Consider the following 82,385-nt stretch of genomic DNA (forward strand, 5'->3'; position numbering starts at 1 on the left):
TGGGGGCGGATCCGGACCACCGCGCGGAAGCGCGGCCCCGCCCCACAATGGACCGCGACACACTGGCGGAGCTCCACCGGCTGCACGCCTCCGCCCTGTTCCGCGCGTTGCTCCGTCTGACCAGCGGGGACCGGGGCAAGGCCGAGGACATGCTTCAGGAGACGTTCCTGCGTGCCTGGCAGAACCCCCAGGCGCTGGCCCGCGGCCCGGAGCACGGCCGCCCCTGGCTCTTCACCGTCGCCCGTCGCATCGCCATCGACCACTTCCGGTCGCTGTCGGCCCGAGCGAAGGAACTGGGCGACGAGACACCGGAGGACCGGGCGTCCTCGGACGACCCCTACGAGGAGGTCGTGGTGGCGCACGCCATCCACGACGCCCTCGCCGAACTGGGGCCGCACCACCGGGAGGTCCTGGTGGAGCTGCACCTCAACGACCGCTCGACCACCGACGCGGCGGCGGTGCTCGGCATCCCGCCGGGCACCGTCAAGTCCCGCAATTTCTATGCCGTACGGGCACTGCGCCCCGTCCTGGAACGCCGGGGCCTGGCCCCGGCGTGACCTCCGTGCCCACCCGCACCCGCCCCGGCCCCGCCGCGCGGGCCACCACTCAGGACGACCGACGAGAAGGGACCGCCAGGTGGTCACCGTCGTAGCCAGAATCGACAGGGACGAACCCGCGCACTGGACGGACGCACCCGACTACAGCCCGGAGGAGTGGCGTACGGGCCGGGGCGAGGAGCCGTCGGCGGTGCCGTCCACGGGTGACGACGACGTGCCGCGCACGGGCGCCGCCCACGATGAGAACGAGGGGGGTGAGCCGGCCGAGGGCGGCGACCTCGCCGTACACCCGGAGCCGGACGCCGAACACGCCACTGTCGCTGCGGTGGCCCCGGAGCCGGACATCGAGCACCGCACCTCCGTGGTCGTGGCCCCGGAGCCGACGGAGGCCCCGACGGAGGCCCCGGCGCCACGGGCGGAGTCCGCCGCCCCTGCCCCGGTCTCGGCCCCGGCCCCGGTCCCGGCCGAAGCCACCCCAGAGGCCGGCAGCGCACCGCCACGGCATCTCGGCCGCACCGCTGACCAGGACCTGTCGAGTGAACGCCTGATCCGCCGCCCCACCCGCGGTCGCTTCCGGGTCGGCCTGCGCCGCGCCCCGGGCCGGGTCACCGAGGACCTCCTGACCCCGCTGCGGCGCAGTCACCGGATCGCGGTGATCAGCCAGCAGGGCGGGGTAGGGAAGACCACCACGACCCTGGCTCTCGGCGCGGTGCTGGCACATGAACGGGCCGACCGCGTCGTCGCCGTGGACGCGAACCCGGACTCGGGCACCCTGGGCCGCCGCGTCCGGCGCGAGACCGGCGCCACCGTGCGCGACCTGGTGGCCGCGATCCCTAGCCTGCGCACCTACATGGACATCCGGGCGTTCACCACGCAGGCGCCCAGCGGCCTGGAGGTCGTCGCGAACGACGCGGACCCGACGGTCTCACGGAGATTCGACGACCAAGACTACCGGCAGGTCGTCGACCTGCTCTGCGGCCAGTACCCGATCGTCCTCACGGACACCGGAACCGGCATGCTGCACGACACCATGCGCGGCGTCCTGGACCTGTCGGACCAGCTGGTCGTCGCGGCCACGCCGAGCGTGGACGGCGCGAGCAGCGCCGTCCTCACCTTCGACTGGCTGACCGCCCACGGCTACGAGGAGAAGGCACGCGACGCGGTGACCGTCGTCTCCGGCGTGCGGTCGTCGGCGGGGCGGCTGATCCGGGTCGACGAGGTCGTCGCCCACTTCCAGCAGCGGTGCCGGGCCGTGGTGACCGTTCCGTACGACCCCTACCTGGCGCGCGGCGGCGAGGTCGAACCCGAGTGGATGCGCGGCCGGACCCGAGCCGCGTTCTACGAACTCGCGTCGCTGGTGGCGCGGGAGTTCGGCCGCGACTGAGGCACCATCGCCACCCACGAGCGCACACGCCTTCCCCCACCCCGGAACACTGGAGGACAACCCATGGCCTGGTACGAGGGCCCCTGCCGGATCACCGTCACCGGCGTCGACGCCGACTGGCCGCAGCGCGCGGTGGTCGTGGTGTCCGGCGTCCGGGGAGCACGGATCGAGATCCCGGGCGAGGTGGGAACGGTCCGGCACATCGACGCGCCGGGCTGGCACCTCGTGGTGGAGCACCGGCACGAGGGGAAATGGCGCCCCAACATCCGTGCGGTCAGGAGCCGTTGGGAGACCGTGGACGGCGTCCGTACGCAGACGGTGACCAGCAAGGACGTGGACTGGCCCCAGGGGAACCAGCACGAGCGCAACCTCGTGCTGCGCCTGGAGTGGATCGGCCAGTCGGCCGAACGCACCCACGAGCTGGTCCACGACGCTCCGATCAGGGCGGCGACGCAGTCGACGTCGACCACCCCGGCCGGTCTCACGACCGCCGGCCCCGCCCAGGGCTCCACGCGGTCGTCGTCGGACGACACCGCCTTCGGCAGCCGGCCCGCCGCTTCTCCGGCCCGTACGACATCGCACGGGCACACGTCGACGAGCAGCAGCAGCCCCTGGTGAGCCGGGGGCGTGAGCCGGTGGGGGCGCTTACCGGCCTCGACCTGCGGGAACGTCAGCGGAACGCGAGCGAGGCGTTGGAGGCGGGGTGCGGGATCAGGCTGGAGCAGCGGGGAGTCGAGGGGCGGCGTGGCGACCCGGGCCTCACACCCCGAGGTGCTGCTTGGTGGCGGGGTCAGCGGCCGGGGCCTCGGCGGTGGCGCCGTGCTGCTCCTCCTCGGGTCGGCCCTTCTTGGGCAGGAGGAAGGTGATCGCGAGGAAGGCCACCAGCAGGCAGGCCTGGACGATCAGCGCGCGGTGGAATCCGGCGGTGAAGTCGCCGGTCTTGGCCTGGGCGAAGAACACCGAGCCGAAGACGGCGACGCCGATGGAGCCGCCGACCGCCTGGACCGCCGTCAGGACACCGGAGGCGGAACCGATCTCGTCGTCGTCGACCGCGGCCAGGATGAAGCTGAACAGGGCGGCGATCACCATGCCGGCACCGACGCCCGCCACCACCGTGCCGGGAACGATGTCCCAGATGGAGAACGAGGCGGCGTCGAGGCCGTCCAGCTCGAACCACAGCACGGCCGCACCGGCCAGCTGGACCAGCGGTCCGATCTGCAGGACCCTTCGGCCGATCTTGTCCGCGAGGAACGCGCCGCTGACCGCGCCGCCGATCGCGGTCCCCACCGCGAGCGGCAGATTGCCGAGTCCCGCCTCCCCGGCGGTGAAGTGCCGGCCGATCTGCAGGAACAGGGTCAGCACGAGCTGCGTACCGATCAGCCCGCCGAAGAACAGCGCGATGCCACCGAGTCCGACGGTGAACGCCGGCTTGCGCAGCAGGCCCGGGGTGACCAGCGGCTCACGGCCCGCGGCGGCCGTCCGGCGCTGCTGGAGGGCGAACAGGGCGAAGCCGATCACCGAGGCGGTCATGCTCAGCCACGTCCACAGCGGCCAGCCGTCCTCCTGCCCCTGGTTCAGCGGCAGCACGAGCAGGACGCAGGAGACCACGACCAGGGCCGCGCCGACCATGTCGACCCGGAGCGTGCGGTCGCCCGACTTCCTGGGCACGAACTTCGCGGCGACGATCAGCGCCGCGACACCGATGGGCAGGTTGATCAGGAACACCGACCGCCAGCCCAGGTCGAAGAAGTCGGCCTCGATGAGGAAGCCGCCCAGAACCGGGCCGATGATGCCGCCCAGGCCGAGTACGGGGCCGAAGATCGCGAAGACCTTGGTGAGCTCGGGACCGGAGAAGTTCTCCCGCAGCAGGCCCAGGCCCTGCGGGAGCAGCATCGCGCCGGCGGTGCCCTGCAGCAGGCGGAAGGCGATGAGCGACTCGATGTTCGGCGCGATCGCGCACAGCAGCGAGCTCGCGGTGAAGGCCGCCAGGCCGATCAGGAACATCCGGCGCCGCCCGTAGCGGTCACCGAGCCGGCCGCCCAGGACGAGACCGGCGCCCAGGGTGAGGGCGTAGCCGCCGATCACCCACTGCAGTCCGACGGAGCCAGCACCGAGGGATTCCTCCAGGTCAGGCCCGGCGACGTTGACGATCGACGCGTCCAGGAGGTCCATGATCTCCGCGACGATCATCACCGCCAGGATCAGCCATCGCCACCGGTAGGGCTCGGGCCGGGTGGTCTCGTCAGGGGTGGGGGACGGGTCACGCACGATAGATACCTCCATGGTGAAGTAATTCCATGGTGAAGGTAAAGTGAGGACGGTAGGTTGTCAAAGCGGGCCGCCGGTGTGGGACCGCGCGGCACGACAGAACGCGGAGGAACCTGCATGGAGGAAGCGATGCGCGACGGCGTCGCGGAGCAGCGTGAGCGGCTGATGGAATCGCTGAGGATCTACGGCGGCCACTATGCCGAGCTCAGCCGGCGCTTCGCCGCCTGGCTGGGCCTGCACTCCACCGACGCGACCGCGGTACTGGAGATCGCCGCCGCCGAGGAACGCGGCACCCCTCTGTCACCGGCACGACTGAGCGAGCGGATCTCCCTCTCCACGGGCGCCACCACCGCGCTCCTGAACCGCCTCGAAGCGGCAGGACACATCACCCGCGCGCGCGAGCACTCCGACCGGCGGGTCGTCACCCTGCGCAGCGGCGGGCACATCCAGGAGCGGGCGGACGAGTTCTTCGGCCCCCTCGCCCGCCGCCTCGACACCGCGATGTCGCCCTACCCGCCCCAGCTCCTGGAGCAGTTCGAAGCGTTCATGGCCGACCTCAACTCCACCATGGACACCCACCTCGCGGAGTAGGAACAACCGCCCGTGCACCGTCGGGCGGGTGGCCCGCGTCAGACAGGTGCATTCGCGTCAGGCGGGTGGGTCCGCGTCAGGCAGGTGCGTCGAGGAGGTGCGGGCCGTTGTTGCGGACGTTGTTGACGGCCATGGAGACGGGCCGGACGTCGAGCCGGCCGTCCGCCGGCTGCGTGAGCAGAGCACGGAGGTCGTCGGTGTCGTGGTGGTGGGGGTCGAGCCAGGTGTCGTAGTGGTCGGGGGTGAGGGCGAGCGGCATGCGGGGGTGGACGCGGCCGGCCGCGTCGGTGGCTTCGGTGGTGATGATCGTGCAGGTCGTGAGCCAGGCTTCGGGGTCGTCGTCGCTGCCGACGTCGGGGTCGCGCCAGTACTCGTAGAGCCCGGCCATGGCCATGACCTGGCCGTCGGAGGGGCGGATGAGGTACGGCTGCTTGCGGGTCCTGCCCGTCGCCTCGTCCTTCACCGGCTCCCACTCGTAGAAGCCGTCGGCGGGCAGGAGACAGCGGCGTCTGGCGAAGGCGCGCCGGTAGGCGGGCTTCTCGTGGACGGTCTCGACCCGCGCGTTGATCATCCGCGCACCGGCCTTCGGGTCCTTCGCCCACGACGGCACGAGCCCCCACCTCAGCGCACGCAACTCACGGCGCGCGTCGCCCCCGTCGTCGCGGGCGGCACGTTCGAGCACCGCGTAGACCTCGTCGGTCGGGGCGACGTTCCAGCTGGGCGCCAGCGCCTCCTCGGGGCGCCAGTCGGTGACCTGGAAGAGCCGGGCCAGATCCTCGGGACCACGGGTGGAGGTGTAACGACCGCACATGAGGCAACTGTGCCACGGCACCCACCCGCCCCGACGGCGATAGCCACCCCGTGTCACCGGGCGATCCCCGGCACGCCGGCGACAGAGGGTGGAGCGCTTCTCGCCTACGGCTGCTTCGCCATCTCCTGGACCTCGTCGGCGATGCCCTCCAGAACGGCCTTCGGATCGGCGGACGGCGCCACCGCCTTGCCGATGTTCCGCTTGATGGTGTTGCTCACCTGCAGCCAGGAGGGTTCGTTGACCGGGTAGAGCTCGGCACCGCTCAGGGCCTCCATGAACTGCTCGTTGGCGGGGTCCGCCGCGTCCTTGGACGCCTGGCTCGCGGAGACGGTCGAGGGCAGCAGATGGTAGCGGTCGGCGAACGCGCTGAGGTTCTTGTCCTCGTAGACGAATTCCAGGAAACTCCCGACCAGTTCACGATTGCCGTCGCGCTTGAAGGCCATCATCCAGTCGGCGACACCCGCCGACGACAAGGGCCGGCCGTCTTTCAGCGTGTCCGACACCGGCATGGTCAGGGTGCCGACCTTCATTCCCTTCGCCCTCGCCTCGTGGAGGAGCGAGGGGTAACCGTTGAGCATGCCGACTTCGCCCCGCAGAAAGGCGGCGAAGGCGTCCTGCCGGTTGAGGTCGGCGGGCGGCACCGGGCCGGTCAGTCCGGGCTCGACGAGGTTCTTCTTTATCCAGCGGAACGTCTGCGTGTTCCTCTCGGACGCGATGTCGTATCCGCCGCTGGCGCCGGCGTACCCTCCCCCGTTGCTCAGTTCCCAGATCAGGGCTTCGGCATGGGCCTCCTCGGGGCCGAGCGGCAGGGCGTACGGGTAGGGAACGCCCTCCTCCTTCAGCGCCTTGGCCGCCTCTTCCAGCTCGGTCCAGGTCTTCGGCGGTTCCGCCCCGGACTTGTCGAACAGCTCCTCGTTGTAGAAGAGGAGCCGGCTGCTCGCCACGAAGGGCAGGCCGTACAGGGTGTTGTCGACCGAGCCGGCCTCCGCGAGCGGGGGCAGGAAGTTCGCCTCCGCCCTCACCGACAGCAGCTCGCTGGCGGGGTAGAGGCGGCCCTGCGCCGCGAAGTCGGAGTACGCGCCCATCAGGGCCACGTCGGGGGCGTTGCCCTCCTCGACGAGACGGGTCACCTCGCGGTCGACGTCGGCCCACGGATAGAGCGTCACCTCGATCTTCGTGCCGGGGTGGGCGGCGGTGAAGGAGGTGGTCAGCCTGTCCCAGTACACCTTGGAGCTGGTCGACGGGCTGTTGCCGTACTCGGCTGCCACCAAGCGCAAGGTCGTCCCTCCGCCGCCCCCGGACGAGCCGCAGGCGGTGACGAAGGAGCCCAGTAGTCCGAGTGCGGCCACGGAGGCGGTCGCGCCGAAGAGTCTTGGTCGCACGGATCGTTCCTTATTTTTCTTTGGACAGTGCGTCCGGCATTCTTCCCTGGCTCGGGATGTATGGCGCCCCCTGATCAAAGGTTGTGGCCCTTTCTCCAACCGCGTCGGCACGGTCTGGTGCTTTCTCATATGCCGAGGCCGATTCCGACGCGCGTAGAGCGCTCCACCATGTCCGGCACCCCTCCGCAATGGAGTGTCGCCGAAAGGCGGACCCGCGAGGTATCGGCCTCAACACCCGCTCCCGGAGCAAGCAATGAGCGGAGTCGCCGCGGCGGAAATGCAGCGCCTGTCGAAGAGCGCCGAGGAGTGCCGAGCAGTGCCGTAGAAGCGACGTCCTCCGAACGCCCGTTGCCCGGCAGACTCCGCCCCGATAGTCGGTGCCTGCCGTCCGAATTCCGGGTTTCCGGGTTCCGGCTCGTGGGCGTTCGCGGTCGACCCACCGCACTCGCACGGGGCCGCAGTCGCAGAAGGCGAGAACGAATCTTCGGAGAGGACGTTTGTTCGGGCGCGATCGGTGCAGACGCTAGCTGACACAAGCCATACAGCAGAGAGCGGAGACGCACCATGGGCATCATCGCGTGGATCATCATCGGCTTGCTCGCCGGCGTCATCGCCAAGGCCCTGATGCCGGGCAAGGACCCCGGCGGCATCATCATCACCATGCTCATCGGCATCGGTGGCGGCCTGCTCGGCGGCTGGCTCGGCAAGGTGATCTTCGGCGTCGACTCCATCGACGGGTTCTTCGACGTCTCCACCTGGATCGCCGCGATCGTCGGCTCCATCATCCTGCTCGCCCTGTACCGCGTCCTCACCGGCAACCGGCGGCACTCGCACCGACACGCGTGACCTCCTGACGGCTCGCCACCGCACGACCCGGACGGCTCCCTCCCCTCACGCACGGGGCGGGAGCCGTCGGCGTGCGGGGAGCCGGGGCCCACCGGACGCGCCAAGGAGCCCAGCCGGGCGCGTCCGGTGGGCTCTCGCTCGCACCGCGTTCCGCCCCGATATCCGCAGCGGCCGGGTATCCGTGCGGACTCCGGGCAGACGACATTCCATGCACGGACAACATGCGCGTCCCGCGAGCACTCTGTTCGGCTCCGCTCCCTCGACCCGGGCATCGCTGCCCGGTCGGACCGGCCCCAAGCACTCACGCCGGGGCCGGAGCACCGGTCGCTTCCGCCGCCGGATCCTCGCCTACCGGGCGATCGAGTTCCTGTCCACGCACCTCCCCGATCTGTCCGGCCCCGGCGAGGAGTGCCTGCTTCTCATCCACATCCGCCAGGTGGTCGGCGAGGTCCACTACCGGATCTGCTCCGGCTGCTCCCAGGGTGTCATCACCGCCGTCGTCATCGACGAGCGCTTCCACAGCAGCGGCCTGGGCACCCGGGCCCTTCTGCACCTGCGCTCCCGCCACCCCGGCATCGCCTGGAGCAGCGTGCTGAACATGCGTACGACCCGCGATCTCCTGCGTCGCATGCGCATCACGGCCATCGCTCCGGCGTCCCCGACCAACCAGCAGGGGACGACTCCCCCGCCGCACGACGGGCACCCGTGTACCGCCGCCCTGCCGGCCGACGGCACGGCGGCGCCGCTTCCTCAGCCCCGCGCGTGAGAGAAGCGCCCTCGCAGCCGGACTTCCCCGCCCCCACCACCCGTACCTCGACAAGTCCGGGAGGGTCCACCGCCGACTCCGGGCGGGTGCCAGGCGTCAATAGAGTGAACCCCATGTCTGAGATACTGAGTTCGACGAAGACCGCCGCCGCGCTCCGCAGAACGGCACGCGTCTCCGCCGAGTCGCTGCTGGTCCTGCTGATGGCGGCAGTGGCCCTGTGGATCCTGGGCCGGATGTGGTCGGTCGTCTGGCCGCTCATCGTGGCCCTGCTCCTCACCACCATGACCTGGCCCCTCACGCGCTTCCTGCGCAGGCTCGGGTGGGCACCGGCCCTCGCCGCGGGCGTGGTCACCGTGCTCTTCCTCCTGACGGTCGCGGGCATCGTCGCGCTGATCGCGGTGCCGGTCGCGTCCCAGTCCGGAGAGCTCGCCGACGGCGTGGTCGAGGGCATTCAGAAGGTGCGCGAGTGGGCTTCCGGGCCCCCGCTGAACATCGGGGACGACCAGATCTCCGGCGCCTTCGACACCGCGATGGCCCGGATCCAGGACAGTGTCGGCAGTATGGTCACCACCGTCGTCTCGGGCGTGAGCACCGTGTTCAGCGGTCTCGTCACCGCCGTCCTGGCGCTCTTCCTGATGTTCTTCTTCCTCAAGGACGGGCCGCGCTTCCTGCCGTGGCTCACCCGTCAGCTCCCCGGCCGCCTGGCTACGGACGTCCCCGTCGTGGCCGCGCGCGGCTGGGAGACCCTGGGGGCGTTCGTGCGCTCGCAGGCGTTCGTCGGTCTGCTCGACGCCGTGTTCATCGGCCTGGGCCTGTGGTTCCTCGACGTGCCCCTGGTGCTTCCCCTGGCCGTGCTGACGTTCGTCTCCGCCTTCGTCCCGATCGTGGGAGCCCTCTTCGCGGGCCTGGTCGCGGTCCTCATCGCCCTGGTGTCGAACGGCCCGACCGACGCGCTCCTCGTGCTGGCGATCATCGTCGTCGTGCAGCAGCTGGAGGGCAACGTGTTCCAGCCCATGATCCAGAGCCGCGGCCTCGGACTCCACGCGGCGGTCGTACTCCTGGCCGTGACGCTCGGCGGCAGCCTGGCCGGCATCGTGGGCAGCCTCCTCGCGGTACCCGCGGCCGCGCTGATCGCGGTGATCTGGAACTACGTACGCGAACAACTCTCCACTCCCGCGGCGGAATCCGACGCCGAAGCGCCGCACACCGCCTCCGTCACGCCGTCGTAGGACGCACCGCCGCAGGACGCGCTCCCGCAGGACGCACTCGCGTGGGAGGCACACTCAAAAGGACGCGCTCCCGTGGGAGGCACTCCCACAGGACGCGCACTCCTCGGAGTCACCGATCAGCCGTCCCCCGGAAAGGCGTCGGCCCGTACGTGGGGCATGGGACCGCTCGACACCCGGTACGGGTCGCCGGGCGGACGCGCGACCGGGGTGACGCGGACGGTGAGGGGTCCCGCCCACTCGTACCCCTTGCGCTCACCGTGACGGGCCAGGTCGTCCGTCAGGGCCTCCCCCACGTCGCCGTGGCCGTGGCGCACCAGCTCCTCGTGCACCTGGGCGTCGAGTTCCACCTCGTACGCGTTCGGGACGACCACTCTGCTCTCGCTGCACACCACCGCGTGCTGGTCGCACTCACGGTGCAGCGCGTCGAGCAGCTCGACGTCCTCGCGGTGGCGCATCTTGGAGAGGAGGCTGTGCTGCCAGCGTTCCAGGGCTCGCTCCACCCGAGAGAGCCCCTCCGCGGCCGCGTGCCTCCCCTCCGGCCTCGCGGTCACCGCCGCCCGCGCAGCCGTCCGAGCAGCCTGCGCGCCCGCGCGCGCCTGCGCGGATCGGCGGCGGCGCGCCGGACCGAGGCGATCGCGCGCCGCCCTCGCGGCCCACGGGTGAACTGCTTGATGCGGGTGGTCAGTCCGGACATGGTTCCTCCTGGGGTCGGTGTCCCGTCCGCCTACCCGGGGAGACCGCGGCCATGTGCCGGGGCGCCCCACGCGGGCCGACGGGGTCCCCGCCCCGCTCGCGTGTTCATCTCCCCGTCACACCAGACCCTTGCCGCCCGCTCGTACCGTCGTTCATGATCTGCGCCATGCCTCCGGACCTCCGTGCGACTCCCGGCCCGGCCACGCCCCTGCCCCGCCGGGTGCGCATCGGGTACGGGCTCGGCTCGCTGTGCACCGGCACGTTCGCCACCGTGCCCGGGCTGATCCTGCTCTACTACCTGACCAACGTTCTCGCCGTCCCCGCGGCCGTCGCGGGGTTCGCGGTCTTCCTTCCGAAGGCCTGGGACGTGCTGATCAACCCGATCGTCGGAGCGCTGTCGGACCGCAGCCGACTGCGCGGCGGCCCACGGCGGCCGTTCCTGCTCGCCGGGGCGTGCACCCTCCCGCCGCTCTTCGCGCTGCTCTTCGCGGCGCCGCCACTGCGCGGCGCCGCGGCGGCCGGCTACGTGGCCGTGCTGTTCCTGCTCGCCGCCACCGCGTACGCCGTCTTCCAGGTGCCGTACGTGACGATGCCCGCCGAGATGACGGAGGACGCCGACGAGCGCGGCCGGGTCCTCGGCTGGCGCGTGGGGTTCCTCGGCGTCGCGATCCTGCTGTCCGGGGCGCTCGCCCCCGCGATCGCCCACGCCGACGGCGACACGCCGGCGAGCTACCGGCTGATGGGGATCGCCGTCGCCGCGCTGCTGGCCCTCGGCATGTTCGGCGCGTGGTTCGCGACGCGCTGGGCCCCGGAGGCGGCCCGCAGCGAGGCCGAGCCCTCGCTGCGGGCCCAGCTGGCCGTCGCCCGCGAGAACCGGTCCTTCCTCCACCTCGTGGGCATGTGGACGCTCCAGGCCCTCGCCATCGGGGTGATGCTCGCCGCCGTCCAGTACTTCGCCACGTACACACTGGGCTCCGCCACCGCCGTCACCCCGCTCTTCGCGGCCCTCATCGGACCGCTCGTCCTCGTCATGCCGCTGTGGAACCGGATCGCCCGCCGGCTCGGTGTGAAGAGGGCCCAGTGGTGCGCCTCGCTGCTGTTCCTCGCCGGGACGCTCCTGCTCTCGCTCACCCCCTTCGCCGGGCCGGCCGTCGGGTACGGCGCGGTCGTCGTCATCGGCATCGCCTACGCGGGGCTCCAGCTGCTGCCGCTGAGCATGCTGGCCGACACGCTCGCCGCCGACGTGGTCCGCACTGGCAGACGGAGGGCCGCGACCTTCACCGGCCTGTGGACCGCCGCCGAGACGCTCGCGTTCGCCCTGGGGGCGGGGGTGTTCGCGCTGGTCCTGGCCGTGACGGGATTCCGGTCCTCCGACGCGGAGCACCAGGTCGCCCAACCCGACGCGGCGCTGGCCGGCATCTCCGCGGGCATGAGCCTGCTGCCCGCGCTGCTCGCCGCCGCGAGCCTGTGGCCCCTCCACCGCTACCGCGAGGCCCCGGCCGAGGAACACACGCCTCCCCTTCCATCCGTACCCGAACAGGCCGCCCCGCAGCAGGAAGTGACGACCGACCGTGCCGACTGAACCTCTCCGTTCCCTGCCTTCCGGCCGCCCCGCCGACGAGGTCCTCGCCGAACTCGGCGCGCTGCGCGCGGCCGACGCCCCGACACGCGGCGGACGTACCTTCGCCTACGTCTACGACGCGGGCCTCGAAGGCCTCGACGAGCTGGCCGCCGCCGCGTACACCGCCTTCGCGACCGTCAACGGACTCGACCCGACCGTCTTCCCGAGCGTGGCGCGCCTGGAGAACGACGTGGTGGGCGCCGTCGCGGCGCTCCTCGGCGCGCCCGACGCCCAGGGCACCTTCACCAGCGGCGGGACGGAGAGCATCCTGCTCGCCGTCAAGACGGCCCGTGACCACGCGCGGGCCGAACGCGGAATCACCGCGCCGCAGCTCGTTCTCCCGTCGACCGCGCACGCGGCGTTCCACAAGGCCGCGCACTACCTGGGGCTGGAGACGGTCGTCGTCCCCGTCGACCCGGACACCTTCCGCGCCGACGCGACGGCGATCGCGGCCGCGATCACGGACCGCACCGCCCTGGTGGTCGCCTCGGCCCCCTCGTACGCGCACGGGGTGATCGACCCGGTGGCCCGGATCGCCGCTGCCGCCGCGGCGCGGGGCGTGCTCTGCCACGTCGACGCGTGCATCGGTGGCTGGATCCTGCCTCACCTGCGGCGTGCCGGGCGGAAGGTCGAACCCTTCGACCTGTCGGTGCCCGGGGTGACGTCGCTCTCCGTCGACCTGCACAAGTACGGGTACGCCGACAAGGGCGCCTCCGTCGTGCTGTACCGGGACGCGGCGCTGCGCCGGCACCAGTACTTCGCACACGCGGGCTGGCCCGGCTACCCGGTCGTGAACCCGACGGTGCAGGGTACGAAGCCGGGCGGTCTGCTGGCCCAGGCGTGGGCCGTCCTGCAGTACGTCGGCGACGACGGCTACACCGCTCTGGCGGGGCGGGTCGCCGAGGCATCGGACCGGCTCCTGGCGGGCCTGCGGGCGCTCCCCGGCGTACGGGTGCTGGGCGATCCGGCCGCCGGACTCGTGGCGTTCACGGTGCTCGGGGACGCACCCGGGGGCGCGAACGGGGGCGCGAGCGGGGGCACGAGCGGGGGAAGCGCCCCAACAACGGGCGGTGACCAGGGCGCGGAGGGTGACCGGGGCGTGGAGGCCGGGGCCGACCTGAGCCTGCTGCTGCACCTGGCCGACGAGATGCGCGAGCGCGGCTGGTACCTCCAGCCGCAACTGTCCTTCGACGGCCTGCCGCCCAATCTCCACCTGACGCTGACCCCGGCGACCGTGGGCCAGGTGGAAGCGCTCCTCGACGATCTCGCGGCGGCCCTGGACTCGGCGCGCGCCCTGCCGCCGGTGAGCGTCGATCCGGGCCTCGCCGAACTCGCCGCGCAGCTCGATCCGGCGACGCTCGGACCGGACGACATCGCCGGAGTGCTGGCCTTCGCGGGACTCGACGGCGACGGTGGCCTGCCCGCGCGTACGGCGCCCGTGCTGGTGCTGCTCGACGCGCTGCCGCAGCCGCTGCAGGAACGGCTCCTCGCGGAGTTCATCGGGACGATCTTCCGGATCTGACCCCGCCTCGGCTCTGCCCTCCCCCGCGCCACCGGCGAACCCCTGGTCGGCTCCTTCCGGCCGCCACGTTTCGGGAGCGCGTTCACGGATATACGGCGTTCCGTCAGGGACATCGACCTCTCCGAGAGGGACGCCGCAGCACTGACCCGCATACCGATACCGACGCGAGCCCCGAACCTTCCCGGATCGGGGCCGCGGTGTGCGTGAGCCGTTGACGAATGAGGGAGGGCCCGGATGAAGTCCACCGGGATAGGCAGGGGCGGGGCAGGGCGTCGCCCTGCGGCCATCGGGCGCGATCTGGTGCTGGCCGTGGGACTCGTGGGGATATGCGTCGGGGGCCTGGCCCTCTTCGTCAAGGCGGCCCAGGCGGCAGGAAGCCGCGGCTCGGGGGTCGCCGTCGCCGTCCTCGTGGCGCTCGGTGCCCTGGGAGTGCTCGCCGTCGTGCTGGCGGTGATCAGGAGGAGCAAGGGGTACGGCCGGGATCACGACCGCGTCCGTCCCGTCGGCGCGCCGGACGAACCGTTCCCCGCCCCGGAGGTTCCCGACCTCGGGGCCGAGGCCCTGGATCACGCGGCGGTCGACGCCGACGGCTTCGAGCACACGGTGGCCGCGCTCTGCGCGCGCGACGGCTGCACCGCCGTGGAAGTGGTCGGCGGAGCCGGCGACCTGGGCGCCGATGTGGTCGCGGTGACCGCGGACGGGCGACGCGTCGTACTCCAGTGCAAGCACTACGCGGAGGACAACCGCGTCGGCTCCCAGGATCTGCAGAGGTTCGGCGGCACCTGCTTCACCATCCACGAGGCGGACGTGGCCATCGTGGTGACCACAAGTTCCTTCACGGCGCCCGCTGTCGACTACGCCGCCACGTGCGGGATCGTCTGCGTGGACGGGGAGGCGCTGGCCGCGTGGACGGACCAGGTCGCGCCCGCCCCCTGGGACGCGCTCTCGACGGACCCGACCGTTCCCGTCCCTCTGCCCGACCCGGTCTGAGCGGCTGCGTCCGCATCGAGGAGGGGCGGGGGGCTGTCCGCGTCGTGGCGGGGCCGACGGTGAGGCCGCGCGTCAGTCCACCGGTTCGTCCACGGCCGAACCCTCGCCCTCGTCCTGAGTGGTGTCGCCCTCGCCGCGACCCTTCCGTCCGGTACCCGCCACATCGGTCTCGGGCGCGTCGCTGTCCGGCCAGTCCGGTACGGGTATCGCCAGGGGGTCCTCCCCCTCCTCCGCCTGCTGGTTCTGCGGGTCGCGGGGAAGCGGTTTCTCCGTCCGATCGAGCTCGTCCGGAGTGTTCATACGGCTCACCTTCTTATGACGGCGGTTGTTCGCGCTCTGACTACGGTTCTTCGCTGCTGGACACGGGCCGGGGGCGTCGCGCGGGGCCCGCGCCGGGCCGACCGGGAAACAGGCCCGCCCCTTGGCTGCTGACCCGTGTGCCGTGCGGCAAACCTCGGCGCCGCAGCGTGTCGGCTCCCGTCGGTCCGTACGCACAGGTCATCGGCCGCGTACGGCGTGCCTGCGCCCGCGCGCCGGCGCCACGTCACAGGTGGGGTACGTCCGGGCGATCAGGGGCGGGACTCACACGGAGTCGACATCGGCTCGACCGCGCCCGGGAACGTCACCGGGCGGTCACGCTCCGCGTGGCGCGCGCACGGCCCGCACCCCTGCCTGGTGCGGACCGCGCGCGCGGTCCGGCGGGCCCGCGACACGAGGGGGGAGAGCGGTCGCAAGCCCGGCGGCGAGAGCAGTCCCATGTGCTCTCGCCCACCGTCTGCCCCCGAACCCGCCGAGCATGCGCACCGCATCCGGAGAATGTCCTCCCCTGCGCCGTTCGGCGGACATCGAGGACATATCGTGCGGGAGGCGGGGAAGGGGATGTCGGGCAGCAGGTCACCCCATCCACCGGCGGAGGAGCTAGCACCGTGGACCGTACCGAAGCGACCGGCGTGGGCGCGGCCGCGCCCGAGAGCGGCGCGGCCGGAGAGCGGGCCTTCACGTCGACCGTCTCTCTCCAGGTCAACGGAACCACGCACACCCTCCCTCTCGACCACCGCACGACCCTCCTGGACGCCCTGCGTGAGCACCTGGACCTCACCGGAGCCAAGAAGGGCTGTGACCACGGGCAGTGCGGTGCCTGCACAGTGCTCGTGGGCGGGCGGCGGGTGAACAGCTGCCTGCTGTTCGCGGTGACGTGCGACGAGCCGGTCACCACGATCGAGGGCCTCGCCGAGGAGGGCCGTCTCCATCCCCTCCAGGAGGCGTTCGTCTCGCGGGACGCCCTCCAGTGCGGCTACTGCACTCCCGGTCAGATCTGCTCGGCCGTGGCCCTGCTGGACGAGGCGGCCGCCGGGCACCCCTCCCATGTGACACCGCCGGACGAGCCCCTGGGCCACGGCCCGGTGACCCTCACCCCGGAGGAGATCCGTGAGCGCATGAGCGGCAACATCTGCCGCTGCGGGGCCTACCCGAACATCGTGGACGCCATCGAGGAGGTCGCCCGGTGAAGCCCTTCGGATATCTGCGGGCCGAGCGCGCCGAGGAGGCGCTCGCCGCGTTCGCGGCCCACCCCCGCGCCCAGTACCTCGCCGGCGGGACCAACCTCGTCGACCTGATGAAGCTCGGGGTGGCCGACCCGCCGTTCCTCGTCGACATCAGCCGGCTGCCGCTGGACGGCGTCGACGAGACGCCCGACGGGGGCCTGCGCATCGGGGCCACCGTGCGCAACAGCGACCTGGCCGCCCACCCTCTCGTACGGACCCGTTACCCCGTGCTGTCGCAGGCGCTCCTCGCCGGCGCCTCCGCACAGCTCCGCAACACCGCCACCACCGGCGGCAACCTCTTCCAGCGCACCCGCTGCCCGTACTTCCAGGACACCTCCAAGCCGTGCAACAAGCGCGAACCGGGCACGGGCTGTCCCGCTCGCGAGGGAGTCCACCGCGACCTCGCGGTGCTCGGTCACTCCGATCGGTGCGTCGCCACGCACCCGTCGGACATGGCGGTCGCGCTCGCGTGTCTCGACGCGAGGGTGCAGGTGCTCGGAGCCGACGGCGACCGCACGGTGCCGGTCACCGAGTTCCACCGGCTGCCGGGTGACCGGCCGGAGCAGGACACCGTCGTCCGTCCCGGTGAGCTCGTCACCGGCGTGACGCTCCCACCTCCCACCGGGGCCCGCAGCGCCTACCGCAAAGCCCGTGACCGAGCCTCTTACGCCTTCGCGCTCGCCTCCGTCGCCGCCGCCGTCACCGTGGAGGACGGCGTCGTTCGCCACGCCGCCCTCGCCTTCGGCGGGCTCGCCCCCAAACCGTGGCGGGCCCGCGCGGCCGAGGCGGTGCTGCTCGGAGCGCCCGCCACGGCGGAGACGTACGAGCGGGCCGCCGACGCCGAACTCGCCGCCGCCCGGCCGCTGCGCGACAACGGCTTCAAGGTGCCGCTCGCCCGCAACCTCGCCGTCCGTGTGCTCACCGATCTCACGTCCCGTCCCTGAGGAGCTCAGGCCACCGTCATGCCCCCGACTCCCCCGCCCCAGGCCCCGCCCGTGTCCGATGCCGACGCCGTCCGTCGCGACGCCCGGCGGAAGGTGACCGGCGCGGCCCGCTACGCCGCCGAGCACACCCCGCCCGGCTGCCTCCACGCCGTGCCCGTGCCCGCCACCGTCGCGCGCGGCAGGGTCACCGCCGTCCACTCCGACGAGATCCTGCGGCGGCCCGGCGTGCACGCGGTCCTCAGCCACGAGAACGCGCCGCGCCTCGGCACGGCCGAGGACCCGACGCTGGCGCTGCTGCAGGACGAGCGTGTCCCGCACCGAGGCTGGTACGTCGCCGTCGTGGTCGCGGACACCCTGGAGAACGCGCGCGCGGGCGCCGCCGAGCTGCGGATCGAGTACGCCACCGAGGACCACGACCCGGGACCGCCCGCCGGCCATCCCCGGCTCTACACCCCCGAGGAGGCGAACGGCGGCCATCCGGCCGTGCGGGAGCGCGGGGACTTCGACGCGGCCTTCGCCTCGTCCGCCGTGACGGTCGACGCGACGTTCACCCTGTCCGCGCTGCACAACCATCCGATGGAACCGCACGCCTCCACCGCGTGGTGGGAGGACGACGAGCTGACCGTGTACGACTCCAGCCAGGGGTCGACGACCGTACGAGGCGTCCTCGCGCAGCTGTTCCGGGTGCCCGAGCACCGCGTCACGGTCGACTCCTCGTACGTCGGTGGCGGCTTCGGCTCCAAAGGCACCCCGAGGCCCCAGGTCGTGCTCGCCGCCATGGCCGCCCGGCACCTCGGACAGCCCGTCAAACTGGTCCTCCCCCGCCGCGAACTCGCCGCCGTCGTCGGCCACCGCGCCCCCACGGTCCAGCGCGTCCGCCTCGGCGCGGACGCCGACGGTGTGATCGGCGCCCTCGCCCACGAGGTCATCACCCAGACGTCCACGGTGAAGGAGTTCGTCGAGCAGGCGGCCGTACCCGCCCGCACCATGTACACCTCGCCCCACAGCCGGACGAGCCACCGGGTGGTGGCCCTGGACGTGCCCACACCCTCGTGGATGCGCGCCCCGGGCGAGGCATCCGGCATGTACGCCCTCGAATCGGCCATGGACGAGCTGGCCGTCGCCGCGGGCGTCGATCCGGTCGAACTCCGGCTGCGCAACGAGCCCGCCACCGAACCCGACAGCGGCAGACCGTTCAGCAGCAGGAACCTCGCGGAGTGCCTGCGGGAGGGCGCCCGGCTGTTCGGCTGGGCGGACCGCGATCCCCGGCCGGGGGTGCGGCGGATCGGCGACCGGCTGTCCGGCACCGGGAGTGCGGCGTCCACGTACCCGTACCTCCTCAGTCCCTCGACGGCCTCCGCGCACGCCGCACCCGACGGCAGCCACCTCGTCCGGCTCAACGCCACCGACATCGGCACCGGAGCACGGACCGTCCTCGCCCAGGTCGCCGCCGAGGCCCTCGGCGTCCCGTCGGCCTCGGTGCGCGTGGAGCTCGGCAGCAGCAGCCTTCCGGCCGCTCCGCTCGCGGGCGGTTCCTCGGGGACCTCGTCGTGGGGCTGGGCCGTCCACAAAGCCTGCGCGGCCCTGGCCGGCCTGCTGCGCACCCACTCCGGCCCGCTCCCGCCCGAGGGCCTCACCGCGCACGCGGACACCGCGGAGGAGGCCGGGCAGGACTCCCCGTACGCCCGGCACGCGTTCGGCGCGCAGTTCGCCGAGGTCGAGGTGGACACCGTGACGGGCGAGGTACGGGTCCGCCGTCTGCTCGGGGTCTTCGCGGCGGGCCGGGTGCTCAGCCCGCGTACCGCGCGCTCACAGTTCATCGGCGGCATGACGATGGGACTGGGCATGGCGCTGACCGAGGGCAGCACCCTGGACCCCGGGTTCGGGGACTTCGCGGAGCGCGACCTGGCCTCCTACCACGTGCCGTCCTGCGCCGACGTGCCGGCGATCGAGGCGCACTGGCTGGACGAGGAGGACTCCCACCTCAACCCCATGGGCAGCAAGGGGATCGGGGAGATCGGAATCGTGGGCACGGCCGCCGCGATCGCCAACGCCGTGCACCACGCGGTGGGTGTACGGCTGAGGGCGCTGCCGCTGACTCCGGACCGGCTCCTTCCGCACCTGCGCGCCTGAGCCGCCGCGCCGGATCCGGCCTCGCATCGTGCGGTGCGTCACCTCCCCCACCGAGATGGCCATGGTTGACGCACCGCCGATGTCAGTCCGTTGCACGTCTCCATGGCGTCAGAGGTCGGTGTCGATCCCGGTGACGGCGGGCGGGCCGAGCGGGGCATCGGCTTCCTTGACGCCCGCCTCCCTGAGCGCCTCGGAGACCAGCCGTGTGGCGTCCAGCTTGGCCTCGTACTGGTCCGCGGCCTGGACTTCGAGGCGGATCGCGAAGGTTCCGTCCTCGTTCAGCGTGAGCAGGTCGACGTCTTCGCTCTCGCTGATGTCCGTGTGCCGCGAGGTCAGCTTCCGTTCGAGAGTCGCACGCTCGGAGGTGGTGATGTCCGAGATGAACGTGCCGGGCACGGTGATGACGAAGGTGGTCACGACGTCTCCTCGCATGGGGCGGACTTGCTGATCGTTCTGCTTCCTCCCCATGTACCCCGATCGGCGCGGTCCATCGGAATCGCGTCGGGTTCTTCTCGCGCCGGCGGGGCGGAGCGCGGGAGAGGAGGGGCGGACCGGTCAGGTCCGCCCCTCCTCCCGTCCCGACGGCACGAGCCGGACGGTCGCGGGGATCAGCCCCGGGGGCCGACTCCGCTCACGCGACCACCGGGCCGGTCACCCCCTTCGGGACGGTCGTGCCGTCACGGCAGGGTCCACTTCTGGTTGGGGCCGGTGTGGCAGGTCCACAGGTGCACGGGCGTGCCGTCGTTCCAGGTGCCGCCCGAGGCGTCCAGGCACTTGCCGGACTGCGGGTTCCGGACCGTTCCGTCGGAGGCCTGGGGCACCCATTTCTGCGCCCCGGTGCCGTTGCACGTCCACAGCTGGATCCTCGTGCCGTCGGCACCACCCCCACCGGACACATCCAGGCACTTGCCCAGCGCCCGCAGCGAGCCGTCGTCCGCGACCGTCCACTTCTGGGCGCCGCTGCCGTTGCACGTCCACACCTGAACCTTCGTACCGTCGGCGGTCTGGGCGTTGTCGACGTCCAGACACTTGCCGTTGACGCCCTTCACCTCCCCGGTGCGCGGACCGGGCTGCTGTCCCCCGCTCTGCTTGACGCGGATGTTGCGGAAGGCGACGTCGTCGCCGTCCCCGTGGTTCTGGAGGCCGATGTGGCCCTGGCGCAGGCTCCGTGCGGGGTCGGTGTTGGTGAAGTCGTTGATCTTCCGGCCGTTCAGGAAGATCTCCAGGCGTTCGCCGGTGACCCTGAGCTCGTACGTGTTCCACTCCCCCGGCGGATTGAGCGCCGCGTCGCGTGCGGCGAGGTCGGCGGACCGGAAGCCGTAGACGGCGCCGGTGGTGCGGTCGGCCGCGTCGGTGGCGTCGATCTGGATCTCGTAGCCGTTGTTCACCGCGGACCACGGATCGTCGGAGGCGGGGAAGCCCAGGAAGACTCCGGAGTTGTCGTCCCCGGCGGCTCTCCAGTCCAGCTTGACGGAGTAGTCGCCCGTGTACTCCTTCGCGGAGTACCAGAGCATGCCCAGCCCGCCCTGCGAGGTGAGGGTGCCGTCCGCGAGAGCGAACGATCCCGGTCCGGCCTGTTTCCAGCCCGCCGTGGACGAGCCGTCGAACAGGGCGGTGTAGCCGGTCTCGGGGCGGCAGTCGGCGTCGGTCATGCCGGCGGCCCAGCGGATCCCGCCGAGGAGGTGCCGGCGGAAGGCGGTCTCGGTGTACGACTCGTCGGTGTGGCCGCCGCCGGTGTAGAAGGCCCGGCCTCCCTGGTAGTCCTTGCACCAGGCGATCGGGTGGTCGCCGGACATGTTCCCGCCCGAGTAGCTGGATTCGTCGAGCGAGGCCAGGACACGGGCGGTGGTACGCGGGTTGGTGCGGTAGTTGTACCACTCGTCGGTGCGCTGCCAGGTGGCGCCGAGGTGGGCGGTGGCGTCGTGTGCCCGGTTCTCGACCTTGACGACGGCGGGCTGGATGGCCGGATGGGAGTGGAAGAGCGCTCCGGCGAGTCCTTCGTAGAAGGGCCAGTCGTACTCGGTGTCGGCGGCGGCGTGGATGCCGACGTACCCGCCGCCGCCCTGTACGTACTGTTCGAACGCGGTCTGCTGGGCGGCGTTGAGCACGTCGCCGGTCGTCGACAGGAAGACGACCGCCTTGTACTGGGCGAGGTTGCCGGTGGTGAAGGCCGCGCCGTCCTCGGTGGCGTCGACGGTGAAGCTGTTGGCCGTGCCCAGGCCGCGCAGAGCCGCGAGGCCGTCGTCGATCGAGGAGTGCCGGAAGCCGGCCGTCTTGGAGAAGACCAGGATCTTGTACGCCGGGTCCGCGGCCGCGCGGGGGGCGGTGACCGTGGCGGCGGGCTGGTCCGTCACGACGGTCGGGGGTGCGGCGAGGGCCGCGGCCTGCGGGGAGAGCGTGAGCGCGGCGACGGCGAAGAGGCCGAGAATCGCTCTGAGGTGGGTGCGCATGGGTGTCGCCTCCTTTCTACGGCAGGGTCCACTTCTGGTTGGGGCCGGTGTGGCAGGTCCACAGGTGCACGGGCGTGCCGTCGTTCCAGGTACCGCCCGAGGCGTCCAGGCACTTGCCGGACTGGGGGCTCCGGACCGTGCCGTCGGCCGTCTGCGGCGCCCACTTCTGCGCGCCCGTGCCGTTGCACGTCCACAGCCGGATCGCGGTGCCGTCCGCCGTACCGCCGCCGGCGACGTCGAGGCACTTGCCCAGGGCTCCCAGCGAGCCGTCGGCGGCGACGGTCCACTTCTGGGCGGCGCTGCCGTTGCAGGTCCAGAGCTGGACCTTCGTGCCGTCCGCGACGGCGCCCCCGTCCACGTCGAGGCACTTCCCGTTGGCGCCCTTCACCTCGCCCGTACGGGTGGCCCCGCCGGAGGTGGTGAAGGAGAACTCGTCCACGTCGAAGAGCGAACCGCCGCCGCCCTTGAAGACGAGGTGGAGCGAGGTGGAGCCGGCGGGCTGGCCGGTGAGCGGGGCCGTGACGTCCTGGAAGGTCTCCCAGCCGCCGGTGACGGGGACGGTCGCGGTGCCGAGGAGGGTGCCGGTCGGGGATCCGGCGCGCACCTCGATCGTGCCGCCCGTTCCCGCGGAGGAGACCCGTGCGGTGAACGTGCCGGTGTTCTGCAGGGCGTAGGGCGTGAAGGCGATCCAGTCGCCGTTCTCGATGTAGCCGACGGTCTTTCCTCCGTGGGCGGGGGTGTGGGAGACGACCTGGACCCCCGAGGACGCCGAGTAGTGCTCGGCCTGCCGGTGGCTGGGCTGGACGACGTGCTGGTCGTGCGCGGTGAGCGCGGGCTGTCCGTTGGCGCCCTTGTCCGTGTACTCGGCGTCGACGACGCCGAAGATGTTGGCGTTGGGGTCGTGCTCACCGTCCGCGAGCGTCTGCAGGGTGCCGGTGCATCCGGTGGCGGAGGTCTGCGGGTGTCCGTGGCTGTCGTGGCCGACGATGAAGGTGACCTTCACCTTGGAGCAGTCGATCGTGCCGTCCTCGGGGTCGGTGACGGTCACCTTGAACGGTATCGCCGCGCCGAAGTCGTAGATGCTGCCGTCGAGGGGCAGGTCCAGCCGCACTGTGGGCGCGGTGTTCCCGACCGTGATCTGCACCGAGGCCGTCGCGGACCTGCCGGTGGTGTCGGTGGTCCTGAGCGTGGCCGTGTACTGGCCGTTGGCGACGTACGTGTGGGAGGGGTTGGCCGCGGTCGAGGTGGAGCCGTCGCCGAAGGTCCAGGCGTAGCTGAGGGCGTCGCCGTCGGCGTCGGAGCTTCCCGCCGACGAGAACGTGACGGCCAGGGGCGCCCTGCCCGAGGTGATGTTCGCCTTGGCCTGGGCCACCGGGGCGTGGCCGCCCGTCACGTGCTCGACGCGGTAGAGCGCGGAGTTGGCGTCGCCGTTGAAGTAGCCGGTGCCGTAGTCGAGGACGTAGAGGGCGCCGTCGGGCCCGAAGGCCATGTCCATCACCTGGGTGCCGCTCCAGGGGAAGGGGTTGATCGTCTGCACCGTGCCGTCGCCGGCCGTCTCGACGCGCTTGATCCAGCGGCGCCCGAACTCGCCGGCGAAGAAGTCCCCGTCGTACTCCTGCGGGAACTTCACGTCGGAGGTGGAGGCGGCGTCGTAGCGGTACACCGGGCCCGCCATGGGTGACTCGGAACCGCCGCCGAACTCGGGAACCGAACCGCCGTTGTACGGGAGCCAGGCGGCCTGGGCGGGCGGCAGATCGGTGAGGCCGGTGTTGCGGGGCGAGGTGTTCCTGGGCGCGGCGCAGTTGAACGTGGCTCCGGAGGTGCCGGTGGCGAAGTCGTAGTCGGTGTAGGCGTCGTTCCCGCCGGTGCAGTAGGGCCAGCCGAAGTTGCCGGCCCGGGTGATCCGGTTGAACTCGACCTGGCCCTCCGGTCCTCGTCCGGGGTTGGCGGTCCCGGAGTCGGGACCGTAGTCACCGAGGTGGACGATGCCGGTGGCCTTGTCGACGCTCATCCTGAAGGGGTTGCGGAAGCCCATCGCGTAGATCTCGGGGCGGGTCCTGGCGGTGCCCGGCGGGAAGAGGTTGCCGCTGGGGATCGCGTAGGAGCCGTCGGCGTTAACCTTGATGCGCAGGACCTTGCCCCGCAGGTCGTTGGTGTTTCCGGCCGAGCGCTGGGCGTCGTAGGCCGGGTTGCGGGAGGCCCGCTCGTCGATCGGGGTGAAGCCGTCCGAGGCGAAGGGGTTGCTGTCGTCGCCGGTGGACAGGTACAGGTTGCCCGCGGCGTCGAAGTCGATGTCGCCGCCGACGTGGCAGCAGATGCCGCGGGAGGCGGGCACGTCGAGGATCTTCTTCTCGCTGCCCAGGTCCAGGGTGCCGTCCGTCCTCAGGACGAACCTGGACAGCCGGTTCACCCCGTCGAACGGCGTGAAGGCGCCTGCCGGTCCGTCCGCGGGGGCGTCACCGCCCGGGGTGGTGAGCTTGGGCGCGTAGTAGAGGTAGACGTGCCGGTTCGAGGAGAAGCCCGGATCGGCGGCGACGCCCTGGAGGCCTTCCTCGTCGTGGCTGTAGACGTCGACCTTGCCGGCCACGGTGGTGGTGCCGGCGGCGTTCGTCAGACGGAGGGTGCCGTCACGCGAGGTGTGCAGGACCGAGCGGTCGGGCAGCACCGCCAGCGTCATGGGTTCGCCGGTCTCGGCCACCCCTTTGGCAAGCGTCACCTGCTGGAACTCCGGCGCGGCCGCGGCTGCGGCACCGCTGTCCCGGTGCGCCTGCGGCGCGGCCGCGGCCGCGACGGGGCCGTCCTGGTGGCTCGTCGTGGCGGTGGCCGGGGACACCGGCAGGAGACAGCCGACGGCGCATGCCGCGGCGGTCAAGAGGACGCGGACGCGTCTGTGTCTGAGCGTTTTCGTGCGCACAGAGGTCTCCCGAAGTGGGGTGGGATGGCGGCAGCCGAGGGGGACTGCCAGGTAGCCATCGACGCGCGCCGTCGCGTCGCGGGGGCCGGGCACGGAGCTCTGTGACCGGTTCGTTTCAAGGAAGCTAGCGGGCTTTGTCGGAGGGCGTAACCCTGCGCGCGCAACTTCTCACTACTTTCTCCCTACACGGGACAAAGTAGGTGCACGCTCCCAACAGGCCAAGCTCATATGGGCAGTTGAGACGCCGTGCCCTCACACACGCCCCTCGGCCACCACCTCACCCGCGATCCCGGCGCGGGCGGGACGGCTCACGAGGCCGGAACTTTTCGCGCGCCGAGGACAAAGCATGGACGGTGACGGAAGAAGTCCCTACTGTGACCGAGCGACGGCGCGGGCCCGCCCCTGGCCCCGTCCTCACTCACCTCCGTGTCCGGAGCGACGGCGCGCCCCGGCAGCGGTGGATTCCCGCTCACCCGATCGAGCCCCTCCCCCGTGAGGGGCCGTCAGGAGGTCACGTGCGTCCACGGCTGTACCCCCGTCACCCGGCCGGACGTCTGGTCGGCACACTCGTCACGTCGTTGCTCGCCCTCGGTCTGTCGGCCGCCCCCGCCCCCGCCGACGGCCCGGCCACCGCGGCACTCCCTCCGCAGGAGCCCGGAGTCACGCTCCGCGTCTTCGACGTGCAGGTTCCACTCGGTGACCTGTGCACCCTGAAGGCCGGCCAGACCCCCAACATCGACAAGCTGATGCCGGTGGTCGACTGGTCCACGGCCGGGGACTTCGGGCTGGAGACCCACTTCGTCACCCAGGTGATCGGCAATCTCGGCGCCCCGCAGGCGGGTGCCTACACGTTCCGCCTCACCAGCGACGACGGCTCCCGCCTCTGGATCGACGACCAGCTGGTGATCGACCACGGCGGTCTCCACGGGGCCGAGCCGAAGGACGCGACGGTCGACCTGACGGCCGGGCCCCATGCCCTGCGCATCGAGCACTTCGAGCGTGACGGCGGTCAGCGGCTGACGCTGGCGTGGAAGCCTCCCGGCGCATCCGGCTTCGCCGTCGTCCCCACCACGGCCCTGAGCACGGACGCCGACGTCGTCCGCGTGACCGCGCCGGGCCGCAAGGAGTGCGAGGCCGGCACCGACTCCCCCGGCGACGGCCTGCCGCTGACCGGGGTCCATCCCGACTACACCCTCACCGACCTGCGTCCGGACGGCTTCGAACCGCAGGTCTCCGCGATGGACTGGCTGCCGGACGGCCGACTCGCCGTGACCACCTGGGGCGGCAGCAACAACAGCGTGGGCGAGGTGTACCTGCTGTCCCACGTCACGGGCAGCACAGGCCCGGACAAGGTCACCTACAAGAAGGTGGCCTCGGGCCTCAAGGAGCCCATGGGCGTCAAGTACGTCGACGGCAAGCTCTACGTCTCGCAGAAACACGAACTGACCGAACTCAACGACACCAACGGCGACGAGGTCACCGACCAGTACCGGACCGTGGCGACCTGGCCCTTCGGCGGCAACTTCCACGAGTTCGCCTTCGGCCTGCTCCACAAGGACGGGTTCTTCTACCTCAACCTCTCGGTCGCCATCAACTACGGCGGCGCGACCACGAATCCGCAGCCGGCGGCGAACCGAGGGACCACCATCAAGGTGAACAAGCAGACCGGTGCGGTCTCGTACGTGGCCGGAGGGCTGCGCACCCCGAACGGCATCGGGTGGGGACCGGAAGGGGAGCTCTTCGCCACCGACAACCAGGGCGGCTGGCTGCCGTCGTCGAAGCTGGTGCACATCAAACAGGGCAGGTTCTTCCACCACTACACCAACCCGGCCGGGCCCTTCGACTCCCAGCCCGTGACGAAGCCGGTGCTCTGGCTGCCGCAGAACGAGATCGCCAACTCCCCGAGCACCCCCCTCCAGCTGACCGAAGGCCCCTTCGCCGGGCAGATGCTGTTCGGCGACGTGACCTACGGCGGCATCCAGCGCGGATTCCTGGAGAAGGTCGGCGGCGAGTACCAGGGCGCGGTCTTCCGCCTCACCCAGGGCCTCGAAGCGGGTGTGACCCGCATCAGCGTCGGCCCCGACGGCGCGCTGTACGCCGGAGGGCTGGGCGCCGGCGGCAACTGGGGCCAGGAGGGCAAGCTCGCCTTCGGCCTGCAGAAGCTGACGCCGAACGGTTCCCGGGCCTTCGACATCCGCGCCATGCGCGCCGTGCCGGGCGGTTTCGCCCTGGAGTACACCCAGCCCCTGTCGACGGAGACGGCGAACGACCTGGCGAAGCACTACAAGATCGAGCAGTGGCGCTACGCACCGACCGCGGACTACGGCGGCCCGAAGCTCGACGAGGAGACCCTCACCGCGCAGTCGGCCTCGCTCTCCGCCGACCGCAGGACGGTCACCCTGACGATCCCGGGGCTCAAGGCCGACCGCGTGGTCCATGTCCGCTCGCCCCGCCCCTTCAGTTCGGCGACCGGGGAGCCCCTGTGGAGCACGGAGGCCTGGTACACGCTCAACCGTCTCCCCGGTGGGGTGTCCGGGCCGGGTGAGGTGAGGGGCGTCCGCAACAAGTGCCTGGACGTCGACAACGCCCAGACCGCCGACGGCACGAAGATCCAGCTGTGGACCTGCAACGGCACCGGCGCCCAGCAGTGGACCGTGCCCGGCGACGGCACGGTGAAGGTGCTCGGCAAGTGCCTGGACGTCTCCAACAGCGGCTCGGCGGACGGTACGAAGGTCCAGCTGTGGACCTGCAACGGGTCGGCCGCGCAGAAGTGGGCGGCCCAGGCCTCCGACGGCACCCTCCGGAACCCGCAGTCGGGCAAGTGTCTGGACGCCTCGGGCGGTACCTGGAACGACGGCACTGCCGTCCACCTGTGGACCTGCCACACCGGCCCCAACCAGAAATGGATCCTGCCGTGACGTAGCGTGCGCCCCGATCGGAGTACGGGGCGTGGCCGGAGGGTCGTCCACCCGTGCCGCGCTCGGTCTCCGCCTCTCCTCGCGGCTCGGCCCTGACGGGTCGAGCCGCTCGGGGTCAGAGCGCCGGCGGGTCGGTGTCGCAGGTGGCGCGACGCCGGCCGATGGTGACCAGCGCGTCCCAGAGGGCATCGGCCTCCCCGCGGCGAATCTCGTGGATCGCCCCGTCGAGCGGTTCGGCGCCCGGGCCGAGCGGTCGGTCCGACTCGTCGGCGTCCCGGCGCAGGACGATGCCGGTGGGCGGATCCAGGGCGCGCAGATCCCGTACGAGACGGTAGCGGGCGAGCTCGGCCTCGGGGTGCGGCAGATGGCGGGTGATCACCGCGATGTCGGGCAGCAGGACGCGCGCCTGGGCCAGGGCGATCCGGGGCTCGAAGGCATGGGCGACGATGCGGAAGTGCGGGCTGGAGTGGACGCGGGCGCGCACCGATTCCAGCTCGGCGCCCTCGGGCAGGCCTGCTATCAGCACGGTCATCATTGGACCCATTGTCCCTCCATCGCTCCGCACGTGCCCGTGGCGCTGCCGGACCGAGGCCTGGCGCGGAGCCCCTCGGGGCGGACCCGTCAGGGCGGGGCGCCGGGCGGGCGGATCTCGCGCAGCCGGTCCAGACGGCGGATGACCGGTGTGGCGCTCGCGCCGTGGAGCAGCACGGACAGGGCCACCGTGGTGGCGGTGAGGGCCCACAGATCGCGGGCCTGTCCGTCGAATCCGTGGTGGCCGAGCGCGTACGCGAGGTAGAAGAGGGAGCCGATGCCGCGCAGCCCGAAGACCGCGGTGACCACCCGTTCCCGGGGGCCGGTGACGAAGCCGAGCTGGGCGACCCATCCCGTCAACGGGCGGATGACGACGAGGAGCGCCACGGCGAGCAGGACCATCTCCCAGGTCAGCGCCGCGAGTCCGTCGGTGACGAGGTAGTGGCCGAGGAGGAAGAGCAGTCCGGCCGTCAGGACGCGTTCGATCTGCTCGGTGAATCCGTGCAGCACCTTGTGGTAGCCGTGGCCGCGTTCCGCGGCCCGTACGGCGCAGGCGGTGACGAAGACGGCGACGAAGCCGTAGCCGTGGGCGAGTTCGGCGAGACCGTAGGAGAGGAACGTCGCGGCGAGTGCGACAAAGCCCTCCATGTGCTCGGACAGCCTGAGTGAGGATGACCCGGCCCGGAAGAACATCCATCCGAGGAGTCGGCCGAGGGCGAGGCCGACAGCGACGCCGATCGCCGCCTTCGCCAGGAGGTCGACGCCGAACCAGCGTCCCCAGTCCGCCTCCGCCCAGACGCCGCCGGCCGCGGCGAGCGCGAGGGCGGCGAGGACGAAGGGGAAGGCGAGCCCGTCGTTGAGTCCGGCCTCGGCGGTCAGGGTGAAGCGGACCTCGTCCTCGTCGTTCTCGTCGTCGGTCGGCTCCCCCACCCGTACCTCCGCCGCGAGAACCGGGTCGGTCGGGGCGAGCAGTGCGCCGACCAGCAGCGCGGTGGCCCAGGGCCAGTCGAAGAGCACCCAGATGAGGACGGTCGTCGCGAGGACCGTCAAGGGCAGGGTGATGCCGATCAGCCGCCCGGGCCCGGCCCAGGCGCGCAGCCCGAAGGGCCGGTTCAGAGCGAGGCCGGCGCCCATGAGGGAGACGATCACGCAGACCTCGGTGATGTGCTCGACCCAGACCCGGTCCGCCACAGGGTCCAGCTCGGGCAGCGGGAGGGGCAGCAGCCCCGCCACCGCACCGGCGGCCAGGAACACGATGGGCATCGACAGGGGCCTTCCGCGGACGAGCCGGGGCAGGACCGCCGCGGCGAGCGCGCCGAGGCCCAGGATCGTGAAGACGCTGCCGGTGGAGGACACGCACTGCGCCCTTTCGCTCGCGGAAGAGTCGGTCACCGGATGACGTGGAGGTCGGTGACCGGGTCACGGAAGGGTCAGGGTCCGGGCGTCAGCACCACCTTGACCATGCCGTCCCGCTTGGCCTGGAAGTCCTCGTACGCCCGGGGCGCCTCTTCGAGCGGCAGGACGTGCGTCGCGAAACCGTCGACCCCCAGGGGGTCGCTGTCGTCGAGCAGCGGGAGGATGTCGTCCACCCAGCGCCGTACGTTGGCCTGGCCCATCCTGAGCTGGACCTGCTTGTCGAAGAGGCTGCGCATGGGAACGGGGTCGACGGCGCCGCCGTAGACCCCGATCACACTGACGGTGCCGCCCCGGCGCACCACGTCGACCGCCGTGTCGAACGCGCTCATGCTGTCCACGCCCACCTTGGTCATCAGCCTCTTGCCCAGGGCGTCGGGCAGCAGTCCCGTGACCCGCTGGGCGGCCTTGGTGACGGGAGCGCCGTGGGCCTCCATGCCGACGGCATCGATGACGGCGTCCGTGCCGCGGCCACCGGTGAGGTCCCGAATCCGGTCAGCGAGCCCGTCGCCGAGCTCGGTGAGGTCGAGCGTGCGGACACCGCGCTCCCGGGCGCGGGAGAGCCGTTCGGGGACGAGATCCACGCCGATGACCTCACCCGCGCCCCGGTGGAGCGCCACCCGGGCGGCCATGTCACCGATGGGGCCGAGCCCGAGGACGGTCACGGTCCCTCCGGGCGGGATCTCGGCGTAGGCGACGGCCTGCCAGGCGGTCGGCAGGACGTCGGAGAGGTAGAGGTACCGCTGGTCGGGGGCGTCGTCCGGCACCTTGATCGGCAGGGTGTCGCCGAAGGGCACCCGCAGGAACTCGGCCTGGCCGCCGGGGACCTGTCCGTAGAGCTTGGTGTAGCCGAAGAGGGACGCACCCATGCCGTACTCCGTGACCTGGGTGGTCTCGCACTGTGACTGGAGCCCCTGGCCGCACATCCAGCACGTGCCGCAGGAGATGTTGAACGGCACCACCACCCGGTCGCCCGGTGCGAGGGTGCGGACGCCGGGGCCGACCTCCTCCACGATGCCCATGGCCTCGTGCCCGAGGATGTCGCCGGCGTCGAGGAACGGGCCGAAGAGTTCGTACAAGTGCAGGTCGGAGCCGCAGATGCCGGTCGAGGTGACGCGGACGACCACGTCCGTGGGGTCGACGATCACCGGATCGGGCACGGTGTCCACCCGCACGTCACGCTGTCCCTGCCAGGTCAAGGCCCTCATGTCCTCACCTCACGCTCGTCGTCGCTTCCGTTCCCGCCCGGCCGCCCTCGACAGGCTCTTCACGCCGCGCCTGCCCGGACCCGGCCGTCCCATGCGCTTCTCGTACCTCACCCGTTGACGATCTTGCGCACGTTCTCCACGCTGCCGCACTCCGCCGCCAGCTGCTTCGCGCGCTCCTCGCGGAACGCGGCGGCCAGCTCGGCCCGACGGTCGTCGGGAACGTTCTCCCTGGCACCGTTGAGGATCGTCCGTTCCTCCTCGTCGATGTGGTGGGAGACCGCCTTCACCAGCTCCTCCAGCCGCGAGTCCCAGGTGTCGGAGCCCACCTCCTCGACCTCCAGCAGGGCGAGGAGTGCCTCGTTCCCCTCCGCGTGTTCCTCCGTGCCGTGCTCGACCTCCTCGTTGTCGATGTCCCGGAAGCGCTTGAGGGCGCCGTAGACCTCGGACTCCTCCGCCTCGCCGTGCGCCACGAGCAGCGCCGAGAACTCCTTGAGCGCGGCGGCGCGGTCCGACTCGACGCTGCGCATGCGACGGAACAGGTCCTCCATGGTGCGGTGATCCTTGAGGATGACCGCGACGACGTCCTGCTCTTCCTTGCTGCTGCCGGTGCTCACCATCGTGCTCCTCGCTCGCTGTCGACGGTCGGCCTTCACTACGAAGGCGCCGTGGTCCGTCGGCCGTCGGCCGTCGGCTTCGATCGGCGGGTACCCCTGCCTCGTCGGGACAACCGTGCCCACTCCCGGCAGGTGGCCGCACCGCGCCGATCGGCCGCGTCACCTGGTCCTCCCTCTCGCGGCGCCGGCGGCCGAGAATTCCCTGATGCCGGACAGGCCCCGTCACGGGGCCGGGACGAGGGACGCACCGCCGAACGGCCCCGCACCTCACCCGTTCGGGCATCTCCACCTGCTGTCGGAGGATCCCGATGACAGGGTCGGGTGATTGATGCCCGTTCCCCCGGGGACGGGCGGAATGCGGCCTCGTTCCCGCGCACAAGCCCACGGTCGTCAGTCGACGGTCGGCGGATTCGAGCGGCGTGTCGTCGGTGCTCAGGAGACGAGCGGCGTGTCATGACCTTCGCGGAGGTGGACGATGAGCTTTCCCCTGCCAGACAGTGTCGACGCTCTCAAGGACATGATCGGCCGCGAGATCACCGCCCTGCGCGCGGCCGTCCGACGGAACACGGAGCGCCCGCTCAACGGATCAGGGGGTACGGAGCTGTCGTCGCCGCTGCGGTCGCTGGCCGTACTCCCGCCGTCGGCGGAGACGGACGGCGCCTCACCGTGCCTGTGCGGCGGTCACGAGCCGGGCGGCAGCGGTGTCTGCTCGGTGCTCGCCGCGATCCCGGCCTCGGCCGTGCTGCTCGAACCCGTCCAGGACGACGCGGGTGCCGTCCTGGACTTCCGGATCGTCGCCGGCAACCGCGTCCGGTCCGCGGACTGGCTGGAGGCTCCGGACCACCAGGTCGGCCAGCGGCTCCTGGAGGCGCGACCGGGCGCGGCGCACTCGGGACTGCTGGCGGCGCTGGCGGATGTCATGGCCACCGGCAAGCCCCTGGACGGGCTGGTGGTGGACTACACGGAGCAGCGGCTCGGCCGGATCCACCGGGCGCCGCTGCTGTACTCCGCGGCCCGGTGCGGTGGACAGGTGCTGGTCACGTGGCAGCCCGTACAGAGCCAGGCGGAGCTCCTGACGATCGACGCGCAGTTCCTGGCGTCGATGGGCTGGGGAAACTGGGATCTGCTCTCCGGGAAGGTGACCTGGTCGGAGGGGCTCAGCCGGATCTTCCACGCCGACGTGCGCATGCCGTGGTCGCTGGAGCAGCTGTGCGACGCGCTGCTGCCGGACGATCTGACGGCGCTCTCGGAGTTCCTCAGCTCGGTGCTGGCGGGTGAGGAGCCCGCCTGGACCCGAATCCGCTTCCTCGTGCTCGGCGAGCTCCGTACGCTCGACCTGCTGGGGCGCCCGGTCACCGGGACGGACGGCAGAGCCTGGGCGGTCAACCTGGTGGCCCGGGATCTCACGCCGCAGATCCGCAGTCGGCGACGGCTGGCCGAGACGGAGCGGGAGACGGACCGTCTGCGGCGGCGGACGGAGGCGGAACGGAGGGTCGCGGACGCGTTGCGCGAGGCGCTCCTTCCCACGCACTCGGAGGCGCTCGCGGCGGTCGGGCTGACGGTGGCGGCCTCCTACCGGCCGGCCGAGCCCGACGCGGCGGTGGGTGGTGACTGGTACAAGTGCCGACTGCTGCCGGACGGCCGGGTCCTGGTGGCGATCGGGGACGCGTCGGGCCACGGCCTGGACGCCGTCGCACGGATGGCCCAGCAGAGGCACGCGCTCGCCGGACTCGCGCAGACGGGTGCGTCGGCCGGCGAGATCACGACCTGGATGAACGAACTGGTGTGCAGCGACCCGACGGGGCACACGGCCACCGCGGTGATCGGTCACCTCGACGAGGACAAGGTCCTGCACTGGGCCGACGCCGGCCACCCCGCTCCCCTGCTGCTGCGCGACGGCCGGGCCGGGCCGCTGGGGACGGAGCAGCGCGGCCCGCTCCTCGGCGCGCTGCCGGGGTACGCGTACGAGACCTCGTCGACGCGACTGCGGTCGGGCGATCTGCTCGTGCTCTACACCGACGGGATGGTCGAGCGCCGGGGCGAGGACGTGACCGAGGGGATCGCGCGGATGGCGCACGCGGTGGAGGCCGCCGCGTCGATGGAGCCGCGGACGCTGATCGACGCGCTGCTGGCCGACCCCGACGTCGCGGGCCACGAGGACGACGCGTGCGTGCTGGGAATCAGGGTGGACTGAACGAGCGACGCCGAGGTCCCGGCCGGTCCCTTCTCGGAGTTCACCTGCCGAACATGAGGAGGAGGGGTTGCCGAGTACGCCGCGCATGTCGGGTAGGCGGGCCTTCGATCAGGATTCTCCGCACAGTCCGCCCGAGGAGAACTCTCGTGAGCATGGTGAAGGAATCTGCGGATCTGAAGCGGTTCAAGGACTTGATCGAGGAACACGGGCAGGAGACCGGCGGGTGGCGCGGCCGGATCACTCCGGGACAGGCGGACGCGGCCACGGGTCCCACCGTGCAGGCAGGCCGTCCGACGGACAGGTGAGCGGCGGTTCCCGGAGGCACGGAGCCCCGCCAGACACGGCGTACAGGGCCTGACGGGGCTCCGGCGTGCCGGGCTGGAGACGTCAGGAGAAGGTGTCCTGAGGTGCGACCACGGTGAAGCGCGCCCCATCGGGATCGGCGAGGTCGACCCATCGGCTCGTCGTGGACGTGCCCACGGGGGCGACAGCCCCGCCTCCCAGCCTCTTCGTGGCCGCGAGGGCCTCCTCCAGGTCCGGTACGGGGAAGTGGACGTGCCAGCGGGGGCGGATCTCGGGGTCCGGCGCCTCGTCGCCCGCACCGCCGCTGATGCGCGCGACAGTGGCGTGGCCGTGGCGCAGGACGACCTGGTCGTGCTCGTACGAAGCCACACAGCAGCCGGACCCCTCCCCCGCCCAGCCGAGAACCTCCCCGTAGAAGGCCGAGGCTTCGAAGGCCTCGCGCGTGTGCAGCTCCAGCCGGGCCGGGGCACTACCGCGCCCCACCGACCAGTCCGGGACGACGGCCCCCTCCCAGAACCCGAAGACCGCTCCCGCCGGATCGGCGGCCAGCCCGGCGCGGCCCGTACCGAAAGCGAGGGGCCCCACGGCCATGGTCGCGCCGCGTTCACAGATCCGTGCGGCGGTGACATCGGCGTCCGCGACGGCGAAGTACGGCGTCCACGCCACCGGCATGTCGAGGCGCTCGGCGAGCGCGCCGATTCCCGCGACGGGCACGCCCTCGTGGAGAGCGACCGAGAACGCGTCCCCGAGGCGGCCGGCCCGGAATTCCCAGCCGAGGACACCGGCGTAGAAGTACTGCGCGGCAGCCAGGTCCCGGGCCATCAGACTGACCCAGCACGGAGCGCCCGCGATCTCATGGCTCGATGTAGACACGGCCGTCACCCTCGGATCACTCATGCGGGACGGGACACTTCCACCGTAAACCCGACAGAAGGGTCGGGCCGCGAGGCGGGCACCCTGCCGGACGACGACGGGACAGCCGCGAACTCGACAGGCGAAACGTCCACATCCGTCCTAGATTGACATCGTCACTGATTCCCCACCCAAGAAGGACAGGTCATGGCTGACAAGGGCCGCACTGACAAGGTCAAGGGCAAGGCGAAGGAAACGGTCGGCAAGGTGACCGGCGACGACCGGATGAAGGCCGAGGGGAAGATGGACCAGGCCAAGGGCAAGGCGAAGGAAGCCATGTCCGACGCCAAGGACTCCCTCCGCGACAGGCGCGACGAACGCTGATCCCTCCGCTGCACGAAGGGCCCGCTCCCCAGGGAGCGGGCCTTTCAGCCGCTCCGGGCCCTGCGAACCGCGCACTCACAGCGATTCACACCGCACCGGCCGTCCGGAACCGCGGACCGGCCCCTCGGGCAGAGCCCGCCGAGGGCCCGGCCGACCGGCAAGGGCGAGGGGGCCTGGACTCCGGCCCCGAGGTGGACGCCGCCGAATCAGGAGGCGGAGCGGACGTCCCGACGTGACGTGACTCGCGGATGCGGCGTCGAGGGAAGCCCGGGGCTCAGGCCAGGACAGGGACCAGGCGCCGAGTCCCGTTCCAGGCCCGAGGCAGGCCTAGGTCTCGGGCCAGGACGGGAACCAGACGCCGAGTCCCGTTCCAGGCCCTGGAGGGGGCGGGAGACGGCACCGCACCCCCGGCCCCCGTTCGGGTCACGGTCACGTCCACCCCCGGCCACCGATCACTCGTCACGGTGGACCCTCGCCGCGCCGCCCCCCAGCGCCCGGCCTAGTCCGGAAGCGTGGCCACCATGCACCCCCGCCACACGATGATCCTCGTCCTCGCCTCGCTCCTCACCAGCGCCTGCGTGGCCGTCCCCCACGCTCCCCTGCCAGCCGCCCCCGCCCGTCCCGCAGGGCTCGCCCCTGCCGCGGACCGCCCGCCGGCCCCGCTCCCGACGTGGCCGCAGCCCACCCAGGCCGCCCCGCGCGAGGAACTCGCCGGCACCGCCCCGCACCTCGCCCCACCGGCCGCTCGCGCCACGCCGGCCGCGGACCGCAGAGCGGAGAGGGCGGACACGGGGCAAGCCCCGACGCGCCGAGCGGCGCCCAGCAGGCGCCCGAGCCTCCCGGCGAAGGGTCCCAGGAAGCCAAGGAAGCAGCCGTCCCCCAGGAAGGCGAACAAGAGCACGAAGCCCCAGCCCCACGCACCGAGGCGTGGGCCGTCGGCTGGACAGACACCGGACATGCGTCAGCTCTGCCGACAGGCGCAGACCATGGACACCCCCATGGGCGCCGCCGACCTCTGCCGCAGCGTGTACGGCCGCTGACGACGGGGTGAGCGCCCAGATCAGCACGGCCGAGCGCATGGTGCGGCCGGGTCCGCAAGGAACTGCGAGCGACCGCGCCAGGCCACCTCATGGGGAAACGCGGTGAATGAATCGGGAATCGCAAAGGGGCAGTTTCCGGCGCTGGACTGCTGCCACGATGGGTAGGGGCATCACACAGTGCGCGAGGAGGTCCCGTTGAACGAGCCGGCGGAGAACAAGGGCCCGAAGGTCCCACCCTCCTACCCTCCCCGCACGCCGCCTCCGCAGAAGAAGCCGGTCGAGGCCCCGCGGCCCGACCCGAAGTCGAAGCCCGCCAACACCACGCTCCCCCTGCCTGGACCGGCTCAGGCCCGCGTCGAGACCCGGCGGCCGCGTATGGCCGTGACGAACCGGAGGGTCAGCAACTGGGCTTTCAGCGCCGACCCCTGGGCAGCCGGCAAGGCGGTCCGCAAGGTCACGCACGCCGTGCGTGACTGGGAGTACAGCAACCCCCAGGACAGCTTCCTGGAAGAGACGGTACGACTCCTCGTCGACGCGGCAGTGAAGGACGCGGGCAGACGCATCAGTGTCCACCTGGCGGACCAGAACGGCATGCTCCTCGTCGTCGCCCTCAGCCACACCGCCACCGAGCCCCCCAGAAGCCGACTGGCCGAACTCGCCTCCGTCACCGGCACCGTGAGCTGTGGCGTCGACGCCTCCGACGAGGGCCTGAGGATCTGGTCCCTCCTCTCGACCGAGCCCCCACGAACCCGGACAGCCACCACCTGACGCCCCGCTTCCTCGCGGAAGCCGCGGGCTCAAACCCACGCCCCCGGCCCGGCCCGATCAGACGGCCCCGATGCCTACGAGGTAGTCACCACAGCGCCGACTCTTCTCACCGGCCGGGCATGCGTGGATAGCGGCGGAGCGAGCGGCGTCTTCGTACGGCGACAGAACCCCGGCAGACGCATCGATGCCGGCATCAAGCCGCAGCGGCTGTTCCGCAGAACGCGGCTACACCGCTGCCTCAACGCTCACCTCAATGGCTCGTCTCCGAAGGAGAACCGCCATGATCTCCATCTCGACGAGCGTGCCAATGAGACCGCTCTCGGCGAGTTCCGTTGCCTGCGTTCGCGCTTCACCCAGGGACAGTTGCCGTGCGCTGCGAAGAACCTGCAGCACAGGGACAAGGCTCGGCACCTCCCCAGACAGGCGCAGCCGCGCTGGCCCGTGCGCTCGCAGCAGAGCCTGTCGGATGCTCTCCGGCGTGACGGGACCGCTGTCCTCTTCGCACCACCCATTCTGGCAGTCCCCGCATCGCCCTTCGGTGCCCCAGCAGAGCATGCCGCGGTCGAAGAACTGACCGACATCGCAGGTCGTCGTACCCCCGCAGACACGACACCGGCCTGTGACCTGTACTCCTTGTGTGATCACAGGGATCCCCCTCAGCGTCATGGGCCAATCCTGATGGGATCTTCCCTCAGAAGTCGGTTTGGGTCGATCAGGTTTGAGATCGACCGGCGTGATTCCGAGCAACAGGTGATGGCGCTCAGATGCCGCTCATGACTGCGAGGAACAGGGCCCGCTGCAGACGTCGGTGGCATCGCTTGGTCCGGCGTCGGATGCCGCTGACCTTGTCGCCGTCCCCGCGAGCCGCTGCCAGGCCGGCATACATCGCCACGCGATCCGGGCCGGCCCACATGGGACCCGATCAGCCGACCCGGAAAGTAGGACACCTCACCGCATTGCCAGGCCCCGACCACCGGCCAGCGGCATGAGCCGCCTAACGCGTGGCGAGCCGCTCCAGCAGGGCGGCGCTCCGGGCGAGCAGCGTCCGCTCCTCATCCGTGAGTTCGGCCTCGATGGCCTGCGCGAGCCAACCGACCCTGCGGCCGCGCTCCGCTTCGAGCGCGGCCCGGCCCTCGTCCGACAGCTCGACCAGCGACTTACGGCCGTCCGTGGGGTGCGCCCGGCGCGTGATCAGGTTCTGTTCCATGAGCAGCCCCACCGCCCTGGCCATCGACTGAGGGCGTACACGCTGATCGGCCGCGAGGTCGCTGGTGGTCATGGCGCCGTCGCGGTCCAAGGCACCCAGGACGGCTACCTGGCCCAGCGGGATGCGGTCCTCGTGCTTGACGCGTCGGGTGAGCTTGCCCATCGCCGTGCGCAGTTCAGCGGCGATGGCGGCGGCTTCCGAGGTGGGCATAGGGCACTTTACCCCGTTGGCCAGCATTGCTGCGCACTTGACCTGCACAGCAATGCTGCACAGCCAAACTGAACAGCATTGCTGTAGGGTTTCGGTTGTCGGGCTCAGCGCCAGCGCTGTCGCAGCCAGGGCCACGGCACACGACAACGGGAAGGGACTCCCATGTCCACACAGGCAGCCGGGACCGTCAGCACCACCATCCAGACCGTCACCGCCCGCCGCATCATCGACAGCCGGGGCAACCCCACCGTCGAGGTCGACGTCGTCCTGGCAGACGGCTCCCTGGGGCGCGCGGCTGTTCCCTCCGGCGCCTCCACGGGTGCGCGGGAAGCCGTGGAACTGCGCGACGGAGACTCCGCGCGCTGGCACGGCAAGGGCGTCGACCGTGCGGTGGCCCACGCCAACGGGGAGATCGCGGCGTCCGTGCGTGGCCGGGACGCGGCGGACCAGGCGGGTCTCGACGCCGCACTGATCGCCCTCGACGGCACGGCCACGAAGTCCCGGCTCGGCGCCAACGCGATCCTCGGCGTCTCCCTCGCCGCCGCCAAGGCCACTGCCGCGGCCCACCGCCAGCCCCTCTACCGCTACCTCGGCGGCGCCGAGGCCCACCTCCTTCCGCTGCCGATGATGAACATCGTCAACGGCGGCGCCCACGCCGACAATCCGCTGGACTTCCAGGAGTTCATGATCGCGCCCCTGGGTGCGGACACCTTCGCCGAAGCCGTCCGTATGGGCAGCGAGGTCTTCCACACCCTTCGCCGCGATCTGCTGGCCTCGGGTCACTCCACGGGCGTCGGCGACGAGGGTGGCTTCGCGCCCGCTCTCCGTACGGCAGAGGAGGCGCTCGACTTCGTGACGACCGCCATCGAGCGCACCGGCTACCTCCCCGGGACGGACATCGGCCTGGTCATGGACCCGGCGTCGTCGGAGTTCTTCCACGACGGGGTGTACGACTACACGGGCGAGGGCGTACGCCGTACCCCGTCCGAGCACGCCGACTACCTGGCCAAGCTCATCGACGCCTACCCGGTCGTCTCCATCGAGGACCCCATGGCGGAGAACGACCTGGACGGCTGGCGTGAGCTGACCGCCCGCGTCGGCGACCGTTGCCAGCTCACCGGTGACGACGTGTTCTGCACCAACGAGGCACTGCTGCGCGAGGGCATCCGCACCGGCGTCGGCAACTCGGTCCTGGTCAAGGTCAATCAGATCGGGACCTTGACCGAGGCACTGGCCGCGGTGGCCACGGCCCACCAGGCGGGTTGGACCGCCGTCATGTCACACCGCTCGGGCGAGACGGAGGACACCACGATCGCGGACCTGGCCGTGGCGACCGGCTGCGGTCAGATCAAGACCGGCTCGCTCTCGCGGTCCGACCGCACGGCGAAGTACAACCAACTGATCCGGATCGAAGAGGAGCTCGGCGACGCGGCACGCTACGCCGGCCGCTCCGCACTGCGCCGGGCGTGACCAGGAGGCAGAAGTAGGGACGACGGGCCCCCGATCACGATCGGGGGCCCGTTCACGCGCCGGCGAGACCAGTACGCCCATGGGCCGTCTTCTCGCGGTCGCCGGCTGGGACGACGCACGAAGGGTCATGCCCCGCGCGGCGCAGATGGCAGCCGAGATTCGGGGTGGCAGGGCGGCCGATGAACACGGTCTGCAACTGGGTCCTGTGCCGCTGCGGGACAACCATCAGTTCCGACACGGGTGCCGAAGTGGTCTGCGGAGGAACACCGCCGAGGCCCACCACACGCTCAAGGACCTTGGGCCCGCCCGCTGGGACCAAAGTCCCGGATTACGGCCCTGAGCTGCTGTTACCGTTGAGGCGTCGCCGCCCGGAGAATGCCGATTCGCTCTCCGCTGCTGATGGCCGCGACCGCGTATGCCGTACGCCCGGCCGAGAGGAGGCGATCGCCCGATGGATCACAGTCCGAGTCCCGTGAACCCCCCGCGCCGCGTCGCCTCAGGCTCCGCCACGCTCTGACCGCGTCCTCGCGCAGCCACACCTCCTTCTCTCCCGTCGCCCGGCGGTGGCCTCGCCCTGCCCGGCAAGCCCGAACCCGCGCCTGACGGCACCCCCTCTCTGCTCGGGCACACCCCTGGCTCGCCGCAGCCGGGATTCCGCATGCCCATACCGCCCACTCCGCCCACTGCAGGCCTTCATGGGCCCGCACCGCCGTGTGCGCATTCCGCCCGCATGCCGGATCGGCCCCTTCCCTCACTCATACAGAAGAAAGAAGCCCCGCTATGACTGTCCACACGAACGACACCACCAACACGACCGTGCGCCCGAACGCCCTCGACCAGGAACTGACCCTGGCGGTCCTGCACGAGATCCGCGACGAACTGCGCGAATTCAACAAGGACATGGACCACCTGAACACTCTGACGGAAGATCAGGTCAAGTCGACGGTGGAGAACCGCAAGCTCACGGCGATCACCCTCATGTTCGTCATCCCCTCCACCTTCGCCGCTATCCCCGGCGCCAACTTCGAGCACCTCAACGAATACGGCTTCGACAACTTCTTCGCTCTCCCGATCCTCATCGGCACCGTCCTCCTGGCGTCCCTCGGCACATTCCTCGTCGTCAGGAAGAAGGGCTGGCTCTAAGCGCGTTGCCCAATTTCGTACCTGGGCAGTCCAGAGTCGAAGTCCCGGCCGGGCGGTTCATACGGCCAAGGCGAGGTTGAGCCCGTGCGCTACGGCCTGGACCGCGTGGTGAAGACCGGCTGCCGCCCAGCCAGCGGTCGGCGGTCGGCGGTCGGCGGTCGGCGGTCGGCGGTCGGCGGTGGATCGCAGCCGTCTACACCGCGCTCTAGCGGGCCCGCCGGACGAATCAGCCTAAGTTCAGTGCCCGCTCAGGCCGGAGGCGGGACCTCACGTCACAAACCGGCCCGCTCTCGCGTGCGAGGGCGGGCCGTTGCCGCAGGCCGTGCAGTGGCACGGGATGCGTGGGTCTTTCTGAGCTGTACCTGTTGCCGTGCCGGCCGCAGGTCAGTGGGCGCCGAGGTAGGAGAACTCCGCGCCCTCTTCCCAGCCCGCTTCCGAACACGAACCGGTGAAGATCGTTCCGTACACGGCCGGAACGCCGGTCACCGAGCAGTGCGAAGTGAAGCCGGCGCCACCGGCGGAGAAGTTCCCGATTCCGACTCCGTCGTTGGCGAGCGCGGCACCGGCGCCGCCCAGCAGGATGCCCACGGCCAGAACGGATGCGGCGAGAGAACGCATAGCTACTCCTCAAGATCTCCGAATGACGTGCCAGGAAGTGCCCGTCGGCCGGTCAAACGCCACCGCGGGCGACGAGACACGGCGTCTCACTCCAATGCCGGACAGCGGATCACGGGGGTGCTCAAGCGCAGAAACGATGCGCTCCAACGGCCAGTTGAGGACCGGTCTCACCTCGGTGACCTGGCGATTGCCACTCGAATGCCGAGTGGTCGTCGCTGACGCTCCCGGTTCGTGACACATTCTCGGGTCGGCGGACTGCGCCGTCGGTGTGAGCTGCCCGGCACAGGAGGCACTTCGGCGCACAGACGGGCAGGACAGGATCCGCCTCGGGTGACACGCAATTGCGTCGCATGCGCTGTGAAGTCGTGTCGTGGATGCCGGCGGCGGACGCAGGCCGGACGCGCCTCGTCGCACTTCCCGTCGGGATTTGTCAGCGCAGTCTGGTCCGCAGCCGGTTGCGGGCGGAGACGAAGTGGATGTCTGCTCTCACCTGCTGCGGGGTGAGGGTTTCGTTGAGTCGGGCCAGCAGCAGATCGAGTGCGGGGAGAGCGCTGTCGAGGGAGGCATCGCGTTGGAGTGTGATCGTCATGCGCAGTCGCAGGTCGCGGCCATCGCGGGTGATCCGGGACCTGCAGCCGTCCACCGCGGATGTCGTCAGTGCCTCCTCGGTGACGGCTCTCTCCAGCGCTCTGCGGAGCGTGACCGCGTCACGGGTCGCGAGGGGGAGCTTCGCGCGGGTGCCGCGACTTGCTTGCCGTAGGCACCACAGGGCGAGGAGTGAGGAGGCCACGGTCGCCGCCCCGACCACGCATGCGGGCCACCACTCCTGGGCTCGGAGTTCGGCCAGGACCTCCGTGGCGGATCCGAAAGCGCGCGAGGCCTGGTCGGGCCACCAGGACGCGGCCGGCGCGCGGTGGACGCTTGCGAGGAGGACGGCGAATCCGAGCGACGCCAGGCCGGCGACGGCGAGGAAAGTGCGGTTGAGCGCGGTGAGGTGTCGTGGTGTCACAAGTCGGCGCCTTCATGGATCGTGATCGGCGGTGTGTCGTCCTTCGGCGTTCTGGGAGCGTGGAAGCGGGCGGATGCGGATCCCGGCGCGGGCACTGGTGCGGGAGAGGGGCCGGGAGCAAGTGACGGGCCGCTCGGCTGAGGCGCTGACCGGTCACCCGGCAGCGGAACGTCTGAGGTAGCGCTGTGGACGGAGAGGCGCAATCGGGGTGGGCGCGCCAGCCGGCAGGTTGCGAGTGCCTGGTGAGCGGCGTGCTGTGCTTCGGCGAGGGCCGCTTCCTGGTCCCCGAACGTCAGCGTGGCTCGTACGGCGGCGGTGCGTCTGCTCACCCGCACCGTGACCGGCCCGATGCCGCTCACCGCACCCACGGCATCACGGAGGAGGGTCTCGACGACCGTTCGGTCGACGGAGGCGCTCAGAGCCGGTGCCGAGGAGATCGTCCATCGTCGTCGATGCCCCGGAAGCAGCGCCACGAGCATCAGGAGGACCCCGGCGACAAGGGCCGATCCGGCCGCGAGTGCAGACACCAGGGGTTCTGTCTCGATGTCGGCCGCCCAACTGACCAGAGTTCTCCGCCAGGCTGCCGCCGGGCGTCCCTGAAAACGGACCCTACTGACGTCCAGCGCCACGGCACCGAAGGCCGTTGAGCCCGCCAGGGACAGGATCGCGGCAGGAAGCCGACGCTGCGACCAGCGCCTTCTGGGTGTCCGTGGCGTTGCTGCGGTGCCGCTCGCCGTGGTCGCCGTGGCCGCCGACGGGGATGGCGTCTCAGGTGAGGACAAGGTCAGCCCGGTGACCCGGACACCCGGTCGTCCGCAGTGAAGGCCCGTCAGGTTCCGTGTGCGCTCGGCCACGTACTCCTGCAGGTCCCCTACCGTGACGGCCAGTGCGTCCGGGCGGTGCAGGCGCACGTCGAGGTGCACGTGCGCCCGGCCTCCCCGTACCTTCACCGAGGCCCTGTTCGGCGTGCTCCCGACGGGCAGCGCCTCCGTGGCCGCGCGGACGGCGATCGTGCGTACCGCCTTCTCCGAGACGCGGGTGGTGCCTCGGTATCCTGCCGCCGTCATCGTCGGACCCGCTCGACGGTCTCCCGCAGATCCCGGACCCGGCCGCCACCGTCGAACCAGGCACCGATCGCCCAGCCCAGGCCGCCCAGCGCGGCCACGAGCAGGAACGCCCCCGCCCCTCCGAGAACGGCCGCGAAGGCCAGGGCGATGCCGGCTACCATTCCCGTGAACGCCTTGCTCATGTCACGTTCCTCGTTCCACTCGTGAAGAGATGTTCGACTGTGTGCTCACTCCACCCGTGAGTCGACGGGTGCCTCGTTGTCGTCCTCCGGCAGGTGGACGTCATTGATGGAGATGTTCACCTCGACGACCTCCAGTCCGGTGATGCGCTCGACGGCGACGACGACGTTCTCCCGCACGTCCTGCGCCACGTCCGTGATGGCGACGCCGTACTCCACGACGAGTTCCAGATCGATGGCCGCCTGTCGCTCGCCGACCTCGACCTTCACTCCGCGCCCCACGTTCGGCCGCCCGCCCGGCACCCGGTCCCGCACCACGCCGAGGGTTCGGGAGAGACCGCCTCCCATGTCGTGCACCCCCGGGATCTCACGGGCTGCCATGCCCGCCACCTTCACGACCACCACATCGCCGATCGCTGTCCGGCCGCGCTCGCGGATCGGCTGGTCCGCGGGCCGATCGGTCTGCCGGTGCTCTCCCGGCGTGGCGGCAAGTGCCTGTCCGTCCCGGGCGTTCTGCGGGACGGACGCGTTCTTGGAGGCTGTCGCGGTGGTCGTCGTCATGATGTTCCCTCTCGTATGCGTCGCTGAAGCGTTCTCACCCGTACCGACCCGTGCCGCGCGGAACTGTGACGCAGAAATCACGACGAGTTCTCCCCGCCTGCCTCGCGGGTCGGCCGGCAGGCCGCCTCGACGGTGTGCGCCGCTCGGGAGTTCGGGGTGACGTCCGCCGGGCATCCGCGTTCGCAGCGTGGGGCCGCGCATCCGCGTTGACGCCTGCCACGAAGTACTCCGTAACGAGTGCGGCCCATCGGTGTCTCACCGGTGAAGGCGAAGGAGAGGAGCCCAGTGACGGGCGTCGGCACAGGCATCACGCCAGCGGACATCGGCCACGCCGAGAACGAGGTCCTGCTCGTGACCAGAGCGGCGGAGGGTGACGAGGAGGCGTTCGCCGTGCTCGTCGAGCGCCACACACACATGCTGCTGGGGCTCGCGACCCGCTTGCTCGGCAGCCGTACGGAAGCGGAGGACGCTGTTCAGGAGGCATTCATCAGCGCATGGCGCAGACTGCCCGAGTTCCAGGGCCGGTCCGCCTTCGGCACCTGGCTCTACCGCATCGTCACCAACCGGTGTTTCAACGTGCTGCGGGGCAGGACCGCCGCGGTGCCGCTGGAAGCGGCGGGCGACGTCGCGGCGGCCGAGCACACGGTGTCGCCCGCGAGAATCGCCGAGGGGCGGGACGCGGTGCGGGAGCTGCGCGACGCCCTGGATCTGCTGTCCGCCGAGCAACGCGCCTGCTGGGTGTTGCGGGAACTGGACGGTCAGTCCTATGAATTCATCGCGGAGGCGGTCGGCATCAGCCAGGAGGCCGTACGAGCCCGCGTTTTCCGTGCACGACGCTGTCTGACACAAGCACTGGGGGCCTGGCGATGAACACGCACGTCACCCCGCCGGCGGACGACACCGGCGACGAGGACGCCCGGCTGCCTTGCGGGCGGCTGCTCTCCGAGGTCTGGGACCGATGGGAGAGGCAGGATCACGACGCCCATCTGACGACCTGTGAACACTGTCGTCACGAGGTGGAGGACCTGGAACGGCTGGAGTCGGCCGTGCACGGGCTACGGGAGGTCACAGAGCCGACGGGCGCGGACGTGACCGCGTTGACGCGTCGGGTCATGGACGTCGTGCGGCTCGAACTGCGGCCGGGACGGCCGCTCCCGCTCGGCGATCCCTCGGAGAACCTTTCGATCATGGAAGCGGTCGCCGCGCGCACTCTCCGTGAGGCGGCCGAGACGATTCCCGGTGTCCGCGCGGGCTCCTGTCGTCTGGAGCTCCCGCCGCACGCCCTGGACGTCAGGGTCCGGATGGAGGTGCACGCACCCGCGGACGGCGTACTGCCCGAGATCGCCGAACGGATCCGAGCCGCGGTCCGAGCGGCGGCCACGCGCGAGCTCGGCATGTCCCTTTCGCCGGTGGACATCCTCATCAGTGATCTCGTCGGTCCCACAGGTGACCAGGAAGGCCGTGAGTCGTGACTCGGTCCAAGCCCCTCACGCGTGCCGCGCTCGCGGACGACATCGCCCGCACAGCCCGGAACGTGCCCGGGGTGGCCTTCCTGAGACCGGGTCTGTCGGGGCTGCTGCGCGACGGTCTCCCGTTCGCCTCACGGGCGACGGCCGCTTCCTTGTCCTCCGCTGGAGTCCGGCTGCGCGGCGGAGACGGCACCTCGCCCTTGCAGGTGGAGGTCCGTCTCGTCGCCCTGCGGTCCAATCGTGCCGTGGATGTCGCACGGGCCGCCCGTTCGGCCGTCGAGGTCCGCCTCGCCGCGCTGCTTCCGGCGCAGACGGTCGGAGCGGCGCGGGTGAGCGTCACCGTCACGGGGCTGGTGTGACCGGTCTTCCGTACGGGCTGCTCCGGTCCGGGTGGCCCTGCCGCCTCGGCGCCTGGCCACCCGGTGGTAGGCCCGGCCGGGGTTCAGAGATGTGGTGGCGGCATCGTCAGGATGAGGTGCAGGGCAACCGACCACACGCCCACGGCCGCAGCCGCCAGACGCAGCCTGCGCCGTCGCTCTGGGGAGACCGGATCGAAGCCGCTTCCCACGGACAGTCCCTTGAGGTCTACGGAGCGCCGGGCGACGCGTTGTGCCGGCACGGGAGCGCCAGGGACCTCCGGGGCAGTGGAGTTCCGGGGTGCGTCGACGCTCTGCCGCCGCGAGCGGTCCCGTACCTCCGCTCGGGGTGCATGTGCAGGCGACTGGATCCGCCCGGAAGCCATGCCGGAGGCGAGTCCGCTCAGGAAGGTGGCGTAAGCGACGCGTCGTCTTCCGGTGGGCGACGTGCGGCCCGCTTCCCACGACCGTACGGTCGTGGCCGTCACGCCGAAGGCTTCGGCGACCTGACGCTCGGACAGATGCCATGCCCGGCGCAGTGCCGCTCTTTCCGTCGGCGAGGGGAGCGTGGGCTTGGCGGACCGGGTTCGAGGTCGCGACGGGTGTTCCTGGACCTGCGCGTGGGTTGTCATGCCCGTACGACATCGACGATCCGACTATGTGATGAAGCGGAGAGAGGAATACCCCGAATGCCGCAGCCTCAAGGGGATGCGGTCGTCTCGGCCGGGGCATCGCGAGGGCTTCTCCGACGAGGGCGGTCGGAGCGGCGCGCCCCGGTTCTGCGGCGGCCCGCCCCACGTAACGTGACGGGCCCTGGGGCGATCTTGGACGGCCGGCGTGAAGCCCGGCACGACGTACGAGGAGTGACTGCGGGTATGGCACTGACGGACGACGAGCGGTACGACGTGACGGTCGTCGGGGCCGGGGCCGCCGGGCTCGCCTGCACGGCGGACCTGACCGCTGCCGGGTTGCGCGTGCGGCTGCTGGAGGCTGACGGCACCGTGGGCGGGCGGATGCGTACGGACCGGGTCGCGGGGTTCACCGTCGATCGCGGATTCCAGGTCTTCAACACGTCCTATCCCCAGGTGAAGCGGCGCCTCGACCTGCGGGCGCTGCGACTGCGGCCCTTCACACCCGGCGTCCTGGTGCACACCGACGACGGGATGATGCGGTTCACCGATCCCAGTCGGCGCTTCCGTGAGAGCCGTGACCTCCTGCCCGGACGGTTGGCATCAGGCCGTGACCTGCTTGCACTCGGCGCGATGACGGCACACGACGTTCTCGCCCCGGCGGCACGGCTGCGGTCCCGGCCCGACGGCACGACACTCACGGCCCTGGCCGAGGCCGGCGTCTCCCCCGAACTGGTGGAGACGTTCTTCCGGCCCTTCCTCTCCGGGGTCTTCCTCGAGGACGATCTGGAGACGTCCGCCCGCTTCTTCCATCTCGTGTGGCGGAGCATGCTGCGCGGCACGCTGTGCCTTCCCGCCGGCGGCATCGGCGCGGTCCCCGCTCAACTCGCCTCCGCTCTGCCCCCGGACGTGCTGAGGACCGGCAGCCCCGTAGCGACTCTCGCTCCGGAGGGGGTGACGCTCAGCGACGGCGCCGAGGTCCGCTCCCCCACCGTCGTCGTCGCGACCGGACAACGGGCCGCCGCCGAGCTCCTTCCGGGGCTTGCCGTACCGCGTGGACGGACCGTCACCACCCTCTACCACGCGGCCGCGCACCCGCCCTTGGCCGAGCCCGTCCTCGTGATCGACTCACGACGCCGATTCCTGAACAGCTGTGTCCTCACCGCCGTTCATCCTCACTACTCCCCCGACGGCAGGGCGCTGGTGTCCACCTCGGTTCTGGGCACGCCCGACGCTCAGGCGGTGGCGGCCGTGGTCCGTGCGCTCGGCGAGGTGTACGAGACGGATACAGGAGCGTGGGAGCTCGTCCACCAGGTCACGGTTCACGACGCCCTGCCCGCGATGCCCGGACCCCACCCCCTCTCACAGACCACGCGCGTCTCACCGGGCCGGTACGTGTGCGGTGACCATCGCGCCACGGGTTCCCTCCAGGGCGCCCTCGCCTCGGGCACCCGCGCGGCGCGTGAGGTCCTGGCCGATGTGAGGCGCGGCGCGGGACGCTGACGTGCGCGGTGACAGCCCGTCGCCACAGTGGGGTACATCCGTCCGTGCGACCACTCCGCCATATCTCCATGGCTCCGCACGGTTCAGGTCCAGGCCGGGCCGGACTGCTTGGCTCGGCCCCGCTCAGGGCCGGTCCGGTCCACTCAGGTCTGGTCCTCCGCGCGGTGTGCCGCTCGGTGTTTCTGGAGGTGGCCCGTGGACCAGGAAGACCTCGTCCTCGAAGCACCAGGCCCAGTCCTCGTCCGCCGCGAGGGAGAGGACGACGGGGTGTCCGGTCGCCTCGTGATGCTGGTACGCGTGGCGGCCCGGCGAGCTGTCGCAGCACCCGACGTGCCCGCACGTCGTGCACCAGCGCAACCGTCGCCACCTCCCGCCGGAGGAAAGGCACTCGGCGCAGCCGTGGGCCGGCTTGTCCGGCACGGTGGGCGTTGTGGCGGCGTGTGCGCACGCGTGTGACTGGTCCGGGCGACCACCATCGTACGCCACGGTCCACCTGCAGTGGCGGACGTCGGGCTGCCTCCCCGTCGGCTCCCCACCGTCGTCACGTCGGTTCATCAGCGGTCCTTCCGCATCAGTGGTGCCGCCTTCCTCGGAGACCTGGGAGGCATGGCCTGACACCCTCATTCGGCAGCAGCGGCCTCCACGGGTGCACGACGGCGAGCCCTGCGGTCGGCAGGAGGTGCCACCCCGCCCACAGTCTCAGGAGCGGGGTGACAGAAGACCGTCCAGTTCGGCCGTAAAGAGCAAGGCGGGGTCGAAGTCCATGCCGGTGAAGTGGCCGGCGAGCTCCAGTGACAGGACACCGTGCAGGCGGGTCCAGAAGGTCAGGAACCGGTGAAGGGCACCGGGCGGGGCGGGGTGGTCGCCGGCCCAGTCCCGGTGGCTCGCCAGATGGGCGTCGAAGGGCGTGAGTGCCGTGTTCGGAGTCAGCTCGCGGCCCGCGTCGAGCAGGATCGTCATGATCTCGGAGGAGACGGCGGTGATGTCCTCGGGCGCTCGGTAGCCCGGAATGGGTGTGCCGTAGACCAGGAAGTACCGCTGCGGATCCGTCACGGCCCAGTCCCGCAGGACGTGGGCGAGGGCGGCCAGGTCGGCGCCGGAGGAGGCGGCGGTACCGAGGGTGTCGGCGAGGCTCCGGTAGGCCTCCCGGACGAGTTCGGTGATGAGGTCGTCGCGGCTGGCGAAGTAGCGGTAGAGCGCCGGCCCGCTCATGCCCATCTGTTTGGCGATCGCGTTGAGGGAGAGAGCGGACGCCCCCGCCGTGGCGATCTGCTCCCAGGCGTGCCGGGTGATCTCGGCCCTGACCTGGGCCCGGTAGCGCTCACGCGGAGTGCTCGTACCTGTCGTCGCCATGGTCGGCCACCACCCCGTCCGTTCAGATACACCCTCACGAGAGGGTGAGAAGTTATCACGCACCTGTTGACGCGTCACTTCGGCGGGCGTTACAACTTCTAACTAGCGCGTGAGTATCTTTCAAACAGGTGATGCTCACACTCACGACTGACAGAGGGGACCCCCATGTCCGGCATCCGCACCGCCCTGTTATCCATCCCGCTCGCACTCGGCCTCCTGAGCACCGCCGCCACATCCTCCGGGGCGACCGACTCCGCCGCCCCACACGCCTCCCGTCCGGACGCGCCCCTCACCTGCCGTGGCGAGGGCGTCGACCCCGACGCCCTCGTGCGTCATCGGACCGATGTCGTCATCGCCGCTCCGCTGCGTACGGTCTGGAAGATCCAGACCGATGTGGAGCGCTGGCCGTCCTGGCAGACCCCTCTCGAGTCCGTGCAGCGACTCGACCACGGCCCACTCCGCAAGGGCTCGGCGTTCCGGTGGACGATGCCGGTACCTCCCAACCCGTCGACTCCCGCCACCAGCCTGGAGATCACGTCGACGGTCCGTCAGATCGAGCGTGAGGCGTGCATCCGCTGGACCGGTCCCGCGATCGGCGAAGGACTGCGCATCGACGGCGTCCACGTGTGGACCTTCACCAAGGTCAGGGGCGGTGTCCTCGTACGGACGGAGGAGACCCACACCGGCGCCGAGGTCGAGGCGAACGTCCCCGTCGCGACCCAGCTCCTCCGCGAAGGCCTGGAGACCTGGCTGCGCGACCTCAAGTCCGAGGCGGAAACCCAGGCGCGCGGCGGCTCACGCTGACGCGACAACTTCCCAATGCCAGCTGCCAAGCGGCTCGGGCGAGGGCCGGGGCCGCTGGGAAGGGCGCGTGATCGCGGATCGTGGCCCAGAGGACGTTGACGCGTCGGCGCGCGAGGGCAGAGACGGCTTGCTTCTGTCCCTTGCCTTCCTTCCCCATTCGGTCGTAGTACGCCTTCGGGACCGGGTAGAAGAACACGCTGACCTGAGTCGAGAAGTAGAGGGCGCGTTGGAGGCCGGATGGTAGCGGCGGGGTCGGCGCAGGTCGGCCACTTCGTCATTGTGGGCGGCCACGAGTGGACGAGGTCCAGGCGCCGGGGCGTGAGGAGTCGCAGGTCGAGGGCGATGCCGTCGCCGGGGCGGAGCACGCTGACGTCGCGGCGGATGCGGGCCTGATCGGCGATGACAGAGGCGTCGCGGGCATCGGTCTTTCCGTCACCGCGGTAGGTGGTGGACGATATCTCCAGGACGTCTCCGAGCAGCGAGCAGCTCGGCCTCGTGGTTCATCACGTGGCGGGACAGCAGCCCCTTGCCGTCGGCGTCGATGACCACTGCGTGGTGGTGCTTCTTACCGATGTCCAGTCCAGCCCAGATCTCGGGCACGATTCCCTGCGCCGGCTCGTCGTCATTTCGGTCCCGCAGACGACCTCGCCGACGATGAGTTATAGAGCGATCAAGGCCAAGTTCTCTAGGACTTGTCCGGCCGATCATGGCTGTAGGCAGTCGGGCATGATGCCCCGGTGAGCATCATCGTGAAGTTCTTCGTGGCGCCGGACGACACGTCAGCGGGCTTGGCCCTCCAGACCGGGCCGGGACGGGCATTCGAGTCGCTCTCCTTCGGTAACTTCGATCCCGAAGAGGCCGTGCTGGAATGGGAATGCCTTCTGACCGGTGGCAGCTTCGACGACCTGCTGGAAGCCGGTGAGCCCCGCATCGTCGCCGGCCAGGACAACGACGGGTGCGTCGTCTTCGCGCTCTCTCCTTGCCTGTCCACTGCACTCGCGGACGCCGGGCACGCCAGGTTGCGCGAAGTCGCCGCCTCGTGGACCCGGCTGCGTGCGGAGGACGGCGAGGTCATCGGAACGGAGATCGCCGATGTGATCGTGGGCGAGCTGGCGGCTCTTGTCAGCAGCGCCCGCCGCCAGAACCAGGGCGTCTACTGCTGGGTCGCGTAGCAGTTCATGCCCGAAGCCAGATCATGACGGCTGCCGCGGTGGCGGTGCCGAGGAAGACGTATCCGCGCTGGTCGTAGCGAGGCGCGACCGCCCGGGACCGTTTCATGCGGTTGATCGCCCGCTCGACAATGTTGCGCTTCTCGTAGCAGTTTTCATCAAAGCCGGGCCGCCGTTCCCCGCGTGCACCTTTGCGCAGGCGGGCCGTCTGGCCGTCGGTCTTCTCCGGGATCGCGTGGCGGATTCCCCGCCGTCGCAGGTACCCGCGAACGGGACCTTTGCCGTAGCCCTGCAGCGGCGAGGCTGTCGGGCTTCTTGCGTGGTCGTCCCAGGCCCGGTCTGGGCACTCGGATCTTCCCCAGGACCGGCTTGAACTGGGTGCAGTCCGCCCGCTGTCCTGGCGCGACGATCAGGGACAGCGGGCAGCAGCGGCCGTCTGCGCTCAGGTGGAGCTTGCTGATGAACCCGCCCCGCGAGCGGCTCAGGCGCTCCGCTCTCACATCACCTCCACCACGCGGGCGACCAGGCTCTGCTGCGGCGTCGCGTCTGGTGTTCCATCCCTGCGGCCCCTTTGGTCCCGGAGCCGGAGGCGGATCGGTGCGGGTACCGGCCGCGTGGTGATGCGCGCGAACGACGGTGGAGTCGACCCAGATGACCCAGTCTGCTGGAAGGGACGTTCCCAGGTGACGTCCGCGAGCCAGACAAGTCCTGAGCCATACCGACTGCAACAGGCAACGAGCCAAACCCAGAGCCCCTGGGCTGCGCTGATCCTAAGAATGACCAGTTCGAACCCACCAAGAAGGTAGGACGGGCAACCCTGATGCCCGGGGGCGGGCATCCGTCCCCGTGCCCCGACCTCCCGCCTCTGCCGGCCGTCGCCGGCGGCAGAGGCGGGAGCAGCAGGAGACGTCAGGCGTTCGCCTCGCGGTCGGTTCGTCATCGCCGTCGTGCCCCTGGCCGTGGTCGGATCGCGGAGGGGAGTCGCGGTCCTCGCACGAAGAGTCCTCCGTCAGCCGGCCGCCTGGTCTTCGGAGTCCTGCGGGTACCAGCGCAGCTCCACCGTGTTGCCGTCCGGGTCCTTCACGTAGACCGACTGGGCCGAGCCGCGGGCGCCCCAGCGCGGAACGGGACCCTCAAGGACGTCGAACGTCCCTGAGTCGATGACCTCCTGCCAGTCCAGTGGGTCCACGACCAGGCAGATGTGGTCGACGTTGGACTCGCCCCGGGGGCGCGAGAAGAGGTCGATGACCGTGCTCTCGTCGATGCGCACGGACGGGAACGAGACCTTCCCCGCCCGCCACTCCTCGACCCGCTCGGGCGCGAGGCCCAGCGTTCCCGTGTAGAAACCGAGGGCTCTGTCGACGTCGGTCACGTTGAGAACCAGGTGGTCGAAGGCTTTGACTCGCATGTGTGGCGTCACCGTTCTGCAGTTGCGTCTCGTCGGAGTATCGGAATCGCGGCGTATCGGTGTAGCGGCGTTTGCGTCTCATTGATTCGATCAGCTCCATCGGCCTCGATCAGCTTCGCCCGACTCCGTCGCCTGCAGATGATCATGTTGTTCGCGGGGCCAGCGATCAAGGCCTTGGGGTGAAGTTCCGAGAGGCGGCGGCCGCTAGCGCTTGGGACTCGGCTGCTGCGGCCGGGTCAGGGGAGCCCGGGTTCCGGGGCGGGCCGCCGCGCGCCGCGGAACGGCTCTGGACGTACGGGCACGTTCCGCCCAGGTCAGGGCGGAGGCGGAGTCCCCGGCGAGGAGAGCCGAGGCGACCAGGGCCTCCAGGGTGAGCCCCACCACCACCGAGGCGAGCGTCCGCCCTGCCTCCGGGGCCGCCTCCGCACTTCCGCAGACCGCATCCGGCTTGAGAGCGCTCACATCAATGGATCATGCGAGAGGAAATGTTTGATTATTTTGGATTCCTGGGTGATTCCGTGGAGAACTGTTTCATGTTAGGTTCCCCCACACCTCGGTCACAGCCGAGGGCCGGGGCGCCTGCCCCTCGCACCAGCCGCTCGCCAACTCCGCACGGAATCCAGCTCGTCGACCGGCCGGACGGCCCTTCGGCATGCCGGGATCCGGGCGCCGTCCCGCCCAGGAGGAGTTCGATGCGACGCATCGTCGCGTGCCTGGCGGCCCTGTTGGTGATGGCCGGAGGCCTCGTCCTCACCGGAATCACCACCGCCTCCGCCGCCGTCACCCCCAAGACGCCGCCACTGACCACTCCGTGGACCGATCAGGTGTCCACCACGAATCCGCTCCCGGAGTACCCGCGTCCCCAGATGACGCGGCCCGACTGGAAGTCCCTCAACGGGGAGTGGGAGTTCCTCAACCCACCCACCGACAGCTTCGGCAACGTCGACCGCAACGCCGCGCCGCCGCTCGGACAGACCCTGCCCGAGCGCATCCTCGTCCCGTACCCGGTGGAGTCGGCGCTGTCCGGGATCATGCGCAACGACAACCGCGACCTGATGTTCTACCGCCGCGCCTTCACCGTCCCCGACAACTGGGCCGGCCGGCGCGTGCAGTTGCACTTCGGTGCCGTCGACCACGAGGCCACCGTCTGGGTCAACGGGACCCGCGTGACCAGCCACCGGGGAGGCTACGACCGCTTCGAGGTCGACATCACCCCGCAGCTCCGCGCCGGAGCGAACGAGCTGATCGTCCGCGTGTACGACCCGACCGACGGGCGCGGCGAGAAGCAGCCCGTCGGCAAGCAGGTCAACAACCCCGGCGGAATTTTCTACACGCCCACGTCCGGCATCTGGCAGACCGTGTGGATGGAGCCCACCCCCACGTCGTCGATCTACTCGGTCGACATCAGGCCCGACCTCGCGACCAACACCGCGCGGGTACGGGTCTTCACCCGGGGCGACGTCAGCGGCCACACCGTCCTCGCCGAGGCACTGAACGGCACGCAGACGGTCGGCACCGCCACCGGCGGCTTCACCGAGTTCTCCGTCCCCGTACCGAACGCCCGGCGCTGGTCGCCCGACGACCCCTTCCTGTACGACCTGCGGGTCACCCTGCGCAACGCCTCGGGTGCGGGCGTCGACACCGTCACCAGCTACTTCGGGATGCGCGAGATCGGCAAGAAACTCGTCAACGGTGTCATGCGCCCCACGCTCAACGGCGAGTTCGTCTTCCAGATCGGCACGCTCGACCAGGGCTTCTGGCCCGACGGCCTCTACACCGCCCCCACCGACGCGGCCCTCGCCTTCGACCTCCAGAAGCACAAGGAACTCGGCTTCAACATGGTGCGCAAGCACATCAAGGTGGAGCCCGCCCGCTGGTACCACCACGCCGACCGGCTCGGCCTGCTGGTGTGGCAGGACATCCCGTCCACGCCCGCCTTCGACGCCAACCGCACCCCGGCGCAGATCTCCCAGTTCGAGACCGAGGCGCGCGAGATCATCGACGAGCACCGGTTCTCCCCCGCCGTCGTCAGCTACGTGCCGTTCAACGAGGGCTGGGGAGAGTGGAACCTGGACGACACCCGGCGCGTCACCACCGAGCTGGAGAGCCAGGACCCCACACGGCTGATGAACGCGCACAGCGGGTACAACTGCTGCGCGTCCAAGGGTGATCCGGGTACCGGTGACATGATCGACTGGCATGTCTACACCGGTCCGGACGGCCCTCGGCCGTCCGCCACACGGGTCTCCGTCCTCGGCGAGTTCGGCGGCATCGGGCTGCGCACCCCCGGCCACGAGTACAGCCCCAACGGCCAGTTCTTCGCCTACGAGCAGGTGTCCAGCGCCGCGCAGCTCAACGACCGGTACACCGGGATGGTCCGCGACACGCAGCAGCTCATGGTCACCAAGGGCGTCTCCGCCTACGTCTACACCGAGATCACCGACGTCGAAGGCGAGTACAACGGCCTGCTCACCTACGACCGGCGGGTCCAGAAGGTCGACGCCGCCCGGCTGCGCGCGGCCCACGGCGCCCTCGTCGCCGCCTCCCGCAACCTCAACGCCACGCCGGGCCTCACCCTCGGCCACGTCCGCTCCTTCCGGGTCACCACGCCCGGCTTCACCGACCGGTACCTGCGACACGCCGACTCGGCCGCCCGAACCGACGTGCTGACGGGAGCGTCCTCCGACGGCGCCCGTCAGGACGCCTCGTTCCGGACCGTCCCCGGTCTCGCGGACCCGCGCTGCCACTCCTTCGAGTCGGTGAACCAACCGGGCCGTCACCTGCGGCACGCTGGGGGCCGGGTACGCGTCGACGCCGACACGGGAGGCACGTACGCCGCCGACGCCACCTGGTGTGCCCGCACCGGCCTCGCCGCCGGAGGCACGTCGTACGAGTCGCTGAACTTCCCCGGCTCGTACCTGCGGCACTATGCCGACGCCGTGCACCTCGCCCGCAGCGGCGGGCCGAATCCCTGGGACACGGCCTCCTCCTTCGCCGCCGACGCCACCTGGAACACCGCGGAACCCGCGCTCTGGCGCAGCTCCGTCGTGCTGCCCACCGACGTCCGGCGGTCGCTGCGGGTGACCACCTGGGGTCACACCGACCGTTATCTGCGGCACGCCGACAGCCAGGCCTGGACCGAGGTCGTCGGCGCGGGCAGCACCGCGCTGCTGAAGCAGGACGCGACGTTCACGGTCCGGCGCGGCCTGGCCGAGTCGTCCTGCTACTCGTTCGAGTCGGTCAACTACCCGGGCCGGTTCCTCCGGCACGCCGACAGCCGGGTACGCACCGCGACCGACGACGGCACGGCGCTCTTCCGCCAGGACGCCACCTTCTGCGCCCGGCCGGGTGTGGGCGGGTCCGGCGTCACGCTCGAGTCCCTGAACATCCCCGGCTCGTACCTGCGCCACTTCGACTCCGCCGTGTACATCGCCTCCGGCGGTGGCGGCGGCGGCTTCGACCGCCCGCAGACGTTCACCGCCGACAGCGGATGGTCCCTGGAGGCGCCCTGGGCGCCCTGACGGGTTCCCGGTCCGTGAGAGCGGATCGGGAGGCAGGAGCGGGCCCTCCCCGGCAGCCGTACCCGGGGCAGGGTCCGCTCTCTCAACGCTCGGCGCCCGGCGCCCGGCGCCCGGCCTAGGATGCCTGGGTTCGATCGGGTCAGTCATCGGGGGTTCGGGCATGAGCGGTTACGGCAGCGGTGGGTACGGCGGACCGGCGGGGGGCGGCGCCGGGAGCCCGCCCCACGGACATCCCTACGCTCCCCGCCCTCCCGCGCAGGGGCACCCGCAGGCCCGGCCCGGTCGGACGCCGCACGGGTACCCGTACCCGCAGTCCGGGCCTCCGCCGGGGTACCCGTACCCGACGGGATACCCGCCGGTCCCCCGAGCCCGCCCGGAGCCCTCCCGGGCCCGGAGGATCGTGCGTGGCCTCTACAACCCCCTGTACGCCGCGCAACGCACGTTCCGCCCCTCACGCCCCGGGATCGTCGACGACCCGACGGTCCGCAAGCTGCAGTTGTGGCGGACCGGGCTGGGACTGGTGGCCTGGGTGGGCCTGATGGTCACCTACAACGCCGTCGCGAGCGCCACCGACGTCCACGGCGTGGCGAGCGAACGCCTCGACCAGAGCTGGTCCAGCGTCCTGGTGCTCGTCTGCACCTTCCCCGTCGTGGTCGGCGCCTTCGTGGTGGCCGCGCGGGACGGCCTGCGCCGGGTCTACCTCCGCAGGGCCCTGCGTCCCATCGGCTCGGTCCTGGCCATGATGCTGTCGATGGGCACCGCCGCCCTCTCCATGGCCCCGGAGCTGGCGGGCGTACGGGAGGCCGTGGGACTGCCCGGGAAGATCGTCATCGTCGTGCTGTGCCTGTGGTCGATCGGGTTCGCCCTCTACGGCATCGGGCTGTCGCTGGTGCACGTCTTCCGGACCGCCGACATCCACGAGGTGCTGCCGCCGATCCTCGCCGGCGTCCTGGTGTGGGAGATGGCGCTCCTGGACGTCATCGCCGGAACCTACGACGCCGTCCCGACGGGTGCCCGGGTGGCCTTCGTGCTCGGTGCGCCCGTCACGGTCACGGCGTTGTCCTGCTGGGAGTTGTACCGGCTGCGGCGCGACCACGGACTCACACTCCGTACGGCGCTGCGCCGCTGACGTTCCCGTCGGGGCGATGGTGCCCATCGCCCTGACGGGCTCCCGTCTGAAGCCTGTGGCCTACTTCGCCAGGAAGGCGAGAAGTGCGGCGTTGACCTCTTCCGCGTGGGTCCACAGCAGACCGTGCGGGGCGCCTTCGATCTCGACGTAGTCGGCGGAGGGGAGCGCCGCGTGGAACGGGCGCGCGGTGCCCTCGGCGGGCAGGATGCGGTCGGCGGTCCCGTGCAGGATCAGGGCGGGCACGTCGATGGCCGGGATGTCGGCACGGAAGTCGGTGTACCAGGTCGACGGCGCGGCGGACGCGGCGAAGGAGCCGCCGCCGGCCGCGGTGTTCCAGCTGTTGCGGACCGCTTCCTCGCTGATCCGGGTGCCCAGGTTCTCGTCGAGGTTGTAGAAGTCCTCGAAGAACGCGGTGTAGTAGGCGTACCGGTCGGCCTTGACCGCGGCGACGACTCCGTCGAAGAACTCCTTCGGGGCGACGCCCTGCGGATTGTCGTCGGTCTTGAGGAGGCAGGGCTCCAGGGAGGCGAGGAAGGCGACCTTGGCGACCCGTGCGGAGCCGTACGTGGACACGTAGCGGGCGACCTCGCCGGTTCCCATGGAGAAGCCGACGAGGACGGCGTCGTTCAGGTCGAGGGTCTCCATCACGGTGTGCAGGTCGGCCGCGAAGGTGTCGTAGTCGTAGCCGCTCGTCGGCTGGGAGGACCGCCCGAAGCCCCGGCGGTCGTACGTGATCACGCGGTGGCCGGCTTCCAGCAGCGCGGCGCTCTGGCGCTCCCAGGAGTGGCCGTCGAGCGGGAAGCCGTGGATGAGGACGACCGGCCGTCCGGTGCCGTGGTCCTCGTAGTACAGGTCGATGGCGGTGGTGTTCTCCTGGCCGACGGTGATGTAGGGCATGGGTCGGTCTCCTCGGTGACGTGGATGGTCCGCGGCTCGGTGCGGCTCGGGACGCCCTGACGCTACGGTCGGTGAAGGCCCTCCTCTTGCCTGGTCGGGCACCACCTCTTGCCGATGGGTGCAGAGGATGTCCGGAGCGTGCGGCGCGCGCACGCCTGGCGTTCCAGGGTGCCGGGCGACGACGCACCCCCGGTCCGTGGAGTTCGGAGTGAGACCCCCTCTGACCTGCTCATTCTCTGGATTTCATATGATTCTTCTGCTGTGTTGGGGAGTTACTGCGGACTCGCGGTGATCAGGATTCCGGGAGGGCCGAAGTGGCCGGTGGACACGGGGCGTTCGGGGCGTTGCTGCGGGAGCTGCGGCTGGCGAGGTCCCTGACGATCGAGGGGCTGTCCGAGTCCTCGGGCATCAGCGTCCGGGGCATCGGCGACCTGGAGCGCGACCGTCGGGCCGCGCCGCAGCGACGTACGGTCGCCGCGCTCGCGGACGGGTTGTCCCTTGACGAGCCGGAGCGGGAGCGGCTGCTGGCCGCCGCGCGGTCGGGCCGGAGTTCGTCCTACCGGCCGGTGGGGGTGCGTTCCTTCCCTCGGGGTGTGGAGGACTTCGCGGGCCGCGATCGGGAACTGGCCCTGCTCGCCGAGTGGGCGGAGGAGTCACGGGCGCGTCCTGTCGTGGTCGCGGTCTCGGGGACACCCGGAGCGGGCAAGACGACACTGGCACTTCACACGGCGAGGCGGGTGGCCGACGGTTTCCCGGACGGACAGTTGCTGGTGGATCTGCGGGGCACGCACGAGTCTCCGCCCACACCGGCCGAGTTGATCGTCACCGTACTCAAGGCGCTGGGCACGCCGGACCGTGAACTGTCGAAGGCCGGACCGCAGGGGCACGCCGCTCTCTACCGACACGTGCTCTCGGACCGTCGGCTGCTGCTGGTTCTGGACAACGCCCGTGACGAGGCTCAGGTACGTCCCCTGCTGCCGGGGGCCGGCGCGGTGCTGACCGTGGTGACGAGCCGGCGGATGCTGACCGGACTGGAGGGCGTTCATCGCCTGTGGCTGGGGCAGCTCGGCCCGATGGACGCCAGGGCGCTGCTGGCCTCCATCGTCGGCACCGAACGTGCGGCGGCCGAGCCGGGCGCGCTGGCGGACGTGGCCGAGCGGTGCGGCTGCCTGCCGCTCGCCCTTCGGGTGGCCGGGAACTGGCTGGCCACCCGCACCGGCTGGACCGTACGACGGCTCGCGGAGCGCCTGGCGCAGGAGGAGCGGCGGCTCGACGCGCTGTCCGCGGGAGACGTGCGGGTGGCGGCGGCCTTCGACCTGTCGTACCGACAGCTGACCCCGGGGGCGGCGCGCATGTTCCGGCTGCTGGCTCTGGTGCCGGGACCGGACACCGGTGCCGCGGGTGCGGCCATGCTGACCGGGCAGGACCTGTTCGACGCCGAGGACACGCTGGAGGAACTCGTCGAGGCGGGATTGCTCGGCACGGACGGGAGCCGGTACAGGCTGCACGATCTCCTCGACCTGTACGCCCGGGCCCGGTTGGGCGAGCACGAGCCGGCGGGTGACGTGGAGCGGTCGCGGGAGGAGCTGTACCGGTGGCTGCTGGAGACGGCGGTCCTGGCCGGCCGGTGGTACGAGCCCGAGCACGGCGCTCCGCCGGCGTCCTGGCGGGGCACCGTGGACCTGTCGAGCGCCGAGCGGGCCCGGGAATGGCTCCAGGCGGAGGGAGCCAACTGGCTGGCGGCACTCCGCGCGGCCTCGGCGGCGGGCCGGCACGCCCCGGTGGCCGAGGTCGCCGAGGCGTTGCACTGGTTCTCCGACCAATGGATCTTCTGGGGGCACTGGGCCGAGGTGTTCGGCTTGGGCGTCCGGGCCGCCGAAGCGCTCGGAGATCCGCTGACGGAGGCGACCCAGCTGAACTACGTGGCCTGGGCGCTGCTGCTGTGCGAGGCGCGGCCCCGGGACAGTCTGGTCCCCTCGGCTCGCGCCCTCGCCGCGGCCGAAAGGGCGGGCGACCTGGTGCAGCAGGCCTGGTCGCATCAGTACAGCGGCTGGGCCCACCGGCTCCTGGGCGAGCTCGACGAGGCCTTCGGACACGTCGACGAGGCGGCGGGCCTGTTCGCACGTGCCGACGATGTCCACGGCCTGTTGCAGACCACGTTCAACCGGGCCCTGATGTTCGAGGGCGCGGGCCGCGCCGAGGAGGCGATCGACGCGTTCCGGGTGACCCTGGGGGCGCTCGAGGAGAACGCGGACCGGATCGAACCTCACGTCGCCGCGGTGACGCGGCTCGGGGCGTACGGGGGCATGGGCACCGCGCTGAGCCGTCTGGAGTGCTGGGACGAGGCCGTGGCGCACTTCGAGAGGGCGCTCGACATCTGCGGGGAGATGGGGAACACCGCCCTGGAGAGCCGGGAACTGACGCTTCTCAGCGATGCCTTGCAGGCCGCCGGCCGGATCGACGAGGCGCGCGCCTGCCTCGTGCGCTGCGTGGGCCTGGGGCCGGGCGCCGACCCTCAGCGGGTGAGCATGGCGCGGGACCGGCTCGCGCTGCTCGACGCGGCGGGCGACGGCCGTGGCGGTGCCGCGCACGACGGGCCCTGAACGCCGCACGGAGGTGTACGGTGCGCGCGTCGGTCGCCTGTACGGGAACGTGTCGCCTGCTGGCGCGGGATCGCACCCGGCTGCTTGTGCGGGATCGTGTCGGCTGTCCGTGCGGGATCGTGTCGGCTGCACATGCGCTTCTTCCGGCGCCGAGGCCGAGTCGCGCCGCCATCGGCAGACTTTTCTGCCTCCTTTGTGCCTGGAACCGCCTCTGACCTGCTGATTGGCTGATCTCGGCGGGGAAGGGCGGCACCGTTGCCGCCCGGGCCGGGTGCCCGGAGTTCGGGTGCCGGGCGGTACCGGGCGCACCACGGCTCGTACGTCTCCGCCGTGAGCGGCATGGGGAGAGGACGGCCAGGTGAGCCAGGATTTACTGACGGAGACGGTTTCCTTCGACGAGGGGTCGAGGCGGTGGCGTGCGGAGCTCGCCGGCGCTCTGGGGGCGGTCCACGTCACCCTCGGTGAACAGGGGGCGTTCCGCGGGCGGATCCGCACCACCCCCGTGGGGTTCGTCCGGGTCTCCGACCTGGAGGCGGACGCCCAGAGCGTCGGCCGGACGGAGACCCACGTGTCCACACATCCGGATCCGTTCGTCGCCTTCGCCATCCAGGAGCGGGGTACGGCGGTGCTGGTTCAGGGCGGCAGGAGGGCCGTGGCGGGGCCGGGTGAGCTGTTCGTGTGGGACACGGCCCGGCCGTACACCCTCAGCCATCCCACGTCGTTCGCGGCACGGATCGTCCGCCTGCCGCGGCGCGCCGCGGGACTCACGGAGGCCGACCTGCGGGCCGTGACCGGCACCGTCATCGGGACGGCGGAGGGGCTGGGGGGCGCGCTGAGAACGCTTCTCACGTCGCTGGTCGCGGCGGGCGAGCCGCGCTCGGCGGCGATCGCCGACATGTCCGCCGAGAGCGTCGTGAACCTGTTCCGGGCGCTCGTCGCCGAGTGCGGGGAGCCCTCGGACGGCAGGCGTACGGACGGCGGCGCGGGGCGCGGGCACCTGCTCGCCCGCATCCGCGCACACATCGACGACCACCTCGCCGATCCCGACCTGTCCCCCGGCACGGTGGCGCGGGCGCACCACATCTCCGTGCGCTATCTGCACCGCCTGTTCGAGGCCGAGGGCATCACGGTGGCCCGGTTCATCAGACGGCGGCGGCTGGAGCAGTGTGCGCGCGAGCTGGCGCGCAGGAGCGTGTCACCCCCGACGGTGTCGTCGATCGCCCAGCGGTGGGGGTTCGTCAACGCGGCTCACTTCAGTCGCACGTTCCGTGCCGAGCACGGCCACTCCCCCGTGCAGTGGCGTGCCCTGCGCACCGCGCCGGACCGGGGCGCCGTCGGACTCACGGGAGTCGATCCCCACTCCGTCGGTCCTCACTCCGTCGGTCCTCAACCCGTCGCTCCGGAGGTGCTCGCCACACAGGTGCTCACCCCACCAGCGAGGTGAGCACCCGAGCGCGCACCGAGGCCGCCCGTCCGTAGGTCAGAGGCCGAAGATCCGGAACACGAAGAAGAGCGCCACGAGCAGGGCGCCGAATGAGGTGAGGGCGACCCAGAGCATGGGGTGTTCCCAGATACCTCCGTCGGGGCGCTCGGGATGCGCCGAGGAGATGGAACCCTCGACGGGCGGGGTTTCCTGAGGAGGTACGAGTGGTTCGGTCACGACCCCTCCTTCGAATCAAGGTCATGGGGGTAGGGAATTCACCCCTTTCTATTCACCCTCCTCCTTTCACCCCAGCCCCACCAGCCGCGTCGATGGTGCGTCGAAAACCGTTGGACCGCACGCTGGACGCGCCCGCTGATGCATCCACGCGGAGGTGCGGACCGGAAGCGCGGTGCGAAGGTCCCTGAATTCATGAATTCCGTCATGCGGTTCCGTGTGAGGTCGTGTGCGGGATTCGTGCCGGGGAAGGAGAGGTGAGAGGTGAGAGAAGGCTTTCCATGTCCCTGCCCCTGGTGAACAGGCTCCGCCGACAGGCGGGCGAGGCCCTTCTGCTCCGCGTCGCCGGGCCGACCGCGCACGAGAAACGGGCCAGGATCCACCACACGCCCGGACCCCGCTGGTTCTCCCCTGACAGGCCCATTCGAATCGTTCACGCGGACGCCTCCATGTACATCGGAGGGCTGGCCGCTCTGTTGCTCCAGACCCTTCATCCGGTGGCCATGAGGGCGGTCTGGGCCCATTCCGGATTCCAGGGAGATCCCTGGGGCCGCCTGCAGCGCACCAGTACGTTTCTGGCGGTGACGACCTTCGGAACGGCAGAGGACGCCGAGCAGGCCGTGCGGCGCGTTCGCCGTGTTCACGACGGGGTCGCCGGGACGACAGCCGAGGGGGTCGCCTACCGGGCTTCCGATCCCCATCTGCTGGCCTGGGTCCACGTGGCCGAGGCCTCCTGCTTCCTCCAGGCCCATCGTGTGTACGGGGCTCGGCCACTGGACGCTCGCGAGCAGAACGCGTACGTCGCCGACATGGCCTCGGTGGCGCGGAGGCTCGGGGTCGTGGACCCCCCGGAGACGGTCGACGCCCTGGCCCGCAGCCTCTCCGACTGGCGCGGCGTCCTGAGGGCCACCCCGGAGTCCCGGGCGACGGGGCGGTACCTCCTCGCGCATCCTCCCCTTCCCTGGCCGGCTCTGCTGCCCTACGCCCTCCTGTCGGCGGCTGCCGTCGATCTCCTGCCCGGCTGGGCGCGGGACCTCCTCGATCTGCCCACGAGGACACGGCTGCTCCGGCCCGTGGCGCGCCTCGGCGGAATCGCGGTCACCTCGGCCGTCCGGTGGGCGACCCCGCAACTGCCGGCCGCTCCGGCTCCGTGAGCTGTGCGCGTCGTGCATCCGCTCGGCCCCGATCGCGCGAATCAGTCGCGACAGCGGCGTGGCGACGAGCGAGGAGACCGCCATGGTCGGCGACAGCGGAAGGCGGGCGCTGGTCGTGGGTGCCACGGGAAGCGTCGGAGGGCTGACCGCCGAGGCGCTCCGGCGGCTCGGCACCTCCACGGCACTGGCCGGACGGGATCGCGAGGGGCTCGCTCGGCGGGCGGAGGGCCTGGGCGGCTGCCCGTACCGCGGGTTCGAGGCGTACGACCTGGCCGCCTGCGCGGGCCTGGCGCCATGGGCGCACGAGGTCCTCGGCGGACTCGACGTGGTGGTCGTGGCCGTGGGGGCAGCGGGATTCGGCCCGGCACGGGACGTACCGGAAGCGGTCGCGGAGCATCTGATGACGGTGAACGCCCAGGCGCCCATGGCCGTGGTCCGTGGTGCCCTGCGTGTCCTGTCCGAGGGCAGCGCGGTCTGCGTCGTCACCGGCGCCATCGTCGACCGGCCCATGATCGAGACAGCGGACTACGCGGCGGGCAAGGCGGCTCTGGCCACCTGGCTGACCGTCGTCGGCCGTGAGGCGCGCCGCGCCGGGATCGCCGTACTGGACGTCCGCATGCCCCACCTCGACAACGGTTTCGCCGAACGGCCGGTGATCGGCCACGCTCCGGCTCTCCCCACGGGGCAGGATCCGGCCCGCGCGGTCGAACAGCACGTCATGACACCACTCAGGGCGTATCTCACGGAGTCACAGAGCGCTCGTACGGAATCGGGAGCGGCCGCATGACCGGCGGGAGACCTTCGGAGTCCGTCTGGGACTACCCACGGCCACCTCGGATGGAGAGGGACGACCGCCGGCTGTCGGTTCGGGTGGGGTCCGTGGTCGTGGCCGCCACCACCACGGCGTTCCGCCTTCTGGAGACCAGCCATCCTCCGGTCTTCTACTTCCCCCCGAGCGATGTGCGCATGGAGTTCCTGCGCCCGAACGCGGCCAGGACCGTCTGCGAGTGGAAGGGCGTGGCGGGGTACTGGGACGTGGTCGTCGGGTCGTCGGTGGTGGTCTCCGCCGCGTGGAGCTACGAGCGGCCGCTCGGCGCCTATGAGGCCCTCCGCGGGCACGTGGCCTTCTATCCGAGCAAGGTTCTGTGCTCGGTGGACGGTGTCGCCGTCGAGAGCCAGGAGGGCGATTTCTACGGCGGGTGGATCACCGACGAGATCACGGGCCCCTTCAAGGGCGGTCCGGGCAGTTGGGGCTGGTGAGGTGGGTGAGCGGCAGGCCTGCCGGCTCCCGGAGACGCCCCCGGGAAGGAAGGCGCATCGATGACCTCCGCGCACTGGCTCTTCGGTGACCAGTTGGGACCCGCCTTCCTCGCGGGGGACGGAGACGGCCCCGCACGGTCCGCCCCCGTGGTGATGATCGAGTCGCGTGCCGTCTTCCGTCGCCGACGTTTCCACCGGGCCAAGGCGCACCTGGTCCTCTCGGCGATGCGGCACCGCGCGGCCGAGCTCGGCGACAGGGTCACCTATGTGCGCGCCGAGACCTACCGGGACGGGCTGCGGCAGGCCGTCGGCGGGGAGCCCGTGACCGTCTGCCACCCGACCTCCCGGGCGGCACTCGGCCTCGTCCGGTCCCTGGACAACGTCACGGTGCTCCCTCCCCGTGGCTTCCTGGTCGGTCATGAGGACTTCGCGGCCTGGGCCCGCGGTCACCGGGGGGACACGCTGCGGTTGGAGTCCTTCTACCGGCGCGTGCGCCGGGACCACGACCTCCTGATGGACGGCGGCGAGCCGGCGGGCGGCCGGTGGAACCTCGACCACGACAACCGGGAACCGCCTCCGAAGGGCGCCAGGACGCTCGGGGCGCCCTCTCCGTACCGGCCGCGCGAGGACGACATCGACGCCGAGGTCCGCCACGACCTCGATCGGTGGGAGCGCGAGGGGGACGTGTCGTTCGTGGGGCGGGACGGACCGAGGATGTTCCCCGCCGACCGCCGGGAGGCCCTGGCTGCGCTGCGTCGGTTCCTCGCGCACCGCCTGGCGGGTTTCGGTGCCCACGAGGACGCCGTGCTGGCCGACGACGACACCATGAGCCACAGTCTGTTGTCGTCCTCGCTCAATCTGGGCCTGCTGGATCCGGCCGAGTGCGTGGAGCGGGCCGAGGCCGCCTGGCGGGCGGGAGACGCGCCCCTGAACTCGGTGGAGGGCTTCGTCCGGCAGATCGCCGGATGGCGCGAGTACGTCTGGCAGCTGTACTGGTACTTCGGCGAGGACTACCGGGCGTCGAACGCGCTCCGTCACACCGCTCCCCTCCCCGACTGGTGGAACGACCTGGACGCGGACGCCGTCACCGCGCGGTGCCTCGCGACCGTGCTCCGGCAGGTCCGGGACACCGGGTGGACCCATCACATCCCCCGGCTCATGGTCCTGGGCAGCCACGCGCTCCAGCGCGGCTGGGACCCCGCCGCCGTCACGGACTGGTTCCACCGCTGCTTCGTCGACGGATACGACTGGGTGATGCTGCCGAACGTCGTGGGCATGTCGCAGTACGCGGACGGCGGCAGGATGACCAGCAAGCCGTACACGTCGGGCGGCGCCTACATCGATCGCATGAGCGATCTCTGCGGACCCTGCCGGTACCGCCCGGACCGGCGTGTCGGCGCCGACGCCTGCCCCTTCACGGCGGGCTACTGGAACTTCCTCGACCGCCACCGCGACACTCTCGCCCACAACCCGCGCGTGTCCCGGGTGCTGGGCGGCCTGGACCGGCTCAAGGACCTGCCGGAGCTCCTGGAGCAGGAGCGCGACCGAGGTGACGGCCCGCCCTGACTCCGTGCGGGAGGCGGGTGATGCCTCGTGCAGGAAAAAACCGTTCGATCACACGTCGCTTCGCGTTCTAAGGTCGGCGATGTGGCAACGAAACTCAATCAGATCATCGCAGTGGAGAAGGGCGTCAAGTCCAGGGCGCACCAGGACCTGACGGCGGCGCACCACGGCCTGCAGAAGCCCGCGTTGCTCGCCGGCATCTCCCGTACGTACCAGCCGAAGGACGAGGAGGGCGAGCAACTGCCGCCCGAGTCGACGCTGGTGCAGGTGAAGGCCGAGGACGTCCTGCGCGACACCGCGCGGGCGCTGACCCGGCTCTTCGATGTGACGGCCACCAAGGACTGGGCGAACTGCGCGGCGCGCGCCGACGTCACGGTCGACGGACGTGTCCTGGTGGGGCAGGTGCCCGTGGCCTATCTGCTCTTCCTGGAGAAGCAGCTGACGGACATCAACACCTTCGTCCGCAAGCTTCCGGTGCTGGACGCCGCCGAGTCGTGGACGCAGGACCCGTCGACCGACGCGTGGAAGACCGAGGTCGTCCGCACGCTCCGTACGAAGAAGGTGCCGCGCAACCACGTCAAGGCGGAGGCGACGGAGAAGCACCCGGCCCAGGTCGAGGTCTACTACGAGGACGTGCCGGTCGGTTACTGGACCACGGTGAAGTTCTCGGGCGCGCTGCCGGCCCGGCGGGTCAACGAACTGCTGGAGCGGGTGGAGAAGCTCCAGCAGGCGGTGAAGTTCGCCCGTGAGGAGGCGAACAGCGCCGAGGTCTCCGACCAGCGGGTCGGCGACGCCGTCTTCGGCTACCTCTTCGGGTAGCCGGGGGCACCACAGACTCCCCGGCCACAGAACAGGGCCGGGGTGCGCGAGGAGCGCAAAGCTGAAGCTGAGCCTTGTCGTGACATCCGCGGTTCCAGTGGAGGTTCGAGTCCTCCTCCCGGCACTTCTCGCCGGGATGGCCCAACCAGGCAGAGGCAGACCGCGGTCAATCTCAGACTATTGCTCCAGACTCAGCATGCGCCGCTCATCGCCGGATCGACCGGGCCCGGGCCCTGGTGCGTCGAAATGCCAGTTCGAATCTGGTCCGCCGAGCTCGATCGGCGGTGGTCCAAAGGCAGGACGCGACGCAATGACGAATGACCCGGGTCCTCAAGTGTGCCGGCGTGTGATGTGAGCGGCATCGACAGGGTCCGGGGGCAGGCTACGCCCTCGGACCCGCTCCTTTTCCCCTCTGAGCCGTCCCCCTCCACTCGGGCCGCCGTTCCTCCCCTCGCCCGGCCCGTGCCCGGAGCGCCTCCGACTGCTTCCCTGTCACCACCGTGGGAGCCTCGCGACGCAGGGGGCTGTTCATCCACGCCGCCAAGCCCCACCATGCTCCTGACTACTCGTGCGTAACACGTCGTAGGGGGAAGTGTGTCGAAGCCCGGCTTCAGGCTCCGTGCCAGGATCGCCGTTCCGCTGCTCGCCGCCGTCGCGTCCCTGCTCCTGCCGACCTCTGCGGTCGGCGCCCAGGCACCCCCGCGCGGCGCCGCCGCCCACGTCCCTGTCGTCTTCGTCCACGGCTACAACGCCGACCCCGGCGTATGGGGCGGTCTACGGGAGGACTTCAAGGCCGACGGGTACACCGACGCCGAGCTCTTCTCCTTCGGGTACGACACGCACCGGTCCGTGAACGAGGTCCTGGCCGGTGAACTCGCCGCGTACGTCGAGGGCGTGAAGCGGCGGACCGGTGCCGACCGCGTCGATCTCGTCGCCCACTCCTTCGGCAGCCTCGTCACCCGCTGGTACGTGAAGTTCGACGCCGCGGGCCAGGCATCGGTCGCCCACTGGGTCTCCCTCGCCGGCCCCAACCACGGGACCGGCACCGCGTGGGCCTGCGCCCTGTGGGACCAGGCGTGCCGCGACATGACCCCGGGCTCCTACGTCCAGAAGGGCCTCGCGGCGGGCGACGAGACTCCCGGGTCCGTGCGCTACGCCACCTGGTGGTCGAACTGCGACGAGGTCATCAACCCGGACAGCAGCGTGCCCCTGACCGGCGCGACCAACAACGCCGCCGGCTGCCTGGACCACAACGAACTCCTCGGCGACGACGCGGTCTCCCGGGGCGTACGGGCCTTCCTCCGCTCCTAGCCCGAAACCCGGCACCGGAACGGCCTCCGTGGTCGTGACCTTCGGTCTCCGGCACACAGCGAGGTGCGGGTGAGGCCGTGACGGACGGCCGGGACCCCGTACCGCAGACGTGTGATCACGCCGTCATGGACGAACAGGACGTCGCCGGCGCTCCTCCGGTCGCGGGTCCCTCGGTGGCGCCCGCGGCCGGTCCCCGGTGGTACCGCCCTCCTCGGCGTACGGCCACGGGAGTACGCCGAGGTCACGTCCGGGGGCGGACGATCCGGTGGGGTCCGCCGCGCGACGCTGGCACCGAGACCGGCCGGGTCGGTGCTTCCCCACCTCTCGGCCGGACTCTCCTTCCGTCCATGTACGCATCATCACAGGAGAGTTGGTTCCTCATGACGTCAGGCGACACACAGCCCGGAGGCGGTGCGAAGAGAAGCCGGGCGAAGGCCCGGCTGATTCCCTGGGCGGTCATCGGCCTCTGGGTGGCGGCGGTCGCGGTCCTGGCGCAGTTCGCCACCGGGCTGGACAAGGTCAAGTCGGACAAGGCCGTGGACTACCTGCCCGCGAGCGCCGAGTCCACCACGGTCGCCGCCCTGGAGGACGCGCTCCCCGGCGGCGGCGTCGAGGAGTTCGTCGTGGTCTACCACCGGGCCTCCGGGATCACCGCCGAGGACCGTGCCACCGCCGAACGCCAGTTCACCGAGGTCGCCCGACGGTACCCCGGCCCGCTCGCCGCCGACAGCGGCCAGGACACGGGTGACACCGGTGACACGGGCGACACAGGTGACACGGACGACGCGGGGTCCGGCATCGTCGCCTCCGACGACGGGAAGGCCCTTCTGTTCACCCACTCCGTCGGCACGGCGATCGGCGCGCCCCCGGAGTACCTGCCCGCGATGCGCGACCTGCTCGCGGACCGGCCGGCCGGACTTGACGTCAAGGTGACCGGCCCGGGGGCCATGGAGGGCGATGTCGACGCGGTCTTCGACGGCATCGACGAGAAGCTGATGATCACCACCGTGATCGTGGTGACCGTCCTGCTGATCCTCATCTACCGCAGTCCGGTGCTCTGGCTGCTTCCGCTGGTCGCCGTGGGCAGCGCCGCCGCGGTCGCCATGGCGGCGGTGTACCTGCTGGCCAAGGACTTCGGCGTCGTCGTCAACGAACAGAGCGCCGCGGTCCTGGTCATCCTCGTCTTCGGCGTCGGCACCGACTACGCCCTGCTGATCGTCGCCCGCTACCGGGAGGAACTCCTGCGGACGACCGACACCGGCCGGGCCATGATCGCGGCGCTGCGCAGTGCCGGACCCGCCGTCGTCGCCTCCGCCGGCACGGTCGTGGCGGGCCTGCTCTGCCTGCTGGCCGCCGACCTCAACAGCAGTCGGGGCCTCGGCCCGGTCGGCGCCGTCGGCATCGCCGTCGCCCTGGTCGCCATGCTGACGCTCTTCCCCGCGCTGATGCTCGTCATGGGCCGGCGGGTGTTCTGGCCGAGGGTTCCCGAGGCTCTGCCGGTCGGTGTGACGGGCACTCTGGCGAAGCTCTCGCGCTGGGACCGTCTCGGCCGGACGCTGTCGCGGCGCAGGGGTCCGGCCGTGGCCGGTTCGGTGCTGGTGCTCGGCGTCATGGCGCTCGGTCTGCTCGGCGGGCCCGGACCGCTGCGCGCCCAGGACCAGTTCGTCAGAACGCCCGACTCGGTCTCCGGTTTCACGCTGGTCACCACTCACTTCCCCGGGATCGGCGGTCAGCCGGTCACCGTCATGGCACCGGTGGCGAGCAAGGACGCCGTCGCGAGGGCGGCCGAGGGCGTGGCCGCGGTCAGCCGGGTGGTTCCGGGCCGTGCCGGGAACGCGTACGCCGAGATCACGGTCTTCCCCGAGGACGCCCCCGACACGGCGGCCGAGCGGGCCACCATCGAGCGGCTCCGCGTCGCGGTCGACAAGGTCGACCCGAGGGCGGCGGTCGGCGGTCCCAGCGCGCAGAACCTGGACACGGCGGCCACGGCGGCCCGGGACCAGAAGGTCGTCATCCCCCTGGTGCTGCTCGTGATCACACTGATCCTCGGTGGTCTGCTGCGGTCGGTGGTGGCACCGCTGGTACTGGTCCTGACGGTGGTGGTGTCCTTCGGCGCGGCTCTCGGCGCGTCCACCCTGGTCTTCGAGCACCTCTTCGGGTTCAAGGGCGTCGACGGGGGTCTGCCGCTGCTGGGCTTCCTCTTCCTGGTGGCACTGGGCGTCGACTACAACATCTTCCTGATGCACCGGGCCCACGAGGAGTCCACCCGGCTCGGCACCCGCCGGGGCATCCTGGCAGGTCTGTCGGCCACCGGCGGTGTGATCACCTCGGCCGGTGTGGTGCTCGCCGCGACCTTCGCGGTGCTCGCCACGCTGCCGTTGGTGCCCATGGTCGAGCTGGGATTCCTGGTGGCCTTCGGAGTGCTGATCGATACTCTGCTGGTGCGCTCCGTCCTCGTTCCTGCGCTCACGCTGCTGATCGGGCCGAGGATCTGGTGGCCCGGGGTGCTGGCGCGCCGGCCGGAGCCCACGTCGGCTTCCGGGGGCGGGAAGGCGGAGGACGTACGGGAACGACTGCTCCAGGACTGACGGGGGCGGGCGGGGGCTGGGGGCGGGGGCCGTTCGGTGTGCGGCCTCCGCCCGCCGCGATCCGCGATCCGCGACCCGTAGGACGCAAGACGTGCGACGTGAGACGAACCGGAGAGGTGAGATGGCCGCTCGCTGGATGAGCCTGTTCAAGAAGGCCGCCGCCTGGCGCGATGTCGTGCTCGCCGCGCTGTTGTTCACGTACGCGACGGTCGTTCTCGAAGTGGCCGGGTCGCGCGGGGAAGGCGTCCGAGGCGCGGACGCGCTCGCCTACGCCACGGTCGGCCTGATGACCGGCGCCCTCGCCGTCCGGCGGCGCTTCCCGCTCCAGGTGCTGCTGGTCCAGCTCGGCTGTGTGGCGGTGTTCCAGCAGCGCGGCTACGCCGACGAACCCCCCGTCGTGGTCGTACTGATCGCGCTGTACACCGTCGCCGCCACCGGGCACCGGAGGCGGTCCGTGAAGATCGGCGCGGTGGTGGCCGTCCTCGTCCAGGTGATGCTGATGGGCACCGAGCCGGACATGGGCTTCGCCGAAGTCCTGGACGCGGCGCTGATGGTGGTCCTCGCGATGGCGCTGGGCGAGGCCGTCCGCTACCAGCGGGCCTACCGGGACGAGGTGGTGCGGCGCCGGGCCCAGGAGGAGTTCCGACGGGTCGAGGAGTCCCAGCGCCTGCTCGACGAGGAACGGCTGAGGATCGCCCGCGACCTGCACGACGTCCTGGCCCACGGCATCGCGGCGATCAACGTCCAGGCCGGCGTCGCGGCTCATCTGCTCGACGGCGCGAAGGAGGTCGACGAGCGGACGCTCGCCCTGCTGCGCAGCACGATGGAGGCGATCACCGAGGTCTCCCGCAGCGGCGTCGACGACCTGCGCGCCACCCTCACGCTGCTGCGCGGCCACGACCCGCGCCCGGACGGCCCACTGCCCGGTCTCGTACGGCTGGACGAGCTGGCCGACATGGTCACCGCCACCGGGCCCAGGGTCGAGGTCCAAGTGGTGGGCGATGCCCGTCCGCTGCCGCCCGTCCACGACGTCGCCGCCTTCCGGATCGTTCAGGAGGCGCTGACGAACGTGGTCAAGCACGCCCGTGCGCGCTCGGTCCTCGTCCGGATCGCCTACTCCGCCGGCGCGGTGGAGCTGACCGTACGCGACGACGGCATCGGCCGCGCCGCGCAACCGGCCGCGGGACACGGCGGCTTCGGGCTGCTCGGCATGACGGAGCGCGCCCACAGCGTCGGCGGCCGTGTCAGCGCGGCCGCCGGTCCCGGTGGCGGATTCACGGTGGACGCCGTGCTGCCCCTGCCCGAACAGCGTGAGCCGGCACCCGCCGGCCGGTAGAGGAGGAACGACGTGGAGACGACGCGGGTGGTACTCGCCGACGACCAGGCGCTGGTACGCGGCGCACTGGCCGTGCTGGTGGACTCGGCCGCCGACATGGAGGTGGTCGGCGAGGCGGCCAACGGCCGGGAGGCGGTCGAGATGGCCCGGGCCAACCGGGCGGACATCGTCGTCATGGACATCCGCATGCCCGAGACGGACGGCATCGAGGCGACCCGGCTCATCGCCGCCGACGAGGACCTGGCCGGGGTACGGGTCCTCGTCGTGACCACCTTCGAGACCACCGAGAACGTGCTGGACGCGCTACGGGCCGGAGCCAGCGGCTTCCTCGCCAAGAACACGCGGCCCGCCGACCTGCTCGACGCGGTCAGGTCGGTGGCCCACGGCGAGTCACTGCTCTCGCCGTCCGCGACCGCCTTCCTGATCGACCAGCTGCGCAGCCGTCCCGACCATCTGCCGCACCGGGTCGACCTCGCGGCGTTGACCGGTCGCGAGCGGGAGGTCCTGGGGCTGGTCGCCGGCGGCCTCACCAACTCCGAGATCGCCGACGCGCTCGTCCTCAGCCCGCTGACCGTCAAGACCCATGTGAGCCGCATCCTGACCAAGCTGGGGGCACGTGACCGGCCCCAACTGGTCATCGCGGCGTACGAGGCGGGCCTGGTGCGCCCCGGCTGGACCAGGGCGGACGCGTCCGGGAGACGCTGAGGCGGGGCTGCGTCACTCCGCGTCCTGCCGGACCGCTCCTCGCCGTCGGCGGAACTGCGCGGTGCCTGCCCGTGGATGGCGTCGAGGGCGCGGCCGCCGGGTCCGGAGCACGCGTCGTCGGTCGGCGGGGCGGGGTCAGCGCCGCAGGAGGGCGCAGACGAAGTCCTCCTGGACGGCGCGGACCTTGGCCAGAAGTTCCGGCTTGAGGCCCTTGCTGGTCTGGGTGTTGATCGAGAAGGTGAGGGACCGCTTGCCGTCCGCCGTGCCCACGGCGAGCTGGGTGTAGCCCGGGAAGTTGCCGGTGTGGCCGTAGACCGTGCCGCACCGGGTCGTGTAGCGGAAGATCGCCAGTCCGCCCGCGTTGACACCGGGACCGGCGGGCTCCGAGGCGGCTCCGGGGATGAAGGTCCGCTGCTGGCGGCGGGTCTCCTCCGACAGGAAGCCGCGTCCGCCGGCCCAGGCGCGGACGAAGGCGTTGAGGTCCTTCGGCGTCGAGACGATCCCGCCGGAGGCCCAGACGCCCGACGCGCTCAGCACCTCGCTGATGTCCTCGGGCGGGGCGGGCGGCGTCACGTCGTAGCCGTGCAGGTACGGCCTCGGCAGCCGGTAGCCCTGGGGCAGGCTGGTCTGCCGCAGGTCGAGGGGCCGGTACACGAGCCGGTCGAGCAGTCGCTCGTACGGCTCTCCCGTGACGGCCTCGGCCATCAGCGCGACGGCGATGTTGTCGGAGTTCGAGTACTGGTACTTCGATCCGGCCGGGAACAGCAGGCCCTGGTCGGCGACGAAGTCGAGGAGTCGGCGGGAGTCGAAGTGATGCCTGGGGTCTTCCTGCAGGATCTCGATGAACGCCGGCGCGGTCGAGAAGTCGGGCAGTCCACTGGTGTGGTTCAGGAGCTGGCGGAGCGTCACCTGGTGCCACGCGGTGGGCAGCGACGGCAGGTGCTCGCCGATCGTGTCGTCGAGTTCCAGCCTGTCCCGGTCCACCAGGCGCAGGGCGACCGCCCCGCTGAAGGCCTTGGCGACGCTCGCGATCCGCATGTGGTCGGTCGTACGGGGCGGGCGGCCGGTCCTCGTGTCGGCGACGCCCGCGCGGTGGACCGACGTCCGGTCGCCCTGCCGCAGCAGCGCGATGACTCCGGGCGGTCCTCCGGGGGTACGGACGAGGTCGTCCAGCTGCCGCTGCAGGGCCCCGTCGGGGGACGGCGGTGTGGCGGTGGCCTGTACGGGCTGGACCAGGGTGGCCAGCGCGGCGGACGCGGCCAGGGTGGCGACGGTCAGGCGCAGGGGGACGCGCGAGCGGGAACGGACTCCAGAGCGTGGCGGCACGAGGGCTCCTTCACGGTGACGCGGGGGCCGGGCGCGGGCCCGGTTCGGTGGGTCGGCCCCAGCATCGGACGGACCGCCGGTGCCTGCCCGTCCGCGATGCTCCATCCGGCCCAGAATCGGCGGGTCCGGGGCACGGGCCGGGTCGGGTCGGGTCGGGTCGGGTCGGGTCGGGTCGGGTCGGGTCGGGTCGGATCGGGTCGGGTCGGGTCGGGTCGAACGGCCTGAGGCCCGGGCGGGAGGAGGCCCGGGCGGCGTCGTCTCAGGAGTGCCGGAGCTCGGGTCGTCGTGGCGTCAGGACGCCGGGCGGGGTTGCGGCCGGGTAGTGCCGGGCAGGCAGGTGACCGCCGGGTTGTAGGTGGCGTACTGGCCCTTGGGGTTCTTCTTCCACAGCCACAGGTGCAGGGCGTAGTGGACGGGCTGGCCGGGGAAGTTGCCGCGCTGGGGGCCCTTGAAGGGCATCCCGAACATGCTCGGCCGGTCCTCGTCCGTCCTCGGGTTCTGGTCGCGGTCGTACACCAGCCACTGGACGCCGACGAGACGCTTGCCGCCCCTGCCGTCGTCCTCGTAGTAGAGCGCGGTGGGCTTCGCCGGGTCCGTCGAGTTGTCGTAGGCGTGGTTGAAGTGCGGGTAGCCGAGCGCGCCCGTGCCGCCGGTCCGGTCGAAGACGCAGTACTGGTCGGGCTTGTAGCCGGCCCGTACGCCGTTCCCATGCTGTTGGTAGGGGGCCGTGGCCTGATAGGCGACCGCCTTGTCCGCCGCCGCTCTGCCGGGACCGGAGCCGGGGAGGGACACGGGAAGTGGACCGGGAGGGACGACGGTCGGGGTCACGGCGAGCGTGGCGGCGAAGGTCAGGGCGGCCATGGCGAGCGTGTGGGGCATACGGGGGCTCCTCGACGACAGCAGGGTTCGGACGCGCCTGTAGCTCTTCCCCCACCCGGCTCATCCGTCCCACGGACGGGCCCGGACGGGTGACCGCGGGCAGGGCCGCACGGGTTCGAGGCAGACTGTGCGGGGTGGACAACTATCCCCCGGTGGACCGGGACCCCGCTCCTGAGTGGTACGGACGCCTGCGCGTACGGACCGAGGATCTCGGCCCGGCGGACTGGCTCACGAGACGTGCCCCCGGATACGGCGACTTCGGGACGGTGGCGGGCGTCGCCGCACCCGGATTCGCCGCGTACGCCCGGGTGCTGCACCCGGCTTCGCTGAGCGAACAACCGGTGCGCTGGGCGGCGGTGGCCGCCGCGTCCGGGCGCTCGGTGGCGCCGGTCACCAACTGGCACGAGCTGATCGGGGCGGACCCCTACTACCAGAACCTCTCCGAGTACGGCCTGCCCGGCGTCTGGGACGAGCATCCGGCGGAGGGTCCGACCCCACCCGATGTCGCCCGCGCCCTGCTCCCCGTCCTGGCCCGGCACACGCGTACCCCGGAGCGCTGCTGGTTCGGTCTGTGGAACGGCTACGGCCGGTGGGACTTCGACACGGTTCCCTCCTTCCTCACCCCTGAGCGGGACGAGGTACTGCTCGGCGGGACGCTGTCCGACGCCGTCTCGCCGGTGTCCCTGGACGAGTTCGCCGAGCTGCCCGACCTCTGGTGGCCGGAGGACCGCGCCTGGTGCCTCGGTGGCGACGTGGATCTGGTCAGCACCTACATCGGCGGGTCCCAGGAGCTGATCTCCGACCTCCTCGCCGCTTCGGATCTGGAGGCGTACCCGGTGGCGCCCGGCGACAGGGTCGGCTGAGGAACGGAGGCGGGTACGGCTCACGCGCCCGGCGCCGTACGGCCTCCCGGGCGTACGGCGCCGGGGGCCGTACGCCCGGGACGACGGGGTCGGCGGGAGCGCGTCCCCCGGCGGGACGACGGGTCGGCACGGACCCGTCGTCGCCCGCGACGGGCCGCTCCCCTGCCTCAGCAGGCGGTGCGTGAGCCGAGTCGCGTCACCTGACCGCCGGTGGAGCCGCCGACGTCGGCCGCCCCGTTCTGCCGCTCCAGCTCGGCGGCGGCCCCGATGCTCTCCTTCAGCTGGGCCACCGTCGTGATCCGCTCCGACGTGGCCGGTACCGCGTCGCTCGCCGTCCCGGCGACCGCGGCCACCAGGCCCACGGTCACCAGCGCGGCGGCTCCGGCGGCGAGGGTCCTGCGGGTCGGGTTCTCCATGGCGTACTCCTCTGTCTCGCGGTGATGGGGAGTCAGGAGCGTAGGCACCACGCACGGCCGCGCACGGCACCGCCGGCGGCAGTCCCCCGGCGGTTTCGCCCTGGGCGACAGCGCTTCCGCCGGCCCAGCGGCCAAGATCGATTGTCAGTGGTGGGTGAGACGGTAGGTGCATCAGTCGGAATGAGGGGGAGCCTGTCTTGTCCGGAACCCAGAACTACATCAACCACGTCGCTCTCGTCCTGGACGCCAGTTCGTCCATGTCGCGGCTGAGCCGCAAGGTCGTCGAGGTGGCCGACCAGCAGATCGCGTACCTCGCCCGCCGCTCGCGGGAACTCGACCAGGAGACCCGCGTCACGGTCTACGTCTTCGCGGACGAGGTGGAGTGCGTCATCTACGACAAGGACGTGCTGCGGATGCCGTCCCTCAAGCAGCTGTACCGGGTCGGCGGGATGACCGCCCTGCTGGCGGCCGCGCTCAAGTCGCAGCGGGAGCTGGCGCAGACGGCCCAGCTCTACGGCGACCACAGCTTCCTGACGTTCGTTCTGACCGACGGCCAGGAGAACGCCAGCCACCGCTGCACCGGCGCGCCCTCCAGGAACCCCGGTGAGCTGGTGAAGGCCGTGGCCACGATGATCGAGACGCAGGGCGACAACTGGACGCTGGCCGTGCTCGTGCCGGACCAGATGGGCAAGCGCGAGGCCGTGCAGTGCGGATTCCCGAAGGACAACGTCGCCATCTGGGACGCCACGAGCACGCAGGGCCTGGAGGAGGCCGGCCAGGTCATCCAGGAGGCCACCGAGAAGTTCATGATCGGCCGCACCAAGGGCATCCGGGGGTCGAGGACGGTGTTCTCCGCCGGTGCGGAGGCGGTCAACAAGGACACCGTCGAGGCGGCCGGTCTCACCCCGGTGGACCAGTCGCGGTACCAGCTGCTCCCCGTGGCCCGCGACGCCGCGATCCGGGACTGGGTCGTCGAATCCGGGCACACGTACCGCACCGGTGGCGCGTTCTACCAGCTGAGCAAGTCGGAGAAGATCCAGGCGCGCAAGCAGATCGCGGTACTGGAGAAGAAGACGGACCGGGTGTACACGGGCCCCGAGGCGCGAGCGCTGCTCGGCCTGCCGGACGTGGAGGTGCGCGTCAAGCCCGACCACAACGACGACTTCACGATCTTCGTGCAGAGCACCAGTGTGAACCGGAAGCTCGTACCGCAGACGCGGCTCCTGCTCATGCTCTGACCCTGCCGAGCCTCCCGTGCCGCACGTCGTCCTGCTCCGTGCCGGGTACCGGGGCGCGCGCGAGGAAGCGCCGCCCCGGTCCGGTGTGTGGCTACGCGGCGCTCTCGGTGAAGCCTTCCTCGGGGCCTTCGCCGGGGAGGGCGCCCTCGTCGAAGCCCTCCGGCGGCATCATGGCGCCCAACAGGCCGCTCATGATCTCCTCCACCTTCAGCTCGGTGGCTCCGGCCGGGGCCGTGGGCTTGGTGCCCGCGCTCATCTTCAGCACCAGGCCGAACTTCTTGACCTTCGCGTTCTCCGCCAGCTTGGCGAGGTCGACGTACACCTCGGTCAGCTCACCGTTCTTCAGCGTGAAGTCGGCCGAGACCTTGGTGTCGGGGATCTCCTTCAGATCCTTGTCCGACGGCAGGTCCATGCCCGGGGGCAGGTCCTTCGTGAGCGGACGGACCTCGCCGATCAGCTCCGCGACGAGCGTGCGGAGCGGTGCCGTGGCGGTGATGTGCTCGGTGCCGTCCTTGTCCCCGGCGGTCTTGAAGTCGACCTCACGGGCGATGACCTCGCGAAGGGCCTCCAGGAGCTTCTTCTGGGTCTTGGGGTCCAGCGAGGGCTCCGGAGACGGCTTGGCGCCGGGCTCCTCGCCCATCTCCTGACCCATCTCCTGGCCGGCCTTCTTCATCTCCTCGGTGCTGAACTTGACCCACTCGCCCTCCAGCACCTTCTTCAGGCCCGCGGCCTCCGGGGGCAGTTCGTCGGCGGGCGGCATGGGAGAGTCCATCGCCTTGGAGAGGGCCTCGACGTCGGAGCGGACGTACGTGTGGTCACCGACGACCCGGTACTCGACGAGGTCGCCCTCGGGGCTGCTGACCTTCATGGCCATGCCGACGAGGTCCTTCTCCTCGGACTGGTCGATCGGCTTCTTCGACTCCACCGTGACGCTGAGCTTCATGCCGCTGATGAGCTCGGCGGCCTCGGCGGGGATCTCCTCGCCCGGTGCCGGGTCCGACCCGGCGTCCATCTGCTTGAGGGTCTCGGCGTCGACGTCCAGGTCCAGCTCGAAGGAGATCGACTTCTCCTTGCCCAGCTTCTCGAAGGCCTGGTCCAGCTTCTTTCCGGCAGACAGCTGCTCGACCGTGCCGCAGGCGGCCGAGCCCACCAGGACAGCACCGACGACAGCGGTGGCGGTCAGGGTCTTGCGTATGGCGGTAATGATGATCTCCTCATAGACGCGATCACGGTGTGATCGACCAGAAGACTCACACCTCGCCCACATGGTTGCCCTGCGGACCCATATCCGCGGCGTGCCGTCGATCACAGGCGCCGTGTCCCCGAACCCTCCGCCTCCCCGGGTCCGGACCCAAAGACGGATCCGGACCCGGGGAGACAGCGCGTCAGGACGTCAGGGCGGATGCCGGGACGTCAGGCGTCACCGGTCAGGGCGTCATCTCGTACGCGCCCGAAAGCGCCTCGACGCGCTGCCAGACACGCTCCGACCGCGCCTCGTCGACGACGGGGCGCCGGACGGCGCCGAGCGCCCAGAGCTGCTGCGGCTCGGTCGCGGAGTCCTTGCCGTGCAGCTCGACGGCGTGCGCGGAGAAGTCGCGCACGAGGACGGCGAAGAGTTCGTCCAGCACGTCCTCGTCGAGAACGGTCAGCGCCGCCTGCTCCAGGACCAGCTGGCCGTGGACCACGAGCGCGAAGAGCTGGCCGACGGCGAGCAGGAGGTCGAGGTCCCGGCTCTGCTTCTCGTCGGGAGCGGCCTTGAGGACGAACTCGCAGAGCGCGTCGGCCTGTTCGCGGAGGCGGGCGACGTTGGGCAGGTGGGCGTACGCGTCGTAGGCGGCGCGCCAGTCGTGGAAGCGGACCGACCCCAGGCCGCGGGCCGGGCCCTGGCGGAAGAGGAACGTGTCGTCGGCCGCGTCCAGACGGGTCGGGACGGGCTCGTACGCGACCGGGTCGAGGAGGTGGTTGCGCATGAACTTCAGGATCAGCGCCAGGTTGACGTGGACCGTGCCCTCCAGCTTGGGCAGACCGCGGATCTCCACGGCCGCCTCGGCGAAGTAGTTGTCCTTCTCGAAGCCCTTGGCGGCGATGACGTCCCACATCAGGTCGATGACCTTCTCGCCCTCCGTGGTCACCTTCATCTTCGTCATCGGGTTGAAGAGCAGGTAACGGCGGTCGTCGGGGCCGGCGGTGCGGAAGTAGTCGACGGCACGGTCGCTGAACAGCTTCATGCCGACGAGCCGGACGTACGCGTCCGTGAGCTCGCGCCGCACGTGCGGGAAGGCGGTGACCGGGCGGCCGTACAGGATGCGGTTCTGCGCGTGCGTGACGGCCTCGTACATCGCGTGCTCGCAGATGCCGATCGAGGCGGTGCACAGGTTGAACTTGCCGACGTTCACGGTGTTCAGGGCGGCGTCGAAGGCGGCTCGGCCGGTGTGCAGGACGTCCTCGGCGGCGACCGGGTACTCCTCCAGGCGGAACTCGCTGACGTACTTCGAGGAGTCGACGACGTTCTTCACGAGGTGGTAGGCCGAGTGGCGGCTGTCGGCGGCGAAGAAGACGTACCCGTCGGGGCCCTCCACGTCCGTCCGGCGGCCGAAGACGGAGACGAGGCCGGCGGCGTTGCCGTTGCCGATGTAGTACTTGGAACCGGTGGCCCGGAAGCCGCCCGCGCCGTCGGGCTCCAGGAGCATGTCGGTGGAGTAGATGTCCGCGCCGTGGGACTTCTCGGAGAGGCCGAACGCGAACACCTCGCCCTGGGAGAGGAGTTCGGCCGCCCGGGCACGGGCCGCGGCGTTGTCGCTCTGCCAGACCGGGCCGAGGCCGAGGATCGTGACCTGCCAGGCGTACCAGTAGTCGAGGCCGTAGAAGCCGAGGATCTCGTTGAGGGCGGCGATACGGGCGGTGTCCCAGCGCTTGTCGCCACCGTCCTCGCCCGCCGCGGAGGACGGCGTCAGGAACGTGGCGAAGAGCCCCTCCTCGGCGGCGAAGGCGAGGAAGTCGCCGAGCCAGGCGCGGGTCCGGTAGTCCTCGATGATCCTGCGCTTTCCGCGCGCCTCGAACCAGTCGATCGTGGCGCGCAGCAGCCGTCGGGTCTCGGGGTCGAAGTGCACCGGGTCGTAGGTGTGCGGGTTGAACAGCAGCGCGTCGGCCATGACGTCCGCCTTTCCGGCTCGGGATGAGGGTGGTGGTGCTGGAGGTGCTCGTACGGAAGTACTCGTACGGAAGGGGCCGTACGGGCACGGGGGTACTCGTACGGGGGTGGGTCGAGCAGAGGTGGTCGAGCAGGGGTGCCGGCGGGCGCCGCTGGAAGCGGTCGTACGAAGTGGCCGCCGGCCCGGGTCGGTTCAGGGCCCGGCGCGGAAGCCGTCGAGGGTGGCGAGGACGTCGTCGAGCCAGGCGATCATCATCCGCTCGTACGCGATGCCGCCCCGCAGCACGACGTGCTGCAGCTCCCGCTCGGCGTCCGGCGGGCCGACCGCCGCGGGCTCCCCGAAGTCCCGGGCCTCGCCCGCGAGGTAGTGGGCGAGGCGCTCGGTGTGCGTCCGCCGGTGCCGTTCGACCTCGCTGATCAGCGCGGCCGGATCGTCGAAGGCCGCCCCCCGGATCTTCACCGCGAGGTCGTGCCGCACGCTCTCGGGTTCGATCGGTTCGTGCAGCCACGCGGAGAGCGCGTCCCGTCCGGGGGCGGCGACGGAGTACTCCTTCTTGTCCGGGCGCCCGTGCTGCGGCACGTCCCGGACGTCCACCCAGCCGTCGCTCTCCATGCGCTTGAGAACGCGGTAGATCTGCTGGTGGGTGGCGGTCCAGAAGTAGCCGATGGACCGCTCGAAGCGCCGGGCCAGCTCGTAGCCGGACCCGGGCTTCTCGAGCAGGGACACGAGGATCGCGTGGTCGAGCGCCATGCACCCGATCCTGCTATGCAACGAGTTGCATAGCAAGGCCGAGCGGGCGCGTTGAGACGTGGCTCACCCTGGAATCCCCCGGTCCCCTACTCTCTGCCGTTCCTTGCCCCCGCGCCTCCCCCGCCCCACCCGCGCTCCGATCGCACGACGGTGGCGAACGACGGGGCGACGGCCGGCCGGACCTGTACAGGTC

Annotated in this window: 74 protein-coding genes and 4 pseudogenes (1 of these 78 only partly in view); 43 read left to right on the forward strand and 35 right to left on the reverse strand. The window is 71.2% G+C overall.

Annotated elements, in window-relative coordinates:
• From ABT129_RS14275 to ABT129_RS14285, 3 genes are all read left to right on the forward strand, one after another.
• Nucleotides 1-557, forward strand: partial view of a sigma-70 family RNA polymerase sigma factor gene (locus ABT129_RS14275; protein WP_351900591.1) — the 3' portion only. The gene continues 46 nt to the left of window position 1, outside the view; the window shows 557 of its 603 coding nt (coding positions 47-603); its start codon lies off the left edge, out of view; the stop codon is at nt 555-557.
• A 79-nt stretch (nt 558-636) separates the two neighbouring features.
• Entirely contained in the window at nt 637-1,941 is a 1,305-nt protein-coding gene (locus tag ABT129_RS14280; protein WP_351900592.1) for a nucleotide-binding protein, read from the forward strand.
• Nucleotides 1,942-2,004: 63 nt separating this feature from the next.
• Nucleotides 2,005-2,559 carry a hypothetical protein gene (locus ABT129_RS14285; RefSeq protein ID WP_351900594.1) on the forward strand — a complete coding sequence of 185 codons (555 nt, stop codon included), beginning with the start codon at nt 2,005-2,007 and terminating at the stop codon, nt 2,557-2,559.
• A 141-nt stretch (nt 2,560-2,700) separates the two neighbouring features.
• Here the strand turns inward: ABT129_RS14285 and ABT129_RS14290 are convergent, their stop codons facing one another.
• Complete coding sequence (locus ABT129_RS14290) at nt 2,701-4,209, reverse strand: MFS transporter (protein WP_351900595.1); 1,509 nt, start codon at nt 4,207-4,209, stop codon at nt 2,701-2,703.
• Nucleotides 4,210-4,326: 117 nt separating this feature from the next.
• Between ABT129_RS14290 and ABT129_RS14295 the strand changes: the two genes are divergently transcribed.
• Nucleotides 4,327-4,800 carry a MarR family winged helix-turn-helix transcriptional regulator gene (locus ABT129_RS14295; protein ID WP_351900596.1) on the forward strand — a complete coding sequence of 158 codons (474 nt, stop codon included), beginning with the start codon at nt 4,327-4,329 and terminating at the stop codon, nt 4,798-4,800.
• A gap of 76 nt (nt 4,801-4,876) precedes the next feature.
• Here ABT129_RS14295 and ABT129_RS14300 read toward each other — a convergent pair whose 3' ends face one another.
• Nucleotides 4,877-5,611: an SOS response-associated peptidase gene (locus tag ABT129_RS14300; protein ID WP_351900598.1), complete on the reverse strand. Its 735-nt coding sequence runs from the start codon at nt 5,609-5,611 to the stop codon at nt 4,877-4,879.
• Nucleotides 5,612-5,715: 104 nt separating this feature from the next.
• A complete protein-coding gene (locus ABT129_RS14305; RefSeq protein WP_351900599.1) occupies nt 5,716-6,993 on the reverse strand; it encodes an extracellular solute-binding protein in 1,278 nt (425 codons plus the stop codon).
• 564 nt (nt 6,994-7,557) lie between these two features.
• Between ABT129_RS14305 and ABT129_RS14310 the strand changes: the two genes are divergently transcribed.
• From ABT129_RS14310 to ABT129_RS14320, 3 genes are all read left to right on the forward strand, one after another.
• Nucleotides 7,558-7,839 carry a GlsB/YeaQ/YmgE family stress response membrane protein gene (locus ABT129_RS14310; protein WP_351900601.1) on the forward strand — a complete coding sequence of 94 codons (282 nt, stop codon included), beginning with the start codon at nt 7,558-7,560 and terminating at the stop codon, nt 7,837-7,839.
• 208 nt (nt 7,840-8,047) lie between these two features.
• Nucleotides 8,048-8,605: a hypothetical protein gene (locus ABT129_RS14315; RefSeq protein WP_351900602.1), complete on the forward strand. Its 558-nt coding sequence runs from the start codon at nt 8,048-8,050 to the stop codon at nt 8,603-8,605.
• A 113-nt stretch (nt 8,606-8,718) separates the two neighbouring features.
• Complete coding sequence (locus tag ABT129_RS14320; protein WP_351900603.1) at nt 8,719-9,834, forward strand: AI-2E family transporter; 1,116 nt, start codon at nt 8,719-8,721, stop codon at nt 9,832-9,834.
• A gap of 116 nt (nt 9,835-9,950) precedes the next feature.
• Here ABT129_RS14320 and ABT129_RS14325 read toward each other — a convergent pair whose 3' ends face one another.
• Both ABT129_RS14325 and ABT129_RS14330 read right to left on the reverse strand, forming a co-directional pair.
• Nucleotides 9,951-10,334, reverse strand: a complete 384-nt coding sequence (locus tag ABT129_RS14325; protein ID WP_502981761.1) for an FhaA domain-containing protein — start codon at nt 10,332-10,334, stop codon at nt 9,951-9,953.
• A gap of 47 nt (nt 10,335-10,381) precedes the next feature.
• Nucleotides 10,382-10,528, reverse strand: coding sequence for a hypothetical protein (locus ABT129_RS14330; protein WP_351900605.1), 147 nt, complete (start codon nt 10,526-10,528; stop codon nt 10,382-10,384).
• Nucleotides 10,529-10,693: 165 nt separating this feature from the next.
• Between ABT129_RS14330 and ABT129_RS14335 the strand changes: the two genes are divergently transcribed.
• The 3 genes from ABT129_RS14335 to ABT129_RS14345 all read left to right on the forward strand — a co-directional run bounded on the left by ABT129_RS14335 (nt 10,694) and on the right by ABT129_RS14345 (nt 14,660).
• Nucleotides 10,694-12,109, forward strand: a complete 1,416-nt coding sequence (locus tag ABT129_RS14335) for an MFS transporter (protein WP_351900606.1) — start codon at nt 10,694-10,696, stop codon at nt 12,107-12,109.
• Nucleotides 12,099-13,670, forward strand: a complete 1,572-nt coding sequence (locus ABT129_RS14340; RefSeq protein ID WP_351900607.1) for a pyridoxal phosphate-dependent decarboxylase family protein — start codon at nt 12,099-12,101, stop codon at nt 13,668-13,670. The genes ABT129_RS14335 and ABT129_RS14340 overlap by 11 nt, the downstream gene beginning before the upstream one ends.
• Nucleotides 13,671-13,904: 234 nt before the next feature.
• Complete coding sequence (locus tag ABT129_RS14345; RefSeq protein ID WP_351900609.1) at nt 13,905-14,660, forward strand: restriction endonuclease; 756 nt, start codon at nt 13,905-13,907, stop codon at nt 14,658-14,660.
• Between the two features lie 72 nt (nt 14,661-14,732).
• Here ABT129_RS14345 and ABT129_RS14350 read toward each other — a convergent pair whose 3' ends face one another.
• A complete protein-coding gene (locus ABT129_RS14350; RefSeq protein ID WP_351900610.1) occupies nt 14,733-14,960 on the reverse strand; it encodes a hypothetical protein in 228 nt (75 codons plus the stop codon).
• A gap of 650 nt (nt 14,961-15,610) precedes the next feature.
• Between ABT129_RS14350 and ABT129_RS14355 the strand changes: the two genes are divergently transcribed.
• Genes ABT129_RS14355 through ABT129_RS14365 form a run of 3 tightly spaced genes read left to right on the forward strand, consistent with a single transcriptional unit; the run spans nt 15,611 to nt 19,281 of the window.
• On the forward strand, nt 15,611-16,168 hold the full coding sequence (locus tag ABT129_RS14355) for a 2Fe-2S iron-sulfur cluster-binding protein (RefSeq protein ID WP_351900694.1): 558 nt from the start codon (nt 15,611-15,613) through the stop codon (nt 16,166-16,168).
• A complete protein-coding gene (locus tag ABT129_RS14360; RefSeq protein WP_351900611.1) occupies nt 16,165-17,148 on the forward strand; it encodes an FAD binding domain-containing protein in 984 nt (327 codons plus the stop codon). Before ABT129_RS14355 ends, ABT129_RS14360 begins: the two co-directional genes overlap by 4 nt.
• Before the next feature lie 18 nt (nt 17,149-17,166).
• Nucleotides 17,167-19,281, forward strand: coding sequence for a xanthine dehydrogenase family protein molybdopterin-binding subunit (locus ABT129_RS14365; RefSeq protein WP_351900613.1), 2,115 nt, complete (start codon nt 17,167-17,169; stop codon nt 19,279-19,281).
• A gap of 108 nt (nt 19,282-19,389) precedes the next feature.
• Here ABT129_RS14365 and ABT129_RS14370 read toward each other — a convergent pair whose 3' ends face one another.
• The 3 genes from ABT129_RS14370 to ABT129_RS14380 all read right to left on the reverse strand — a co-directional run bounded on the left by ABT129_RS14370 (nt 19,390) and on the right by ABT129_RS14380 (nt 24,645).
• A complete protein-coding gene (locus ABT129_RS14370) occupies nt 19,390-19,698 on the reverse strand; it encodes a hypothetical protein (RefSeq protein ID WP_351900614.1) in 309 nt (102 codons plus the stop codon).
• A gap of 260 nt (nt 19,699-19,958) precedes the next feature.
• On the reverse strand, nt 19,959-21,731 hold the full coding sequence (locus tag ABT129_RS14375) for a lectin (protein WP_351900616.1): 1,773 nt from the start codon (nt 21,729-21,731) through the stop codon (nt 19,959-19,961).
• Between the two features lie 16 nt (nt 21,732-21,747).
• Complete coding sequence (locus ABT129_RS14380) at nt 21,748-24,645, reverse strand: lectin (RefSeq protein WP_351900617.1); 2,898 nt, start codon at nt 24,643-24,645, stop codon at nt 21,748-21,750.
• 515 nt (nt 24,646-25,160) lie between these two features.
• Here ABT129_RS14380 and ABT129_RS14385 point away from each other — a divergent pair.
• On the forward strand, nt 25,161-27,563 hold the full coding sequence (locus ABT129_RS14385; protein WP_351900618.1) for a ricin-type beta-trefoil lectin domain protein: 2,403 nt from the start codon (nt 25,161-25,163) through the stop codon (nt 27,561-27,563).
• 115 nt (nt 27,564-27,678) lie between these two features.
• Here ABT129_RS14385 and ABT129_RS14390 read toward each other — a convergent pair whose 3' ends face one another.
• From ABT129_RS14390 to ABT129_RS14405, 4 genes are all read right to left on the reverse strand, one after another.
• Nucleotides 27,679-28,098: a hypothetical protein gene (locus ABT129_RS14390; RefSeq protein ID WP_351900620.1), complete on the reverse strand. Its 420-nt coding sequence runs from the start codon at nt 28,096-28,098 to the stop codon at nt 27,679-27,681.
• An 86-nt stretch (nt 28,099-28,184) separates the two neighbouring features.
• Complete coding sequence (locus tag ABT129_RS14395; protein ID WP_351900621.1) at nt 28,185-29,450, reverse strand: cation:proton antiporter; 1,266 nt, start codon at nt 29,448-29,450, stop codon at nt 28,185-28,187.
• A gap of 74 nt (nt 29,451-29,524) precedes the next feature.
• A complete protein-coding gene (locus ABT129_RS14400) occupies nt 29,525-30,715 on the reverse strand; it encodes a zinc-dependent alcohol dehydrogenase (RefSeq protein WP_351900622.1) in 1,191 nt (396 codons plus the stop codon).
• Nucleotides 30,716-30,822: 107 nt separating this feature from the next.
• Entirely contained in the window at nt 30,823-31,329 is a 507-nt protein-coding gene (locus ABT129_RS14405) for a hemerythrin domain-containing protein (RefSeq protein ID WP_351900623.1), read from the reverse strand.
• Between the two features lie 475 nt (nt 31,330-31,804).
• On the opposite strand from ABT129_RS14405, the gene ABT129_RS14410 reads away from it, so the two are divergent.
• Both ABT129_RS14410 and ABT129_RS14415 read left to right on the forward strand, forming a co-directional pair.
• Complete coding sequence (locus tag ABT129_RS14410) at nt 31,805-33,523, forward strand: PP2C family protein-serine/threonine phosphatase (RefSeq protein ID WP_351900625.1); 1,719 nt, start codon at nt 31,805-31,807, stop codon at nt 33,521-33,523.
• 152 nt (nt 33,524-33,675) lie between these two features.
• Nucleotides 33,676-33,828: a hypothetical protein gene (locus ABT129_RS14415; protein ID WP_351900626.1), complete on the forward strand. Its 153-nt coding sequence runs from the start codon at nt 33,676-33,678 to the stop codon at nt 33,826-33,828.
• 82 nt (nt 33,829-33,910) lie between these two features.
• On the opposite strand, the gene ABT129_RS14420 is transcribed toward ABT129_RS14415, so the two are convergent.
• A complete protein-coding gene (locus ABT129_RS14420; protein ID WP_351900696.1) occupies nt 33,911-34,648 on the reverse strand; it encodes a VOC family protein in 738 nt (245 codons plus the stop codon).
• Nucleotides 34,649-34,885: 237 nt separating this feature from the next.
• On the opposite strand from ABT129_RS14420, the gene ABT129_RS14425 reads away from it, so the two are divergent.
• Both ABT129_RS14425 and ABT129_RS14430 read left to right on the forward strand, forming a co-directional pair.
• The gene (locus ABT129_RS14425; protein ID WP_351900628.1) at nt 34,886-35,062 is read left to right on the forward strand and encodes a CsbD family protein; all 177 of its coding nucleotides are present in this window, start codon (nt 34,886-34,888) and stop codon (nt 35,060-35,062) included.
• 1,235 nt (nt 35,063-36,297) lie between these two features.
• Complete coding sequence (locus ABT129_RS14430) at nt 36,298-36,870, forward strand: hypothetical protein (RefSeq protein WP_351900629.1); 573 nt, start codon at nt 36,298-36,300, stop codon at nt 36,868-36,870.
• Between the two features lie 994 nt (nt 36,871-37,864).
• Here ABT129_RS14430 and ABT129_RS14435 read toward each other — a convergent pair.
• Nucleotides 37,865-38,287 carry a MarR family winged helix-turn-helix transcriptional regulator gene (locus ABT129_RS14435; RefSeq protein ID WP_351900630.1) on the reverse strand — a complete coding sequence of 141 codons (423 nt, stop codon included), beginning with the start codon at nt 38,285-38,287 and terminating at the stop codon, nt 37,865-37,867.
• A 162-nt stretch (nt 38,288-38,449) separates the two neighbouring features.
• Here ABT129_RS14435 and eno point away from each other — a divergent pair, with 162 nt between their 5' ends.
• Both eno and ABT129_RS14445 read left to right on the forward strand, forming a co-directional pair.
• A complete protein-coding gene (eno, locus tag ABT129_RS14440) occupies nt 38,450-39,757 on the forward strand; it encodes a phosphopyruvate hydratase (RefSeq protein WP_351900632.1) in 1,308 nt (435 codons plus the stop codon).
• 780 nt (nt 39,758-40,537) lie between these two features.
• Entirely contained in the window at nt 40,538-40,900 is a 363-nt protein-coding gene (locus tag ABT129_RS14445) for a magnesium transporter CorA family protein (RefSeq protein WP_351900633.1), read from the forward strand.
• 384 nt (nt 40,901-41,284) lie between these two features.
• Here the strand turns inward: ABT129_RS14445 and ABT129_RS14450 are convergent, their stop codons facing one another.
• From ABT129_RS14450 to ABT129_RS14470, 5 genes are all read right to left on the reverse strand, one after another.
• Nucleotides 41,285-41,518, reverse strand: a complete 234-nt coding sequence (locus ABT129_RS14450) for a hypothetical protein (RefSeq protein WP_351900634.1) — start codon at nt 41,516-41,518, stop codon at nt 41,285-41,287.
• A 430-nt stretch (nt 41,519-41,948) separates the two neighbouring features.
• Nucleotides 41,949-42,527: a hypothetical protein gene (locus tag ABT129_RS14455; protein WP_351900636.1), complete on the reverse strand. Its 579-nt coding sequence runs from the start codon at nt 42,525-42,527 to the stop codon at nt 41,949-41,951.
• Nucleotides 42,524-43,594, reverse strand: a complete 1,071-nt coding sequence (locus tag ABT129_RS14460) for a DUF6286 domain-containing Asp23/Gls24 family envelope stress response protein (protein ID WP_351900637.1) — start codon at nt 43,592-43,594, stop codon at nt 42,524-42,526. The genes ABT129_RS14455 and ABT129_RS14460 overlap by 4 nt, the downstream gene beginning before the upstream one ends.
• A complete protein-coding gene (locus tag ABT129_RS14465; protein WP_351900638.1) occupies nt 43,591-43,776 on the reverse strand; it encodes a hypothetical protein in 186 nt (61 codons plus the stop codon). The genes ABT129_RS14460 and ABT129_RS14465 overlap by 4 nt, the downstream gene beginning before the upstream one ends.
• 45 nt (nt 43,777-43,821) lie before the next feature.
• The gene (locus ABT129_RS14470) at nt 43,822-44,334 is read right to left on the reverse strand and encodes an Asp23/Gls24 family envelope stress response protein (protein WP_351900640.1); all 513 of its coding nucleotides are present in this window, start codon (nt 44,332-44,334) and stop codon (nt 43,822-43,824) included.
• Nucleotides 44,335-44,619: 285 nt separating this feature from the next.
• On the opposite strand from ABT129_RS14470, the gene ABT129_RS14475 reads away from it, so the two are divergent.
• Genes ABT129_RS14475 through ABT129_RS14485 form a run of 3 tightly spaced genes read left to right on the forward strand, consistent with a single transcriptional unit; the run spans nt 44,620 to nt 46,162 of the window.
• Nucleotides 44,620-45,204, forward strand: coding sequence for an RNA polymerase sigma factor (locus ABT129_RS14475; RefSeq protein ID WP_351900641.1), 585 nt, complete (start codon nt 44,620-44,622; stop codon nt 45,202-45,204).
• Nucleotides 45,201-45,806, forward strand: coding sequence for an anti-sigma factor (locus ABT129_RS14480; RefSeq protein ID WP_351900642.1), 606 nt, complete (start codon nt 45,201-45,203; stop codon nt 45,804-45,806). The genes ABT129_RS14475 and ABT129_RS14480 overlap by 4 nt, the downstream gene beginning before the upstream one ends.
• On the forward strand, nt 45,803-46,162 hold the full coding sequence (locus ABT129_RS14485) for a hypothetical protein (RefSeq protein WP_351900644.1): 360 nt from the start codon (nt 45,803-45,805) through the stop codon (nt 46,160-46,162). Before ABT129_RS14480 ends, ABT129_RS14485 begins: the two co-directional genes overlap by 4 nt.
• 83 nt (nt 46,163-46,245) lie before the next feature.
• On the opposite strand, the gene ABT129_RS14490 is transcribed toward ABT129_RS14485, so the two are convergent.
• A complete protein-coding gene (locus ABT129_RS14490) occupies nt 46,246-46,791 on the reverse strand; it encodes a helix-turn-helix domain-containing protein (RefSeq protein ID WP_351900645.1) in 546 nt (181 codons plus the stop codon).
• Between the two features lie 243 nt (nt 46,792-47,034).
• Here ABT129_RS14490 and ABT129_RS14495 point away from each other — a divergent pair, with 243 nt between their 5' ends.
• Nucleotides 47,035-48,291: an NAD(P)/FAD-dependent oxidoreductase gene (locus tag ABT129_RS14495; RefSeq protein WP_351900646.1), complete on the forward strand. Its 1,257-nt coding sequence runs from the start codon at nt 47,035-47,037 to the stop codon at nt 48,289-48,291.
• 123 nt (nt 48,292-48,414) lie between these two features.
• Here the strand turns inward: ABT129_RS14495 and ABT129_RS14500 are convergent, their stop codons facing one another.
• Entirely contained in the window at nt 48,415-48,915 is a 501-nt protein-coding gene (locus tag ABT129_RS14500) for a UBP-type zinc finger domain-containing protein (protein ID WP_351900648.1), read from the reverse strand.
• A 75-nt stretch (nt 48,916-48,990) separates the two neighbouring features.
• Nucleotides 48,991-49,644, reverse strand: coding sequence for a TetR/AcrR family transcriptional regulator (locus tag ABT129_RS14505; protein ID WP_351900649.1), 654 nt, complete (start codon nt 49,642-49,644; stop codon nt 48,991-48,993).
• Nucleotides 49,645-49,809: 165 nt separating this feature from the next.
• Here ABT129_RS14505 and ABT129_RS14510 point away from each other — a divergent pair, with 165 nt between their 5' ends.
• On the forward strand, nt 49,810-50,448 hold the full coding sequence (locus ABT129_RS14510; protein ID WP_351900650.1) for an SRPBCC family protein: 639 nt from the start codon (nt 49,810-49,812) through the stop codon (nt 50,446-50,448).
• Between the two features lie 296 nt (nt 50,449-50,744).
• Here the strand turns inward: ABT129_RS14510 and ABT129_RS14515 are convergent.
• A pseudogene (locus tag ABT129_RS14515) lies at nt 50,745-51,048 on the reverse strand (IS110 family transposase); the annotation flags it as partial.
• Between the two features lie 137 nt (nt 51,049-51,185).
• Between ABT129_RS14515 and ABT129_RS14520 the strand changes: the two are divergent.
• Nucleotides 51,186-51,620 (forward strand): hypothetical protein, encoded by a 435-nt coding sequence (locus ABT129_RS14520; protein WP_351900652.1) that lies wholly within the window; start codon nt 51,186-51,188, stop codon nt 51,618-51,620.
• Nucleotides 51,621-51,775: 155 nt separating this feature from the next.
• Here ABT129_RS14520 and ABT129_RS14525 read toward each other — a convergent pair whose 3' ends face one another.
• The 3 genes from ABT129_RS14525 to ABT129_RS14535 all read right to left on the reverse strand — a co-directional run bounded on the left by ABT129_RS14525 (nt 51,776) and on the right by ABT129_RS14535 (nt 53,487).
• Complete coding sequence (locus ABT129_RS14525; RefSeq protein ID WP_351900653.1) at nt 51,776-52,360, reverse strand: transposase; 585 nt, start codon at nt 52,358-52,360, stop codon at nt 51,776-51,778.
• 266 nt (nt 52,361-52,626) lie between these two features.
• Nucleotides 52,627-53,025, reverse strand: a complete 399-nt coding sequence (locus ABT129_RS14530) for a VOC family protein (RefSeq protein ID WP_351900654.1) — start codon at nt 53,023-53,025, stop codon at nt 52,627-52,629.
• A 204-nt stretch (nt 53,026-53,229) separates the two neighbouring features.
• Nucleotides 53,230-53,487: a hypothetical protein gene (locus ABT129_RS14535; RefSeq protein WP_351900656.1), complete on the reverse strand. Its 258-nt coding sequence runs from the start codon at nt 53,485-53,487 to the stop codon at nt 53,230-53,232.
• 269 nt (nt 53,488-53,756) lie between these two features.
• On the opposite strand from ABT129_RS14535, the pseudogene ABT129_RS14540 reads away from it, so the two are divergent.
• The 3 genes and pseudogenes from ABT129_RS14540 to ABT129_RS14545 all read left to right on the forward strand — a co-directional run.
• Nucleotides 53,757-56,051 (forward strand): annotated as a pseudogene (locus ABT129_RS14540) (AbfB domain-containing protein); the annotation flags it as partial.
• 60 nt (nt 56,052-56,111) lie between these two features.
• Nucleotides 56,112-56,546 (forward strand): annotated as a pseudogene (locus ABT129_RS38050) (AbfB domain-containing protein); the annotation flags it as partial.
• A gap of 400 nt (nt 56,547-56,946) precedes the next feature.
• Nucleotides 56,947-57,675, forward strand: coding sequence for a hypothetical protein (locus tag ABT129_RS14545; protein ID WP_351900658.1), 729 nt, complete (start codon nt 56,947-56,949; stop codon nt 57,673-57,675).
• Between the two features lie 60 nt (nt 57,676-57,735).
• On the opposite strand, the gene ABT129_RS14550 is transcribed toward ABT129_RS14545, so the two are convergent.
• On the reverse strand, nt 57,736-58,572 hold the full coding sequence (locus ABT129_RS14550; protein WP_351900660.1) for an alpha/beta fold hydrolase: 837 nt from the start codon (nt 58,570-58,572) through the stop codon (nt 57,736-57,738).
• A gap of 314 nt (nt 58,573-58,886) precedes the next feature.
• On the opposite strand from ABT129_RS14550, the gene ABT129_RS14555 reads away from it, so the two are divergent.
• On the forward strand, nt 58,887-61,175 hold the full coding sequence (locus tag ABT129_RS14555) for an ATP-binding protein (protein WP_351900661.1): 2,289 nt from the start codon (nt 58,887-58,889) through the stop codon (nt 61,173-61,175).
• A 358-nt stretch (nt 61,176-61,533) separates the two neighbouring features.
• A complete protein-coding gene (locus tag ABT129_RS14560; protein WP_351900662.1) occupies nt 61,534-62,619 on the forward strand; it encodes an AraC-like ligand-binding domain-containing protein in 1,086 nt (361 codons plus the stop codon).
• Nucleotides 62,620-62,655: 36 nt separating this feature from the next.
• Here ABT129_RS14560 and ABT129_RS14565 read toward each other — a convergent pair whose 3' ends face one another.
• Nucleotides 62,656-62,835: a DUF6480 family protein gene (locus ABT129_RS14565; RefSeq protein WP_351900664.1), complete on the reverse strand. Its 180-nt coding sequence runs from the start codon at nt 62,833-62,835 to the stop codon at nt 62,656-62,658.
• Between the two features lie 278 nt (nt 62,836-63,113).
• Between ABT129_RS14565 and ABT129_RS14570 the strand changes: the two genes are divergently transcribed.
• The 10 genes and pseudogenes from ABT129_RS14570 to ABT129_RS14615 all read left to right on the forward strand — a co-directional run bounded on the left by ABT129_RS14570 (nt 63,114) and on the right by ABT129_RS14615 (nt 73,568).
• Nucleotides 63,114-63,986 (forward strand): oxygenase MpaB family protein, encoded by an 873-nt coding sequence (locus ABT129_RS14570; protein ID WP_351900665.1) that lies wholly within the window; start codon nt 63,114-63,116, stop codon nt 63,984-63,986.
• An 82-nt stretch (nt 63,987-64,068) separates the two neighbouring features.
• Nucleotides 64,069-64,773, forward strand: a complete 705-nt coding sequence (locus tag ABT129_RS14575) for an SDR family NAD(P)-dependent oxidoreductase (protein ID WP_351900667.1) — start codon at nt 64,069-64,071, stop codon at nt 64,771-64,773.
• Between the two features lie 50 nt (nt 64,774-64,823).
• Entirely contained in the window at nt 64,824-65,246 is a 423-nt protein-coding gene (locus ABT129_RS14580) for a DUF427 domain-containing protein (protein WP_351900669.1), read from the forward strand.
• Between the two features lie 60 nt (nt 65,247-65,306).
• Nucleotides 65,307-66,812 (forward strand): cryptochrome/photolyase family protein, encoded by a 1,506-nt coding sequence (locus ABT129_RS14585; protein WP_351900671.1) that lies wholly within the window; start codon nt 65,307-65,309, stop codon nt 66,810-66,812.
• Between the two features lie 81 nt (nt 66,813-66,893).
• Nucleotides 66,894-67,628, forward strand: coding sequence for a DUF7873 family protein (locus tag ABT129_RS14590; RefSeq protein ID WP_351900673.1), 735 nt, complete (start codon nt 66,894-66,896; stop codon nt 67,626-67,628).
• Nucleotides 67,629-67,664: 36 nt separating this feature from the next.
• Nucleotides 67,665-67,752, forward strand: a pseudogene (locus ABT129_RS14595).
• 470 nt (nt 67,753-68,222) lie between these two features.
• The gene (locus ABT129_RS14600) at nt 68,223-68,939 is read left to right on the forward strand and encodes an esterase/lipase family protein (protein ID WP_351900675.1); all 717 of its coding nucleotides are present in this window, start codon (nt 68,223-68,225) and stop codon (nt 68,937-68,939) included.
• A 380-nt stretch (nt 68,940-69,319) separates the two neighbouring features.
• A complete protein-coding gene (locus ABT129_RS14605; RefSeq protein WP_351900676.1) occupies nt 69,320-71,527 on the forward strand; it encodes an MMPL family transporter in 2,208 nt (735 codons plus the stop codon).
• A 136-nt stretch (nt 71,528-71,663) separates the two neighbouring features.
• Nucleotides 71,664-72,863 carry a sensor histidine kinase gene (locus ABT129_RS14610; RefSeq protein WP_351900678.1) on the forward strand — a complete coding sequence of 400 codons (1,200 nt, stop codon included), beginning with the start codon at nt 71,664-71,666 and terminating at the stop codon, nt 72,861-72,863.
• 12 nt (nt 72,864-72,875) lie between these two features.
• Nucleotides 72,876-73,568 carry a response regulator gene (locus tag ABT129_RS14615; protein WP_351900680.1) on the forward strand — a complete coding sequence of 231 codons (693 nt, stop codon included), beginning with the start codon at nt 72,876-72,878 and terminating at the stop codon, nt 73,566-73,568.
• A 135-nt stretch (nt 73,569-73,703) separates the two neighbouring features.
• On the opposite strand, the gene ABT129_RS14620 is transcribed toward ABT129_RS14615, so the two are convergent.
• Both ABT129_RS14620 and ABT129_RS14625 read right to left on the reverse strand, forming a co-directional pair.
• On the reverse strand, nt 73,704-74,894 hold the full coding sequence (locus tag ABT129_RS14620; RefSeq protein WP_351900681.1) for a serine hydrolase domain-containing protein: 1,191 nt from the start codon (nt 74,892-74,894) through the stop codon (nt 73,704-73,706).
• A gap of 291 nt (nt 74,895-75,185) precedes the next feature.
• Nucleotides 75,186-75,773: a hypothetical protein gene (locus ABT129_RS14625; RefSeq protein WP_351900682.1), complete on the reverse strand. Its 588-nt coding sequence runs from the start codon at nt 75,771-75,773 to the stop codon at nt 75,186-75,188.
• Nucleotides 75,774-75,907: 134 nt separating this feature from the next.
• On the opposite strand from ABT129_RS14625, the gene ABT129_RS14630 reads away from it, so the two are divergent.
• A complete protein-coding gene (locus ABT129_RS14630; protein WP_351900684.1) occupies nt 75,908-76,636 on the forward strand; it encodes a hypothetical protein in 729 nt (242 codons plus the stop codon).
• 167 nt (nt 76,637-76,803) lie between these two features.
• On the opposite strand, the gene ABT129_RS14635 is transcribed toward ABT129_RS14630, so the two are convergent.
• Complete coding sequence (locus ABT129_RS14635) at nt 76,804-77,052, reverse strand: hypothetical protein (RefSeq protein ID WP_351900685.1); 249 nt, start codon at nt 77,050-77,052, stop codon at nt 76,804-76,806.
• A 197-nt stretch (nt 77,053-77,249) separates the two neighbouring features.
• On the opposite strand from ABT129_RS14635, the gene ABT129_RS14640 reads away from it, so the two are divergent.
• Nucleotides 77,250-78,290: a vWA domain-containing protein gene (locus ABT129_RS14640; RefSeq protein WP_351900686.1), complete on the forward strand. Its 1,041-nt coding sequence runs from the start codon at nt 77,250-77,252 to the stop codon at nt 78,288-78,290.
• Between the two features lie 91 nt (nt 78,291-78,381).
• On the opposite strand, the gene ABT129_RS14645 is transcribed toward ABT129_RS14640, so the two are convergent.
• The 3 genes from ABT129_RS14645 to ABT129_RS14655 form a co-directional block, all read right to left on the reverse strand.
• Nucleotides 78,382-79,440, reverse strand: a complete 1,059-nt coding sequence (locus ABT129_RS14645) for a hypothetical protein (protein WP_351900688.1) — start codon at nt 79,438-79,440, stop codon at nt 78,382-78,384.
• Between the two features lie 277 nt (nt 79,441-79,717).
• Nucleotides 79,718-81,442 carry an acyl-CoA dehydrogenase family protein gene (locus ABT129_RS14650; protein ID WP_351900689.1) on the reverse strand — a complete coding sequence of 575 codons (1,725 nt, stop codon included), beginning with the start codon at nt 81,440-81,442 and terminating at the stop codon, nt 79,718-79,720.
• A 192-nt stretch (nt 81,443-81,634) separates the two neighbouring features.
• Nucleotides 81,635-82,192 carry a PadR family transcriptional regulator gene (locus ABT129_RS14655; protein WP_351900690.1) on the reverse strand — a complete coding sequence of 186 codons (558 nt, stop codon included), beginning with the start codon at nt 82,190-82,192 and terminating at the stop codon, nt 81,635-81,637.
• Between the last annotated feature and the right edge of the window lie 193 nt (nt 82,193-82,385).

The organism is Streptomyces sp. NPDC002057 (assembly GCF_040296665.1).
In the GTDB taxonomy this organism is placed as follows: Bacteria; Actinomycetota; Actinomycetes; order Streptomycetales; family Streptomycetaceae; genus Streptomyces.

Excerpts from the sequence above, each read along its gene's own strand:
- ABT129_RS14285 (WP_351900594.1), top strand. The coding sequence starts at position 2,005 with ATGGCCTGGTACGAGGGCCCCTGCCGGATCACCGTCACCGGCGTCGAC.
- ABT129_RS14295 (WP_351900596.1), top strand. The coding sequence starts at position 4,327 with ATGGAGGAAGCGATGCGCGACGGCGTCGCGGAGCAGCGTGAGCGGCTG.
- ABT129_RS14300 (WP_351900598.1), bottom strand. The coding sequence starts at position 5,611 with ATGTGCGGTCGTTACACCTCCACCCGTGGTCCCGAGGATCTGGCCCGG.
- ABT129_RS14310 (WP_351900601.1), top strand. The coding sequence starts at position 7,558 with ATGGGCATCATCGCGTGGATCATCATCGGCTTGCTCGCCGGCGTCATC.
- ABT129_RS14315 (WP_351900602.1), top strand. The coding sequence starts at position 8,048 with ATGCACGGACAACATGCGCGTCCCGCGAGCACTCTGTTCGGCTCCGCT.
- ABT129_RS14320 (WP_351900603.1), top strand. The coding sequence starts at position 8,719 with ATGTCTGAGATACTGAGTTCGACGAAGACCGCCGCCGCGCTCCGCAGA.
- ABT129_RS14330 (WP_351900605.1), bottom strand. The coding sequence starts at position 10,528 with ATGTCCGGACTGACCACCCGCATCAAGCAGTTCACCCGTGGGCCGCGA.
- ABT129_RS14335 (WP_351900606.1), top strand. The coding sequence starts at position 10,694 with ATGCCTCCGGACCTCCGTGCGACTCCCGGCCCGGCCACGCCCCTGCCC.
- ABT129_RS14345 (WP_351900609.1), top strand. The coding sequence starts at position 13,905 with ATGAAGTCCACCGGGATAGGCAGGGGCGGGGCAGGGCGTCGCCCTGCG.
- ABT129_RS14350 (WP_351900610.1), bottom strand. The coding sequence starts at position 14,960 with ATGAACACTCCGGACGAGCTCGATCGGACGGAGAAACCGCTTCCCCGC.
- ABT129_RS14365 (WP_351900613.1), top strand. The coding sequence starts at position 17,167 with ATGCCCCCGACTCCCCCGCCCCAGGCCCCGCCCGTGTCCGATGCCGAC.
- ABT129_RS14375 (WP_351900616.1), bottom strand. The coding sequence starts at position 21,731 with ATGCGCACCCACCTCAGAGCGATTCTCGGCCTCTTCGCCGTCGCCGCG.
- ABT129_RS14390 (WP_351900620.1), bottom strand. The coding sequence starts at position 28,098 with ATGATGACCGTGCTGATAGCAGGCCTGCCCGAGGGCGCCGAGCTGGAA.
- ABT129_RS14400 (WP_351900622.1), bottom strand. The coding sequence starts at position 30,715 with ATGAGGGCCTTGACCTGGCAGGGACAGCGTGACGTGCGGGTGGACACC.
- ABT129_RS14410 (WP_351900625.1), top strand. The coding sequence starts at position 31,805 with ATGAGCTTTCCCCTGCCAGACAGTGTCGACGCTCTCAAGGACATGATC.
- ABT129_RS14415 (WP_351900626.1), top strand. The coding sequence starts at position 33,676 with ATGGTGAAGGAATCTGCGGATCTGAAGCGGTTCAAGGACTTGATCGAG.
- ABT129_RS14420 (WP_351900696.1), bottom strand. The coding sequence starts at position 34,648 with ATGGCCCGGGACCTGGCTGCCGCGCAGTACTTCTACGCCGGTGTCCTC.
- ABT129_RS14425 (WP_351900628.1), top strand. The coding sequence starts at position 34,886 with ATGGCTGACAAGGGCCGCACTGACAAGGTCAAGGGCAAGGCGAAGGAA.
- ABT129_RS14435 (WP_351900630.1), bottom strand. The coding sequence starts at position 38,287 with ATGCCCACCTCGGAAGCCGCCGCCATCGCCGCTGAACTGCGCACGGCG.
- eno (WP_351900632.1), top strand. The coding sequence starts at position 38,450 with ATGTCCACACAGGCAGCCGGGACCGTCAGCACCACCATCCAGACCGTC.
- ABT129_RS14445 (WP_351900633.1), top strand. The coding sequence starts at position 40,538 with ATGACTGTCCACACGAACGACACCACCAACACGACCGTGCGCCCGAAC.
- ABT129_RS14450 (WP_351900634.1), bottom strand. The coding sequence starts at position 41,518 with ATGCGTTCTCTCGCCGCATCCGTTCTGGCCGTGGGCATCCTGCTGGGC.
- ABT129_RS14460 (WP_351900637.1), bottom strand. The coding sequence starts at position 43,594 with ATGACGGCGGCAGGATACCGAGGCACCACCCGCGTCTCGGAGAAGGCG.
- ABT129_RS14465 (WP_351900638.1), bottom strand. The coding sequence starts at position 43,776 with ATGAGCAAGGCGTTCACGGGAATGGTAGCCGGCATCGCCCTGGCCTTC.
- ABT129_RS14470 (WP_351900640.1), bottom strand. The coding sequence starts at position 44,334 with ATGACGACGACCACCGCGACAGCCTCCAAGAACGCGTCCGTCCCGCAG.
- ABT129_RS14480 (WP_351900642.1), top strand. The coding sequence starts at position 45,201 with ATGAACACGCACGTCACCCCGCCGGCGGACGACACCGGCGACGAGGAC.
- ABT129_RS14490 (WP_351900645.1), bottom strand. The coding sequence starts at position 46,791 with ATGACAACCCACGCGCAGGTCCAGGAACACCCGTCGCGACCTCGAACC.
- ABT129_RS14495 (WP_351900646.1), top strand. The coding sequence starts at position 47,035 with ATGGCACTGACGGACGACGAGCGGTACGACGTGACGGTCGTCGGGGCC.
- ABT129_RS14500 (WP_351900648.1), bottom strand. The coding sequence starts at position 48,915 with ATGAGGGTGTCAGGCCATGCCTCCCAGGTCTCCGAGGAAGGCGGCACC.
- ABT129_RS14505 (WP_351900649.1), bottom strand. The coding sequence starts at position 49,644 with ATGGCGACGACAGGTACGAGCACTCCGCGTGAGCGCTACCGGGCCCAG.
- ABT129_RS14510 (WP_351900650.1), top strand. The coding sequence starts at position 49,810 with ATGTCCGGCATCCGCACCGCCCTGTTATCCATCCCGCTCGCACTCGGC.
- ABT129_RS14530 (WP_351900654.1), bottom strand. The coding sequence starts at position 53,025 with ATGCGAGTCAAAGCCTTCGACCACCTGGTTCTCAACGTGACCGACGTC.
- ABT129_RS14550 (WP_351900660.1), bottom strand. The coding sequence starts at position 58,572 with ATGCCCTACATCACCGTCGGCCAGGAGAACACCACCGCCATCGACCTG.
- ABT129_RS14570 (WP_351900665.1), top strand. The coding sequence starts at position 63,114 with ATGTCCCTGCCCCTGGTGAACAGGCTCCGCCGACAGGCGGGCGAGGCC.
- ABT129_RS14575 (WP_351900667.1), top strand. The coding sequence starts at position 64,069 with ATGGTCGGCGACAGCGGAAGGCGGGCGCTGGTCGTGGGTGCCACGGGA.
- ABT129_RS14580 (WP_351900669.1), top strand. The coding sequence starts at position 64,824 with ATGGAGAGGGACGACCGCCGGCTGTCGGTTCGGGTGGGGTCCGTGGTC.
- ABT129_RS14585 (WP_351900671.1), top strand. The coding sequence starts at position 65,307 with ATGACCTCCGCGCACTGGCTCTTCGGTGACCAGTTGGGACCCGCCTTC.
- ABT129_RS14605 (WP_351900676.1), top strand. The coding sequence starts at position 69,320 with ATGACGTCAGGCGACACACAGCCCGGAGGCGGTGCGAAGAGAAGCCGG.
- ABT129_RS14610 (WP_351900678.1), top strand. The coding sequence starts at position 71,664 with ATGAGCCTGTTCAAGAAGGCCGCCGCCTGGCGCGATGTCGTGCTCGCC.
- ABT129_RS14625 (WP_351900682.1), bottom strand. The coding sequence starts at position 75,773 with ATGCCCCACACGCTCGCCATGGCCGCCCTGACCTTCGCCGCCACGCTC.
- ABT129_RS14635 (WP_351900685.1), bottom strand. The coding sequence starts at position 77,052 with ATGGAGAACCCGACCCGCAGGACCCTCGCCGCCGGAGCCGCCGCGCTG.
- ABT129_RS14650 (WP_351900689.1), bottom strand. The coding sequence starts at position 81,442 with ATGGCCGACGCGCTGCTGTTCAACCCGCACACCTACGACCCGGTGCAC.
- ABT129_RS14655 (WP_351900690.1), bottom strand. The coding sequence starts at position 82,192 with ATGGCGCTCGACCACGCGATCCTCGTGTCCCTGCTCGAGAAGCCCGGG.